Annotated in this window: 97 protein-coding genes (1 of these 97 only partly in view); 35 read left to right on the plus strand and 62 right to left on the minus strand. The window is 69.2% G+C overall.

Features of this window, described 5'->3' with window-relative positions:
- Positions 1 to 226: 226 nt before the first annotated feature.
- The 4 genes from H0B54_RS15925 to H0B54_RS15940 all read right to left on the minus strand — a co-directional run bounded on the left by H0B54_RS15925 (position 227) and on the right by H0B54_RS15940 (position 3257).
- Positions 227 to 1216: a TRAP transporter substrate-binding protein gene (locus tag H0B54_RS15925; RefSeq protein WP_094304036.1), complete on the minus strand. Its 990-nt coding sequence runs from the start codon at positions 1214 to 1216 to the stop codon at positions 227 to 229.
- A gap of 104 nt (positions 1217 to 1320) precedes the next feature.
- Positions 1321 to 1656, minus strand: coding sequence for a cupin domain-containing protein (locus tag H0B54_RS15930; protein ID WP_094304037.1), 336 nt, complete (start codon positions 1654 to 1656; stop codon positions 1321 to 1323).
- Between the two features lie 33 nt (positions 1657 to 1689).
- Entirely contained in the window at positions 1690 to 2448 is a 759-nt protein-coding gene (gene kduD / locus H0B54_RS15935) for a 2-dehydro-3-deoxy-D-gluconate 5-dehydrogenase KduD (RefSeq protein WP_094304039.1), read from the minus strand.
- On the minus strand, positions 2445 to 3257 hold the full coding sequence (locus H0B54_RS15940) for a GntR family transcriptional regulator (RefSeq protein WP_188261147.1): 813 nt from the start codon (positions 3255 to 3257) through the stop codon (positions 2445 to 2447). The genes kduD and H0B54_RS15940 overlap by 4 nt, the downstream gene beginning before the upstream one ends.
- A gap of 316 nt (positions 3258 to 3573) precedes the next feature.
- Here H0B54_RS15940 and H0B54_RS15945 point away from each other — a divergent pair, with 316 nt between their 5' ends.
- Positions 3574 to 4833, plus strand: coding sequence for an alpha/beta hydrolase (locus H0B54_RS15945; protein ID WP_188261148.1), 1260 nt, complete (start codon positions 3574 to 3576; stop codon positions 4831 to 4833).
- On the opposite strand, the gene H0B54_RS15950 is transcribed toward H0B54_RS15945, so the two are convergent.
- From H0B54_RS15950 to H0B54_RS15975, 6 genes are all read right to left on the minus strand, one after another.
- Complete coding sequence (locus H0B54_RS15950) at positions 4827 to 6653, minus strand: IlvD/Edd family dehydratase (protein WP_188261149.1); 1827 nt, start codon at positions 6651 to 6653, stop codon at positions 4827 to 4829. The genes H0B54_RS15945 and H0B54_RS15950 overlap by 7 nt on opposite strands.
- 111 nt (positions 6654 to 6764) lie before the next feature.
- Positions 6765 to 7748 (minus strand): Gfo/Idh/MocA family protein, encoded by a 984-nt coding sequence (locus H0B54_RS15955; RefSeq protein ID WP_188261150.1) that lies wholly within the window; start codon positions 7746 to 7748, stop codon positions 6765 to 6767.
- Between the two features lie 8 nt (positions 7749 to 7756).
- Positions 7757 to 8968: a multiple monosaccharide ABC transporter permease gene (mmsB, locus tag H0B54_RS15960; protein ID WP_188261151.1), complete on the minus strand. Its 1212-nt coding sequence runs from the start codon at positions 8966 to 8968 to the stop codon at positions 7757 to 7759.
- Positions 8965 to 10548, minus strand: coding sequence for a multiple monosaccharide ABC transporter ATP-binding protein (gene mmsA, locus H0B54_RS15965; RefSeq protein ID WP_281390059.1), 1584 nt, complete (start codon positions 10546 to 10548; stop codon positions 8965 to 8967). Before mmsA ends, mmsB begins: the two co-directional genes overlap by 4 nt.
- Before the next feature lie 226 nt (positions 10549 to 10774).
- Complete coding sequence (gene chvE / locus H0B54_RS15970; protein ID WP_137107229.1) at positions 10775 to 11851, minus strand: multiple monosaccharide ABC transporter substrate-binding protein; 1077 nt, start codon at positions 11849 to 11851, stop codon at positions 10775 to 10777.
- Between the two features lie 115 nt (positions 11852 to 11966).
- The gene (locus tag H0B54_RS15975) at positions 11967 to 12995 is read right to left on the minus strand and encodes a LysR substrate-binding domain-containing protein (protein ID WP_188261152.1); all 1029 of its coding nucleotides are present in this window, start codon (positions 12993 to 12995) and stop codon (positions 11967 to 11969) included.
- A gap of 151 nt (positions 12996 to 13146) precedes the next feature.
- On the opposite strand from H0B54_RS15975, the gene H0B54_RS15980 reads away from it, so the two are divergent.
- The 7 genes from H0B54_RS15980 to yjfF all read left to right on the plus strand — a co-directional run bounded on the left by H0B54_RS15980 (position 13147) and on the right by yjfF (position 21400).
- The gene (locus H0B54_RS15980) at positions 13147 to 14043 is read left to right on the plus strand and encodes an SMP-30/gluconolactonase/LRE family protein (protein WP_188261153.1); all 897 of its coding nucleotides are present in this window, start codon (positions 13147 to 13149) and stop codon (positions 14041 to 14043) included.
- A 43-nt stretch (positions 14044 to 14086) separates the two neighbouring features.
- Positions 14087 to 15013, plus strand: coding sequence for a dihydrodipicolinate synthase family protein (locus H0B54_RS15985; RefSeq protein ID WP_188261154.1), 927 nt, complete (start codon positions 14087 to 14089; stop codon positions 15011 to 15013).
- Positions 15014 to 15050: 37 nt separating this feature from the next.
- Positions 15051 to 16631, plus strand: a complete 1581-nt coding sequence (locus H0B54_RS15990) for an aldehyde dehydrogenase (NADP(+)) (RefSeq protein WP_188261247.1) — start codon at positions 15051 to 15053, stop codon at positions 16629 to 16631.
- Between the two features lie 192 nt (positions 16632 to 16823).
- Positions 16824 to 17789, plus strand: coding sequence for a galactofuranose ABC transporter, galactofuranose-binding protein YtfQ (ytfQ, locus tag H0B54_RS15995; protein WP_137142905.1), 966 nt, complete (start codon positions 16824 to 16826; stop codon positions 17787 to 17789).
- Positions 17790 to 17827: 38 nt separating this feature from the next.
- Complete coding sequence (ytfR, locus tag H0B54_RS16000) at positions 17828 to 19381, plus strand: galactofuranose ABC transporter, ATP-binding protein YtfR (RefSeq protein ID WP_188261155.1); 1554 nt, start codon at positions 17828 to 17830, stop codon at positions 19379 to 19381.
- The gene (locus H0B54_RS16005; protein ID WP_188261156.1) at positions 19378 to 20418 is read left to right on the plus strand and encodes an ABC transporter permease; all 1041 of its coding nucleotides are present in this window, start codon (positions 19378 to 19380) and stop codon (positions 20416 to 20418) included. Before ytfR ends, H0B54_RS16005 begins: the two co-directional genes overlap by 4 nt.
- A gap of 4 nt (positions 20419 to 20422) precedes the next feature.
- The gene (yjfF, locus tag H0B54_RS16010; RefSeq protein WP_109469404.1) at positions 20423 to 21400 is read left to right on the plus strand and encodes a galactofuranose ABC transporter, permease protein YjfF; all 978 of its coding nucleotides are present in this window, start codon (positions 20423 to 20425) and stop codon (positions 21398 to 21400) included.
- Positions 21401 to 21406: 6 nt separating this feature from the next.
- On the opposite strand, the gene pth is transcribed toward yjfF, so the two are convergent.
- The 9 genes from pth to H0B54_RS16055 all read right to left on the minus strand — a co-directional run bounded on the left by pth (position 21407) and on the right by H0B54_RS16055 (position 30276).
- Positions 21407 to 21982 carry an aminoacyl-tRNA hydrolase gene (pth, locus tag H0B54_RS16015; RefSeq protein ID WP_188261157.1) on the minus strand — a complete coding sequence of 192 codons (576 nt, stop codon included), beginning with the start codon at positions 21980 to 21982 and terminating at the stop codon, positions 21407 to 21409.
- A gap of 87 nt (positions 21983 to 22069) precedes the next feature.
- A complete protein-coding gene (locus H0B54_RS16020) occupies positions 22070 to 22681 on the minus strand; it encodes a 50S ribosomal protein L25/general stress protein Ctc (RefSeq protein WP_183181064.1) in 612 nt (203 codons plus the stop codon).
- Positions 22682 to 22862: 181 nt separating this feature from the next.
- On the minus strand, positions 22863 to 23798 hold the full coding sequence (locus H0B54_RS16025; RefSeq protein WP_014199935.1) for a ribose-phosphate pyrophosphokinase: 936 nt from the start codon (positions 23796 to 23798) through the stop codon (positions 22863 to 22865).
- 199 nt (positions 23799 to 23997) lie between these two features.
- Positions 23998 to 24477: a bacteriohemerythrin gene (locus H0B54_RS16030; protein ID WP_094304065.1), complete on the minus strand. Its 480-nt coding sequence runs from the start codon at positions 24475 to 24477 to the stop codon at positions 23998 to 24000.
- A gap of 119 nt (positions 24478 to 24596) precedes the next feature.
- Complete coding sequence (pgeF, locus tag H0B54_RS16035) at positions 24597 to 25364, minus strand: peptidoglycan editing factor PgeF (RefSeq protein ID WP_188261158.1); 768 nt, start codon at positions 25362 to 25364, stop codon at positions 24597 to 24599.
- Between the two features lie 46 nt (positions 25365 to 25410).
- The gene (locus H0B54_RS16040) at positions 25411 to 26541 is read right to left on the minus strand and encodes a class I SAM-dependent methyltransferase (protein WP_188261159.1); all 1131 of its coding nucleotides are present in this window, start codon (positions 26539 to 26541) and stop codon (positions 25411 to 25413) included.
- A gap of 17 nt (positions 26542 to 26558) precedes the next feature.
- Positions 26559 to 27365, minus strand: a complete 807-nt coding sequence (gene lgt, locus H0B54_RS16045; protein ID WP_188261160.1) for a prolipoprotein diacylglyceryl transferase — start codon at positions 27363 to 27365, stop codon at positions 26559 to 26561.
- A gap of 85 nt (positions 27366 to 27450) precedes the next feature.
- Positions 27451 to 28437 carry an ADP-glyceromanno-heptose 6-epimerase gene (rfaD, locus tag H0B54_RS16050; RefSeq protein ID WP_188261161.1) on the minus strand — a complete coding sequence of 329 codons (987 nt, stop codon included), beginning with the start codon at positions 28435 to 28437 and terminating at the stop codon, positions 27451 to 27453.
- 138 nt (positions 28438 to 28575) lie between these two features.
- On the minus strand, positions 28576 to 30276 hold the full coding sequence (locus H0B54_RS16055) for a long-chain-fatty-acid--CoA ligase (protein ID WP_246472564.1): 1701 nt from the start codon (positions 30274 to 30276) through the stop codon (positions 28576 to 28578).
- A 298-nt stretch (positions 30277 to 30574) separates the two neighbouring features.
- On the opposite strand from H0B54_RS16055, the gene H0B54_RS30260 reads away from it, so the two are divergent.
- The 3 genes from H0B54_RS30260 (at position 30575) to H0B54_RS16070 (ending at position 32579) form a co-directional block, all read left to right on the plus strand.
- Entirely contained in the window at positions 30575 to 31108 is a 534-nt protein-coding gene (locus tag H0B54_RS30260) for a cold-shock protein (protein ID WP_281390060.1), read from the plus strand.
- A 109-nt stretch (positions 31109 to 31217) separates the two neighbouring features.
- Positions 31218 to 31880 carry a chemotaxis protein gene (locus tag H0B54_RS16065; RefSeq protein WP_188261163.1) on the plus strand — a complete coding sequence of 221 codons (663 nt, stop codon included), beginning with the start codon at positions 31218 to 31220 and terminating at the stop codon, positions 31878 to 31880.
- 69 nt (positions 31881 to 31949) lie between these two features.
- The gene (locus H0B54_RS16070) at positions 31950 to 32579 is read left to right on the plus strand and encodes an HAD hydrolase-like protein (protein ID WP_188261164.1); all 630 of its coding nucleotides are present in this window, start codon (positions 31950 to 31952) and stop codon (positions 32577 to 32579) included.
- Between the two features lie 33 nt (positions 32580 to 32612).
- Here H0B54_RS16070 and H0B54_RS16075 read toward each other — a convergent pair whose 3' ends face one another.
- The 8 genes from H0B54_RS16075 to bioF form a co-directional block, all read right to left on the minus strand.
- Positions 32613 to 33704, minus strand: coding sequence for a serine hydrolase domain-containing protein (locus H0B54_RS16075; protein WP_211109400.1), 1092 nt, complete (start codon positions 33702 to 33704; stop codon positions 32613 to 32615).
- Between the two features lie 54 nt (positions 33705 to 33758).
- Positions 33759 to 36452: a pyruvate, phosphate dikinase gene (gene ppdK / locus H0B54_RS16080; RefSeq protein ID WP_188261249.1), complete on the minus strand. Its 2694-nt coding sequence runs from the start codon at positions 36450 to 36452 to the stop codon at positions 33759 to 33761.
- A 279-nt stretch (positions 36453 to 36731) separates the two neighbouring features.
- Complete coding sequence (locus tag H0B54_RS16085) at positions 36732 to 37439, minus strand: DUF2270 domain-containing protein (RefSeq protein WP_188261166.1); 708 nt, start codon at positions 37437 to 37439, stop codon at positions 36732 to 36734.
- Between the two features lie 55 nt (positions 37440 to 37494).
- Positions 37495 to 38487: a biotin synthase BioB gene (bioB, locus tag H0B54_RS16090; protein ID WP_188261167.1), complete on the minus strand. Its 993-nt coding sequence runs from the start codon at positions 38485 to 38487 to the stop codon at positions 37495 to 37497.
- 24 nt (positions 38488 to 38511) lie between these two features.
- Entirely contained in the window at positions 38512 to 39816 is a 1305-nt protein-coding gene (gene bioA / locus H0B54_RS16095) for an adenosylmethionine--8-amino-7-oxononanoate transaminase (RefSeq protein ID WP_188261168.1), read from the minus strand.
- Positions 39813 to 41222 carry a dethiobiotin synthase gene (gene bioD / locus H0B54_RS16100; protein WP_188261169.1) on the minus strand — a complete coding sequence of 470 codons (1410 nt, stop codon included), beginning with the start codon at positions 41220 to 41222 and terminating at the stop codon, positions 39813 to 39815. Before bioD ends, bioA begins: the two co-directional genes overlap by 4 nt.
- Positions 41219 to 42022 carry an alpha/beta fold hydrolase gene (locus H0B54_RS16105; RefSeq protein ID WP_188261170.1) on the minus strand — a complete coding sequence of 268 codons (804 nt, stop codon included), beginning with the start codon at positions 42020 to 42022 and terminating at the stop codon, positions 41219 to 41221. Before H0B54_RS16105 ends, bioD begins: the two co-directional genes overlap by 4 nt.
- Positions 42019 to 43287: an 8-amino-7-oxononanoate synthase gene (gene bioF, locus H0B54_RS16110; protein WP_425490045.1), complete on the minus strand. Its 1269-nt coding sequence runs from the start codon at positions 43285 to 43287 to the stop codon at positions 42019 to 42021. The genes H0B54_RS16105 and bioF overlap by 4 nt, the downstream gene beginning before the upstream one ends.
- Between bioF and H0B54_RS16115 the strand changes: the two genes are divergently transcribed.
- Positions 43286 to 43747 carry a GIY-YIG nuclease family protein gene (locus tag H0B54_RS16115; RefSeq protein ID WP_188261172.1) on the plus strand — a complete coding sequence of 154 codons (462 nt, stop codon included), beginning with the start codon at positions 43286 to 43288 and terminating at the stop codon, positions 43745 to 43747. The genes bioF and H0B54_RS16115 overlap by 2 nt on opposite strands.
- A gap of 224 nt (positions 43748 to 43971) precedes the next feature.
- A complete protein-coding gene (locus tag H0B54_RS16120) occupies positions 43972 to 44979 on the plus strand; it encodes a BMP family ABC transporter substrate-binding protein (protein ID WP_246472556.1) in 1008 nt (335 codons plus the stop codon).
- Positions 44980 to 44982: 3 nt separating this feature from the next.
- On the opposite strand, the gene H0B54_RS16125 is transcribed toward H0B54_RS16120, so the two are convergent.
- Positions 44983 to 45693: an RluA family pseudouridine synthase gene (locus H0B54_RS16125; RefSeq protein WP_188261174.1), complete on the minus strand. Its 711-nt coding sequence runs from the start codon at positions 45691 to 45693 to the stop codon at positions 44983 to 44985.
- A 181-nt stretch (positions 45694 to 45874) separates the two neighbouring features.
- Here H0B54_RS16125 and H0B54_RS16130 point away from each other — a divergent pair, with 181 nt between their 5' ends.
- From H0B54_RS16130 to galU, 3 genes are all read left to right on the plus strand, one after another.
- Positions 45875 to 46621 carry a VWA domain-containing protein gene (locus H0B54_RS16130; RefSeq protein WP_188261175.1) on the plus strand — a complete coding sequence of 249 codons (747 nt, stop codon included), beginning with the start codon at positions 45875 to 45877 and terminating at the stop codon, positions 46619 to 46621.
- Positions 46622 to 46654: 33 nt separating this feature from the next.
- Positions 46655 to 47392 carry a DnaJ domain-containing protein gene (locus H0B54_RS29850; RefSeq protein WP_188261176.1) on the plus strand — a complete coding sequence of 246 codons (738 nt, stop codon included), beginning with the start codon at positions 46655 to 46657 and terminating at the stop codon, positions 47390 to 47392.
- Positions 47393 to 47525: 133 nt separating this feature from the next.
- The gene (gene galU / locus H0B54_RS16140) at positions 47526 to 48395 is read left to right on the plus strand and encodes a UTP--glucose-1-phosphate uridylyltransferase GalU (protein ID WP_094304093.1); all 870 of its coding nucleotides are present in this window, start codon (positions 47526 to 47528) and stop codon (positions 48393 to 48395) included.
- Between the two features lie 54 nt (positions 48396 to 48449).
- Here the strand turns inward: galU and H0B54_RS16145 are convergent, their stop codons facing one another.
- Together H0B54_RS16145 and H0B54_RS16150 are read right to left on the minus strand one after the other, a co-directional pair.
- The gene (locus H0B54_RS16145) at positions 48450 to 49058 is read right to left on the minus strand and encodes a hypothetical protein (RefSeq protein ID WP_094304095.1); all 609 of its coding nucleotides are present in this window, start codon (positions 49056 to 49058) and stop codon (positions 48450 to 48452) included.
- Entirely contained in the window at positions 49055 to 49615 is a 561-nt protein-coding gene (locus tag H0B54_RS16150) for a hypothetical protein (protein ID WP_188261177.1), read from the minus strand. The genes H0B54_RS16145 and H0B54_RS16150 overlap by 4 nt, the downstream gene beginning before the upstream one ends.
- A 279-nt stretch (positions 49616 to 49894) precedes the next feature.
- On the opposite strand from H0B54_RS16150, the gene H0B54_RS16155 reads away from it, so the two are divergent.
- Positions 49895 to 50647, plus strand: coding sequence for an isochorismatase family protein (locus tag H0B54_RS16155; RefSeq protein WP_188261178.1), 753 nt, complete (start codon positions 49895 to 49897; stop codon positions 50645 to 50647).
- Positions 50648 to 50776: 129 nt separating this feature from the next.
- Positions 50777 to 51961, plus strand: coding sequence for a pentapeptide repeat-containing protein (locus H0B54_RS16160; protein ID WP_094304101.1), 1185 nt, complete (start codon positions 50777 to 50779; stop codon positions 51959 to 51961).
- Positions 51962 to 51967: 6 nt separating this feature from the next.
- Here the strand turns inward: H0B54_RS16160 and H0B54_RS16165 are convergent, their stop codons facing one another.
- Both H0B54_RS16165 and H0B54_RS16170 read right to left on the minus strand, forming a co-directional pair.
- The gene (locus H0B54_RS16165; RefSeq protein WP_188261179.1) at positions 51968 to 52960 is read right to left on the minus strand and encodes a BMP family lipoprotein; all 993 of its coding nucleotides are present in this window, start codon (positions 52958 to 52960) and stop codon (positions 51968 to 51970) included.
- Positions 52957 to 53703: a hypothetical protein gene (locus tag H0B54_RS16170; RefSeq protein WP_188261180.1), complete on the minus strand. Its 747-nt coding sequence runs from the start codon at positions 53701 to 53703 to the stop codon at positions 52957 to 52959. Before H0B54_RS16170 ends, H0B54_RS16165 begins: the two co-directional genes overlap by 4 nt.
- 169 nt (positions 53704 to 53872) lie before the next feature.
- Between H0B54_RS16170 and H0B54_RS16175 the strand changes: the two genes are divergently transcribed.
- Entirely contained in the window at positions 53873 to 54700 is an 828-nt protein-coding gene (locus H0B54_RS16175) for an SDR family oxidoreductase (RefSeq protein WP_188261181.1), read from the plus strand.
- A gap of 350 nt (positions 54701 to 55050) precedes the next feature.
- On the plus strand, positions 55051 to 55308 hold the full coding sequence (locus H0B54_RS16180; RefSeq protein WP_094304109.1) for a hypothetical protein: 258 nt from the start codon (positions 55051 to 55053) through the stop codon (positions 55306 to 55308).
- 171 nt (positions 55309 to 55479) lie between these two features.
- Here H0B54_RS16180 and argE read toward each other — a convergent pair whose 3' ends face one another.
- From argE to H0B54_RS16210, 6 genes are all read right to left on the minus strand, one after another.
- A complete protein-coding gene (argE, locus tag H0B54_RS16185) occupies positions 55480 to 56676 on the minus strand; it encodes an acetylornithine deacetylase (protein ID WP_188261182.1) in 1197 nt (398 codons plus the stop codon).
- Positions 56673 to 57680: an ABC transporter ATP-binding protein gene (locus H0B54_RS16190; protein WP_188261183.1), complete on the minus strand. Its 1008-nt coding sequence runs from the start codon at positions 57678 to 57680 to the stop codon at positions 56673 to 56675. Before H0B54_RS16190 ends, argE begins: the two co-directional genes overlap by 4 nt.
- Positions 57677 to 58666 (minus strand): ABC transporter ATP-binding protein, encoded by a 990-nt coding sequence (locus H0B54_RS16195; protein WP_188261184.1) that lies wholly within the window; start codon positions 58664 to 58666, stop codon positions 57677 to 57679. The genes H0B54_RS16190 and H0B54_RS16195 overlap by 4 nt, the downstream gene beginning before the upstream one ends.
- Positions 58667 to 58679: 13 nt before the next feature.
- Complete coding sequence (locus H0B54_RS16200; RefSeq protein WP_188261185.1) at positions 58680 to 59582, minus strand: ABC transporter permease; 903 nt, start codon at positions 59580 to 59582, stop codon at positions 58680 to 58682.
- Entirely contained in the window at positions 59579 to 60556 is a 978-nt protein-coding gene (locus H0B54_RS16205) for an ABC transporter permease (protein WP_188261186.1), read from the minus strand. The genes H0B54_RS16200 and H0B54_RS16205 overlap by 4 nt, the downstream gene beginning before the upstream one ends.
- A gap of 192 nt (positions 60557 to 60748) precedes the next feature.
- On the minus strand, positions 60749 to 62365 hold the full coding sequence (locus tag H0B54_RS16210) for an ABC transporter substrate-binding protein (protein ID WP_343068956.1): 1617 nt from the start codon (positions 62363 to 62365) through the stop codon (positions 60749 to 60751).
- Positions 62366 to 62692: 327 nt separating this feature from the next.
- Between H0B54_RS16210 and H0B54_RS16215 the strand changes: the two genes are divergently transcribed.
- Positions 62693 to 64132, plus strand: a complete 1440-nt coding sequence (locus tag H0B54_RS16215) for an aldehyde dehydrogenase family protein (RefSeq protein ID WP_188261188.1) — start codon at positions 62693 to 62695, stop codon at positions 64130 to 64132.
- A gap of 166 nt (positions 64133 to 64298) precedes the next feature.
- Here the strand turns inward: H0B54_RS16215 and H0B54_RS16220 are convergent, their stop codons facing one another.
- The 8 genes from H0B54_RS16220 to H0B54_RS16255 form a co-directional block, all read right to left on the minus strand.
- Positions 64299 to 65660, minus strand: coding sequence for a nucleobase:cation symporter-2 family protein (locus tag H0B54_RS16220; RefSeq protein WP_188261189.1), 1362 nt, complete (start codon positions 65658 to 65660; stop codon positions 64299 to 64301).
- A 358-nt stretch (positions 65661 to 66018) separates the two neighbouring features.
- Positions 66019 to 67263 carry a threonine ammonia-lyase gene (locus H0B54_RS16225; RefSeq protein ID WP_188261190.1) on the minus strand — a complete coding sequence of 415 codons (1245 nt, stop codon included), beginning with the start codon at positions 67261 to 67263 and terminating at the stop codon, positions 66019 to 66021.
- Positions 67264 to 67278: 15 nt separating this feature from the next.
- Complete coding sequence (locus tag H0B54_RS16230; protein ID WP_188261191.1) at positions 67279 to 68085, minus strand: carbon-nitrogen hydrolase family protein; 807 nt, start codon at positions 68083 to 68085, stop codon at positions 67279 to 67281.
- Between the two features lie 4 nt (positions 68086 to 68089).
- Positions 68090 to 69145, minus strand: coding sequence for an agmatinase (gene speB, locus H0B54_RS16235; protein ID WP_188261192.1), 1056 nt, complete (start codon positions 69143 to 69145; stop codon positions 68090 to 68092).
- A 49-nt stretch (positions 69146 to 69194) separates the two neighbouring features.
- Complete coding sequence (locus tag H0B54_RS16240) at positions 69195 to 69995, minus strand: ABC transporter permease (protein ID WP_188261193.1); 801 nt, start codon at positions 69993 to 69995, stop codon at positions 69195 to 69197.
- Complete coding sequence (locus H0B54_RS16245; RefSeq protein ID WP_137107183.1) at positions 69995 to 70849, minus strand: ABC transporter permease; 855 nt, start codon at positions 70847 to 70849, stop codon at positions 69995 to 69997. The genes H0B54_RS16240 and H0B54_RS16245 overlap by 1 nt, the downstream gene beginning before the upstream one ends.
- On the minus strand, positions 70846 to 71907 hold the full coding sequence (locus tag H0B54_RS16250; RefSeq protein ID WP_188261194.1) for an ABC transporter ATP-binding protein: 1062 nt from the start codon (positions 71905 to 71907) through the stop codon (positions 70846 to 70848). The genes H0B54_RS16245 and H0B54_RS16250 overlap by 4 nt, the downstream gene beginning before the upstream one ends.
- A gap of 236 nt (positions 71908 to 72143) precedes the next feature.
- On the minus strand, positions 72144 to 73265 hold the full coding sequence (locus H0B54_RS16255; RefSeq protein WP_188261195.1) for an ABC transporter substrate-binding protein: 1122 nt from the start codon (positions 73263 to 73265) through the stop codon (positions 72144 to 72146).
- A 184-nt stretch (positions 73266 to 73449) separates the two neighbouring features.
- Here H0B54_RS16255 and H0B54_RS16260 point away from each other — a divergent pair, with 184 nt between their 5' ends.
- The 3 genes from H0B54_RS16260 (at position 73450) to H0B54_RS16270 (ending at position 75061) form a co-directional block, all read left to right on the plus strand.
- Entirely contained in the window at positions 73450 to 74385 is a 936-nt protein-coding gene (locus H0B54_RS16260) for a LysR family transcriptional regulator (protein WP_211109401.1), read from the plus strand.
- A 110-nt stretch (positions 74386 to 74495) separates the two neighbouring features.
- Positions 74496 to 74876: a hypothetical protein gene (locus H0B54_RS16265; protein WP_188261197.1), complete on the plus strand. Its 381-nt coding sequence runs from the start codon at positions 74496 to 74498 to the stop codon at positions 74874 to 74876.
- Between the two features lie 8 nt (positions 74877 to 74884).
- A complete protein-coding gene (locus H0B54_RS16270) occupies positions 74885 to 75061 on the plus strand; it encodes a helix-turn-helix transcriptional regulator (RefSeq protein ID WP_282184623.1) in 177 nt (58 codons plus the stop codon).
- Between the two features lie 31 nt (positions 75062 to 75092).
- On the opposite strand, the gene cysE is transcribed toward H0B54_RS16270, so the two are convergent.
- Positions 75093 to 75977, minus strand: coding sequence for a serine O-acetyltransferase (gene cysE, locus H0B54_RS16275; RefSeq protein ID WP_094304135.1), 885 nt, complete (start codon positions 75975 to 75977; stop codon positions 75093 to 75095).
- Between the two features lie 361 nt (positions 75978 to 76338).
- A complete protein-coding gene (locus tag H0B54_RS16280) occupies positions 76339 to 76887 on the minus strand; it encodes an RNA polymerase sigma factor (protein WP_094304137.1) in 549 nt (182 codons plus the stop codon).
- Between the two features lie 303 nt (positions 76888 to 77190).
- On the opposite strand from H0B54_RS16280, the gene H0B54_RS16285 reads away from it, so the two are divergent.
- Both H0B54_RS16285 and H0B54_RS16290 read left to right on the plus strand, forming a co-directional pair.
- Positions 77191 to 78162 (plus strand): FecR family protein, encoded by a 972-nt coding sequence (locus H0B54_RS16285; protein ID WP_211109402.1) that lies wholly within the window; start codon positions 77191 to 77193, stop codon positions 78160 to 78162.
- Positions 78163 to 78400: 238 nt separating this feature from the next.
- Entirely contained in the window at positions 78401 to 80620 is a 2220-nt protein-coding gene (locus tag H0B54_RS16290) for a TonB-dependent receptor (protein ID WP_246472557.1), read from the plus strand.
- On the opposite strand, the gene H0B54_RS16295 is transcribed toward H0B54_RS16290, so the two are convergent.
- The 9 genes from H0B54_RS16295 to H0B54_RS16335 form a co-directional block, all read right to left on the minus strand.
- The gene (locus tag H0B54_RS16295; RefSeq protein WP_211109403.1) at positions 80572 to 81021 is read right to left on the minus strand and encodes a glycosyltransferase family 9 protein; all 450 of its coding nucleotides are present in this window, start codon (positions 81019 to 81021) and stop codon (positions 80572 to 80574) included. The two genes, H0B54_RS16290 and H0B54_RS16295, sit on opposite strands and share 49 nt — an antisense overlap.
- The gene (locus H0B54_RS16300) at positions 81006 to 81728 is read right to left on the minus strand and encodes a tetratricopeptide repeat protein (protein WP_188261201.1); all 723 of its coding nucleotides are present in this window, start codon (positions 81726 to 81728) and stop codon (positions 81006 to 81008) included. The genes H0B54_RS16295 and H0B54_RS16300 overlap by 16 nt, the downstream gene beginning before the upstream one ends.
- A 103-nt stretch (positions 81729 to 81831) precedes the next feature.
- On the minus strand, positions 81832 to 84171 hold the full coding sequence (locus H0B54_RS16305; protein ID WP_246472558.1) for a sensor histidine kinase: 2340 nt from the start codon (positions 84169 to 84171) through the stop codon (positions 81832 to 81834).
- 170 nt (positions 84172 to 84341) lie between these two features.
- A complete protein-coding gene (locus tag H0B54_RS16310) occupies positions 84342 to 86180 on the minus strand; it encodes a PTS fructose-like transporter subunit IIB (protein ID WP_188261202.1) in 1839 nt (612 codons plus the stop codon).
- A gap of 26 nt (positions 86181 to 86206) precedes the next feature.
- A complete protein-coding gene (gene pfkB / locus H0B54_RS16315; RefSeq protein ID WP_188261203.1) occupies positions 86207 to 87193 on the minus strand; it encodes a 1-phosphofructokinase in 987 nt (328 codons plus the stop codon).
- Positions 87190 to 89697 carry a phosphoenolpyruvate--protein phosphotransferase gene (gene ptsP, locus H0B54_RS16320; RefSeq protein ID WP_188261204.1) on the minus strand — a complete coding sequence of 836 codons (2508 nt, stop codon included), beginning with the start codon at positions 89695 to 89697 and terminating at the stop codon, positions 87190 to 87192. Before ptsP ends, pfkB begins: the two co-directional genes overlap by 4 nt.
- A 67-nt stretch (positions 89698 to 89764) precedes the next feature.
- Entirely contained in the window at positions 89765 to 92659 is a 2895-nt protein-coding gene (locus H0B54_RS16325) for a PAS domain S-box protein (protein ID WP_188261205.1), read from the minus strand.
- Positions 92660 to 92675: 16 nt separating this feature from the next.
- Entirely contained in the window at positions 92676 to 93158 is a 483-nt protein-coding gene (locus H0B54_RS16330) for a response regulator (RefSeq protein ID WP_094304150.1), read from the minus strand.
- An 8-nt stretch (positions 93159 to 93166) separates the two neighbouring features.
- Positions 93167 to 95431 (minus strand): ATP-binding protein, encoded by a 2265-nt coding sequence (locus H0B54_RS16335; protein ID WP_188261206.1) that lies wholly within the window; start codon positions 95429 to 95431, stop codon positions 93167 to 93169.
- Positions 95432 to 95887: 456 nt separating this feature from the next.
- On the opposite strand from H0B54_RS16335, the gene H0B54_RS16340 reads away from it, so the two are divergent.
- On the plus strand, positions 95888 to 96742 hold the full coding sequence (locus tag H0B54_RS16340) for a glycosyltransferase (protein WP_188261207.1): 855 nt from the start codon (positions 95888 to 95890) through the stop codon (positions 96740 to 96742).
- A 92-nt stretch (positions 96743 to 96834) separates the two neighbouring features.
- Complete coding sequence (locus tag H0B54_RS16345) at positions 96835 to 97653, plus strand: GH12 family glycosyl hydrolase domain-containing protein (RefSeq protein WP_188261208.1); 819 nt, start codon at positions 96835 to 96837, stop codon at positions 97651 to 97653.
- Between the two features lie 44 nt (positions 97654 to 97697).
- Here H0B54_RS16345 and fbaA read toward each other — a convergent pair whose 3' ends face one another.
- Positions 97698 to 98777 carry a class II fructose-bisphosphate aldolase gene (gene fbaA, locus H0B54_RS16350; protein WP_188261209.1) on the minus strand — a complete coding sequence of 360 codons (1080 nt, stop codon included), beginning with the start codon at positions 98775 to 98777 and terminating at the stop codon, positions 97698 to 97700.
- Positions 98778 to 99019: 242 nt separating this feature from the next.
- Between fbaA and H0B54_RS16355 the strand changes: the two genes are divergently transcribed.
- The 5 genes from H0B54_RS16355 to ccoG all read left to right on the plus strand — a co-directional run bounded on the left by H0B54_RS16355 (position 99020) and on the right by ccoG (position 107837).
- Entirely contained in the window at positions 99020 to 99892 is an 873-nt protein-coding gene (locus H0B54_RS16355) for an SMP-30/gluconolactonase/LRE family protein (RefSeq protein ID WP_188261210.1), read from the plus strand.
- Positions 99893 to 100204: 312 nt separating this feature from the next.
- On the plus strand, positions 100205 to 103012 hold the full coding sequence (gene ppc / locus H0B54_RS16360; protein WP_188261211.1) for a phosphoenolpyruvate carboxylase: 2808 nt from the start codon (positions 100205 to 100207) through the stop codon (positions 103010 to 103012).
- Between the two features lie 307 nt (positions 103013 to 103319).
- Positions 103320 to 104633, plus strand: a complete 1314-nt coding sequence (locus H0B54_RS16365; protein WP_188261212.1) for a cytochrome P450 — start codon at positions 103320 to 103322, stop codon at positions 104631 to 104633.
- Positions 104634 to 104697: 64 nt separating this feature from the next.
- Entirely contained in the window at positions 104698 to 106164 is a 1467-nt protein-coding gene (locus tag H0B54_RS16370) for an aminotransferase-like domain-containing protein (protein ID WP_188261213.1), read from the plus strand.
- A gap of 188 nt (positions 106165 to 106352) precedes the next feature.
- The gene (ccoG, locus tag H0B54_RS16375; protein WP_188261214.1) at positions 106353 to 107837 is read left to right on the plus strand and encodes a cytochrome c oxidase accessory protein CcoG; all 1485 of its coding nucleotides are present in this window, start codon (positions 106353 to 106355) and stop codon (positions 107835 to 107837) included.
- Positions 107838 to 107843: 6 nt separating this feature from the next.
- Here the strand turns inward: ccoG and H0B54_RS16380 are convergent, their stop codons facing one another.
- The 3 genes from H0B54_RS16380 to H0B54_RS16390 all read right to left on the minus strand — a co-directional run bounded on the left by H0B54_RS16380 (position 107844) and on the right by H0B54_RS16390 (position 110345).
- Positions 107844 to 108830 (minus strand): potassium channel family protein, encoded by a 987-nt coding sequence (locus H0B54_RS16380; RefSeq protein WP_094304164.1) that lies wholly within the window; start codon positions 108828 to 108830, stop codon positions 107844 to 107846.
- A gap of 87 nt (positions 108831 to 108917) precedes the next feature.
- A complete protein-coding gene (locus H0B54_RS16385; RefSeq protein WP_094304166.1) occupies positions 108918 to 109520 on the minus strand; it encodes a 2-hydroxychromene-2-carboxylate isomerase in 603 nt (200 codons plus the stop codon).
- Positions 109521 to 109631: 111 nt separating this feature from the next.
- On the minus strand, positions 109632 to 110345 hold the full coding sequence (locus tag H0B54_RS16390; RefSeq protein WP_094304167.1) for a response regulator: 714 nt from the start codon (positions 110343 to 110345) through the stop codon (positions 109632 to 109634).
- 230 nt (positions 110346 to 110575) lie between these two features.
- Here H0B54_RS16390 and H0B54_RS16395 point away from each other — a divergent pair, with 230 nt between their 5' ends.
- A complete protein-coding gene (locus tag H0B54_RS16395; RefSeq protein ID WP_094304168.1) occupies positions 110576 to 110761 on the plus strand; it encodes a hypothetical protein in 186 nt (61 codons plus the stop codon).
- Between the two features lie 18 nt (positions 110762 to 110779).
- On the opposite strand, the gene H0B54_RS16400 is transcribed toward H0B54_RS16395, so the two are convergent.
- On the minus strand, positions 110780 to 111193 hold the full coding sequence (locus H0B54_RS16400) for a Rid family hydrolase (RefSeq protein WP_188261215.1): 414 nt from the start codon (positions 111191 to 111193) through the stop codon (positions 110780 to 110782).
- Positions 111194 to 111436: 243 nt separating this feature from the next.
- Between H0B54_RS16400 and H0B54_RS16405 the strand changes: the two genes are divergently transcribed.
- Positions 111437 to 113361 carry the 5' portion of a hypothetical protein gene (locus H0B54_RS16405; RefSeq protein WP_188261216.1) on the plus strand. 187 nt of this gene lie beyond the right edge of the window, so 1925 of the gene's 2112 nt are visible here — the first part of the coding sequence; it begins with the start codon at positions 111437 to 111439; the stop codon falls past the right edge of the window.

The following is a 113361-nucleotide window of genomic DNA, read 5'->3' on the forward strand; positions in this document are numbered from 1 at the left end:
GCCGAAGACCTGATAGAACACCACCCCGACGATGGCCATCAGGCCGACCATCGCCACGCACATCCCCGACCGCGCCAGCCGCGCGTTCACCCGCGTGAGCAGGCCCGCGCTCTGCGGGGGGCTGTGGTCCATTGCTTGTAGCTCGACATCCATGCCGCCGGCTCCCCTCAAAGGACGCGGCGCCGCCCTTCGGTTTGCCGAAGGGAAGCGCCGCGTTCGACTGTGCTTACTTCGTGTCCTGGATGCGCTTGACGAGGCCGTCCAGCTTCGGCGTGCTCGCGAACTGCTTGTAGACGGGAGCCATCGCGTCGATGAACTCCTGCTTGTTCGTGACCTCGACGATCTGGGCGCCGGCCTTCACGACCACGTCCTTGGACTTCTGCTCACGCTCGTCCCACAGCTTGCGCATGTAGGGGACGGAGTCCTTGGCGGCCTTGCGGATGGCGGCCTGGTCGTCCTTCGACAGGCGATCCCACGCAACCTTCGAGAAGACCAGCACTTCCGGCGCCATCGCGTGCTCGGTCAGGGTGAAGTACTTGGCGGCCTCGAAGTGGCGCGAGGACTCGTAGGACGGGTAGTTGTTCTCCGCCGCGTCGACGATGCCGGTCTTCAGCGCGGTGTAGACCTCGCCGAAGGGCATCGGCGTGGCGTTGGCACCCAGAGCCTGGATCATGGCGACGAACAGGTCGGACTGCTGGACGCGGATCTTGGCGCCCTTCATGTCGGCCAGCGTCTTGTAGGGCTTGGCGGCCGAATACATGCTGCGCGAGCCGCTGTCGTAGAAGGCCAAGCCGATCATGCCCTGGCTTTCCATGGCGGCCAGGATCTCGTCGCCGATCGGGCCGTCCAGCACGGCGCGCATGTGCTCGGTGGAACGGAAGATGAAGGGCAGGGCCGTGACCATCGTCTCCGGCACCACGTTGTTCAGCGGCGCGACGTTGATGCGCATCATGTCGAGCCCGCCGATCTTCAGCTGCTCGATGGTGTCCTTCTCGGTGCCGAGCGCGCCGTTCGGGTAGACCTTCACGCCGAGCTTGCCGCCGGTCCGCTCCTTCAGGAGCTTGTCGACGTACTTGACGGCCTCGACGGTCGGGTAGTCGGCCGGGTGGATGTCCGCGGAGCGGAAGTCGCGGGCCACGACCGGGGTGGCGAGCAGGGTGCAGGCCGCGCAGGCGGCGAGAAGGGCGGCGCGGATGCCGCGGGTCGAAAGATGCATAGCGTGTCCTCCTGGCGATTCTTAGGCTGGTTCTTTGGTTTGGACGGTTGAGTCCGGGTGCCGCCCGGCGCGAGTTCCCGCGCGCCGGTCAGCGGGTGATCTCATCAGGCGAGGAAGTCCTCGCGCGGGGGCGTGAAGATGTCGAGCAGGACGCCCGGCTCCAGCGCCACGACGCCGTGCAGGGCGTTGGAGGGCACCATGTAGCCGTCGCCGGTGCCCAGGCGCCGGGTGACGCCCTCGATGGTGACGTCGAAGGAGCCCTTCTCGACCACGGCGCACTGGACGTGCGGGTGGCGGTGCAGCGGCCCGATGGCGCCGGTCTCGAACTCCACGCGCACCATCATCATGGCGTCGTTGTGGCCGAGGATCTTGCGGCGCACGCCGGCGCCCAGGTCCTGCCACTCCACCGCGCCGTCAATCACGAAAACGTCCGTGCTCATCCTCATCTTCCCCTTACAATCATCGGCGGCCCCTCAGCGGGCGAGCCAGCCGCCATCCACCGGCAGGATCGTGCCGTGGACGTAATCGGACGCATCGGACGCCAGGAACACCGCGGGACCGCCCATGTCGGCGGGCTCGCTCCAGCGTCCGGCGGGGATGCGGGCCAGAATTTCGGCGTTGCGGCGCTCGTCGGCGCGCAGCGCAGTGGTGACGCTGGTCGCGACGTAACCCGGCGCGATGGCGTTCACGTTGATGCCCTTGCCCGCCCATTCATTGGCGAGCAAACGGGTGATCCCCGCGATGCCGCTCTTCGACGCCGCGTAGGAGGGCACGCGGATGCCGCCCTGGAAGGACAGCATGGAGGCGATGTTGATGATCTTGCCCTTCCGCCCGTTCCCCAGCGCGTAGCGCCCGAAGGCTTGGCAGAGGAAGAAGACCGACTTCAGGTTCACGTCCAGAACGGCGTCCCAGTCGGCCTCGGTGAAGTCCAGCGGGTCGTCGCGGCGAATCAGCCCGGCGTTGTTGACCAGGATGTCCAGCCCGCCGAGCGTGCCCACCGTCTCTTCCATCAGGGCGGGGATCGGGGCGATGCTGGACAGGTCGGCGGGGATCGCAGCGAAGCGGCGGCCCAGCCCCTCGACCAGCGCGCGCGTCTCGTCCGGCGGGGTGCGCCCGGCGACGGCGATGTCGGCGCCGGCCCGCGCCAGGGCGACCGCGATGGCCTGCCCGATGCCGCCGTTGGCCCCGGTGACCAGGGCGGTCTTGCCGGAAAGGTCGAAGGGGTTGGTCATGACGGCGTGCTTTCTTTCTTCGTCTTCGACGGGCCGTCCGGCTGCGCGCCGGTGAAGAAGAAGGGATTGGCTCCCTGGGTGTTCGGGACGGACTCCAGCAGGGCGCCGAGATGGATCGTCATCAGCCGCTCCGCCTCGGCCGGGTCGCGCGCCGCGATGGCGTCCACGATGCCGTCGTGCTCGGCCAGCACATGCGCGATGCGGCCCGGTTCCGGCAGGGTCAGGCGGCGGTAGCGGTCCACCTGCATCTTCACCTGCTGGGCCATGTTCCACAGGCCGGGGAAGCCGGCGATCTCGGAAATCAGGCTGTGGAACGCCTCGTCGGCCTCATGGAAGCCGTCGAGATCTCCCATCGCCATCCTCTCCTGCTGGAGCAGGATGTTGGCCCGCAGCGCTGCGATCTGACTGCGCGCGGCACGGACGGCGGCGTAGCGGACCGCGGTGCATTCCAGCGAGGTGCGGATCACCACCGCTTCGGGCAGGGCATTGACCGGGATGCGGGCGACGAAGGTGCCGGACTGCGGGAAGATCTCCACCAGCCCGTCGTCGGCCAGACGCAGCAGAGCCTCACGCACCGGGGTGCGGCTGACGCCGAAGGACTCCGCGACGTGCTTCTCCACAATGGGTTCCCCCGGCTTGCGCCGCATGGCCACGATGTCCCCGCGCAGCGACCGGTAGATCTCCGCGGTGGCCGTGGCGCGGGCGGACAGGCGCGGTTCCTTGGCGGTTCCAAGCGTCTTTCCGGGCACGGTCCCCGGAGCGGTTCCGGGCGGTTGGGCGTCCAGGGCGGGCCTGGAGGTCGAAGCCATTGCAGTCCTCCCCATGTGCCGGCCCGTACCCCATCCAGGGCCGTTCCGTGCTGTTCCTTGAAAAAGAGCATATTAATATATCAGCGTGCCGCGCAAGCCTGATTTTGAGGAGGGGGCGAACATTTTTCCGGGGGTGGGGGAAGGGGCTGAGCGATGGCGGCGCGATCGCGAGGCGGTGCGGTCCGGATGGCCCGCCTGACGTCATGTCCGTTCGGGCGTCTTACCTTCTGCGCGGTGGCGGGCCGGTTCCGGTGAAGCGACAATTGAGGGTTGCCGGGGCTTCGTGAACCGGCCGGCGGGAATGAGGAGGACAGGCGTGACCACCCTCTTTCACGACGCTTTGCACGAGGACTTCGGCACTTGGCCCATCGCCTACATTCCTTACGGCGGGGCCGATTTCGGCGAGATCAAGGCGGTGGCCGAGGCCATCGGCGACGGTGACGACGGCGCCTATTATGATGCATGGAATGCCGCGGGCGACCGGCTGACGCACGAGGCCGACTCCGCTCTGTGCAAGGGCCGCAAGGCGAGTGCCCGAGCCCTCTATCTGCGGGCAAGCGCCTTCTACAACGCCTCGTTCCACCCGCTCTACGGCGCGCCCGTCGATCCGCGCCTGACCGCCGCGTTCCGCAAGGGGACGGCGGCGCTCGACAAAGGGCTCTCGCTCGGTCCACGCCCGGCCATCCCGCTGGCCATTCCCTTCGGCGGGCTGTCGCTGCCCGGCCGCTTCATCCCGGCGGAGGGCTTCGAGACTCGCGTCCGCCCACTGATCATCTTCACCAACGGCTACGACGGCACCATCACCGACATGTATTTCGCGTCCGCGGTGGCGGCCTCCCGGCGGGGTTATCACAGCCTGCTGTTCGACGGTCCCGGCCAGGGGGCCATGCTCTATGAGCGCGGCGTGCCGCTGCGGCCGGACTGGGAAGCGGTGATCGGGGCGGTGGTCGATTTCGCCGAGGCCCTGCCGCTCGTCGATGCGACGCGCATCGCGCTCAGCGGCTGGAGCCTTGGCGGATACCTCGCCCCGCGCGGCGCGTCGGGCGAGCCACGCGTCGCGGCGCTGATCGCCGACCCCGGCACCTGGAGCATCGCCGACGGCTTCCGTGACATGGTGGTGCACAAGCTCGGCGTCGCGCCGGAGGCGGCGGCCGACCTCGGCGCCCTGGACCAAGCCGTGATCGACCGCATGGACGCCTTCATCCGAGGTCACCACCAGCTGAGCTGGAAGGTCGTGCAGCGCGGATTCTGGGTGCATGGCGTCGGTGATCTGCGCTCCTACCTCGCCTCCGCGGAGCAGTTCACCATGCGGGGGCGGGCGCAGCTCATCGCCTGCCCCACCCTGATCACCCAGGCGGAGGGTGACGCCCTGTCGGCTGGTGCGGGTGCCTTCTTCGACGCGCTCACCGGCCCGAAGACGCTGATGCGCTTCACCGCCGCCGAAGGCGCCGACGGGCATTGCGAGATGGGCAACCGCTCCCTCCTGAACCTCCGCGTCCTCGATTGGCTGGATGACCGATTCGAGGTGGGGGCTGACCACCGCCGGTCCCCCCTCAGTGGCCCCCGGACTCAGTGATTGTCGCGCGGGATGCCCATGGTCTGGGCGACACGCTGGTACTTGATGGCGGGTTTCAGCACCATGCCTTCGTCGAGCTGGTCGACGATGCCGCGCTGGATCTCCTGCCAGGGGGTCTGCGACGGCGGGATCGGGTAGCCGCCCGCGGCCTCCAGCACGGCGCGGCGGTCGGCCAGCTCGCCCTCCGAGATCAGGATGTCGGCGCTGCCGCGGCGCAGGTCGATGCGCACCCGGTCGCCGCTGCGCAGCAGGGCCAGCCCGCCGCCCGCCGCCGCCTCCGGGGACGCGTTGAGGATGGAGGGCGATCCCGAGGTGCCGGACTGGCGGCCGTCGCCGATGCAGGGAAGGGAATGGACACCCTGCCGGATCAGCGTGGCGGGGGGCCGCATGTTGACCACCTCCGCCGCTCCCGGATAGCCGATGGGGCCGGTGCCGCGGATGACCAGGATGGTGTAGGCGTCGATGCCCAGGCCGGGGTCGTCGATGCGGTGGTGATAGTCCTCCGGCCCGTCGAAGACGACGACCTTGCCCTCGAACGCCTCCGGGTCCTGCGGGTTGGACAGGTAGCGTTCGCGGAACTCGTCGGAGATGACGCTGGTCTTCATGATGGCGGCGTTGAACAGGTTGCCGCGCAGCACCACGAACCCGGCGTTGATCTTCAGCGGCTCGTCGATGGGATGGATCACCCGGGTGTCGAGAATCTCCGTATTGCGGCAGTTCTCGCCGATGGTCCGGCCGTTGACGGTGGGCGCCCCCTCGCGGATCAGCCCCTTGCCCATCAGCTGGGCGACGACCGCGGGCACGCCGCCGGCGCGGTGGAAGTCCTCGCCCAGATACTCGCCGGCCGGCTGGAGGTTGACCAGCAGCGGCACGTCGTGGCCGTGGGTCTGCCAGTCCTCCACCGTCAGCGGAACGCCGGTGTGCTTGGCGATAGCGTTGATGTGGATCGGCGCGTTGGTCGAACCGCCGATGGCGGAGTTGACGACGATGGCGTTGAGGAAGGCGTCGCGGGTCAGGATATCGGACGGCTTGAGGTCCTCGCGGACCATCTCCACGATCCGCTTGCCGGTCTCGTAGGCGGCCTGCTGGCGCTCGCGGTAAGGGGCGGGGATGGCGGCGGAGCCGGGGAGCTGCATGCCCAGCACCTCGGCCAGCGAGTTCATCGTGGAGGCCGTGCCCATCGTGTTGCAGTAGCCGGTCGAGGGGGCCGACGACGCCACCAGCTCGATGAAGCCCTGATAGTCGATCTCGCCGGCCGCCATCATCTGGCGGGCCTTCCACACGATGGTGCCCGAGCCGGTGCGCTCGCCGCGGAACCAGCCGTTCAGCATCGGGCCGACCGACAGGGCGATGGCCGGGATGTTCACGGTGGCCGCGGCCATCAGGCAGGCGGGGGTGGTCTTGTCGCAGCCGATGGTCAGCACCACCCCGTCGAGCGGATAACCGTGCAGCACCTCGACCAAGCCGAGATAGGCGAGGTTGCGGTCGATCGAGGCGGTCGGCCGCTTGCCGGTCTCCTGGATTGGGTGGACGGGGAATTCGATGGCGATGCCGCCGGCGGTGCGGATGCCCTCGCGCAGCCGCTCGGCCAGCACCAGATGGTGCCGGTTGCAGGGGCTGAGGTCGGAGCCGGTCTGGGCGATGCCGATGATCGGCGCGCCCGATTGCAGCTCCTCCCGCGTCAGCCCGAAATTCAGGTAGCGCTCCAGATAGAGCGCGGTCATGTCGGGGTTGTCGGGGTTGTCGAACCACGCGCGCGACCGCAGCCGCCGGCCGGAGCCGATTTCCGGATGCTGGGAGGAGGGTTTCGTATCGGACATGTCGGCACCAATTCGGGTTGGGGGCGCGGACCGGGGTACAGCCGGCGCCGGGGTCGTTCGGAGCCTCGTTCGGGCGTCGTTGGGAGTCGGCCGGGCGGTGTGCCCGGCGCTTTACCAGTGGAAGGCGTCGGTGGTACGCCAGCGCCCGACCAGACAGGCGTCGGCGACCAGTTGCAGCGGACGGGCGTCGACGTCGCCGGCCGCGTCCGCGATCAGATGGCGGAAGCGGCGGTAGATGCCTTGGTACTCGGCGTCGGGCTCGGCCAACACGGGCACGCCGTCGACACTCAGCCGCGTGCCGCCGTGGGTCAGGTCGAGCCGTCCGCCGTCCGTCCCGACGCCGTCCGTTTCGATGGCGATGGTCCAGGTCTGCTCGCCCTCCTGGAGGAAGTCGAAGTCGGCCGTCACCGTCCCGACGGTGGAGCCCGCAGCCCCCTCCATCCTCAGAGTGGCGGCGATGGGCGTGTCACGGTTGGCGGGAACCCGCAGCTCGGCGTCGCGGACGACGACGGGGGCCGGCAGTATCTCGGTCAGGATCGACAGGGCGTTGATGCCCGGATCGAACACGCCGAAGCCCCCCGCCGCAAAGATCCAGTCCTGGCCCGGATGCCAGCGCCGCACGTCCTCCTTCCAGGTGATGGCAACGTGGCGGACGGTGGCGCCGGTCAGCCGCCGCCGCGTCTCCTCCACCGCCGCGTTGAAGCGGGAGTGCCAAGCGGCGAACAGCGTGCGCTTGGCACCCTCCGCCGCGTCGAGCAGGAGGCGCAGCTCCGTCAGGGTGGCGGCCGGCGGCTTCTCGATCAGCACGTGCTTGCCGGCGCGCAGCGCCTCCACCGTCAAGGCGTGGCGGACGGCGGGCGGGGTGCAGATCGCCACGGAGTCGAGGCCGGGCAGGGCGGCCAGCATCTCCCTCTGGCTGCGGAAGACCGGCACGTCGCCGAGCCCGGTTTCCTCCGGAGTGGCGCCGTGCGGGCTGACCACCGCGGCGAGCCGGAACAGGCCGGTGGCGGCGATGGCCGGGACATGCTGGTCGCGGGCGATCTTGCCGAAGCCGACGATGCCGACGGTGAGTGGGGCGGGAGTGGAACGGGTCATGACGGCCCTCACGCCTTGTTCTTGTTGTAGACGTCGATGGTGACGGCGGCGAGCAGCACCATGCCCTTGATGACCTGCTGCCAGTCGATGCCGATCCCCAGGATCGACATGCCGTTGTTCATCACGCCCATGATGAAGGCGCCGATCACAGCACCGGTCACCCGGCCCACCCCGCCCGAGGCCGAGGCGCCGCCGATGAAGCAGGCGGCGATCACGTCCAGCTCGAACGAGACGCCGGCCTTCGGCGTGGCGGTGTTCAGCCGCGCTGCGAAGATCAGCCCGGCCAGCGCCGCCAGCACCCCCATGTTGACGAAGGTGTAGAAGCTGAGCCGCCGGGTGTCGATGCCGGACAGCTTGGCCGCCTTCTCGTTGCCGCCCAGCGCGTAGACGCGCCGCCCGACCGTGGTGTTGCGGGTGACGAAGCTGTAGAGCGCGATCAGCACGCTCATGATGATCAGCACGTTGGGCAGGCCGCGGTAGGAGGCCATCAACTGCCCGACATAGAGCAGCACCGCGGCCAGCGCGACGTTCTTCGCCACGAACAGCGGCAGCGGCTCCTGCTCGATGGCGACGCTCTGCCGGCGCAGGCGCGCCATGGTGTTCATCACCACCAGCGCGGTGGCGACCGCCCCGCAGAGCAGCAGGCTGGTGAGGTGGAACTTGCCCATGTTGAAGGCGTCGAGCGCCAGGAAGTCCGGGATGAAGCCGGAGCTGAGGCGCTGGAATTCCACCGGGAAGGGACCGACCGACTGGCCGGCCAGCAGGATCAGGCACAGGCCGCGGAAGACCAGCATGCCGGCCAGCGTCACGATGAAGGAGGGGATGCGCAGATAGGCGACCCAGAAGCCCTGCACCGCCCCGATCGCCGCCCCGGCCAGCAGGCACAGCAGCGTCGTGGTGACGAAGTCCAGGTGGAGCCGCACCATCAGCGTCGCCGCCAGCGCGCCGATGAGGGCGACGACCGAGCCCACCGACAGGTCGATGTGCCCGGCGACGATCACCAGCAGCATGCCCAGCGCCATGATGACGATGTAGCTGTTCTGCAGCACGAGGTTGGTCAGGTTCAGCGGCTGCAGCAGCGTGCCGTCGGTCATGTACTGGAAGAACAGGACGATTGCGACCAGCGACAGCAGCATGCCGTATTCGCGCATGTGCGCCTTCACGAACCGTCCCATGGACACCCGCGGGCCGCGGGCCGGAAGGTTGAGTTCGGCACTCATGGCAGAGCCTCCCCGGACATCAGCGTCTCGCCGGAGCGCATGATCGCCCGCATGATTTTTTCCTGGCTGGCCTCGGCCGCCGGCATCTCGGCGACCATTTCGCCCGCGTTCATCACGAAGATGCGGTCGGCGACGCCCAACAGCTCCGGCATTTCCGAGGAGATCAGGACGACGCCCCGCCCCTCGGCGACCAGCTGGTTGATGATGGTGTAGATCTCGTACTTGGCGCCGACGTCGATGCCGCGGGTCGGCTCGTCGAGGATCAGCACCTGCGGGTCGGCGAACAGCCATTTGCTGAGCACGACCTTCTGCTGGTTGCCGCCCGACAGGTTGACCGTCTCCTGGAACACGTCGGCGCAGCGGATGCGCAGCCGGCGCCGGAACTCCTCCGCCACCTGGACCTCGCGCTCATGGTCGATGACCCAGCGTTTCGCCACCCCTTTGAGGTTCGCCAGCGTGACGTTGTGGCGGATGTCGTTGTCGAGCACGAGGCCGAGATGCTTGCGATCCTCCGTGGCGTAGGCGAGGCCGTTCGCCATGGCCCGGCTGATGGTGGAGACGTCGATTTCCCGCCCGTCGAGGAAGGCCTGCCCGCGGATGTTCCGGCCGTAGGAGCGGCCGAACAGGCTCATCGCGAACTCGGTGCGGCCGGCGCCCATCAGCCCGGCGATGCCCACCACCTCGCCGCGGCGGACGGTCAGGTTCACGTCCCGGACGACGCGCCGGCCGGGATGGGCCGGGTGGTCGGCGTTCCATCCCTTGACCTCGAACAGCACGTCGCCGGGCACGGTGGTCCGCCTGGGATAGCGGTCCGACAGCGCGCGCCCGACCATGCCGCGGATGATGCGGTCCTGGCTGACCACGGCCTCGCGGCAGTCCAGCGTCTCCACCGTCGTGCCGTCGCGCAGAATGGTCACCCGGTCGGCGACCTTGGCGATTTCGTTCAGCTTGTGCGAGATGAGGATGGAGGCGATGCCGCGCGCCTTGAACTGCAGCAGCAGGTCCAGCAGGGCGTCGCTGTCGCTCTCGTTCAGGCTGGCGGTCGGCTCGTCCAGGATCAGCAGCTTGACCTCCTTGGACAGCGCCTTGGCGATCTCCACGAGCTGCTGCTTGCCGACGCCGATGTCGGTGATCAGGGTTTCCGGCGGGTCGTGCAGCCCGACCAGACGCAGCAGCTCCCGCGCCCGCAGGGTGGCGGCGTCCCAGTCGATCACACCACGCTTCGCCTGCTCGTTGCCGAGGAAGAGGTTCTCGGTGATCGACAGCAGCGGGACGAGCGCCAGCTCCTGGTGGATGATGATGATGCCCAGCCGCTCGCTGTCGGCGATGCCGCGGAAGGCCTGCGGCTGGCCGCGGAAGCGGATCTCGCCGTCGAAGCTGCCTTGCGGGTAGACCCCGCTCAGCACCTTCATCAGCGTCGACTTGCCGGCGCCGTTCTCGCCGATCAGCGCGTGGATCTCGCCCTCGCGGACTGACAGGTTGACGTTGTCCAACGCCTTCACGCCAGGAAACGTCTTGGTGATGCCCTTCATCTCCAGGATCGGCATCGCCAGACTGGACCGCTCCAGGATGGAGTCCATGAACACCTCCGAGGAACCTACGATCGCCCGAGCACACCTCAGGCCGGTGGCGGGGCGCTCGCATTTTCAATCCCCTCTCCCCCCTGGGGAGAGGGTTAGGGTGAGGGGGTTGCGCTTTTGCCGGACGCACCGTCACGCGCATCCCCCTCACCGGCCCTTCGGGCCACCCTCTCCCCAGCGGGGAGAGGGCTATGAAAGCCGAATGCGTCCGCCCCGCGCCGCCGCGTCACTTGAACTGCGCTTCGGTGTAGTAGCCGCTGCCGACCAGCGTGCTCTTCCAGTTGGACGCGTCCACGCTGACCGGCTTCAGCAGGTAGGCCGGGACGACCTTCTTGCCGTTGTCGTAGGTCTTGGTGTCGTTGACCGGGGGCGTGCCGCCGCCCAGCACCGCGTCGACCATCTCCACCGTGATTCGGGCCAGTTCGCGGGTGTCCTTGAAGACGGTGGCGCGCTGCTCGCCCGCCAGGATCGACTTGATCGAGGGCACTTCGGCGTCCTGCCCGGTCACCACCGGCATCGGCTGCGACGGCGAGCCGTAGCCGACCCCCTTCAGCGAGGAGATGATGCCGATGCTGATCCCGTCGTAGGGCGACAATACGGCGTCGACGCGGCGGTTGCCGTAGAAGGCGCTCAGCAGGTTGTCCATGCGGGCCTGGGCGGTGGCGCCGTCCCAGCGCAGGGTGGACACCTTGTCCATGCCCACCTGACCGCTGCCCACCTTCAGCTTGCCGCTGTCGATGTAAGGCTGCAGCACCGACATGGCACCGTTGTAGAAGAAATAGGCGTTGTTGTCGTCGGGGGAGCCGCCGAACAGCTCGATGTTGAAGGGGCCCTTGCCGTCCTTCAGGCCCAGCGCGTCGACGATGTAGCTGCCCTGGAGCACGCCGACCTGGAAATTGTCGAAGGTCGCGTAATAGTCGACATTCTCCGACCCACGGATCAGCCGGTCGTAGGCGATGACCTTGACCCCGCGGTCCTTGGCCTGCTGAAGCACGTCGGTCAGCGTCGTGCCGTCGATGGCGGCGATCACCAGAACCTTGCTGTTCTTGGCGACCATCGTCTCGATCTGGGCGAGCTGGTTGGGGATGTCGTCCTCGGCGTATTGCAGGTCGGTCTTGTAGCCCTTGGCCTGGAACTGCTTGACCATGTTGTTTCCGTCGTCGATCCAGCGGGCCGAGGACTTGGTGGGCATCGCGATGCCGACGGTGGGCTTGTCCTGCGCCAGCGTCGGCGCGGCGGCGACGGTGAGGGCCAGCACGCCGACGGCCATCCCGGCCAGTGTGGTCGTGAATGAAGAAGACATGGGCCGATTTCCTCCCCCTTCTGCGGCACCGGGTTGGCCACACCCGCGGCTCTTGAACGGGTGTCGGGTGGCGCAATGTTTGTAAGGCTAGCAATCGGCCGAAAAACCATAACTGTCAAATACGATTATTGGCGGAATCCATACACATTTCGATATCACTTGAAGGGCTGGGCTGCGGCGTTTCCAGCGCGCGGCGCATCTTGGCGTCGGACGCCGCCCGCAAGGCGGCCAGGGCGGTGCGGGCACCCGGCGACAGCGGGCGGTCCTTCAGCCAGAAAATGCCGTAGGGCTCGACGCTGAAGCGCTTGTGGAAGGGCACGATGGTGCAGCAGCCGGTGGGGGAGAACACCTGGGCGAGGGCGCGGGCGAAGACGGTGACCGAGTCGTTCTCGGCCACCATCGCCAGGGAGATGACCGGGGAGGCGCTTTCGATCACCTTGCGCGGCGGCGGAACCCCCTCGGCGCGGAAGAGCGCTTCGACCCGGCTGCGCAACAGGCTTCCCAAGGGCTGGAGAATCCAGGTGGCGTCCACCAGATCGGCGGCGGTCAGCGGGCGGCCGAGCCGCAGCAGCGGGTGGCCGTCGCGGCAGACGAAGCACAGCTCCTCGCTGCTGATCTCCTGATAGTCGAAGCACGCGGCGTCGACGTGGTCGGGCAGACGGCCGATCGCGAAATCCATCACGCCCTGCCGGACCCGCTCGGCCAGCACGTCGCTGGTCTCCACCGCCACGGCGATCTTCAGGTCGGGATGGTCGCGGGTCAGCGTGGTGATCACCGGCACCACCAGTTCCACCGCCGGGGCCATCACCGTGCCGATCGAGACGCTGCCGCTGTGGCCGGCCAGCAGATCGTTCAGCTCCTCCCCCGCCTCCTGCAGGCCGCTGAGGATCGCCCGCGCGTGGCGGATCATCAAGCCGCCGTACCAGTTCGGCTCGACGCCGCGGCCATGGCGCTCGAACAGGGTGACGCCCAGCGACTCCTCCAGGTCGCCCAGCAGCTTCGAGGCGGCCGGCTGCGACATGGTGAGGCTGGCGGCGGCGCGGTGCAGGTTGCGGTGCTCGTCCAGCGCCACGAACAGCTGGAGATGGCGCAGCTTCAGCCGGGCCTTGAGGAACCAGTTGGCCGGGAAACGGTGCGGGGTCACGGGCAGGGCCTCCGGTCTGGCGACGCCGCCGGCATACGAAATCTCGTATCGCCGGCGCCGATATTCGTATTGGACGATTATCAGAACGCTCTCTATTGTTCGCATGGTCAACAAAATTCGGAACGGGATCGCGAGGGGGAGGCGACACGGCATGCCGCAGGAGGTTCGTTGCGTCTGGCCCGCCCGGGCGCTCCTGGGCGAAGGCCCGCTGTGGTCGCCGGGGCAGGGCGCCGTCTTCTTCGTCGACATCCACGGCGCGCGAATCCTGCGCCACGGACTCGACGACGGGTCCCGAACGGACTGGGCGCTGGAGGACGCGGCCTGCTGGCTGGTGGAATGCGCCGATGGCGACGGCTTCATCGCCGGGCTGCGCTCGCGCCGGGTGGTCCGCCTGCGGTTGGAGCCGGGCCGCGCGGTGATCGCCGGGGAACTGGCGCGGATCGACCCCGGCCGGCCGGGCAACCGGCTGAACGACGCCAAGGCCGACGCGCAGGGGCGCCTGTGGATCGGCAGCATGGACGATGGCGAGGAAACACCGTCCGGTGCCTTCCACCGGCTGGACCCCGACGGTTCGATCGCGCGTGTGGACGAGGGTTACACCGTCGCCAACGGCCCGGCCCTGTCCCCGGACGGGCGGACGCTCTACCACACCGACAGCGCGGCGCGGACGATCCACGCCTTCGATGTGGACGAAGTGGGCCGGCTGTCCGGCAAACGCGCCCACATCCGCTTCACCAAAGACGACGGCTATCCCGACGGCATGACCTGCGACGCCGAAGGCGGCCTGTGGGTCGCCCATTGGGACGGCGGGCGGGTCAGCCGCTTCCGGCCCGACGGCGCGCTGGACCGGACGATCGCGCTGCCGGTGTCGCGCGTCACCTCCTGCGTCTTCGCCGGTCCCGCCCTCGACCGGCTGTTCGTGACCACCGCCGCGCATGGCATCGGCCGCGACGGCCGCCCCGACGAACCGCTGGCCGGCGCGCTGTTCGAGTGCGATCCCGGCGTTCGCGGCCTGCCGCCCGGCCGCTTCGGCCGACCGCCGGGCTGACCGGCTCCTCCGCAGACCGACCCGCCAGAAGGACTTTACGGCCATGGCATCCAGCGCCCGTCCCTACCGGGGAGTGTTCCCCGTCGTCCCCACCATCTTCACCGAGACGGGGGACCTCGACCTCGCCGGGCAGACGCGCTGCGTCGACTTCATGATCGACGCCGGCTCCGACGGCCTGTGCATCCTCGCCAATTTCTCCGAGCAGTTCGTGCTGACCGACGCCGAGCGCGAGCTGCTGATGGAGACCATCCTCGGCCACGTCGCCGGCCGGGTGCCGGTGATCGTCACCACCACCCATTTCAGCACCGCCGCCTGCGCCGCACGCAGCCGCCGCGCCCAAGAGCTGGGGGCCGCCATGGTGATGGTCATGCCGCCCTACCACGGCGCCACCATCCGCGTGCCCGAGGCGGGCATCGTCGCCTTCTTCCAGCGGGTGTCCGACGCCATCGACATCCCGATCATGATCCAGGACGCCCCGGTCAGCGGCACCCCGCTGTCCGCGGAGCTGCTGGCCCGCATGGCGCAGGAGATCGCCAACGTCGCCTACTTCAAGGTCGAGGTGCCGCAGGCCGCCGCCAAGCTGCGCCGGCTGATCGAGCTGGGCGGCGACGCCATCGAAGGGCCGTGGGACGGCGAGGAGGCCATCACCCTGCTGGCCGATCTCGACGCCGGGGCCACCGGCGCCATGACGGGCGGCGGCTATCCCGACGGCATCCGCCAGATCATCGACCCCTTCCTGGCCGGCGACCGCGAGGCGGCGGTGGCCGCCTACGGGCGCTGGCTGCCGCTGATCAACCACGAGAACCGCCAGTGCGGGCTCGCCACCGCCAAGATCCTGATGAAGGAGGGCGGCATCATCGCCTGCGACGCCGTGCGCCACCCGCTGGCGGACCCGCACCCGGCCAGCCGCGCCGGCCTGCTCGACGCCGCCCGCCGCCTCGACCCGCTGGTCCTGCGCTGGGCGCGCTGAGGACGGCGCCACCCCTCGCCAAACCGGGAGACCCATGATGACCATCACCGGCGAGATGCTGATCGGCGCCGAGAGCCACCGCGGTTCCGACGGCGCCTTCCGCGCCGTCGATCCCGCCACCGGCGCGGAGCTGGAGCCGGTCTTCGGCGGCGGCGGGGCGGCGGAGGTCGAGCGCGCCTGCGCGCTGGCCTGGGCCGCCTTCGACGCCTTCCGCGAGACCGGGCTGGAGGCGCGGGCCGCCTTCCTGGAGACCATCGCCGCGAACATCCTCGACCTCGGCGACGATCTGATCCTCCGCGCCATGGCCGAGAGCGGCCTGCCGCGCCCGCGGCTGGAGGGGGAGCGGGGCCGCACCGTCGGCCAGCTCCGCCTGTTCGCCCAGACGGTGCGCGAGGGCGGCTGGCTGGAGGCCCGCATCGACCCGGCCCAGCCGGAGCGCAAGCCGCTGCCGCGCCCCGACGTCCGGCAGCGCCACATCCCGCTCGGCCCGGTCGCGGTGTTCGGCGCGTCGAATTTTCCGCTGGCCTTCTCGGTGGCCGGGGGCGACACCGCGTCGGCTCTTGCCGCCGGCTGTCCGGTGGTGGTCAAGGGCCACTCCGCCCATCCCGGCACGTCGGCGCTGGTCGGCCGGGCCATTCAGGCGGCGGTGGCCTTCTGCGGATTGCCCGAGGGCGTCTTCTCGCTGCTGTTCGGCGTCGGCAACCCCATCGGAACGGCGCTGGTTTCCGACCCGCGCATCAAGGCGGTGGGCTTCACCGGCTCGCGCGGCGGTGGCTTGGCTTTGATGGAAGCGGCGGCCCGCCGGGCAGAGCCGATCCCGGTCTATGCGGAGATGAGCAGCATCAACCCGGTCTTCCTGATGCCGGCGGCGCTCGCCGCGCGGGCGGAGGCGCTGGGCAAGGGCTTCGTGGCCTCGCTGACCATGGGCGCCGGCCAGTTCTGCACCAACCCCGGCATCCTGCTGGGCGTCGACGGGCCGGACCTCGACCGCTTCACCGCCGCCGCGGTGGACGCGCTGGGCGGCAGCGCCGCCTCGACCATGCTGACCCCGGCCATCCACGCCGCCTATGATTCGGGGGTGGCACGGCTGTCCGGCAGCGCCGCCGTGGCAACGCTCGCCCGCGGGATGGCCTGCAGCGGCCCGAACCAGGCGCAAGCCGCTTTGTTCGGCACGACGGCCGATGCCTTTCTCGCCGCTCCGGGTCTGCAGGACGAGGTGTTCGGGGCGGCGTCCCTGCTGATCCGCTGCCCGGACACGGCGGCGATGCGGACCGTTGCCGAGCGGCTGGAAGGCCAGCTCACCGCGACCGTGCAGCTGGAGCCGGCGGACGGCGACGCGGTGGCCGCGCTGCTGCCGACCCTGGAGCGCAAGGCGGGCCGCATCCTGGCCAACGGCTGGCCGACCGGCGTCGAGGTCTGCCATGCCATGGTGCATGGCGGTCCCTTCCCGGCCACCTCGGACAGCCGGACCACCTCGGTCGGCACCTTGGCGATCCGGCGCTTTCTGCGCCCGGTCTGCTACCAGGACATTCCCGCCGCCCTGCTGCCGGAGGCGCTGCGCGACGGCAACCCGCTCGGCCTGTGGCGGCGGATTGACGGCGTGCCGGGACAAGAGTGAGGGAAGGACCGGCAACGCTTTGCCCGCATCGGGCGATCATGCCGGTTTCGGTATCGCTTCGGTCGATAATCGTATTGGACAGATATGGTTTTCGACGCCTAATGTTGGCTCAACGAACAGATGCGAGCGGGCACAGGCGGGTCGCCGGGGCTGCCCGGATCGATGACAAGACACCCAGGGGAGTGAAACGGTATGTCCAGGACATGGCTGATCTCCGCCGCTGCCGCCGCGGCCTTGTTGATCGGGCTCGGCGGTGCGCAGGCCGCCGACAAGAAGCTGGTGGTCGGCTTCTCGCAGATCGGCTCGGAATCGGGCTGGCGCGCCGCCGAGACCAAGACCGCCAAGACGGAGGCGGAGAAGCGCGGGATCGACCTGAAGATCTCCGACGCCCAGCAGAAGCAGGAGAACCAGATCAAGGCCGTGCGCTCCTTCGTCGCCCAGGGCGTGGACGCCATCTTCATCGCCCCCGTGGTGGCGACCGGCTGGGATTCGGTGCTGAAGGAGGCGAAGGAGGCGAAGATCCCGGTCGTCCTGCTCGACCGCCAGATCGAGACCAGGGACCCCGGCCTCTACATGACCGCCGTCACATCCGACACGGTGCTTGAGGGCCGGGTCGCCGGCGAGTGGCTGGCCAAGCAGACCGGCGGCACCTGCAACGTGGTCGAACTCCAGGGCACCGTCGGCTCCTCCCCCGCCATCAACCGCAAGAAGGGCTTCGATGAGGTCGTCGCCAAGAATCCCGGCATGAAGATCATCCGCACCCAGTCCGGCGACTTCACCCGCGCCAAGGGCAAGGAGGTGATGGAGAGCTTCATCAAGGCGGAGAACGGCGGCAAGGGCATCTGCGCGGTCTACGCCCACAACGACGACATGGCGGTCGGCGCCATCCAGGCGATCAAGGAGGCCGGCTTGAAGCCGGGCAAGGACATCCTGGTCGTGTCCATCGACGGCGTGCCTGACATCTTCAAGGCGATGGCCGACGGCGAGGCGAACGCGACCGTGGAACTGACGCCGAACATGGCCGGTCCGGCCTTCGACGCGCTGATCGCCTTCAAGAAGGACGGCAAGGCGCCGCCGAAATGGATCCAGACGGAATCGGCGCTGTTCACCCCCGACACCGCCAAGGCCGAGTACGAACGCCGCAAGGACGCCTACTGACCCGGCCGTCCCACGGCACCGCCGGCGAGGTCCCCCGCATGACGGACCCCACCCCCACCGCGTCCCCGCCGCTTCTGGCGATCCGCGGCCTGTCCAAGGCCTTCCTGGGCGTCCAGGCGCTGGACGGCGTGGATTTCACCGTGCGCCACGGCGAGATCCACGCCCTCCTCGGCGAGAACGGCGCCGGCAAGTCGACTCTGATCAAGACGCTGACCGGCGTCTACCAGCGCGACGCCGGCACCGTGACGCTGGAGGGGCGGGCCATCGCCCCCCGCGGCGTGGAGGAGGCGCAGCGCCTGCACATCGGCACCGTCTATCAGGAGGTGAATCTGCTGCCGAACCTGTCGGTGGCGGAGAACCTGTTCCTCGGCCGGCAGCCCATGCGGTTCGGTTTGGTCGACCGCGGCGCCATGCGGCGGCGGGCACGGGCGGTGCTGATGCCCTACGGCCTGTCCCTCGACGTGACGGCGCCGCTCGGCCGCTTCTCGGTGGCGACCCAGCAGATCGTCGCCATCGCCCGCGCGGTGGACATGTCGGCCAAGGTGCTGATCCTCGACGAGCCGACCGCCAGCCTCGACACGCAGGAGGTGGCGGTTCTCTTCAAGGTGATGCGGACCCTGCGGTCACGCGGCATCGGCATCGTCTTCGTCACCCATTTCCTCGATCAGGTCTACGCGCTGTGCGACCGCATCACCGTGCTGCGCAACGGCCGCCTGGTGGGGGAGCGACGCACCGCGGAGCTGCCGCGCCTAGACCTTGTCGCCATGATGCTGGGGCGGGAGCTGGAGGCGGCGGCTCACCGCATCGCCTTGCCGGCGGATGACGCGGAGGAGGACGCCCGGCCGCCGCTGGTCCGCTTCCGCGGCTACGGCAAGGCGCGCAGCGTCGAGCCCTTCGACCTCGACATCCGCCCCGGCGAGGTGGTGGGGCTCGCCGGGCTGCTCGGTTCCGGACGGACGGAGACGGCGCGGCTGGTTTTCGGCATGGACCGCGCCGACCGGGGCGAGGCGGCGGTGGACGGCCGGGCGGTGCGGCTGCGCGGCCCGCGCGACGCCATCCAGCTCGGCTTCGGCTTCTGCCCGGAGGACCGCAAGAAGGAGGGCATCGTCGGCGCGCTCTCGGTGCGCGAGAACATCATCCTGGCGCTCCAGGCGCGGCAGGGCTGGCTGCGGCCGCTCCCGCGCCGCCGCCAGGAGGAGATCGCCGACCGTTTCATCCGGCTGCTCGACATCCGCACGCCGCACGCGGAGCAGCCGATCCAGTTCCTGTCCGGCGGCAACCAGCAGAAGGCGCTACTCGCCCGCTGGCTGGCGACCGAGCCGCGCCTGCTGATCCTCGACGAGCCGACGCGCGGCATCGACGTCGGCGCCCACGCCGAGATCATCCGCCTGATCGAGCGGCTGTGCGCCGACGGCATGGCCCTGCTGGTGGTCTCATCCGAGCTGGAGGAGATCGTCGCCTACAGCCGCCGCGTCGTCGTGCTGCGCGACCGCCGCCATGTGGCGGAGCTGAGGGGAGGGGAGGTCGCCGTGGACCGCATCGTCGCCGCCATCGCGTCGGAACCGGCCGTGGCCGGGGAGCCGCGCCCATGACGCGGTCGGTTTCCGGCCCGTCGCGCACCCTGCCGCAATACGGCGCGCTGGCCGCCGTGCTGCTGGCCAATTGGCTGCTCTTCCCCGATTTCTTCTCCATCCGCCTGCAGGACGGCCGGCTGTTCGGCAGTCTAATCGACGTGCTGAATCGCGGCGCCCCGGTGGCGCTGCTCGCCATCGGCATGACCATGGTCATCGCCACCCGCGGCGTCGACCTGTCGGTGGGTGCGGTGATGGCGATCTCCGGCGCGGTCGCCGCCACCCTGACCCAGGCGGGCTGGGGCTTGGCCCCGGTGCTCGCGGCGTCGCTGGCGGCCGGCCTGCTCTGCGGCCTGTGGAACGGGCTGCTGGTGGCGGTCCTGCGCATCCAGCCGATCGTCGCCACCCTGATCCTGATGGTCGCCGGCCGCGGCATCGCCCAACTGGTCACCGAAGGGCAGATCGTCACCTTCACCAGTCCCGGCCTCGCCTTCATCGGCAGCGGGTCGTTCCTGACCGTGCCGATGCCGGTGGTCATCACCGCCATCCTGCTGGGGGTGACCGCCCTGCTGGTCCGGATGACCGCGCTGGGGCTGATGATCGAGGCGGTCGGCGTCAACCGGCTGTCCAGCGCCGGGGCCGGCGTCAACACGCCGGTCGTGCTGATCGCGGTCTATGTCTGGTGCGGCCTGTGCGCCGCCGTTGCCGGTCTGGTGGTCGCCGCCGACATCCGCGGCGCCGACGCCAACAACGCCGGCCTGTGGCTGGAGCTGGACGCCATCCTGGCGGTGGTGGTCGGCGGCACCTCCCTGCTCGGCGGCCGGTTCGGGCTGCTGCTGTCGGTGGTCGGGGCGCTGACCATCCAGGCGATGAACACCGGCATCCTGCTGAGCGGCTTCAAGCCGGAGTTCAACCTGATCGTCAAGGCGGGCGTCCTGATGGTGGTCCTGCTGCTGCAATCGCCGACCCTGACCCTGTTCCTGCCGCGCCCGGCCAACCCACGGCCGGTCCGGGCGCCAGCCAAACCCGAGAGCCCAAGCCCGAGCGCGGGAGCGTGACGCCATGATCCACCGCTTCCTTCCCCTGCTGGTCACCAGCGCCGTTCTGGTGGTCGGCTTCCTGCTCTGCGCCGCGCAGTTTCCCAACTTCGCCTCGCTGCGGGTCGTCGGCAATCTGCTGACCGACAACGCCTTTCTCGGCATCACCGCGGTCGGCATGACCTTCGTGATCCTGTCGGGCGGCATCGACCTGTCGGTGGGGGCGGTGATCGGCTTCACCACCGTGCTGCTGGCTGTGCTGATCGAGCAGGGCGGCTGGCACCCCTTCTCCGCCTTCGCCGTGGCGCTGGCGGTGGCCGGCGGTTTCGGCGCCGCGATGGGCGCCGTGATCCACGTCTTCCAGATGCCGCCCTTCATCGTCACGCTGGCCGGCATGTTCGTCGCCCGCGGCCTCGGCTTCGTGCTGAGCACCGATTCCATTCCGATCAACCACCCGCTCTATGCGGAGCTGGGCGATCTGGCGCTGCGCTTCGACGGCGGGGGCAAGCTGACCCTGCCGGCGCTGCTGATGCTGGGGGTGGTCGCGGCCGCGGTGGTCTGCGCCCATTGGACCCGCTTCGGCGCCAACCTCTACGCGCTGGGCGGCAACCGGCAGTCGGCGGAGCTGATGGGCGTGCCGGTGGGCCGCACCACGGTCGCGGTCTACGCCCTGTCGGGGCTGCTGGCCGGGCTGGCCGGCATCGTCTTCTCGCTCTACACCGGGGCCGGCTATTCGCTGGCGGCGACGGGGGTGGAGCTGGACACCATCACCGCGGTGGTGATCGGGGGGACCCAGTTGACCGGCGGCTACGGCTACGTGATCGGCACCTTCATCGGCGTGCTGATCCAGGGGCTGATCCAGACCTACATCACCTTCGACGGCAGCCTCAGCAGCTGGTGGACGAAGATCGCCATCGGCGTCCTGCTGTTCGTCTTCATCCTGCTGCAGAAGGGCCTTCTGGCGGTCTGGACCGGCCGCGGCGGCGCCCCGGCGGAGGCTTGATCCCGCCTATTTGGCGGGAGTGGTCGCCAGGGTGACCTTGTTCATGAAATTCTCCGCCTGCCCCTTCACGACGAGCGGGAAGGCGTCGGCGACGGCGTCGATCAGCGGGTCGAGCCAGCTCTGCTCGGCCTTGGCGAAGTCGTGCAGCACATAGCCGCTGACCCGGTCCTTGTCGCCGGGATGGCCGATGCCCAGGCGGATGCGCCAATACTCCTTGCCGAGATGCGCGTCGATGGAGCGCAGGCCGTTGTGTCCGCCATGCCCGCCGCCTTTCTTCACCCGGAGCTTGCCGGGCGGCAGGTCCAGCTCGTCATGGATGACGACGACGTCCTCGGGCTTCAGCTTGAAGAATTGGACGGCCGCGGTGACCGACTGGCCGGACAGGTTCATGAAGGTCAGCGGTTCCAGGGCGATCACCTTCTCGCCGCCGATCGTGCCCTCGGCGGTCTGGCCCTGAAAGCGCTTGCGCCAGGGGCCGAAGCCGTGACGGCGGGCGATCTCCTCCACCGCCATGAAGCCGATGTTGTGCCGGTTGCGCGCGTATTCGGCGCCAGGGTTGCCCAATCCCACCAGCAGCAGCATGGCGCATTCTCCTCATCTCGAAACAGCGTGCCGGAAACGAAACAGGGGGCCGAAGCCCCCTGTCGCAACCCCAAAGGCGGCTTCCGATCAGGAAGCGGCGGCCTCGGTGCTCTCGGCCTCTTCGGACTTCAGGCCCGACGGGGCGACGATCGTGGCGATCGTGAAGTCGCGGTCGGTGATGGTCGAGGCGACACCCTCCGGCAGCTTCACCGCCGAGATGTGGATCGAATCGCCGACGTCGTAGCCCTCGCAGGAGATCGTGATCTGCTCCGGGATGTTGCCGGCGGAGACGGTCACGTCCAGCTCGTGGCGGACGATGTTCAGCACGCCGCCGCGCTTCAGGCCCGGCGACTTCTCCTGGTCGACGAACTCGACCGGAACCTGCACGGTGGTGCGGGTGTCGGCGGAGACGCGCAGGAAGTCGACGTGCAGCGGGACGTCGGTGACCGGATGGAACTGCACGTCGCGCGGCAGGACCCGGTGGGTGGCGCCATCGACGGTGACGTCGAACAGGTGCGTGAAGAAGCCCGCCTGGTTCAGAACGCGGGTGAACGCGAACTTCTCCAGCGAAATCATGATGGGGGCCTGCTTGCCACCGTAGATCACGGCCGGGATACGGCCATCACGACGGGTCTGGCGGGCGGTCCCCTTGCCGGCCCGGTCGCGCGCTTCGGCGCTGAGCGGAACGATCTGCGTCATCGGAAGAACTCCTTGAACGGAAAAAAGCGCCAGCCTCCAGGGGTGCTGACGCGTGGGCGCGGTGATTAAGCCATGCGGGGCGCGGCGTCAAGGAAAGAGTCCGGAAACTCCCGGATGGCGCCCATGAAAAAAGCCCTTCTCCCGTGAAGGGGAAGGGCTTTTCGCGTGTGGTCCGGCGCCGTTACGAGAACAGGCTCGACACCGAACGCTCCTCGCTGATGCGGGTGATCGCGTCGGCGAGCAGCGGGGCGATGGTGAGCTGGCGGATGTTGCGGGACACGCGCACGGCCTCGGTCGCCTGGATGCTGTCGGTGGTGACGAGCTGCTCCAGCGGCGACACGGCCACGCGGGCCACCGCACCGCCGGATAGGACGCCGTGGGTGCAATAGGCGTGGACCGACTTCGCGCCGGCGTCCATCAGGGCGACCGCGGCGTTGCACAGCGTGCCGCCCGAATCCACGATGTCGTCGAGCAGGATGCAGCGGCGGTTCTTGACGTCGCCGATGATGTTCATCACCTCCGACACGCCGGCGCGCTCACGCCGCTTGTCGATGATGGCGAGATCGGCGTCCAGCCGCTTGGCCAGCGAGCGGGCGCGGACCACGCCGCCGACGTCGGGCGACACCATCGTCACCTCGCCGATGTCCTCGAAGGTCGCGCGGATGTCCTTCTCGAACACCGGGGCGGCCATCAGGTTGTCGGTCGGGATGTCGAAGAAGCCCTGGATCTGACCCGCGTGCAGGTCCATGGTCAGCACGCGGTTGGCGCCGGCCTGGGTGATCAGGTTGGCGACCAGCTTGGCCGAGATCGGCGTGCGCGGGCCGGTCTTGCGATCCTGGCGCGCATAGCCGTAGTAGGGGAGGACCGCCGTGATGCGCCGGGCCGACCCGCGACGCAGGGCGTCGATGGTGACCAGCAGCTCCATCAGGTTGTCATTGGCCGGGAACGACGTCGACTGGACCACGAACACGTCTTCGCCGCGCACGTTCTCCAGGATTTCGACGAACACCTCCATGTCCGAAAAACGGCGGATGCTCGCTTTGGTCAGCGGCACGCCGAGACAGGTGGAGATGGCCTCGGCCAGCGGACGGTTGCTGTTGCCGGCAAGCACCTTCATCGCAGTCGGCTCTCTCTGCAGGGAATAGGTTCCGGTGCGCCCGTCAGTCCCTTGCCGACGCCGCCCCTTGAAAACGCGGCGGACCATAACAAAGGGCCGGACCTATGTAAACGTTCCATGACGGGGGGTTCAAGACGCCGCAGCCAGCCGGCCCTGCGATTCCCGCATGGCGCAAGCGTGGCAGCAGGACGCTTGCGCATCACCGCACCGCGAACTTCGCAAGGTGCGATTTCATCGGCAGGTCGGCCTTCACGAAATGGTCGAAGAACCAGAATTGCAGAAGCTCGTCCGCCTTGGCCTTCACATAGCCGTATTCGAAGGCCGACTCCTCGGCGTCCACCTGCCCGATGATGTCGTCCAGGAGGGTGGCCAGCCGGCGATGCTGTGCCCGGTGCTCCTCCAGATGCGGGTAGCGCATCGAGGCCTGGACACGCTCCTCCCGCAGGAAATGGCGGACCGAGACGCGGCGCAGCTCGCTCAGCAGGGCCAACGCCGGCTTGCGCTCCGCTTCCTCGCCCGGCAGGGCGACGAAGCGGCGGATCAACTCGTGCTGCATCCGGTGGTCGGCGTCCAGCCCACCGTTGTCGAGCACCATCCGCGCGCTGCGCCAATCGCTTCGCCCGTCGCCGCCCCGCCCATCGCCCCGATGCGTTTCCTCCCGGTGCGCGTCCATCGTCATGCCGGCGTCTCCCTCTCCGGAATGCCCTCACCCTTGAGAATCGATCTTACCCGAAATGGGTCGTATCGCAATCAGTCAGAGGTAAGAACAAAATTCGGGCGGGAACTTTTCTATCGTGTTCAGCCCTGGAGGACGATAGCCGAGAGGCCGCGCCCATAGTCCTTTTCGCCGCGCAGGCAGGACCGGCGGTAGCTGAAGAAGCGGTCCTCCTCGACCACCGTGTCGTTGGGGCAGCGCTGGATGATCTCCACCCCGGTGTCGCCCAGGCGGCGGGTGATGTAGCCGGCCAGATCGAACAGGAAATGATCCGGGCGGCGGGCCGGGGCGAAATAATCGCGGTTGCGCGGGTCCTCTGCCAGGAAGGGAGCGGGAAATTCCGGCCCGACCTCGTAGGAGCGCTGGGCGATGCAGGGACCGATGGCGGCGACGATGCGGTTGCGCTTGGCGCCCAGCTCCTCCATCCGCTCGATGGTCGCCTCCAGAACGCCGCCCTTGGCGCCCTTCCAGCCGGCGTGGGCGGCACCGATGACGCGGGCCTTCTCGTCGGCGAACAGCACCGGGGCGCAGTCGGCGGTCAGAATGCCCAGCGCGATCCCCGGACGGTCGGTCGCCATGGCGTCGGCGTGGGGCGCCTGATCGGGTGTCCAGGGCTCGGTGACGGCGACGCAGGTCGGGCTGTGCACCTGGTAGCAGGTGACGAGGCGCTCCGGCGGAACGTCCATGCGGGCCGCGGCGCGCGCGCGGTTCTCCGCAACGGCGGCGGGCGCGTCCCCGGACCCGAAGCCGACGTTCAGCGAGGCGTACAGCCCCGTCGACACGCCGCCGGTGCGGGTGAAGAAGGCGTGTCGGATGTGGGTGATGTCATTCAGCGCGCCAAGCGTAATCACGAACCCGTCCCTTTGCTGTCGCGGTCTCTTGTTCGGATGCCAGTGTTCAGGATGCCGGTTCCGGGCCTTCGAAGCCCGCCGGAGGCCCCAAGCCGGGGGAGGCGAGGGCCAACACCTTGAAGAGGGTGCCCATTTGGTCCGGCGCGATCAAGCGGGCCAATGCGGAGTCGATGTCCGCCGCCTGCTGCGTCGTGGCGCTGCGCTTCAGCGCGGCGGCGCGCGGCTGGATGCCAAGACGGGTCAGCCAGTCGCCCTGGTCCACCGGGCCGAAGCTGTCCGCCCCGCCCTCGCGCGCGGCGGCGGCAATGGCGGCGAAGTCCACGTGGGCGGTCAGGTCGGCCTCGCCCGGCGCCTCCAGCGCCGGCGCGTAGGCGTGGCGGCGCAGCGCCTGGAGCGTGTCGCCGATCGCCGGTCCGCCGCGGTAGCCGTAGTCGATCACCAATGCCGCGCCGGGGTGGGTGGCCAGACGCTCCCCGATCAGGCGGGCCACCGCCTGGGAGGCCGGGGAGACTTCCACCACGCTGCCCTCCGGCGCGTCGCGCAGGGCCGGTGGGATCAGCCGGGCGCCGGCGCTGCCGAAGGCTTCCAGGACAAAGCGGAAGCGGGGCGTGTCGGTGGATGCGGCGGGGTCGAGGTCGACCAGCCGCTCGAACCAGCCGTGGTTGGTCTTCTGGACCTGACGGATGGGCAGGGCGTCGAAGAACTCGTTGGCGAGAATCAGGGTCGGGCCTTCGGGCACATCCTCCAGCCGGTCGTGCCATGTGACCGGAGTGCCGGCCAGGGTTTCCTTCTGGCGCGCGCGCAGGGTCGGGCTGGTCTCGACGAGATGGACCCGGGCGGCCTCGCGGAAGGCGGGGACGAGCGCGGCGGCGCGCAGCGCGTCCTGCATCAGCGTGCCGCGGCCCGGCCCCAGCTCCACCAGATGGAAGGGGGTGGGGCCGCCCAGCCGCGCCCAGGTGTCGACGCACCACAGCCCGGCCAGCTCGCCGAACATCTGGCTGATTTCCGGAGCGGTGGTGAAGTCGCCGGACACGCCGAAGGGATCCTGGCGCATGTAGTAGCCGAACCGCGGATGCCCCAGCGCCTCCGCCATGAAGGCGGCGACCGACAGCGGCCCGTCCATCAGGATGCGGCGGGCGAGGTGAAGGGCGAGGCTGTCCGGGGCGGCATCACTCATGACGGGACCTTCCGAACTCAGACGGCGGCGGGGCGGCGGCGGGCCTGGGCGACCAGCCAGACACCGAACAGAACCATCGGCACGGACAGAAGTTGTCCCATCGTCGCCCCGGCGTAGAGGAAGCCCAGCTGCGCGTCCGGCTCGCGGAAGAACTCCGCGATGATTCGCGACAGGCCGTAGCCGATGAAGAAGATGCCCGCGGTCATGCCCGGCCGCCCGCGCACGGCGGGCATCCGCACCAGGATGGCCAGGAGGACGAACAGCACCGCCCCCTCCAGGAAGGACTCGTAGAGCTGGCTGGGGTGCCGCGGAACCTGCAACGGGTCGCGCGGGAACACCACCGCCCAGGACACGTCGGGCGCCGGGCGTCCGTACAGCTCGCCGTTGATGAAGTTGGCGATGCGGCCGAAGAACAGACCGATGGGGGCGGCCGCGGCGATCAGGTCGCCGAAGGCCAGCGGCGAGAGGCCGCGCTTCCAGCAGAACAGCAGGATCGCGCCCAAAACGCCGATCAGCCCGCCGTGGAAGGACATGCCGCCGTGCCAGACCATCAGCGCGTCGAGCGGATTCTGGAGGTAGAAGGGCAGATTGTAGAACAGCACGTAGCCGATGCGCCCGCCCAGGATGACGCCGACCACGGCCCAGGTCAGGAAGTCGTCGTAATCCTCCGCCGAGGGGCGGCCCGGCATGCTGCGGGCCAGCGCTAGGCAGTAGCGCCAGCCGAGCACGAAGCCTGCCAGATAGGCCAGCGCGTACCAGCGGATGACGATCGGCCCGAGTTCGAACGCCACGGGGTCGATGGCGGGGAAGGCGATGGCGAGCATGCGCGGCGGGTGCCTTGTGTTGTTTGGGCTTGTTGTTTGGGCTGTTGTCTCGGCGTTTCCCCCCTCGGCGGGGGAGGCGGGACCGTCAGCGGTAGGGGTCGGGCTGCGACAGGAAATCCTGGACGTAGCGGCGCACGCCCTCCTCCAGTTCGGTGAAGGGCTGGTCGAAGCCGGCGGCGCGCAGGCGTTCGGTGCGCGCCTCGGTGAAATACTGGTACTTGCCCTGAAGCTCGGCCGGCATGTCGAAATACTCGACGCGCGGCTCCAGCCCCAGCGCGGCGAAGGTGGCGAGCGCCAGATCCTTGAAGCTGCGGGCCTTGCCGGTGCCGACGTTGAACAGCCCGCTGACCTGCGGGTTGTCGTACAGCCAGAGCATCACCGCCACGCAGTCGTCGACAAAGATGAAGTCGCGGAGCTGCCCGCCATCCTCGAAATCCGGACGATGCGACTTGAACAGCCGCGCCGGCTCCCCGGCCTTGAGCTTGGGGTGCAGCTTGGCGACGACGCTCATCATGTCGTCCTTGTGCCGCTCGTTGGGGCCGTAGACGTTGAAGAACTTCAGGCCCGCCCACTGCGGCGGCACGATGTCGCCCTCCGTCACCACGCGGGCGACGCGGCGGTCGATCAGATGCTTGGACCAGCCGTAAGCGTTGAGCGGGCGCAGGGTCGCCAGCGCTTCCGGCGACCCGTCGTCGTCGAAACCGGCGGAGCCGTCGCCGTAGGTCGCGGCGGAGGAGGCGTAGATCAGCCGGGCGCCCCGCCACGAGGACCAGCGCCACAGGTCCAGCGTCAGCGCCACGTTGTTGGCGACGATCTTGTCCACGTCGCGTTCCGTCGTCGCCGAGATGGCGCCAAGATGGAAGATCACGTCGATCTCCGCGGCGTGCTGGTCGAGAAAGGCCAGCGCGTTCTCCGGCGCGACGAGGGTGGCGAGTTCCCGCTTGGCGAGATTCTGCCACTTCTCCCCATCGCCGAAGCGGTCGATCACCGCGACGTTGGTGATCCCGCGCGCGGCCAGGGCCGCCACGAGGTTCGAGCCGATAAAACCGGCCCCACCGGTGACCACGATCATGCGCTTTTCCTTGCCGCCGGACCGAAAGAAAGGACGAGCGTCCTTATAGGGTCCGGGGGGCGGGGCCGCAAGGTGGGGTGGGGCGTATGGCCGCCCTGCGACTCCGGAAGAGGCGACTCCGGAAGAGCACGCGGACTCTTACGCGCCCTTCCGCCGTTCCTCCTCCTCGTCCAGCAGGGCCTTGCGGGACAGCTTGCCGATCATCGTCTTGGGCAGCTCACCGCGGAACTCGACCGCCTTGGGCATCTCGATGGGGGAGAGCTTGTCCTTGAGGAAGTCGATCAGTTCCTCCCGCGTCAGGGTCTTGCCGTCGTCGACGCGGATGTAGGCCTTCACCGTTTGCCCGCGGTACTCGTCGGGCAGGCCGGCGACCACACATTCGGCGACCGCGGGGTGCAGGTAGATCGCCTCCTCCACGTTGCGCGGGTAGACGTTGAAGCCGCTGCACAGGATCATGTCCTTGATGCGGTCGACGATGTGGGTGTAGCCGTCCTCGTCCATATAGCCGACGTCGCCGGTGTGCAGGCGCCCGTCCACCAGGGTCAGCGCCGTTTCGGACGGCTTGTTCCAGTAGCTTTTCATGACCTGCGGGCCGCGGATGCACACCTCGCCCTTTTCGCCGACCGGCAGGACGCGGCGCGGCTCCTCCAGGCTGACGATCTCGATCAGCGTGCCGGGCAGCGGCAGGCCGATGGAGCCGGCCTTGTTCAGCTCGGACACCGGATTCGCCGTGGCGACCGGCGAGGACTCGGACAGGCCGTAGCCCTCCACCAGGACGCAGCCGGTGTTCCGCTCGAACGCCTCCTTCACCTCCACCGGCAGGGGCGCGCCCCCCGACAGGCAGTAGCGGATCGAGGAGAGGTCGTATTTCTCCAGATGCTTGTGGTGGTTGATCGCCGTGTAGATGGTCGGCACCGCCGGGAACAGCGTCGGCTTCTTGGCGTGGATGGTCTCCATCACCTGATCCAGCTCGAAGCGGGGGAGCATCACGATCTCCGCCCCGATGCGGATGCTGAAATTCATCACCACGGTCATGGCGAAGACGTGGAAGAAGGGCAGCACGCCCAGCATCCGCTCCTGCCCCTGCCGCGCGCCGACAAACCACAGGCTGCACTGTTCGGTGTTGGCATAGAGATTGGCGTGGGTCAGCATGGCGCCCTTGGGAACGCCGGTGGTGCCGCCGGTGTATTGCAGCACCGCCACGTCCTCCGCCGGGTCGATGGCGACCGGCTTCGGGGCGCCGTCGTTGGCGACGAGCCGGCGGAAGGACAGGTGGCGGTCGTCCGCGGGGATGCGCGCGACCTCCGCCCGCTTCACGATGGGGAACAGCCAGTTCTTGGGGAAGGGCAGGATGTCGGCCATCGGGCAGATCACCAGCCGCTTCAGCCCCGATTCGGCGAGCATCCGCGCCATCTTGCCGTAGAGCACCTTGAGGTCCAGCGTGACCATCAGCTCGACGCCGCTGTCGGTGATCTGGTGGTGCAGCTCCCGCTCGGCGTAGAGGGGGTTGAAGTTCACCACCGTCCCGCCGGCCTTCAGGATCGCGAAGTAGCAGATCACGAAATAGGGCGTGTTGGGCAGGAACAGCCCGACGCGCACGCCCTTGCCGACGCCGATCGCCTGGAAGCCGCGGGCGGCGCGGTCCACCATCCGCGCCACCTCCGCGTAGGTCGAACGCTTGCCCATGAAGTCCAGGAAGGGACGGTCCGCGAAACGGGCCGCCGCGTCCTCAAGCAGCGCGGTCAGCGGTTTCACCGGAATTGGCGCGTTCCAGTCCACGTCGGGCGGATAGCCCAGGGTCCAGCTCTGGTCCGGCAATGTGCGGGCCGATTCCCCCATCATCGTTATCCCTCCCATGTTCGGTTCTTGTTTGGCCCCGGCGCCCGTTCGGGCTTGTTCCAATCATGTTCGGGGGGCCTTTGGCTCATCGTAGCCCTTTTTGAAACCCGTCATCCGGAGAAATGGTCCCTGTGACGGTGCCGCCGCCAGAGGCAAACGGCGGGTGTGAAGAAAAAATTGCGCTGGAAACCCTATTTTCCGTGTGGCTAAATTCATGCCCGGCGGACGGTCCGGCGATGCCGGGCGGCGCCGAGCTTGTTCCACCGCGCCCGGCGCCTCGCCCGAAAGGTTCGGACCCTTGCCTTCAGCCGATTCGCATTCCAGCGGCGTTCTGGCCGCTCCCGCCCCTGGCGAAGCGGCCCAGCTCCGCGCTTTGGTGAAGTGGTTCGATCCGGTCAAGGGCTTCGGCTTCGTGGCGCCGCAGGACGGGACGACCGACGCCTTCCTGCACATCTCCGTCCTGAACCGGGCCGGGCTGCACGAGATCGGCGAGGGGGCGGAGCTTCTGTGCCGAATGGCTCCGGGGGCCAAGGGGCCGCAGGTGGCCGACATCCTGGAGGTTCTGAGCACCGGAACGCCCGCTGAAAGCCGCAACGCGCGCCACGACGCGGCATCCGGCCCCGAGGAGGAATTGACGGGCACCGTGAAGTGGTTCAAGCCGGAGCAGGGCTTCGGCTTCGTCACCGCGGACGACGGGGCCAAGGACGTCTTCGTGCATAAGAGCGTCCTGCGCCGCTGCAACCTGACCGGATTGGACTCCGGACAGCGGGTGCTGCTGCGGGCGCGCGCCGCGCCGAAGGGACGGGAGGCATCCTGGGTTGTGCTGCTGTGACGCGGTCGCGGACGCCGAAAGGTCGGCGGGGCATACGGACCTGTTGTATTTTCTTTAATTACGATTGACTACCATCGTCGACGCCTTTGTCCCTTCCAGGCTGACGGTGATGCCTCTGTCCGGACCGCTTCACTTCCGATCCTCCGCCGGAGTCGACCGCCTGGGCGTGGAGGGCGACGGGTCGCGCGCGGACGGCAGCTACCTGGACCGCGAGTTCAGGGCCTATGTGGTCCCGGTCGTGCTGGGCCACCACCGGATTTCCGGCCGTGACGACGACATGCTGGTGACCACGCTGGGCTCCTGCGTCGCCGCCTGCATCAACGATCCGGTGGCCCGGGTCGGCGGCATGAACCATTTCCTGCTGCCCGGCTCCCCGTCCGGCGGCGAGGGCTTCGGGGTCGCCACCCGCTACGGCAGCGTCGCGATGGAGTGGCTGATCAACGACCTGCTGGCGCGCGGCGCCCGGCGCGAGCGGATGGAGGTTAAGCTGTTCGGGGCGGCCCGCGTCATCGACACCAGCCTGGATGTCGGCGCCGCCAACGCCGCCTTCGCGGTGGACTATGTGCGGCGGGAGGGGCTGGCGCTGGCCGTTCAGGATCTCGGTGGGGACAAGGGGCGGCGCGTCCATTTCTTCCCGGCCACCGGGCGGGCCTTCCGCCGCCTGCTGCGCCCCGAGACGGAGCGGGAGACGGTTCACCAGGAAATGGACTATCTTCAGGCGCTGAAGCGCACCCCCGTGGAGGGGGAGATGGAGTTGTTCGACCGGCGCTGATGGATTATACCGGCAATACGGTCAGCACTTTCTCAGCCGGCCGCCGCCCAAACACAATGCGATAGTCTCATGGGTTATAAACTCGCAATTTTTGACTTCGATGGAACACTGGCCGACAGTGCAGACTGGCTGAAAGGTGTGTTCAATCAGGTTGCTAACCGATACGGCTTCAAACAGATCAGCGATGAGGACTTCGACGCCCTTCGGGGCCGCGACAACCGCGCCATCATCCGCCATCTCGGCGTGCCGGCCTGGAAAATGCCGTTCATTGCGAATTATATGCGCAAACTGGCCGGGCGTGACGCCTCAAGCATTCCGTTGTTCGACGGCTCGGTCGAACTGCTGCGTGCGCTGCGCGAGAACGATGTAAAAATTGCAATTGTGAGCTCAAATTCTGAGGAAAACATCCGCAAAATTCTTAGGCCAAACAACGCTTGTTTGGTTGATCACTATGAATGCGGTGCATCAATATTTGGGAAAGCATCCAAATTCCGCCGCGTTCTGAGACGGGCCGGTGTTGTTCCCAATGACGCCATCGCCATTGGCGATGAGACCCGCGACATCGAAGCCGCTATGCAGGCCAACATCGCTGCGGGAGCGGTGGCATGGGGTTACGCGACGCCCGAACTGCTGAAATCCCGTTTCCCCGCTCATATGTTTGAAACAATGGACGATATCGCCGCGACTCTCCTGCCCTGACACGCCGGCCATTTCCCCGCCCGACTCCCCGGATCATCCCCTCAGGATTTCAGCGGTCTCCACGGTCATCCACTCCGCCTGGTCGTTGTCCTCGCCGTCGGTGAAGAGGGCGACGGACACCGGCTCCTCCCCCGGCTTGCGGGCGGGGAAGTGATAGGCGCAGGCCGACCCGCCCGGCCCTCCGCCGGTGTGTCCCCAGTAGGGTCCTGCCTGCCCGTCGCGCTCGACCATCAGGCCGAGGCCGTAGCCCGGCTCCACCCAGGGGCGCCCGCGCATGGTTCCCGGCACCGGGAAGGACTCCCGCATGCGCGCCGCCAGGGCGCCGGGCAGCAGGCCGCCCGCGAACAGCGCGTGGAAAAGGCCGGCGATGTCCTCCGCCGTCGCGGCCACCACGCCGTGGGCCACCCAGCCGGGATGGTAGAGGGCGGCCACGTCGGCGGGCGGACCGTCCTTGCCGCCGAGATAGGGGCTGGGGCCGGACCACAGGCCGCACAGGTCGCCGCGCTCCGTCGGCACCGACCAGCCGGTCAGGCCGAGCGGGCCGAACAGTTCGCGGTCCAGGGCTTGGGCGAAGGGCAGGCCGGAAACCCGCTCCAGCACCCGCTTCGCCAGCAGGTAGCCGATGTTGGAATAGGAGAATTCCCGCCCCGGCGGGGCGAACAGGTCGGCGGCGCGGCAGCGCTCCAGGAAGCCGTCCTCGCTCCACGGCTCCTCGCCCGCCCGCACGGCGGCGTGATAGGCGGGGCTCCCGCCGTAATTGCGCAGGCCCGCGCGGTGGGCGAGAAGCTGAGCCAGGGTGATGCGGTCAGCCACTGCGAAGTCGGGCAGCCAGCGGTCCAACGGGGCGTCGGGGTCGATCAGGCCCCGCCCGCACAAGCGCAGCAGGGCGGCGGCGGTCAGGGTCTTGGTGATGCTGTAGACGAGGAAGCGGGCCGTGACCGGCGGAGGCGCCGCGCCGCCGCGGGCGAGACCGGCGGTCCAGGAGCGCGGACCCGAACGAACCGCCACCACCGCGGCGCGGGCCGCGGCGGGGCCGTCGCCCTCGTCCAGGCAAGCGACGAGACGGTCGGTCAGCAAATCGACGAGCCGGGTCGGAAGGGCGGCGTCAGTGTCCACGGAACACATCCCTCAAAAAACGAAGGCCCCCTGGATGGGGGCCTTCGCGTCGTCGGGCAGCGGTCAGTCGCGCTTCACCGTGTCGGCGTCGAGCGCCGCCTGGGCGGCGGCCAGACGGGCGATCGGCACGCGGTAGGGCGAGCAGGACACGTAATCCAGCCCGACCTTCTCGCAGAAGGAGATGGAGGCCGGGTCGCCGCCATGCTCGCCGCAGATGCCGAGCTTGATGTTCGGACGGACCTTGCGGCCGCGCTCCGTGGCGATGGCGATCAGCTCGCCCACACCGTCCTGGTCGAGCGTCTGGAACGGGTCGTGCTCCAGGATGCCCTGGCGCTGGTACTCCGGCAGGAAGGCGCCGGCGTCGTCGCGCGACAGGCCGAAGGTCGTCTGGGTCAGGTCGTTCGTGCCGTAGGAGAAGAACTCCGCCGTCTCCGCGATCTCACCGGCCTTCAGCGCGGCGCGCGGCAGCTCGATCATGGTGCCGACCATGTACTCGAACGTGACGCCGGTCGAGTCCATGACCTCCTTGGCGACGCGGTCGACGACGGCCTTGAGGATGTCCAACTCTTTCTTGGTGCCGATGAGCGGGATCATGACCTCCGGCATCACCGTCTCGCCCGTGCTCTTGGAGACCTCGGCGACCGCGCTGAAGATGGCGCGGGCCTGCATCTCGTAGATCTCGGGGTAGGTGATGCCGAGGCGGCAGCCGCGATGGCCGAGCATCGGGTTCGCCTCGTGGAGCTGCACCACGCGGTGGTTCACCTTGAGCTGGTCGGTGCCGGTGGCCTTGGCGACCTCCGCCATCTCCGCCTCGGTGTTGGGCAGGAACTCGTGCAGCGGCGGGTCGAGCAGGCGGATGGTCACCGGCAGGCCCGACATGATCGTGAACAGCTCGGCGAAGTCCTTCTTCTGGAAGGGCTCCAGCTTGGCCAGCGCGGCGCGGCGGCCGGCCTCGCTCTCCGCCAGGATCATCTCGCGCACCGCGAGGATGCGGTCCGGGTCGAAGAACATGTGCTCGGTGCGCGACAGGCCGATGCCCTCCGCGCCGAACTTCCGCGCGGTGCGGGCGTCCAGCGGGGTCTCCGCGTTGGTGCGGATCTTCATGCGGCGCAGCGAATCGGCCCAGCCCATCAGCGTGGCGAAGTCGCCCGACAGTTCCGGCTGGATCGTCGGCACCTGGCCCAGCATCACCTCGCCGGTCGAGCCGTCGATGGTGACGATGTCGCCTTCCTTGATGGTGACGCCGCGGACCGACATGATCCTGGACTTGTAGTCCACGCGCAGGTCACCGGCGCCCGACACGCAGGCGCGGCCCATGCCGCGGGCCACCACGGCGGCGTGGCTGGTCATGCCGCCGCGGGTGGTCAGGATGCCGCGGGCGGCGTGCATGCCGTGGATGTCCTCCGGGGAGGTCTCCACGCGGCAGAGGATGACCGCCTCGCCCTGGCCGGCCAGGGTCTCCGCCTCGTCGGCGGTGAAGACGACCTTGCCCGAGGCCGCACCCGGCGACGCCGGCAGGCCCTTGGCGATGACCTTGCGCTCCGCCTTCGGGTCCAGCGTCGGGTGGAGGAGCTGGTCGAGCGAGGCCGGGTCGATGCGGCGCACGGCCTCGGCCTTGTCGATCAGCCCTTCACTGGCGAGATCGACGGCGATCTTCAGCGCCGCCGGGGCGGTGCGCTTGCCGTTGCGGGTCTGCAGCATGAACAGCTTGTTCTGCTGGACCGTAAACTCGATGTCCTGCATGTCGCGGTAGTGCTTCTCCAGCGTGAGGCGGACCTCGTTCAGCTGGTTGAAGACTTCCGGCATGACCTCTTCCATGGCGGGGAGGTCGGACTTGTTGGCCTGCTTGCCGGCGATGGTCAGGTGCTGCGGCGTGCGGATGCCGGCCACCACGTCCTCGCCCTGGGCGTTGACGAGGTATTCGCCGTAGAAGGCGTTCTCGCCGGTGGACGGGTTGCGGGTGAAGGCCACGCCGGTGGCGCAGTCGTTGCCCATGTTGCCGAACACCATGCACTGCACGTTGACGGCGGTGCCCCAGTCGGCGGGGATGTCGTGCAGCTTGCGGTAGGTGATCGCGCGGGCGTTCATCCAGGAGCCGAACACGGCGCCGACGGCGCCCCACAGCTGCTCCTGCACGTCCTGCGGGAAGGGCTTGCCGAGTTCGTGCTCGACGGCCTTCTTGTAGTCCTCGATGACGGCCTGCCAGTCGGCGGCGCTCAGATCGGTGTCGAGGTTGTGGTTCTTGTCGCGCTTGTGGTTGTCCAGGATCTCCTCGAAGTGGTGGTGGTCAACGTCCAGCACCACGTTCGAGTACATCTGGATGAAGCGGCGGTAGCTGTCGTAGGCGAATCGGGCGTCGCCCGAGCGCTTGGCGAGGCCGGCGGCGGTCGCGTCGTTCAGGCCGAGATTCAGCACCGTGTCCATCATGCCCGGCATGGAGGCGCGGGCGCCGGAGCGCACCGAGACCAGCAACGGGTTGGCCGGATCGCCGAAGGTGGCGCCCATGGCCTGCTCCAGCCGCTTCACCGCGCCTTCCACCTGGGCCTTCAGCTCCGGCGGATAGTTGCGGCCGTTGGCATAGAAATAGGTGCAGACCTCGGTTGTGATGGTGAAACCCGGAGGAACCGGGAGGCCCAGATTGGCCATCTCGGCCAGATTGGCTCCCTTGCCGCCGAGCAGGTTCTTCATGTCCGCCCGGCCTTCGGTGGCATCGGCACCGAAGCTGTACACCCACTTGTTCTCGCCCTGGCTCGCCATCGTGAAATCCTCGTTCACCTCTATGGTCGTCCGGCCGTCGGCTGTGCGGGGAACCGGTGAAGATCCGTCCTGCGAACGGGTGTCCTTCTGGTATGACCGCGCAACCGCATCCGATGGAGCCCCTTCTAGCCCCCCGCGGAAGGAGAACACAAGACGATCCGTTGCATAGCGTGAGCGCGACGGTGCTGATCCCATTTATGCCACGGCGCGCAAAAGGGGCAGGCCAGACGGAAAACTACCCCTTATCCTTTGCGCGAAAAGGGAAATCCGCCGCGGCCCTCATGGACCGCGGGCCAGATCGAGCACAGCGTCGGTGGCGGGCGGGGGCGGGCGTTCGCGGTCGGCGCCGCGGCGGCTGCGGAAGGTCCGGAAGGCGATGGCCATCCAGGTGCCGTGAAAGGCGAGGCCGCAGAGCAGGACGATCTCCCCCGACACCGGCCCGATGGTCGCCCGCGCGAACAGCTCGCCCAGGCTCGACAGCGGGACCGGATGGATCATCAGCTTCCCCAGATAGGCCACCACCTGGATCAGGAAGATCCAGCCGTAGTTCCGCCGCAGCCGGCGGCCCACCGCCTCCAGGTAGGTGATGTGCAGGTTGGGGTGCTGGTAGTCCTGGAACAGCGTCTCGTTCCAGCCCCGGGCGAACTGGTCGCCCTGGCCGCGCAGGATGGGGCCGAGAAAGTACAGCTCCAGCACATGGGCGCGGATTCGCCAGAAGTCGAAGAAGCGGTAGCGCCGTGCCTCGATGTAGAGGAACACGGCGACCAGAAGCCCCACCAGCACCAGCGGCAGGGGGGAGGCGGTGGCGCTGCTGAAGGTCAGCGACAGGGCGATGCCGGTGGTGACCACCGCCCAATTGGTCGTGGCGTCCAGCCGGGTGCGCCAGACGGTGCTGCGGTAGATCTCGGCCCTGTAAAGATGAGACAGGGCCGTGACCTCGGCCGAGGTGTAGTGGGTCTTGGGTGCTTTGGTGGCGATGTCGTCCATGCTCGGCGTCCTCCCCCTGGCTTTTCTTGGCACAGGGGCCGGGGACGCCGGCGCGTCAGTGGGCGCCGCCGTCGGCCTCCAGCCCCAGCCGGTCGAACAGCCGCTGGTCGGCCTCATGCTCCGGGTTGCCGGTGGTCAGCAGCTTGTCGCCATAGAAGATGGAGTTTGCGCCCGCGTAGAAACAGAGCGCCTGCCCCTCGTCGCTGAGCGAGCGGCGGCCCGCCGACAGGCGGACGTAGGAGCGCGGCATCAGGATGCGGGCGACCGCGATGGTGCGGATGAACTCGAAGGCGTCCAGCGCGTCCACGCCGCCCAACGGGGTGCCGGCGACCGACACCAGCTTGTTGATCGGCACGCTTTCCGGCTGCGGGGACAGGTTGGCCAGGGTCTCCAGCAGGCCGGCGCGGTCCACCCGGCTCTCCCCCAGCCCGACGATGCCGCCGGAGCAGACCTTCAGCCCGGCGTCGCGGACGTTGGCCAGCGTGTCCAGCCGGTCGCGGTAGCTGTGGGTGGAGACGATCTGCTCGTAGAACTCCTCCGACGTGTCGAGGTTGTGGTTGTAGTAGTCGAGCCCGGCGTCCTTCAGCGCGTCGGCCTGCGGGCGGGTCAGCATGCCCAGCGTCATGCAAGCCTCCAGCCCGAGGTCCTTCACGTCGCGGACGATGTTCGCCAGCTTCTCGACGTCGCGGTCCTTCAGCTCGCGCCACGCCGCCCCCATGCAGAAGCGGCCGGCGCCAGCCTTCTTGGCCTTCTCCGCGGCGGCGCGCACCTGGGCGCGGTCCAGCAGCTTCTCCGCCTCGACGCCGGTGTCGTACTTCACGCTCTGCGCGCAGTACTTGCAGTCCTCCTGACAGCCGCCGGTCTTGATGTTCAGCAGTGTGGAGAGCTGGACCTTGTTCGGGGCGTGGTGCTGGCGGTGCGTTTCATGGGCGCGGTGCAGCAACTCCATGAAGGGCAGCTCGAACAGGGCCAGGATGTCCTCGCGGGTCCAGCGCCGGGCGATGGTGGAGGCGGCGGAGTCCGCGGTCTGCATGGCGGTGTCGGGCATGGTCGGTCCTCGGGAAAAAACGAATCAGAGAAGGGTGTCCGCGGCGTCGCGGATTGCGGCGTAGGCGCGGTCCAGCTGCCCGTCCGTCACGCAGTAGGGCGGCAGCAGGTATATCACGGGGCCGAGCGGGCGCAGCAGCAATCCCCGCTCCAGGAAGAAGCGCTTCAGCGTCTGCCCGACCGCGGCGGTGTAGCCCTGCGCGTCGGTCACCTCGACGGCGGCGATGGTGCCCATGACGCGCCCGCGCGACAGCTTGGGATGGCTGGACAGGTCGGCGATGGCGGCACGGTGCCGCTGCTCGATGCGCGCGAGGTTGGCGGCGGTTTCCACCGAGGTGGTCAGGTCGAGCGAGGCCAGGGCCGCGGCGCAGCCCAGCGGGTTGGCGGTGAAGCTGTGGCCGTGGGCGAAGGCCCGGTCGAAGCCGGCGCCGAGGAACGCCTCGTAGATCGAAGCACCGCAGGCGGTGACCGACAGCGGCAGGAAACCGCCGGTCAGACCCTTGGACAGGCAGATCAGGTCCGGGGCGACTCCGGCCTTATGGCTGGCGAACAGGGCGCCGGTGCGGCCGAAGCCGGTCATCACCTCGTCGAAGATCACCAGGCCGCCCGCCGCCCGCACCCGCGCCGCCATGGCCCGCAGGAACTCCGGGCGGCAGAAGCGCATGCCCGACGCGCCCTGGACCAGCGGCTCGATGATGACGGCGACCAACTCCGCCCCGTTGGCGGACAGCCAGCGGTCGAGCCAGTCCAGCGCCGCACCCTCCTTCGCCTCGACTTCCGGGTCGCCGTCCCAGGTGGCCGGGTAGGGCATGCGGTCCACGGCGAACAGAAGCTCCTGGAACGGCTCGTAGAAGCCGGAGCCGACCCCTGCCGCCATGGCGCCGAAGGTGTCGCCGTGGTAGCTGCCCTCGAAGGCGAGGAAGCGGCGGCGTTGGCCCTCGCCCTTGTTGCGCCAGTATTGCCAGGCGAGCTTCAGCGCCACCTCCACCGCGGTCGAGCCGTTGTCGGAGTAGAAGACGCGGTCGAGGCCGCCCGGCAGCACCTCGGCCAGCCGGGCGGCGAGGCGCGCGGCGGGGCTGTGGGTGAAGTCGGCGAAGATCACCTGCTCCAGCCGGTGGGCCTGCTCCGCGATGGCCCCGGCGATGGCCGGGTGGGCGTGGCCGTGCAGGTTCACCCACCAGGAGGAGATGAGGTCCAGGATCTCCCGCCCGTCCTCGGTGAACAGGCTGACCCCCTTGCCGTGGGTGACGGCCAGAGGCACCGGCGCGGTCTGTGCCTGGGTGAAGGGGTGCCAGACGTGGCGCCGGTCGAGAGAAACGGTATCGGTCATGGAAACACGCTGTCGAAGGAAGGAATGAGGGACGCCGCCTCGGCGACGGTTTCGGCGTCGAGGCGGGAAAGGGTGGGAATCTCGGCCAGCACGCGGACCTTGCCGAACCGCTCGATGGCGGCGCGGTTGCCGGGGTTGGGCGGGCCGTTCAGAACCACCCCGGCCACCGCCAGCCCGCGCGCCCGCAGCGCCTCCAGGCTGAGCAGCGTGTGGTTGATGGTGCCCAGCGTGCTGCGCGCCACCAGAACCACCGGCAGGCCGAAGCGGGCAATCAGGTCGACGATGAAGACGTCCTCCGTCATCGGGACCAGCAGCCCGCCGGCCCCCTCCACCACCAGCGGGCGGTCGGTGTCGGGCAGGCCGAGGGCGCTGGCGTCGATGGCGACGCCCTCCAACTCCGCCGCGGCGTGGGGGGACAGCGGCTCGGCCAGGGCGTAGGCTGGCGGATGCACCCGCTCCGCGGGCAGGGCGGCGAGGGCGGCGACGGTGGGCGTGTCGCCGGCCTCGTCCTTCAGGCCGGTTTGCAGCGGCTTCCAATAGGCGGCGGACCAGGCCCGCGCGAGGCACGCGGACACCAGCGTCTTGCCGACGCCCGTGTCGGTGCCGGTGACGAACACCCCGCGGGGCTGGGCGCCGTCCTTGCGGAACAGGCCGTAGGCGATGTGATGGGTCATGGTCAGTCCTTCCGGCCGTTCCAGCCGGCGCAGCACGCGGCGCAGGGCGCCCGGAGGCAGAGGGCGGCGGCCCTCCGCCGGCAGATGGGCGCCGATGCCCTTCAGTTCGGCCAGGAACTCCAGCCCGTCCGCGTGATGGCGGAGCAGCCGCTCCTCCTCCACCGATCCGCGGCCCCCGGCAGGCCACAGCCGGTCGAGGGCGTGGCGGGTGGGATAGGGGGGCACTCCGGCCTCCAGCCCCAACGCATGATGAGCCTCCCGCCACTCCCGGAAGCTGTCGGCGGCGAGCGTGGCGACGGCGATGCGCCCGCCCGGAGCCAGCAGCCCCACCCAGCGCGCCAGGGCGGAGGCAGGATCGCGGAACCATTGCAGGGCGAGGCTGGACACGATCAGGTCGAAGGGGGCGTCGAGGTCGGGCGACTCCCCGTCCACGATCCGGAATTCGGAATCGGTCGGGTCGTGCAACGCGGCGCGGCAGCGCGCCAGCATGTCCGGCGACAGATCGGTGAGCAGCCAGTCGGCCGGGCCGATGCGCTCGCGCAGGGCGCGGCTGAGGAAGCCGGTGCCGCAGCCGATCTCCAGCACGCGGGGGCGGGGCGGCAAGGGGAGGCGGGCGACGCGCTCCGCCAGACGCTCCGCCGCGATGCGCTGCACGGCGGCGTGCTCCTCGTAGCGGGGGGCGGCTTTGCCGAAGGCGGCGGCGATGGCGGTCTTGCGCGGGTCGGCGGTCATCGTGAAAGCCCAGCGGCGAAAGCGGCGATCCGCTCGGCGCACCAGCCCGGCGCGGTCAGCGGCAGAAGGTGTCCGCCTTCCGGGTGCCATTCGACCGAAATCTGACCGTATCCGCGATTCCCTCTCCCCTCTGGGGAGAGGGTTAGGGTGAGGGGGTTGCGCAATGCCTGATCGTCCGGTTCCCCGAGAACCCCCTCACCCGGCGCCTTCGGCGCCACCCTCTCCCCGGAGGGGCGAGGGACAGAGTGGCCGCGAAACATCTGTTCGGTCATGGCCGGCGGTACGATGGGGTCCTGCGCCCCCGCCAGGACCAGCGCCGGACCGGTGAGCGCATCGCGGGCGTCCCAGTCCCGCAACGCCCGCAGAGCCTCGCCCAGCCGGGTCGCATCCAGCTCTTCCGGCGGCGGAGCTTCGCAGCCACAACGGCGCCGGAAGTCCGCGGTGACCGCCTCCGGCGCGGCGTCGAAGCGCGCGATCATGCGGTCCAGCACCCGGCGCGGTGTGGCCGGGGCGAAGCCGGCGCCCTCGGTGAAGCGGGGGAAGCCGTTGACCAGCACCAGCCCGTCCCACACGAAGGGCCGCTCGTGCAGCAGCCACAGCCCTCCGAAGGAATGGCCGACCGCGACAATGGGGCGTCCGGCGGGACGCTCGGGAAGCGACGGCGAGCCGTAGAAGCCAAGATCCACCGCCACGCTCTCCCCGTCCGGAAGGGCGTTCCGCACCCTGTCCCAGACGCCCGGCCCGAATCCCCAGCCATGGACGAAGACGAACAGCGGCGCCGTCATCGCGGGCTGAGTCATCGCGGGCTCCAGGCGTCGGTCACCGCGTCCATCAAGGACTCGAGGTCGGCGTCCATATGGGCGGCGGACAGGGCGAAGCGCAGGCGGCTGGTGCCCGGCGGCACGGTCGGCGGGCGGATGGCGATGCCCAGGATGCCGCGCTCCTCCAGCCGCCGGCTGAGGGCCAGCGCGTCCTCCTCCGCGCCGGTGATGGCCGGGACGATCTGCGTGCTCGACCCCGCCGTGGCGACGCCCAGACCGTGGAAGGCGGCGCGCAGCCGCTCGGCCATGGCCTGGAGCCGGGCGCGCTCGACGTCCAGCGTCGGCACGAGGTCGAGCGCGGCGTCCATTGCCCCCAGCACGGCGGGCGGCAGGGCGGTGGCGTAGATCAGCCCGCCGCAGCGGTTCACCAGATAATCGCAGAGCGCCTTGGACCCCGCCACATAGGCGCCGAAGCCGCCCAGCGCCTTGCTGAAGGTGCCCATGGCGAGGTCCACGCGCCCCTCGCCGAGCGCCGCCAGCCCCATCCCGCGCGGGCCGAGCACGCCGGTCGCGTGCGCCTCGTCGAGGAACAGGAAGGCGCCGTGCCGCTCCGCCAGCGCGGCCAGCGCCGGCACGTCGGCGCGGTCACCGTCCATGCTGAAGACGCTTTCCGTCACGATGAAGCGCGTGCCGGGCTCGCCCGCGCGCTGGGCCAGCAGGGTTTCCAGATGGTCGAGGTCGTTGTGGCGGAAGCGGATCTGCCGCACCCCGGCGGCGGCGCAGCCATGGTGCAGGCTGGCGTGGTTCAGCCGGTCGGTGAAGACCAGCGCGTCGCCACCCAGAAGCTCCCGGTCGAACAAAGCGGGCAGGACGGCGGCGTTGGCCTGCCAGCCGGAATTGAACAGAAGCGCCGCCTCTGTCCCCTTCAGCCGGGCGAGCTTCGCCTCGACCTCCGCATGAAGCTCTAGCGTGCCGCAGACGAGGCGCGACGCCGTGGCTCCGGCACCCCAGCGCCGCGCCCAGTCGCCGGCGCGCTCGACCAGCCGGGGGTGGGACGCGAGGCCGAGATAGTCGTTGCTGGAAAAGTTCAGCAGCGTCCGCCCGCCGCGCCGGATGCGCCCCGCCCCATCCGGGCGCACGGGCAGCAGAGCGCGGCGCGTGTGGCGCCGGTCGAGGCGGTCAAGATGCTGGCGGAACAGCGGGTCGAGCAAGGACATGGTTCGCGCGTGATAGCAGAGCGCGCCGCTGGGGCGAAAGGTCCGAATCGCCCCGGCGCTCCGGCTGGCATAGACTGGCGCGGCCATGCCACCCGATCCGCTATTCCATGACCGCCCCGACACGCTGCCGCCCGAGCCCGGCGCCTATGTGCTGCTGATCGCGCTGGACCGGGACCTGCCGCTTCGCCTGCCCGGCAAACCGGAGCGCGTGCTGGCGCCGGGCCGCTACCTCTATTGCGGCAGCGCGCGGGGACCGGGTGGCCTGCGGGCGCGGGTCGGGCGCCATTTCCGCTACGGCAAGCCGGAGCGCTGGCACATCGACCGGCTGACCGCGGCGGGCCGGATGCTCGGCGCCTGGATCGTTCCCGGCGGTGACGAATGCACCTTGGCCGCGACCCTGTCCGGACTGCCGGTGCCGGTCCCCGGTTTCGGCAGCAGCGATTGCCGCCGCTGCGCCAGCCATCTGCTGGCATGGCCGAATGGGGTGCCGGTTTCGCTTCCCGATCCGTGTTTTGAAGCTTCGGACGGGCTTCTGGATGGGAATTGAGGCGAATTGCTTGGTTCGACCGCCTTCCGGAGGTTATAGTCGTCCGTCATCGGGAGGCGGGCATGAAGACACTGATCCATAACCGCCGGGCCCACGACCGTCGGGCCCACGACCGTCGGGATGTCCTCCGGGCTTTCGGGGGCGCCTTCGGGGCCGCGGCCATGCTTTTGACGGCCCCCCGGGTGTTTGGGCAGTCGGCACCGTCCGCCGTTGGATCGCCCGACTTGGGCGTCGGCGTCCTCTATTGCGGCGACCGTGCGGATTTCGGCTTTAACCAGGCCCATGCGGAGGCCGCCCGTGCCCTGGTCGGGGTGCCCGGCCTGCGGCTGGAGGAGCGGGAGCACGCTGCCGGCACGCTGGCCGCCACGGCGGAGGAGCTGGTTGGTCCCCAGGATTGCCGGATCGTCATCGTCACCGCCGCTGGCGACGCCCTGCCGGGGCTGCTGGCCCAGGCCGACGCCCACCGCGACACGGTGTTCCTGTTTTCCGGCGCGCCTCTGGACCGCGACCGGTTGCCGATCAACACCGGATTTTTCGAAGGCTATCTGGACGAGGCGCAGCACATCTCCGGCCTCGTCGCCGGCTACGCCAGCCGGGCCAAGACGATCGGCCTCGTCGTCTCCCACCCCGCGCCGGAGGTTCTGCGCTGCGTGAACGCCTTCGCGCTGGGCGCCCGGCGCGCCGATTCCGCCACTGCGCTGCGCGTCGCCTACGTGGGGGAAGCGGCGACTCCGCGGCAGGTCGCGGAAGCCGCCCGTGCGCTGGCCGAGGGAGGGGCCGACGTGCTGGCCGCCCAGCTCGACGGGGCGCGTCCGGTCTGCGAGGTGGCGGAGGCGCACGGCATCCTGTGCTGCGGCCTGCACACCGACCTGTCGGCCTTCGCACCGCAGGGCTTTTTGACCGGGGCCGAATGGGCCTGGGAGAAGGCCTACGCCGAGGCCGTCGCGCTGATCGCCGCGGGAAAGCCGTGGAAGCGTCTGCGCCAGGGCGGCTTCGATCAGGGCTTCGTCCGCAACACCGCCTATGGCCCGGCGGTGGGCGTGGAGGCGCGGGCCCACGCCGATGCGGCGCGGATGCAGCTCGCCAACGGCAACGCCGCCGTTTTCCGCGGGCCGATCCAAGACAACACCGGACGGACGGTGGTCGCCAAGGGCAAGGCTTTGCGCGGTGGCGACGCGGAGCTTGGCCGCATGGTCTGGCTGGCCGACGGCGTCACCGAGGTCGGACGCTGACTGTTACGTCCCGCTTTGTTCCGTCCAGCCGCAGGCGGCCAGAGCGTCCCACATGTGCGGCGGGGGTGGCGCCAGGGCGGTGACCGGTTCGCGGTCGAAGGCCATGGTGAAGGTGACCGACCGCGCCAGCAGATGCAGGTTTCCCGGCGGCACGCGCACCGGGCCGTAATAGGGCTCCCCCACCAGCGGGCAGCCGATGGCCGCGCTGTGGACGCGAAGCTGGTGCGTGCGCCCGGTCCGTGGCCTCAGCTCCAGCCATGCCCGCCCGTTGCCGGTTCCCAGCACCTTGTACTGGGTGACGGCGGGCTGGCCGGTGGGGTGCGTCACGATGTTCCAGGCGCCAGGGATCAGCAGCTTCAGCAGAGGGAAGTCGATGACCCCCTCCGCCGCCTCCGGGACGCCCTCGCTGACCGCCCAATAGGTCTTCTCGACATGGCCGGCGGCGAACATGTCGCCCAGCCGCTTCAGCGCCCAAAGCGACCGCCCGAGCACAAGGCAGCCCGCCGTGTCGCGGTCCAGCCGGTGGGCCAGCCGCGGCGGCGTGCCGTCCCCCTCCGCCAGGAAGGGCAGGTAGAGGTCGAGATGGTCGGTGATCCGCCCGGCCTTGTGCACGGCCAGCCCGGCGGGCTTGTCGATGATGAACACGTCCTCGTCCTCGTGCAGGATTCGGGCGCGCAGCGTGGCGGGGGTGAAGGTGGTACCGGCGTCGCTCATGGGCGGCACCCAAGCACGGCGCGGCGGGAGGGGCAAGCCCGCCGGCTGTTCCGCGTCGCGGAACCACATCGGCGCACGCCTTGTTGCCCAACGAGCGGCGCCGTGGACAAGTCTGGACCCATGCCGCCACGCCGCCCATCTTTACGGAATGACGACTCACCGTGGCGAAGGGATACGGGCGATGGGGGAACGCGACAATCTGCCGGCGCAGCAGCGGTCCACCCAGACCGAGGTGGATGATTTTCTGCGCCGCGTCGCCGCCCTGCCGCGGGCGCCGAGTGGACCGCGCGGGCGGCTGATGTTCGCCATGGACGCCACGGCCAGCCGCGAGCCGACTTGGGACCGCGCCTGCCAGATCCAGGGAGAAATGTTCCAGGCGACCTCCGCGCTGGGCGGGCTGGACATCCAGCTCGTCTATTACCGAGGATTCCGCGAATGCCAGGCCAGCCCGTGGGTCTGCAACGCGCAGGACCTGCTGCGGCGGATGACCGCGGTGTCCTGTATGGCCGGACAAACCCAGATCGCGCGCGTGCTGGGGCACTGCATCAAGCAGACCCGGGACCGTAAGGTCAACGCGCTGGTCTTCGTCGGCGACTGCATGGAGGAGGACGTCGATCAGCTCGCCCATCAGGCGGGCCAGTTGGGGCTGCTGGGCGTCCCGGTCTTCATCTTCCACGAGCGTGGGGACCTGATCGCCAAACGCGCCTTCCAGACCATCGCGCGGCTGAGCGGCGGCGCCTATTGCCCGTTCGACGGCTCGTCCGCCCAGCAATTGCGGGACCTGCTGAGCGCGGTCGCCGTCTACGCGGCGGGCGGCCGGGCGGCGCTGGAGCATTACAGCCGCGGGCGGGGCGACGCGGTGCGGCTTCTCACCAGCCAGCTCGAAAGCGGTCAGGGGGGACGCGGGGGGCAGACCCATGCATCATAGGGCAGGACTCGGCTAGAGATGGGGCAGAGCGGGATGTTTGGGTTTTTTCTCCTGGGCATCGCTCTGGTGGCCGGTCTCGCCATACTGGCCCGCGTCTTCGTGTCCGCGGACCCGCGCACGCTGGCCACGGCGGTGCGCTATGGCGGCATCGCGCTGGCGGCCGTGACGGTCGTCATCCTGACCCTGACCGGGCGTCTGGGCACCGCCATGATGCTGGGTGCGCTGGCCTTTCCGCTGCTGACGCGCTGGCGGACGCTGCGCGACGCCTTCCGCCCGTCCTCCTACAGGTCTGCGGGCAGCGGGCAGACCTCGCAGATCGAGACGCTCTATCTGCGGATGACGCTGCAGCACGACACCGGAGCGATGGTGGGGGAGGTGCTGCACGGGCCGTGGCGCGGGAGGACGCTGGAGTCGCTGACGCTGGGGCAATTGCTGGTGCTGCTGGAGGATTGCCGGCGCGACGATCCGCAATCGGCTTCCGTCCTGGAAGCGTGGCTGGAGCGCGCGCATCCCGGCTGGCAGACCACCGAAGAAAAATCCGCTGGGGACACGAACGGTCCCGGTTCGAAGGACAGTGGCGGCGGTCGTGGTGGCGGTTCTATGACCCGCGACGAGGCCTATGATATTTTGGGGCTGTCGCCCGGAGCCACACCCGAACAGGTAAAGGATGCGCACCGACGGCTGATGATGAAAGTGCACCCAGATCATGGGGGGTCCACCTATTTGGCAGCCAAGATCAACCAAGCGAAGGATTTGCTGCTGCGCAACTAACCTTTTGCCGGGTTACGGAAGGGGAGTTGCGCCACCGAATTCTCTGTGGCAGAAAGCTGGACGAGCGTTTTGCAAACCTGCGAATCGTCTCCATATTCGAAGTATTTCCTCAAGCAACCACAAGAGAACCCCAATGCGAAAGCCTGTGCGCAAGGTGGTGTTCCCCGTCGCCGGTCTCGGTACGCGCTTTCTGCCGGCCACCAAGGCGATTCCGAAGGAAATGCTGCCTTTGGTCGACCGGCCTCTGCTTCAGCATGCCGTGGAAGAGGCGCGGGCCGCCGGCATCGAGGATTTCGTGTTCGTCACCGGCCGCAGCAAGCGCGCCATCGAAGACCATTTCGACACCGACACGGAACTGAACCGCACCCTTGAGGAGCGCGGCAAGCAGGACGCCCTCGAGGTGGTGCGCGACAGCGAGATCGCACCGGGCCGCTGCTTCTACACGCGCCAGCAGGTCCCGTTGGGCCTTGGCCACGCGGTGTGGTGCGCGCGGGCGGTCATCGGCAACGACCCCTTCGCCATCGTCCTGCCCGACGACTTCGTCCAGGGCGACACCCCCTGCCTGAAGCAGATGGTGGAGGCCTACAACGAGGTGGGCGGCAACATCGTCGCCGTGGTGGACGTCCCGCGCGAGCGGACCAGCAGCTACGGCATCCTCGACGTCGAGAAGGACGACGGCCGTCTGGCCACCGTCCGCGGCCTCGTCGAGAAGCCGAAGCCGGAAGAGGCGCCCTCCACCCTGTCGATCATCGGCCGCTACATCCTGCAGCCGGAGGTGTTCGATCATCTGGAGAAGCAGCAGCGCGGCGCCGGCAACGAGATCCAGCTGACCGACGCCATGGCCAAGCTGATCGGCACGCAGCCCTTCCATGGCCTGCGCTTCGAAGGCACCCGCTACGACTGCGGCGACAAGGTCGGCTTCATCGAGGCCACGCTGGCCCACGCGCTGAAGCGTCCGGACATGGCGGACAAGGTCCGCGAGATGCTGCGCAAATACTGCTGATGCGGGCGGCCGACGGGGAGGGGGCGTTGCCCTTTTCCCGCCGGCCGAGCGCTCTCAACGGCCGCCGGCGGCCCGGCGGGGAGGCCGCGCGGCTTCCTCCGGCGGGGCGGAGCGGCGGAAGGTGCTGAGTTCGGGGATTCGGTTCACCGACAGGCCGGCGACCCGGCAGGGCACCACCTCCAACACCTGGAATCCGGCCTTGCGCGGGTAGCGGGCGCTGACGCGCTCGCGCACTTCCCGTTCGGTTTCGGCGGTGAGAAGACAGCGGCGGATGCCCACCCAGCCACGTTGCCCGGTCATCACCGTGGCGTCGCTCGGCACGTGACGCACCGCGGCTTCCCAGAACCGGCCCGGGCGGGGCTCGGAACGGTCGAAGACGTGGTAGCGCACGATCGGCGCCGCCTGCTTGGCATCCAGCTCGTTCAGGGCGGCCTGCATGTCCTGTTCCGCCTTCAGAGCGCGCTTCTCGGCCTCGGCATGCTTCTGGGCGACCTGGGAATAGGCGGTGGCGATGTCCTCCACGTCCTTGCCCACCTCCTCCATCTTCTCGCGGATGCGCAGCTGCGCCTGCCGCAGACCTTCCAACTGCCGCCGCCAATAGCGGTTGGACAGCACCGTCAGCACCATCAGCCCAAGGCTGAGATAGAGCATCATCCCGGTCATGCGGAGGCTCCTTCCGCGTCGGGGTCGGGTGCCTGGGCGAGGGGGACGACCATGGTCGGCAGGACGCCGTTCTTAACGGTGAAGGCGACGCGTGCCATCGCCGCCGCCTGATCGACGGAATAGGTCCAGACATGGGCGACGTTCGAATAGCTCCAGATCTGGCGGGCGAAGATCACGTCGCGCCGTTCGATGGAGGGGAACTCGTCCTGCACGGTCAGCCGGACCCAGAAACAACCGGCCTCCTCGCCATCGCCCAGTTCGTGCACGAACTCCACCTTGGTGAGTTCCAGCGCCCTGATTTCCGACAGCGCCTTCTGCCGTCGCCCGTTGCATTCGGTGGTGCGGGCCTGGAAGGCGGTCATTTCCTCCTGCCGCTGTTCCAGCTTGCGGGTCCATTCGCCCAGCGCCGTCTTCTTACGGTCGTGCTGGCGCATCATCATGGTCTGGCGCGCCTTCTCCGACGTGATCTGCCCGACGTCGATGACGATGGACAGGCCGAGCGCCGCGGCGCTGGTGACCAGCAGAAGCATGCCCAGGAACTCGGCCGATAGAACCATTGGTGTACCTTATGGTTGCGGCGGAAGCTTCGCATCTCCTTTATTGAGGACCGGGATTTACGACTTGGCACCGCGGTATTCCGTCGCACGGCCCTCCGGATGCAGACAGGAATATGTCGCGCGGTTGCAACAAACGGTCGATCTGGCTGAATTCCATTGATCTTTTCGGACCCATGCGCAAGCGTTCGGCCACAATGTCGCAGTGCTTGGACACAGTCCTGAAATGTTGTGCATCTTCGGTCACGGGACTGACATTTCCACATTTCAAGGGGAGGCCCCATGCTCGACCTGATGACTCGCAGCGACGAGGCGCTGGACACCATCCGCCGCACCTTCCCGGTGGCGCTCGGCGACTACGCGATGCCCGCCGGGGGCACCGGGCTGGTGATCATCGACGAGGTGAAGGGCTTCGCCGCCGTCGGTTGCGGTCCGCTCGCCCCGGCGGCGCCGAACGCCCAAGTCGACCGCATGATCGCCGAGACGGACCGTCTGGCCCGCCGCTTCGCCGGGGCCGGCTGGCCGATCTGCGCCTCGCTGGACCGCCACGCCCCGGACAAGCCGGAGCCGCCCTATCCCCCGCACTGCCTGATCGGCACCGGCCATGACGAGCTGGTGTCCGAACTGGCCTGGCTCGAGTCGGAACCGTCGGCGACCTTGATCGCCAAGGACTGCATCAATTTCTTCATCGGCGCGACCGAACTGGGCGCGGCTGGCAAGGCGGGACGCAACCGGCTGGTGGACTGGGTCAACGGCAACCGGCTGGCGTCGGTCGTCACCGTCGGCATCTGCACCGACGTGTGCGTGATGGATTTCGTCCTGACCCTGCTGTCCGCGCGCAACCACGGCATGATGCCCACGCTGAAGGACGTGGTGGTCTACGAGCCGGGCTGCGCCACCTACGACCTGCCGGCGGAAACGGCGCAGGAGCTTGGCCTGCCGGAGACGGCGGCCCACCCGCAGGAGCCGGCGCACCACATGGGTCTCTACATGATGGCGTCGCGGGGGGCGCGGCTGGTCGATACGCTGCGCTGAGGCGAGTCGGATCAGGGCTTTCGCTTTTTCCGAGCGGCTCTGGTAACATCCCAGCGTGGCAAGGGTCCCGATCGTTCAACCGGCGTGCGATGCCGGCGGAAACGGCTGGACGGCGCGGAGACGTCGCACGTGGAAGAGCGATATCTGAGGGCGATCCGCAACGCGCTGGTCCGGCATCAGCAGTGGCTGACGCGTGACCCCAGCATGAAGGGGCGCTGCGCCGACCTCAGCTTCCACAACCTCTCGGGCCTGGGGCTGCGCCGCATCAACCTCAGCAGCGCCAAGCTCAGCGGGGCGAACCTGAACAGCGCCCGGCTGAACGGCGCCGACCTGTCGCGCACCGACCTGTTCGGCGCCGACCTGTCCAAGGCCGACCTCACCGGCGCCTCGCTGGAAAGCGCCGATCTGCGCGGTGCGCGGGTGGAGGGCGCCAAGCTGGAGGAGGCCAACCTGCGCGGCGCCGATCTGCGCAAGGGCATGATGCTGGGCGCGGATGAGCGCAAGCCGGCGGGCAACGCCGACGGCAGCACCACCTTCATTGGGTCCAAGATGGCTCGCGCCATCCTGTCCGACGCCCGTCTGGCGCAGTGCGACTTCTCCGGCTGCGACATGGCCGGGGCGACCTTCTCCGGCAGCGACATGACCGGGACGATCCTGATCGGCGCCAATCTGATCGGCGCGGTGATGGAGCGGGTGGAGATGCAGGGCGCCCTGCTGTGCGGCGCCCGGCTGGACGACGAGCTGCGCCAGACGCTGGAACGGCGCGGCATCGACGTCGACGGCACCGGTCTGGTCAGCCTCGCCGGGCGGATGGCCGACAGCATTTCCGCCCACCAGCTCTGGGTCGAGCGCAACGCCGCCGCCGGCCTGCGGCTGGAGATGCAGCGCGTCGACCTGCGCGGCTACAACTTCGCCAACCAACTCCTGGCGGGCTGCGTGATGCGCTTCTGCGGGTTGCGGGGGACGGATTTCTCCGGGGCGAAGCTGGTCATGGCGGATCTGTCCTACTGCGACCTGCGCGAAGCGGACTTCACCAGCGCCGACCTGTCCGGCTGCAACCTGCGGGGGGCCAATCTGGCGGGGGCTAAGCTGTGGCGGGCGCGATTGCGCCCGGTGGATCTGGCCGGGGACGGCAGCCGCCTGTGGCCGACCAACCTCGCCGAGGCCAGCCTGACCGGCGCCGATCTGCGCGACACCAGCCTCGCCCGGGCGATCCTGCACGGCACCGACCTGACGCGCATCCGCGCCACGGCGGAAACGCTGCGCGGCGCCGACCTGAGCTTCGCCGTCGGGGTCGAGCCGCAATACGCCTGAAGGTGGCTACGGGCTCTCCGCGACCCTGATGCGGCGCTGGATGATGGCCTCGCGCGCCTCCTCCAGACGGTCGCGCATGGCGGGGGTGACCAGCGCGCGGTTGTTGTCGTCCAGCGCGTAGTCGACGCCGCGCTCGGCCAGCCCCAGGGCGCGCTGGCCGGGGCTCCAGGCGCCGCTGCGGCCCTCCCCGAAGGCGCGCTCCACCGCCAGATCCACCCGTTTCAGCATCGAGGTCAGGATGGTGCCGGGGTAGAGATGGTTCTGATTGCTGTCGACGCCGATGGCGAGGCGCCCGCCGTCCTTGGCCGCGGCGAAGATGCCGAAGTTGGACACGCCGGCCCCGGCGAACACCACGTCGGCGCCGCGCTGGAACTGGGCCTTCGCCACCTCCGCCCCGGTCGTGGGGTCGTTGAAGGCGGCGGGGGTGGTGCCGACGAAATTGACCAGCAGGCCGATGTCCGGGCGGGCGTGGCGGGCGCCCTGCTGGAAACCGGCGATGAATTTGCGGATCAGCGGGATGTCCAGCGCCCCGATGAAGCCGACCGTTCCCGTCCGCGAGGCCATGGCCGCCAGCATGCCGACGAGGAAGGACCCCTCCTGCTCCTTGAAGGTCACGGACTGGACGTTTGGCGCATCCACCACCGCATCGACGAGGGTGAAGCGGACGGCGGGGTGTTTCGGGGCGAGACTGGCGAGCGGGGCGGCGTAGTAGAAGCCGATCAGCGCGAGGTCGGTCACGCCGCGGCGCAGGAGGGCGGCCACCGCTTGATCGAACTGCGCCGTGCTGGCGGGCAGATAGTCGCGGTAGGCGACCCCGGTGGCGTCCTTGAACCGCTCCGCTCCGGTGAAGGCGCCCTCGTTGAAGCTCTTGTCGAACTTCTGCCCGACCGCGTAGAGCAGTCCCGGAGCGAAGTCCTGCGCCCGCGCCGGAGCGGCCAGCGTGGCGAGGCCGGCGGCGCCCAGCGCCAGGACGGAGCGGCGGGGGAGGCGGGTCGTCATCGGGCGGGCTCGGTGGTCAGGGTTTCGGACACCAGCGCCGCGTGCAGGGCCCGCAGCAGGGCGAGGGCAGGGTTGTCAGGCTGGGGCGGCTGGAGGACAAGCCGGGCATCGGCGCGCCCGGTCGCGGCCAGGACCGCGCCGGGGAAGGCGGCAGCGGCGCGGCGCAGGAACTTTGTGAAGGCCTCGTCGGTGAGGCCGCTGTCGGGCGTCCCGTCGTCGCCGCGCAGATTCAGGAACAGCAGCGTGTCGCCAAAGGCGGTGTAGCCGCCGCCCAGCCCCTCGTGCTCCGCCCCCGCGGCGAGGAAGAAGCGCTGGGCGCGGTCCGGCGTCAAGCTGCCCGCGGGAAAGCGGACCAGGGCGTAGCCGGTGGTGCCGTCCGCGCTGTCGAAGTCCGCCACCAGGACGCTCTCCTGCGAGAAGCTCCAAGCGATGGCCCCGGCCAGCCGGTCGGCGGGCGCGTCCTCCAGCCGCAACGTCATGTGGAGCGACGGGTTGGTGTGGAGCCGGTAACCGCCCATCCGCGGGTCGGCGACCGCTCCCGCTCCATCCAGGCCAGCGGCGTCGAGAATGGCGGGCAGCAGCTCGGTCCGGGCGCGCTCGGTCAGGCGTTGCCGCGCGTCGTAGGACGCGCCGGACGGGGCGCTTGCCGGCACGGCCTCGAAGAACAGGTGCTGCGCCACGGCCTGCGCAAAGGCGGGCGCGGAGCCGAGGATCAGCGCGAGGGCGAGGATGTGACGGCGCACCGACCTGAACTCCCGAACGAGAGGGGCAGGCGCAGTCTAGACGGGAAGGGTGCATTGACGCATAGGTTAATTGAATGACGCATGCGTATGGACGAGCCCCGGGGGATGTGTGCTAGCATCGCCGACAACCGGCCGGCTGCGGCGGAAGAAACATGGGGAGGGACGCGACATGACGGACGCGCGCACGTTGAAGGGCAAGACCCTGTTCATCACCGGCGCCAGCCGGGGCATCGGCAAGGCGATCGCGCTGCGCGCCGCCCGCGACGGCGCCAACGTCGTCATCGCCGCCAAGACGTCGGAACCGCACCCCAAGCTGCCCGGCACCATCTTCTCCGCCGCGGAGGAGATCGAGGCCGCCGGCGGCAAGGGGCTGCCGATCCTCTGCGACATCCGCGACGACGCCCAGGTGGCCGAGGCGGTGGCCCGTGCGGTGGAGGCGTTTGGCGGCATCGACATCCTGGTCAACAACGCCAGCGCGATCAGCCTGACCGGCACGCTGGACACCCCGCTGAAGCGCTGGGACCTGATGATGGGGGTCAACGGGCGGGGCACCTTCGCCTGCTCCCAGGCCTGCCTGCCGCATCTGCTCAAGGCGGAGAATCCACATATCCTGACCCTGTCGCCGCCGCTGAACCTCAATCCGCGCTGGTTCCAGCACCACACCGCCTACACCATCGCCAAATACGCGATGAGCCTGTGCACGCTGGGCATGAGCGCGGAGTTTCGCGGCAAGGTGGCCGTGAACTCGCTGTGGCCGCGCACGATCATCGGCACGGCGGCCATCGCCATGCTGAAGGGCGCGGCGGAGTTCGACAACTGCCGCAAGCCGGAGATCCTGGCCGACTCCGCCCACGCCATCCTGACCCGCGACGCGAGGACCTGCACCGGCCACTTCTTCATCGACGACGAAGTGCTGGCGGAGGAGGGCGTCACCGACCTGGAGTCCTACGCGGTCAAACCGGGCGCCCCGCTGGCGCCGGACATCTTCCTGGATTGAGGACGGTCCGACGGAGCCGTGAAGCGTTGCGGGGTGGCCGTGCCGGATCTACCCCTTTCGCGCCCCTCTTTTGCCCAGAGTGAACGCGCCTTGTGCAGGGCAGCGTTCCCACGATATCACAAGCGTCGGCCGCCGGTTTCGATTACACTGCGGTTTGTTTGCTCCCCAAATCGAAAGGGACCCTTTTCGCCGATCGGCTGATCCCCGGCTTCAATCCGCCAACCGGCAAGTGTCCGCACGTCCCTTTCCAGCCTTGTTTTCACACGCCGCCCGGTTGGGGCGGAGCGGATGCTCGAACAGCGTCAAACACTGAGCTTGTCCCAGAACAATCGGTTCATTCCGGAGCTCTTATGACCATCGAGCTGCACACCTTTACCGTCACCCTGAATCAGTCGGAAGCAACAGCCTACAAGAGCATGGCCGAGCATCGGGCCTGGGTCCGCACCGCGGTGTCCGACCTGTCGGAGGTGCTGCGCACCGCCGGCATGGGCGCGGAGGCCCGCCTGCGCGGGCACGACCGCTGCGGTCACCTCGTCGTCGAGGCGACCGACACGGGTGCCGACTTCCTGCGCACCCTGCCGGCCATCGTCAGCGTGGAGGTCCACTGACGGAAACCTCTGAAGCACCCTCCTGGAAGAACCCTCTCCCCCCTGGGGAGAGGGCTGGGTGAGGGGGCGTTACGCCTGGTAGGGCGGATTAAAAACCCCTTATGCGCAAGCGGAGCGCCTTCGGCGCCCCCCTCATCATAACCTTCTCCCCAGGGGGGAGAAGGGACGGCATCATAGCCCCTTCTTCGCGGCGTCCTTCAGACGGTGCAGGAAGCGCTCGGCGCGGGCGAGTTCGCTCAGCTCCACATACTCGTCGGGCTTGTGGGCCTGCTCGATGTCGCCGGGGCCGCAGACCACGGCGGGGATGTTGGCGATGCTGGTGAACAGCGCGCCCTCCGTGCCGAAGGCCACCTTGCCGTGGCCGTTCTGCTCCGCAAGGTTCTTGACCAGCGTCACCTCCTCCGACTCCGGCGGGGTGTCGAGCGCCGGGCTGTCCGACAGCGTTTCCCAGGAGAACCCGGCATCATGGCGGACGGCGCGCATCTCCGGCTCCAGCGTCTTGGCGAAGTCCCGCAGCTCCTTCAGCATCGGCGCCACGGGATGGTCGGCGAGATGCCGGATCTCGAACTCGAAGGAGGCGTCGGAGGGGACGATGTTGCGGGCCGTGCCGCCCTCCATCACACCGGTGTGCACCGTGGTGTAAGGTATGTCGTAGTCGTAGTCGAACGGCCCCTGCTCGGCGAAACGGCGGCCCATGCCGCGCAGAAAGGACACCAGTTCCGCCGCATACTCCACCGCGTTCACCCCCTGCGGGGCGAGCGAGGAGTGGCAGGCGTGGCCGTGGACGCGGCAGCGCAGCGCCACCTTGCCCTTGTGGCCGACGATCACCCGCATCCGCGTCGGCTCCCCGACGATGCACAGACGCGGCTTGACCGCCATCCCGGCGAGCTGGGTCAGCAGGCCGGGCACGCCGAGGCAGCCCAGTTCCTCGTCGTAGGAGAAGGCGTAATGGACCGGCGTCGTCAGGTTGGCGGCCAGGAAGTCCGGCGCCATGGCCAGCGCCGCCGCGATGAAGCCCTTCATGTCCGCCGTGCCGCGCCCGAACAGCTTGCCGTCGCGCTCCGTCAGGGTGAAGGGATCGCTGGACCAGTCCTGGTCGTCCACCGGCACCACGTCGGTGTGGCCGGACAGGCAGACGCCGCCGCGGTCCATCGGGCCGATGGTGGCGTAGAGATTGGCCTTGGTCCGCTCCTCGTTGAACACCAGCGTGCTGGACACCCCCAGCGCCGCGAGGTGGTCGCGGATGTAGTGGATCAGGTCGAGGTTGGAGTTGCGGCTGGTCGTGTCGAAGGCGATCAGGTCGCGCAGCAGCTCCAGCGTGCGCGGGCTGCACGCGGAAGGGCCGGCGGGATCGGGTGAGGGCATCATGGACCTGTGGTTTCGTTCAGATGGCAGGCGGACCAGCGCCGGGGCGCGATCTCGCGCAGGGCCGGGCGTTCCGCCGAACAGCGTGGCATCGCGTGAGGGCAGCGCGGGTGAAAGGCGCAGCCCGACGGCGGGTCGAGGGGCGATGGAATCTCTCCGCGGATCGGCGCGAACCGCCGCTTCTCCACGGACACGCGCGGCGCCTCGTCCAACAGCGCCTTGGCATAGGGATGATTGGGTTTGTCGAACAGCTCCGGTGTCGGGGCCAACTCCACGATCCGTCCAAGATACATGATCGCGGTGCGGTCGGAAATGTGTTCCACGACGCCCAGGTCGTGGCTGATGAAGAGATAGGTGAGCGACAGCTCCGCGCGCAGGCGCATGAACAGATTGATGATCTGCGCCTGGATCGACACGTCGAGCGCCGCGACGGACTCGTCGCAGACCAGCACGTCCGGCTTCACCGCCAGCGCGCGGGCGATGCCGATGCGCTGCCTCTGACCGCCGGAGAACTGGTGCGGGTAGCGCCGCAGATAGGCGGGGTCCAGCCCGACCTGCCGCAGCGTCGCGGCCACATACGCCTCCGCCTCCCGCCGGGGAACCAGCCCGTGGACCACCGGAGCCTCGCCGACAATGTCCGCCACGCGCAGGCGCGGGTTGAGCGAGGCCATGGGGTCCTGGAAGACCATCTGGATCTTCAGGTTGGCGTGGTGGCGGTCGGCCGGCGACAACTCCCGCAGGTCGCGGCCGCGCCAGCGCAGGGTGCCGGCGCTCGGCGGCAGGATGCCAGCGACCATGCGGCCCAGCGTGCTCTTGCCGCAGCCGGATTCACCGACCAGCCCGACCACCTCGCCCTCGGCGATGGACAGGTCCACGCCGCTGACCGCCTGCACCGCCCGGTCGTCGATGGCCGCCCCCAGCCGGCGGGCGAAGCGCTCCACCACGTCCAGCTTGCGCGAGAAGCGCTTGGTCAGCCCGTTCAGCTCGATGATGGGAGCGGTGGTCATGCGGCGTCTCCCCGCGCTTCGGCTCCGACGGGGTTCCAGCAGCGCCAAGCCCGATCCTCCCGGTCTCCCATCAGTTCGGGCATCGCTGTACAGGCTCCGGTGGACCGATCGCAGCGCGGGCGGAAGGCGCAGCCCTCCGGCAGGTCGAGGACGGATGGCGTCATGCCGGGGATGGAGCGCAGCGGCACGCCCCGCCGGTTGCGGCTGGGCACCGACTCCAGAAGGCCGCGGGTGTAGGGGTGGCGCGGGTTGCCGATGATCTCCGCCACCGTCCCGGTCTCCACCACCCGGCCCGCGTACATCACCGCCACCCGGTCGGCCAAAGCCGACACGACGGCGAGGTCGTGGGTCACCCAGATCAGCGCCGTTCCCGTCTCGCGGCAGAGCTTCTGCACCTCGAACAGGATCTGCGCCTGGATGGTGACGTCGAGCGCGGTGGTCGGCTCGTCGGCGATGATCAGGTCCGGCGAGTGCAGCAGCGCGATGGCGATGGCCACGCGCTGGCGCATCCCGCCGGAGAACTGGTGCGGGTAGGACGCCAGCCGCTCGTCGGGCGAGGCGATGCCGACGCGGGCCAGCGCCCGGCGCGAGCGCTCCCACGCCTCCGCCCGGCTGACCGTCTCATGGGCCTGCACGGCCTCGACCATCTGGGTGCCGATGCTCAGCACCGGGTTCAGGGTCATCATCGGGTCCTGGAAGATCATGGCGATGCGCCGCCCGCGGATGGCGCGCAGCCGCTTCTCCCCGGCGCCCACCAGATCCTCGCCCCGGAACAGCACCCGCCCGCCGACCACCCGCCCCGGCGGATCGACGAGGCCGAGGATGGACTGCCCGGTCACCGACTTGCCGGAGCCGGACTCGCCGACCAGCCCGAGGATCTCGCCGCGGTCGAGGCGCAGGTCGACCCCGTCCACCGCCTTCACGGTGCCGGCGCGGGTGAGGAAATGGGTCTTCAGCCCGTCCACGCGCAGCAGGGGTTCGGTCATCGCGTGCCCCCTCTCAATGGTTGAGCCGCGGGTTGAGGACGTCGCGCAGCCGGTCCCCGACCAGATTGATCGCCACGATGGTGACCAGCAGGGCGAGGCCGGGGAACAGGCTGACCCAGTAGTCGCCCGAGAGCATGTACTGGTAGCCCGACGCGATCAGCATCCCCAGCGACGGCTGGGTCACCGGCACGCCGACGCCGAGGAAGCTCAGCGTTGCCTCCAGCGCGATGGCGTGGGCGACCTGCACCGTGGCCACGACGATCAGCGGCGGCAGGCAGTTGGGCAGCAGGTGACGCATCATGATCCGCCCGTGGGGCAATGCCAGGCACTGCGCAGCCTCGATGTATTCCTTGCGCCGCTCCACCAGGGCGGAGCCGCGGATGGTGCGCGCGTAGTAGGCCCACTGGACGGCGGCCAGCGCGACGATCACCTTGTCGACCCCCTTGCCCAGCAGGGCCAGCAGGATCAGCGCGATCAGGATGGCCGGGAAGGAGAGCTGGATGTCGACCAGCCGCATGACCAGCCCGTCCACCCGGTCCCCCGCATAGGCGGCGAGCAGCCCGACCGCCACCCCGACGGCGAGCGCGATCAGCGTGGCGACCACCCCGACCAGCAGGCTGGTGCGCAGGCCGAAGACGATGGCCGACAGCATGTCGCGCCCCTGGTCGTCGGTGCCCAGCCAGTAGGTCCAGCCGCCGCCGCCCAGCGACCCCGGCGCCAGCATGCTGTCGAGGATATCCAGTTGCGCGAGGTCGTAGGGGTCCTGCGGCACCACCCAGCGGGCGAGCAGGGCGGCCAGCACGATCAGCACCAGCACCGCCAGCCCGGCCAGCGCCGTGCGCGACCGCGCGAAGTCCCGAGCCAGCCGCAGGAAGGGCGTCTCGACCGCCGGGGCCTTGGCCATAACCGTGCTCATGCCCGTCCTCCACCCAGCCGGATTCGCGGGTCGAGCAGCGAATAGACCAGATCGACGATCAGGTTGATGACGACGAACAGCAGCACCGTCACCAGCAGATAGGCGATCACCACCGGCCGGTCGAGCTGGAGGATGCTGTCGATCAGCAGCTTGCCCATGCCCGGCCAGGCGAAGACCGATTCCGTGACCACCGAGAAGGCGATGACGCTGCCCAGCTCCAGCCCTAGGACGGTGACCACCGGGATCATGATGTTCTTCAGGATGTGCACCCCGACCACCCGCGAGGGCGCCAGCCCCTTGGCGCGGGCGAACTTCACATAGTCCTGCAAGGCGACCTCCCGCGTGCCGGCGCGGGCCAGACGGATGACCAGAGACAGCTTGAACAAGGCCAGATTGACGGCGGGCAGGATCAGATGGGTCAGCCCGTCGGCGGTCAGGAAGCTCCACGGCACGCCGAACAGGCTGGCCGTCTCGCCGCGCCCTCCCGCCGGCAGCCAGCCCAGAGTCACCGCAAAGGCCATGATGAGCATCATGCCCACCCAGAAGGTTGGCAGCGAGAAGCCGAGGATCGAGCCGGTCATGATGACCCTCCCGGCCAGGGAGTCCGGCTTCAGCCCGGCCCACAGCCCCAGCGGGATGCCCAGCACCACCGCCACCAGCATGGCGCAAAGCGCCAGCTCCAGCGTCGCCGGGAAGCGCTGCAGCACGAGGCCGAGCGCCGGCACCCCATGGACGAAGCTGGTGCCGAGGTCGCCGCCGAGCGCGCTGTCCACGAACCGGATGAACTGCTCGTGCATGGGCTTGTCGAGCCCCAGCCGGGCGATGGCGGCGGCGCGTTCGAACTCGTCGGCCTCGGGGCTGATGAGCACGTCGATGGGGTTGCCGATGGCGAAAATGCCGGCGAAGACCAGCACCGACATCGCCATCACGACGACCGCGCTCTGCGCCAGCCGCCGGAGGATGAAGACAAGCATGGCGCCTTTACCCCGCGGGTGAGACGGATGAGGGAGCGTCGCTCCCTCTCCCGACCCGGGAGAGGGAGGGGCCCGCCGCATGGCGGCGGGAGGGTGAGGGTAAAGCCAAGAATAAGAGCGCCGATCCTCGCACGACCCTCACCCGCCCGCTTCGCGGGCACCCTCTCCCGGGGCGGGAGAGGGATATGTCGCTCACTTCGCGGGGGTCACCTTCTGCGCCAGCGTGTACTGGTCGGCGCGCGGTTCGTAGCTCAGCCCCTTCTTCATCGCCCAGACCGTCACTTCGTAATGCAGCGGGATGATGATGTCGGCGTCCACCGCCCGCTTCACCGCGGCCTGGAGCAGCTTCTCCCGCTTCGCGTCGTCCACGGTCGCCAGCGCGGTGTCCAGCATTCCGTCCAGCTCCGGGTCGGAGTAGCTGGTGTAGTTGGTGGTGCCGTAGCCCTTCTCCTTGATCGGCGTGGCGATCAGCGCCTTCAGCGGCGACGACATCTCGCCCGAATCGGCGCCCCAGCCGGCCAGGAAGACGCTGTATTCCTGCTTGTTGCGCTTGGAGAAGAAGACGTTGGCGGTGGTCGCGTCGACCTGGGTCTGCACGCCGATGCGGGTGAACATCTGGGCGACCGCCTGGGCCACCTTGTCGTCGTTGATGTAGCGGTCGTTCGGCGTGCCGAGCGTGAGCTGGAAGCCCTTCGGGTAGCCGGCCTCGGCCAGGAGCTGCTTGGCCTTGTTGGCGTCGGTGGCGACCGTGACCTCCGGGTTGTTGCCGTAGAAGCCGGCGGGGAGATACTGGTTCGCCGGTTCCGCCACGCCCATCATGATGCGCTTCACGATGGCGTCGCGGTCCACCGCCAGCGACAGCGCCTTGCGCACCTTCGGGTCCTTCAGCGGATTCTTGCCATCGGTGCCGGTGATGGTCGGCGGGGTGTCCTGCACACCCAGCGCCAGATAGATCACACGGTTCGACTGGGCCTGGGCCAAGGAGGCGTTGGGGGCGGATTTCAGCCGCTCGATGTCCTGCACCGGGGGCGATTCGATGATGTCGACGTCGCCGGCGAGCAGGGCGGCGACGCGCGGTCCGTCGCTGGTGATCGGGCGGAAGACCACCGTGTCCCAGGCGGCCTGCGGCCCCCAGTAGTCGGGGTTGCGCTCCAGCACCTGCCGGTCGCCCTTGGTGTAGGACTTGTGCTTGAACGGCCCGGTGCCGATCATCAGCGAGCCGTCGTTGAAAGCCTGCGTGGTCGGCCAGGAGTCGGCCTTGCAGCCCGCCTTGTCGAAGGTCACCGCCTCGCCGCCCGCCGCCTTGGCGGAGATGATGCCGAAGGTCGACAGCTCCACCGGCAGCAGCGGGTAGGGCTTGCCGGTCTTGATGATGAGGGTGTGCGGGTCCGGCGCCTCGATCCCCGCGATGCCCTTGGTGTAGACGGTGAAGGAGGACGGGCTGTTGGCGACGTTCGGGATGCGGCAGACCGAGTAAATGAAGTCCTGCGCGGTGAACTCGGTGCCGTCGTGGAACTTCACGCCCTTGCGCAGCTTGAATTCCCAGGTGGTTTCGTCGACGGCGCGCCAGCTTTCCGCCAGTTCGGGCTGGAGCCGCATCTTGGCGTCCATGCTGACCAGCGATTCGAACACATGCTTGCGGGCGCGCGTGTTGGGGCCGAGGTTGTGGTAGTGCGGATCAAGCGCGCTCGGCTCCGCCGAGGTGCCCACCGTCAGGGTCGCCGCCTGCGATGGCGTTGGGGCCGCGGCCAGCAGGGCCAGGCAGGCCGCCGCCGGCAGGAGTGGTTTGACGATTCCGGAACGCAGCACATCCGCAAGGCGCCGATCACGCCAATGCCGATCACGTAAGGCCATCCCTCGTCCCCCTGATTGTACGTTTGAATTGTACCCGTGAAGCAGGCTCCCAGCCCTTGGACCGCGGATGTTGCGGCCCGATTCTTGTCGTTCGGCTCGCCGCGCGTGGGGCGGCGGCGCGTATGTGTTCAACGATCAGAGCTTGAAACCATTGATCTGTCAACAGGGTCCGGTCTTCTGACCTATCCGGTTTTTCCCGATGGAAAGCTTTGGCAAACGGCTCCGGACGGGGCAGGATCGGTACACCCGAAAACGCCAACGAAGAGAGCGAGGGGATTAGAGATGAAGACCTGCCAATCCTTCTACATCGGCGGTGCCTGGACCGAACCCGCGGCGGGCGCCACCGTGATGGAGGTGTTGAACCCGGCGACGGAGCAGGTGTCGGGCACCGTGGCGCTCGGCGGGCCGGAGGACGCGCAGCGCGCGGTGGCGGCGGCCCATGCCGCCTTCGACGGCTTTTCCCGCACCCCCCTGAACGAGCGGCTGGAACTGCTGGCTGCCGTCTGCGCGCTCTTCGAGAAGCGCATGGACGAGGTGGCCGACGCCATCACCGAGGAGATGGGCGCGCCCCTGGCGGCGCTGTCCAAGCCGGCGCAGGCCTTCATGGGTCTGGCCCATTTCAAGACGGCGCTTGAGGCCGCCCGCGAGTACCCGTTCGAGCGGACCCGCGGCACCACCCGCATCCTGCGCGAGCCGGTCGGCGTCTGCGCGATGATCACGCCGTGGAACTGGCCGATCAACCAGATCGCCTGCAAGGTCGCCCCGGCGCTCGCCACCGGCTGCACGATGGTGCTGAAGCCCAGCGAGTTCGCCCCCTATTCGGCTTGGATCTTCGCCGAGATCCTGCACGAGGCCGGCGTTCCGGCGGGCGTCTTCAACATGTTCTACGGCGACGGCGCGGTGGTCGGCCCGGTGCTGGCCTCGCACCCGCTGGTCGACATGGTGTCGCTGACCGGCTCCACCCGCGCCGGGGCGTCGGTCTCCCACAACGCCGCCGACAGCATCAAGCGCGTGTCGCTGGAGCTGGGCGGCAAGTCCGCCAACATCATCTGCGAGAGCGCCGACCTGACCAAGGCGGTGACCCACGGCGTGCGGTCGATGATGTCCAACACCGGGCAGAGCTGCAACGCGCCGTCGCGGATGTACGTCCCAGCCTCCCGCCTGGACGAGGCGGAGACGATCGCCGCCCAGGTCTGCGCCCGTCTGGTGGTGGGCGACCCGCGCGGCGACCGCACCGGCGTCGGCCCCATCGCCAACCAGCGCCAGTACGAGCGGGTGCAGCGCCTGATCCAGGCCGGCATCGAGGAGGGCGCCTCCCTGCTGTGCGGCGGCCCTGGCCGTCCGGAGGGGCTGGAGCGTGGCTTCTACGCCAAGCCCACCGTCTTCAGCCGCGCCACCGACACCATGACCATCATGCGCGAGGAAATCTTCGGCCCGGTCCTGACCATCCGCCCCTACGAGGACCTGGAGGAGGCGATCCGCAGCGCCAACGACTCGCTCTACGGCCTGTCCGGCTACGTCTACGCCGGCACGGTGGACGAGGCGCGGGCGGTGGCGAAGCGTCTGCGCACCGGCATGGTGCATCTGAACGGCGCCTCCATCGACCTCGCGGCGCCCTTCGGCGGCTACAAGCAGTCGGGCATCGGCCGCGAATGGGGCGAGGTCGGTTTCGAGGAGTTCCTGGAGACCAAGTCCGTCTACGGCAGCGAGCCGGCGGCGTAAGAACGTTCAATCAGCGGTGGAAATTCCCTCTCCCGACCCGGGAGAGGGTGCCCGCGCAAGCGGGCGGGTGAGGGTCGTGCGAGAATCAGTGCGATGATCCTTGGCCGAACCCTCACCCTCCCGCCACTGCGTGGCGGGTCCCTCCCTCTCCCGGGACGGGAGAGGGCTATGCCTCCGCGGTCTTGGCGGCGGCGACGAACGCCTTCGCGTCGGCCTTGCCCAGCCCGTTGAAGAACAGGTTCAACAGGACCGCCGCGATCGTGCCCAGCAGGATGCCGCTGTGCAGGAGCGGCGACAGGAAGGGTGGCATCTTCTGGAAGATCTTGTCGGCCACGAGCGGCACCATGCCCAGGCTGATGCTGATGGCGACGACGTAGATGTTGCCGCGGTTGGTCGTGTAATCGACCTTCGCCAGGATTTTGATGCCGGTCGCCGCGACCATGCCGAACATCACCAGCCCGGCCCCGCCCAGCACGTAGGTGGGAACGGAGGCGACGACGTGTGCGAGCTTCGGGAACAGGCCGAAGGCGACCAGGATGACGCCGCCCGCCACACAGACCCAGCGGCTGCGCACCCCGGTGATTCCGACCAGCCCGACATTCTGCGAGAAGGAGGTGTAGGGGAAGGTGTTGAAGACGCCGCCGATCAGCGTGCCCAGACCGTCCGTGCGCAGGCCGCGGGTCAGCTGCTCCGGCGTCACCGGGCGGCCGACCATCTCGCCCACCGCCAGGAACATGCCGGTGGATTCGATCATCACGACGATCATCACCAGCGACATGGTCAGGATCGACCAGAACTCGAACACCGGCATGCCGAACTGGAGCGGGTAGATGACGTCCACCCACTTGGCCTGTCCCACCCCGTCGAAGCTGACCAGCCCCAGAACCATGGTCAGGACGAAGCCCGCGACGATGCCCAGCAGGACCGAGATGTTCGCCCAGAAACCCTTGGCGTATTTGGTCACCAGCAGAATCACCGCCAGCACGAACAGCGCGATGCCGAGATAGAGCGGGTCGCCGAAATTCGGGTTTCCGGCCCCGCCGCCGGCCCAGGTGATGCCCACCCGCATCAGCGAGATGCCGATGATGGCGATCACCGTGCCCGTCACCACCGGAGGGAACAGCGGCAGCAGGCGCCCGACCAGCGGGGCGGCCAGCGTGGCGAAGATCCCGGCCCCGATCACCGCGCCGTAGATGCCCAACAGCCCCAGCGACGGGTTCCCCGCCATGGCGACCATCGGCCCGACCGCGGCGAAGGTGACGCCCATCATCACCGGCAGGCGGATGCCGAACTTCCAGACGCCCAGCGTCTGGATCAGCGTGACGATGCCGCAGGCGAACAGGTCGGCGTTGATGAGCAGGGCGATCTGGTCCTTGGGCAGCTTCAACGCGCCGCCGATGATGAGCGGCACGGCGATGGCCCCCGCGTACATCACCATCACATGCTGCATCCCCAGCGCCAGCAGGCGCAGCAGCGGCAGCTTCTCGTCAACCGGATGGGGTGCGGTTGAGGTTTCCACCGACGACATGATCCATGACCTCCGCGAATGAACAGGCGCGAAGTGCATGGCCCGTGCCACAACCGGCGGGGCGGAGAAATAGTGCGCGGCCCGCCCGGATGTGCCGCGAAAGGCGGCGGCGCTCGGGCGGGATGCGCAATCCATGGGCAGATCCATATCCCCTCTCCCCTCTGCTCACGCGCAAACGAAGTTTGCGCTGACGCGGCAGGGGGGGCTTCGGGCCGCCGAAAGCAGGGAGAGGGTTAGGGTGAGGGGGGTGCGCTTGTGCCGGACTTTCCGCCATGCGCAACCCCCTCACCGGCCCTTACGGGCCACCCTCTCCCCGGAGGGGAGAGGGCTACTTCGCCGGTATGTGTCGGGCGTTCGCTCAGGGCCGCGCGCTCGACAGCGGTTGCGCCGCTTCCGCCACCACCGCCTTGCGGACGGGCAGGCCGGCGCCGCGCAGGGCTTCGGTGATGCGGTCGCCGTGGCCCTCGTCCTCCACCTCGATCAGCAGGGCGACCTCTGCGGACTTGACGGAGAAGGCGCCGAACAGGCGCTGGTGCTGCACGTCGATGATGTTGCCGCCGCACTCCGCCACGATGCGGGTCACCTGGGCCAGCGCGCCGGGCTGGTCGGCCACGTCGATGTCAAGGTTGAGCAGACGCCCGTCGCGGGCGAAGCCGCGCATCAGCACGTTGGCGAGCGTGCGCGTGTCGATGTTGCCGCCCGACACGATCAGGCCGACCCGCTTGCCGCGGAAGCGCTCGGGGTGGAAGAGCAGGGCGGCCAGTCCGGCGGCCCCGGCGCCCTCCGCGACGGTCTTCTCCACCTCGATCAGCATGGCGATGGCGCGCTCGATCACCGCTTCGGGCACCAGCACCACGTCGCAGCCGTTCTGCCTCAGGATGTCGATGGGCCGGTCGCCGACGTCGCGCACGGCGATGCCCTCCGCCACGGTCGGACCGCCGACCTTGACCGGCTGCCCGGCGAGGCGCTGCGCCGCGGCGGGGTAGGTCTCGACCTCCACCCCGACGACCTCCAGGCCGGGCCGCAGCGCGCGGGCGGCGACCGCGGCCCCGGCGGCCAGCCCGCCGCCGCCCACCGGGATGGCCAGCGCGTCGAGGTCCGGCACCTCCGCCAGCATCTCCAGCACCACGGTGCCCTGGCCGGCGATCACCGCGTCGTCGTCGTAGGGATGGACGAAGACCAGCCCGTCCCGCTTGGCGAGGTCGTGGGCGAAGGCCGCGGCCTCGGCCAGGGAATCGCCCTCCAGGATGACGGTGGCGCCGTGGTAGCGCGTGCGCTTGACCTTCACGAAGGGGGTGAAGCGCGGCATGACGATGGTCGCCGCGATGCCCAGCCGCTTCGCGTGGTAGGCCACGGCCTGGGCGTGGTTGCCGGCGGACATGGCGATCACCCCGGCCTGCCGCTCCTCCGGCGTCAAGTGCAGCAGCCGGTTCGCCGCCCCGCGCTCCTTGAAGGAGGCGGTGAACTGGAGGTTCTCCAGCTTGACCCAGACCTCGGCGCCGGTGATCTGCGACAGGGTTTCCGAACGCAGGAAGGGCGTGCGGCTGATGCGCCCGGCCAGCCGTTCGGCGGCGGCGTGAATGTCGTCGATGGTGACCGGCATGTTCCTGTGCTTCCTCTACGAACCGCCCTTCCCAGGCGCGCTGGAGACCGCACCGTACAGGTCCGCGCGGCGGTCCGCCAGATGCGTGCCGACCCGGCGCAGGGCGGGGTCCAGATCGACGGTCAGCAAAGCCTCGCCGTCGCCGGCCCGTGCCAGCACCGATCCGTCCGGCCCCGCCACGCTGCTCAGGCCGCAGTAGTGCAATGTCCCCTCCCGCCCGCAGCGGTTGGCGTAGGCGACGAAGATGCCGTTCTCGAAAGCGCGGGCCGGGACGATGGTGGTGGCGACGATCTCGTAGGGCGCCATCAGCGCGGTCGGCACCAGCAGCGCGTCCACCCCGGCCAGCGCGTGGCGGCGCACCAGTTCCGGGAACTCCACGTCGTAGCAGATGGCCACGCCCACCCGCATCCCGCCGACCTCCGCGGTCGGGAAGGCGTCGCCGCCCGGCGCGAAGGAGCCGCGGTCGAGATCGCCGTAGAGATGGGTCTTGCGCTGGTTCAGCAGGGACCGACCGTCCGCCCCGATCAGTTGCGCGGCGTTGTGGACGGCGCCGTCCTCCCCCCGCTCCGGATAGCCGTAGAGGAGGGCGATGCCGTGCCGCCGGGCGATGTCCGCGACCCGCGCGGCCATCGGTCCGTCCGCCGGCTCGGCCAGGGCACGGACCGCCTCGGCGCCGATGTCGTAGCCGGTCAGGCCCATTTCCGGCCCGATCAGCAGGGTGGAGCCGCGCCCCGCCGCCTCCGCCGCCGCCCGCTCCAGACGGTCGAGGTTGCGGTGCGGGGCACCGGGCTCCGCGTCCGCCTGGAACAGGGTCAGCCGCATGAGGTCAGCCTTGCTTCTGGCGGTTGGCGAGGGCGCGCACCGACAGGCAGAGGATTTCGAACAGCATCTGCGCGCCGGCGTGGGCGGTGTTGGTCGTCGCGTCGTACTGCGGCGCCACCTCCACCACGTCGCCGCCGATGATGTCCAACCCGTCCAGCCCGCGCAGGATCGCCAACGCCTCCCGCGTGGTCAGGCCGCCGACCTCCGGGGTGCCGGTGCCGGGGGCGAAGACCGGGTCCAGGCAATCCACGTCGAAGGAGACGTAGACCGGCCCGTCGCCCACCACCTTGCGCGCCGTCTCGATGACGCTGGCGATGCCGCGCTCCGGGATGTCTTCCGCGTGGATCACGGTCATCCCGCTGTCGTAGGAGAACTCCCACAGATACTCGGTGCTGCCGCGGATGCCGATCTGCACCGTGCGCTCCGGGTCCAGCACGCCGTCCAGGACCGCCTGCCGGAAGGGGCCGCCATGGTGGAACTTGGCGCCCTCGTAGGGGCCGCCGGTGTCGCAATGGGCGTCGAAATGGATCATGCCCACCGGACGCTCGCGGCCCAGCGCCTTCAGGATCGAATAGGTGATGGAATGGTCGCCGCCCACCGACAGCGGAACGACGCCCGCGTCCATCACGCGGTTGTAGAAGGCCAGGATGTCGCCGTGGCAGGCCTCCAGGCTGAAGCGGCTGGACAGCGGCACGTCGCCCACGTCGGCGAGTTTGCAGGAGGCCGCCGGGACCATGCGCAGGGCGTGCTCGTAGGGGCCGATGCGCTCCATCCCGCGCACGGCGCGCGGGCCGAGGCGGGCGCCGGCCCGGTTGGTGACGCCCAGGTCCATCGGCACGCCGATCAGCGCGATGTCCAGCCCACCGAAGTCCGCGGCCTCCGCCGCGTCGGGGCGGTAGGGGGCGTCGAGCAGGGTGGACACCCCGGCGAAGGGCTGCACCCGCTTGCCGCCGGAGAACTGGAGGGCGGCCACCCGCTTGAACTCCGGATCGTGGAAGTCGTCGCCGCCGGAGCCGCTGTACTTCGTACGCAAACGATCAAGCTTCTGAGGGTCGATCATCGTCCGGATCTCTTTGAAAAAGGAAGGGGTTGTCGGTCGTCGTTGGACGTCAGTCGTTCTTGGCCCAGGCGCCGAGAAGGCGGGGCAGGTCGCCGAACCACGCGATCAGCCCGAAGACCAGGGCGGTCAGCGACACGAACAGCACCGTCACGGCGGCCATGGTCGGCGTGTAGCCGTAACGGAGCGCGTTGAAGATCTTGATGGGCAGTGTTTCCAGCGTGAAGCCGACCACCATGTACGCCACGATGTACTCGTTCAGCGACAGCACGAAGGCGAAGGCGAAGCCGGAGATCACGTAGGGCCGCACCAGCGGCATCACCACCGTGCGCAGCACCGTGCGGTCGTCCGCCCCCATGGTCGCCGCCGCCTCGACGTAGGAGCGGTCCACCGCGCCGAAGCCCAGCGACAGCGTGACCAACGGCAGCGTCACGAAGAACACCGCGTGGCTGACCACCACCGTCCAGGGTGACCCGTATTCCCCCACCGCCGCCCAGAAGCTGAGGAAGCCCAGCGCGGTGATGACCGGCGGCAGGATGAAGGGCGTCATGCCCAGCACCTCGAACGCCCGCGCCCAGGGGGCGCGCCAGCGCCACAGGAACCAGGCCAGCGGGAAGGCGATCAGCACCGCCAGCGCCGCCGACAGGGTGGCGACGACGAGGCTGGTGATCAGCGCGCCGCGCCAGCCGGGATCGGTGAAGACCTCCGCGTACCAGGCGAGCGAAAAACCCTGCGGCGGGAAGATCAGCGATTTCTTCTCGTTCACCGAGACGCCGGCCACCACCAGGATGGGGGCGGCCAGGACCAGGGCGATCAGGCCGGCAGCCAATGAGTTCAGCGTGCGCATCAGCATCAGGCCGTCTCCTCCCGCCGCCCGGCGAGCAGCGCCAGCCCGACGAGGGCGAGGCTGACCAGCACCAGGAAGACGGCCATGGCCGCCGCGAAGGGCATGTTGGACTGGTAGATCGCCTGATCGGTGATGAGCACAGACAGCGTCCAATGCTGGGGCCGTCCCAGAAGCTGCGGCAGCAGGTAGGAGCCGAGCGCGAAGACGAACACCATGATCGTGGTCGCCACGATGGTGTTGCGCAGCCCCGGCACCACCACCGTGAAAAAGGCGCGCAGCGGCGAGGAACCGAGCGTGCGTGCCGCCTCCTCCAGATAGGGATCGAGGCGGGCGAGCGCCGGGTAGAGCACCAGCACCGTGTAGGGGAAGGCCTGATAGACCAGCCCGGCCAGCAGTGCGCCGAAGCTGGGGCTGAGCGATTGCGGTTCGGCCATCAGGCCCAGCGCCACGAACAGGTTGGTGATGCCCGCGGTGCGCGACAGCAGGGTGGACCAGGCGAAGCCGATGATGACTTCCGACAGCGACAGGATCGACAGCAGGAAGACCAGCCAGCGGATCTGCGCGCCGCGCGGCAGTTTGACCAGCCGGTAGGTGAAGGGGAAGGCGATGCCCACCGACAACACCGCGACCAGCGCCGCCAGCCCCAGCGAGAAGGACATCACCCCGCCGAAGAAGGCGGTCAGGAAGCGCTCGTAGTTGGCGAAGACGAGGTCCGGCTCGTAAAAGCCGCCAGGAACGCGCCGGAAGACGCTGACCGCGATCATCAGGCTGAAGGGGATGACGAAGAAAACGACCAGCATCAGCGCCGGGAAGAGGATCGGCGCGTGCTCGGCCAGACCACGGGGCGCGCGGCGGATCATTGCGGGCGCTCCGCCATTGGCGGCAGCACGACGCAGGCCGCCGGCGGGAACTCCACCGACAGGGCGCCACCGGGGGCGACCGGCGGGCGGTCCTGCGGTCGCGACAGCGCGACGATCTCCCGCCCGGCAACATCGATGCGGAACTCCACGCTGGCGCCGAGGTCGCGCATGAAGGACAGCGTGCCGGTCAGCCGGTTCGGCCCGTCCGTCCCGGCGGGATGGACGACCACGTCCTCTGGGCGGACGGACAGCAGGACGCGGCCCGTCGGCGGCAGGTCGGGGAGATGGAGGGTGCCGCCGGGCACGATGGCGGTGCCTGGGGCGGTGACCTCGCCCTCCAGCAGGTTGGTCATGCCGATGAAGTCGGCGACGAAGGCGTCGGCGGGCTGGCGGTAGACCTCCATCGGCGGGGCGGCCTGATGGATGCGGCCCTGCGACATCACCACCACCAAGTCGGCCATGGTCATCGCCTCCCGCTGGTCGTGGGTGACGACGATGGTGGTGATGCCCAGCCGCTGCTGAAGCTGCTTCAGCTCGATCTGCATGGCCTCGCGCAGCTTGGCGTCGAGCGCCGACAGCGGCTCGTCCAGCAGGAACAGCTTGGGCGACAGGGCCAGCGCGCGGGCGATGGCGACGCGCTGCCGCTGCCCGCCCGACAGCTTGGAGACGGGCCGGTCGGCGACGCCGGGCAGGCGCACCAGCTCCAGCAACTCCTCAGCGCGCTTGCGCTGCTCGGCCTTCGAGGCACCGCGGATGCGCAGGGGGTAGGCGATGTTCTCGCCCGCCGTCAGGTGCGGGAAAAGGGCCAGCGACTGGAACACCATGCCGAATTCCCGCGTGTGGGCGGGGGCCGTGGTGATGTCGCGCCCGTCGATGACCAGCCGTCCGCCGGAGGGGTCCTCCAGCCCGGCGATCATGCGCAGGAGCGTCGTCTTCCCGCAGCCGGACGGGCCGAGCAGGCAGACAAATTGCCCGTGCGGGATGCGCAGCGACGCGCCGTGCACCGCCGTCACGGGACCGTATCGTTTGGTGAGACCGTCGAGGACAAGGGCTGACATGGATCGGACTTTTTGGCTGTCGTTCACAACGGGCTCTGTCCCCTCGCCCCTCTGGGGAGAGGGTCAGGGTGAGGGGGCGCCCGCCAGGGCGTCCACGCAGCCTCCTTGCAGTGCGTGGTCGGCCTGCGGCCGCCCCCTCATCCCATACCCTTCTCCCCGCTCTCGGCGGCCAAAGGCCGCCTGTCGCCGACAGCGCCCGCGAGCGGGCGCGAAAGGGAGGGGAGAAGGGCCTTCACTCAACCCACGATCATTTCCGTCCACTTCTGGTTCAGCCAGTCGGACTTGCTCGTGTACAGGTCGTAGCGCGGGATGATCGGCGCGATGTCGGAGGACACGGCGGCGAACTCCTGGTCCGTCAGGTCGGTCAGCTTGCGGTCGATGGTCGGGGCGGTGCCGACCTTGCGCGACAGCAGGGCCTGGATCGACGGCTGGCACATGTAGTCCACGAAGACATGCGCGAGATCGCCGGCCTTGGACGCGCGGGTGACCGCCCAGCTTCCCGAGTCGAGGATGCCGCCCTCCTTCGGGAAGGTCGAGCGCACCGGCTGCCCGTCCGCGGCGGCGAGGCCGGTCACGTCGTGGTAGTACTGGCCCATCGGGATCTCGCCGGACTTCAGCGAGGCCTCGAACTGCGCCTCGTCGCGGTACCAGAGCTTCACGTTGGACTTCAGTTCCGCCAGCTTCTTGAAGCAGTCGAGCTGCCCCTGCTCGCTGTCCAGGTGCTTGGTGCCGCCGAAGAAGGTCGCCGCCGTGACTTCCAGCAGGAAGCTGTTGCTGACCAGCGCCAGCAGGCCGAGCTTGTCCTTGTTCGCCGGGTCCCACAGCGCCGCCCAGCTGTCCGGGGCCTGCGGGTAGCTCTTGGTGTTCGTGACCAGCGTGATGTACCAGGACACCGCGCCGATGCCGCTGACCTTGCCGTCCGGATATTTGTTGACGAGGTGGGGGACGACCTTGGCGGCGTTGGGAATCTTCGACAGGTCGAAGGGCGCCCACAGCTCCGCCGAGGCCCCCTTCAGCATCGCCACCTGGGACATCATCGAGACGTCGGCGGGCGCCTGACGGGCGCGGGCCGCCTGTTCGAGTTGGACCAGCCACGCCTCGCCGGTCGGCTCGGCGATGGCCTCCACCGTGATGCCGGTGGCCTTGGAGAATTCCGGGAAGATGTGCTTTTCGAAGGATTCCTTGAAGTAGCCGCCGTAGACGCCGACCTTCAGCGTCTTGGACTGGGCGCGGACGATGTTTGGAAAGCCGATGGCGGCCGCCGTGGCCAGCGTGCCCGCTCCGGCCAGAACGGCGCGCCGGCTGATGCCGCCGGCCAAAGCGGCGTGAAGTCCCTGCTTACCCGTCGTCTCGTTCATGGATGCGACCTTTCCTTGCGGACGAGCTTATCTGTTCGTGAGGCCAGCATTGCGGCCTGCGATCATTAGACCCCCGGCGCCGTTGCTCGAAAATCAGAAAGTTTTGTATCTTACTTCGATCCGGGCCGAAGTATCGGTGGGCCGGACCCATCGGGCGGGGCAGGGGAGGGCAGGCGTCGTGGCGATGATTCAGCTTGAAACCGTGGATCTGCGCCTGTTGCGGTTGTTCATGACCATCGTCGAGGCCGGCGGATTCAGTGCGGCGCAGAGCGAACTGAACCTGTCGCTGTCCACCATCTCCACCCATTTCGCCGATCTTGAGACGCGGCTGGGCCTGCGGCTGTGCCGGCGGGGGCGGTCGGGATTCCAGCTCACCCCGGAGGGGCAGGCGGTCTATGACGAGGCGCGGCGGGTGTTCGATACGCTGGAGAGGTTCCGCGGGCGGGTGCGCGGCCTGCGCGAGCGGCTGACCGGCACGCTGGCGGTCGGGCTGGTGGACAACACGCTGACCGACCCGCGCGCCCCGCTGGAGCGCGTCTTCGCCCGCTTCACCGAGGCGGCGCCTGAGGTCTCGCTGATCATCAACGTGCGCCCGCCGAACGAGCTTCTGCGCGACGTCATCGTCGGGCAACTCCAACTCGCCATTGCGAGCTTTCCGCGCATCGTGCCCAGCCTGTCCTACCAGGACCTCTACAACGAGACGATCCACTTCTGCGTGGCGGACGGGCACCCGCTGTTCACCCTGCCGGACGAGGCCATCGACCTGGACGAGATCCGCCGCTACCGGCTGGTCGCGCGGAGCTATTGGGGGTCGCGCGATCTGAAGATCTTCGCCATTTCAACGCCAAAGGCGACCGTCAGCGACATGGAGGGAGCGGCGCGGCTGATCCTGTCCGGGGCTTACGCCGGCTACCTGCCGGATCATTACGCCGCCCCCTATGTCAAGGCCGGGCGGCTGCGGGTGCTGCTGCCCAAGGTCCTGTCCTATCAGGCGCCGTTCCAGGTGGCCTTCGATGCCAACCGTTCCAAAAGCCCGGTCGTGGACCTGTTCATCGCCCTGACCCGCGAGGAGATGACCGCGCCGGAGTTCCGAAGCGCTCCCGTCGTCCGACCGGCCTGACCATGCTTCGATGCCGCGAGATGGGCGGCGAGATGTAAAGCAGCCTTGACAGTGGCGAGGCGTCGTATGTAAAGCTTCCTTGTCATTGGGTGGCATGGAAGGGGCGGAGGATGTTCAGCATCAAGCGCTACGGCATCGAATTGTCCGGGGCTCTGGCTCTCTACGCGGCGCTTCTGCTCGGTGCCAACGCGGCGGACCAGTTGCTCCAACCGGAAGGCACGATGAAAATGGCGATTGCGATTCTGCCGATCCTCGGCACGGTCGCCGTCGCCTGGACAGTCTTGCGGGGGCTGCGGCGAATGGACGAGCTTCAGCGCCGCATTCAGTTTGATGCGATCGTCCTGTCCTTCACTGGAACGGCCCTGGCGACTTTCGCCTGGGGGTTTGCGGAAGGTGCCGGCGCGCCGGAACTGCGGGCCTTCCATGTCTGGCCGCTCATGGCGGTGCTGTGGGTCGTCGGGGTGTGTGTCGCCCGGTGGCGCTACCGATGAGAAACGCAGTGAAAGACATCCGCACGGCCCGCGGCTGGAGCCAGAGTGAGCTGGCGGAGCGCCTTCAGGTGTCCCGCCAGACCGTCAATTCGATCGAGAACGGGCGTTACGACCCCAGCCTTCCGCTGGCCTTCGCCATCGCCCGGACGTTCGGCCTGACCATCGAGGAGATCTTCTTTCCCTGAAAGATGACCGGTACGGAATCCGCCGGTTCCGTCAGATGTGATACTCCGGCTCCGGCACCGTCTGGTCCATGGCGAGCGCCGGTACCGTGTCGCGGCACCAGCCGACGATCCGCGCCGGGACGCCGACCACAGTGGCGCAGGGCGGCACGTCCTTCAGCACCACGCTGCCGGCCCCGACCTTGGCGCGGCTGCCGATCTCGATGTTGCCGAGGATCTTGGCCCCGGCGGACAGCAGGACACCGTCGCGCACCTTCGGGTGGCGGTCGCCATGCTCCTTGCCGGTGCCGCCGAGCGTGACCTCCTGAAGGATCGACACGTCGTTGCCGACCACCGCGGTCTCACCGATCACCACGCCGGTGCCGTGGTCGATGAACACGCCGCGCCCGACCGGAACCGCCGGATGGATGTCCACCGCGAACACCTCCGACACCCGGCTCTGCAGGAAATGGGCGAGGTCGTGCCGCTCACGCCGCCACAGCCAGTGGCCGATGCGGTGCCATTCCAGCGCGTGGAAGCCCTTGTAGTAGAGGAAGGGCGTCAGGCAGTTGTCGGCCGCCGGGTCGCGCGTGCAGATCGCCTGGAGGTCGGAGCAGGCCTCCTCCACGATGCAGGGCGCGTCGGCGACCGCCGAGCGCACGAGCATCGCGAGCTGGTCCGCGGAGATGTAGGAATCGCCCAGCTTGCGCGCCAGCAGGCTGCCCAGCGCCGATGGGAAGTCGTGGTGCAGCAGGATGGCGGTGTCGATGAAGGGGCGCAGCCACGGTTCCTTGACGACGACGCTCTCCGCCTCGGCGCGCAGCATCGCCCACATGCCGTCCACGCCTTCCAGAAGAGAGGATTCCGGACGGTCCAGTTCCTTGAGGCTCTGGTCCTTGAGTCCCTGTTCCTTGAGGCAAGGGGCAACGATGTGATTCATGGCACAGATGTCCTGGTGTTCCCGACCGGTCCGGCCGCCGGTCCGGTCATGGGGCCTTCAACAGGCCGGACGGAAGCCTAGCACGCAGCTTTCCGGAAAGGGAGCCATGACTTGGGAAATGAAGGGTCACCACGAATTTTATACATTTCCACATTGTGAAAAAGCATCTCCTCCATGGGGCAAACTGTGCAGCGGCTTTCGAGCCACGATGTTTTCCATAAGATGCCTTATGGGATTTCTGTGCTCACGGCACAGAGAAGACATCACGACATACACCCGGCACTGCATCAGTGCATCTGCCTGCCGTCATCCGGGGTTCGGCCCGCCCCTGCCGGTGGACCGGAAGACGACGAACTCATGCCTATGACGGCCCGCCGGTTCGGCTTGCGGCCGGTTCGGGCCGGTCGGCGCGCGCCATGGCGTCCACAAAATGGCCCATGGCCAGTTTCATGTCGTTGAAGACCGTGCCCTGCGACACGCCGAGATGGACGGCAATCTGAGGATAGGACATGCCTTCGATCCGGTTCAGAAGCCACACCTGACGGGCCCGCGCCGGCAAGCGGTCCAGAGCATCCATGAAGCACGAGTACCGCTCGCGGTGCAGCAGGCGCTCTTCCGCTGATGGGGTCTCCGACGCGATGCGCAGCGCTTCCGCGGTGTCCGCCGGACCAGCCTCGAACCGCTCCTGGGTCCGGCAGCGCCGGAGATGGTCCAGCGCGAGATTGTGGACCGTCCGGTGGAGGAAAGCTCCGATGTTGTCGATGGGCCCCCTCTCCACGGCCTTGCAGGCGCGCAGGTAGCTTTCCTGCAGCAGATCCTCGGCGACCTGAAGATCGCGCACGATCTTCATCGCGCACCCGAACAACGAGCGGCGGTGATCGAGATAGATCGCAATGAGGCTTGCGGACATGATAGCCCTGTCGGTCACGGCTGCGGAGGGGGCACCACCGAGGTCGGTGCGACATCGGCGGCCTTGCAATCCTGAAATTGATAATGATTCTCAATTTCAGATGTCAAGCCGGTTGGCCGGGAGCGGGAGCGATCACCATCTGCGGTTTGCGAAATCTGCGGTTTGCGAATTGTGACCCGGTGAGCGATGAAACGTCTCAACTGTACGTGAGTCCGGTCAGGGAAGAGTGGAAGACCAAGCGTGGAGCAGGACAAGCCAAACAGCCGACAGGATGCCGGGGCCTATCGGCATGCGGACCCGATCATGGACGAGGCGCTCACCTGGTTCGTGACGCTTCTCGACGCACCCGCCGATCCGGACACCCGAGCCGCCTATCAGGCATGGCGGAGCCGCGACCCGCGCCACGCCGCGGCGTTCGACCGCTTGTCGGCGCTTGGAGCCATGCCCGAGTTGCAGGCGGCGACGCTCGCCCATCAGCCACAGGCGGCCCTTCCCCCCGTCCGCTCTTCCGGCCAGACGGCGGTTGCCCGCTCCAGGATGAGGCGGCGGTCCGGTTGGGTCGGCGGATGGCGGGCCTCGCTGGCCGCCGCCGCGCTGCTGCTGGCCATTGGCGTTCATCTCCAGCCCATGCTGACGCTCCGCCTGACCGCCGACCACCGCACCGCGACCGGGGAGCGTCGGGAGATCGCCCTGCCCGACCGGTCCCGGCTGATCCTCGACACCGATTCGGCGGTCGCGCTCGATTTCGCCGAGGGCCGGCGCCACGTCCGGCTGCTGCGGGGGCAGGCCTACTTCGATGTGGTCAGCGACCCCGCCCACCCCTTCCGCGTCACCGCCGGCTTCAGCGAGGTGGTGGTGACCGGAACCGCCTTCACCGTGCAGTCGGACGGCGGACGGGATGCCGTCTTCCTGGAGCGCGGGCGGGTGTCGGTCAGCCGGCGGGAGCCGCCGGGACAAACCGTGGCCCTCGTTCCGGGTGACCGGGTGACGGCGACCGCGGACAGCCTGTCGGCGCCCGCCCGCCCGGATCCGGCGGTCGCCCTGGCCTGGAAGGACGGGCGCTATGTGTTTCATGACCAGCCCTTTGCCGCGGTCGTCGACACCATCCGGCGCTACCACACCGCCCCTGTCATCCTGATCGGCGACCGGCTGGCCGGTGCGCGGGTCAGCGGAAACTACCGGCTGGACGATCCCGCCGCGGCGATCCGCTCTCTGGCCGACGTCGTGGGCGCGCGTGTGACCGAGCTTCCTGCCGGGATCATGCTGGTCCGATGAATCCGGCTTCGATCGGCCCGGCTTCGATCGGCTTTGTCCTTTTTCCAAGACTTTTTTTGTGAGACGCCGCAGCTCCGCGCGTCTGCCGAAAAGAGGGGCGCGATCCATACACCGGTAATCACGCCCCCGCCACCAGCGCAGACGGGAGTTGTGAGGAATGGAAGGCCGGACGGTTTCGACAGGCAAGCTTATGGAATGCGCGCGGGGAACCGCCGCCCGGCATTTGGTCATGGCCCTGATGGCGACGACCGCCCTCGGCGGTGTCCTGGCCCTCCCCTCCCCGTCCCTGGCCCAGCAGGCCGCACCCGCTGCGCCCGCCGCGCAGACGATGGCCTTCGCGCTGCCGGCACAGCCCCTGCCCGCGGCGCTCGACACCTTCGCGCGCCAGACCGGCTGGCAGATCGGCTACGCCGCCGATCTGGCCGCCGGGCGCAGCTCCCGCCCAGTGTCGGGCAGCATGACGCCAGCCCAGGCGCTCGACACGCTGCTGTCCGGGACGGGCGTCGGCTACCGCATGACCGGCACCGGCTCCGCGACGCTGGTTCCGGCCCCGACCGGCGATGTCACGATGCTGGCGCCGGTGTCGGTCACCGCCTCGACCGGTGCCGGCAGCGGAAGTGGCAACATCACGATCACCAAGGAGGATCTGGATCGCAAGAATCCCACCGACCTCCGTGACGTTTTCTCCGGCGAGCCGACGATCCGCGTGGGCAGCTCCGTGCCGATGTCGCAGAAGGTCTATGTGAACGGCGTGGAGGAAACGAATCTGGCGGTCACCATCGACGGCAGCCGCCAGAACAACAAGGTGTTCCACCACAACGGCACCACGCTGATCGACCCGGCGCTGCTGAAGGTGGCGCGCGTGGACGCCGGCGTCGCCCCCGCCGACGCCGGGCCGGGCGCGCTCGCCGGCTCCATCGCCTATGAGACGAAGGACGCCAGCGACTTCCTGGCAAGCGACGGCATCGGCGCCTTCGGCAAGACCACCTTCAACACGAACGGCTCCGGCCTGACCACCAACCTCGCCGGCTTCGGGCGCCATCAGGGTCTGGAGGCGCTGGGGACCGTGACCTACGGCAAGGGCGGCAAGTACACGGCGGGCAACGGGCGCAAGGTGGACGGCACCGAGACGGACATAGTCAGCGGCCTCGGCAAGGCGGCTGTGCAGACGGAGAGCGGCCACCGCTTCCAAGCCAGCTACGAGCGGGTCTACGACGACGCGCCGCGGCCCTTCCGCGCGAACATCGGGTCCCTCGCCGGGCGTCCGGCCTGGGAGCCGCGCGTGCGCGACTACACGCTCGACCGGCAGAACATGGTCTTCACCTACACCGACGCCCTGCCGACGGAGCTGTGGAACCCCAAGCTGCTGCTCGCCTACGGCCGCACCGACGTGGAGACTCCGATCTTCACCCGTCCGCTCGGCAGCAGCACCGTGCCGGTGAGCTACCCGGGCAAAGGGGCGACCAGCTCCTTCAACGGCAAGCTGGAGAACACCTTCGGCTTCCGGATCGGCACCTTTACGACGGGCACGGACTTCTACGTGGACCGCGCCAACTACCGGGACCGGACGATGTCCGCGACCGAGAGAGCGCGCAACAATGGCTTGTACGGTCAGGCCCGGCTGGAACCCATGGAGCGGCTGCGCCTGTCCTTCGGCCTGCGCGGCGACCGCCAGACCTTCGAGGGAACGAGCGGGCGGGAATGGACCAACCATGGCCTCAGCCACAACATCTCGGGCGAGTTCGACCTGCTGCCCCGCTACCTGACCGCCAAGGCCGGCGTGTCCCGTGGCTGGGGCGGCGTCCAACTGGCCGAGAACTACATCATGAACCCGGCCTGGAATTACGGCGCCGGTCCGCGCCCGGTGACGGCCTACAACAGCACCGCCGGGCTGGAGGCCCGCTACGAGGGCTTCACCGCGGAAGGCCGGATCTTCCGGACCAAGCTGGACGACGCCCGCGCCGCACGCTTCGCCGCCGCAAGCGCCAACCTCGCCCGCGACGTGCGGTCGGAAGGGTATGAGCTGGGTCTCGGCTACGCCTGGACGAACGGCTTCATCCGCGCCAAATACGCCGACATCGACGTGACGATCGACGGGCTGCCCGCGGATTCCGACACCGGCACCTACCTCGCCACGCCGATCGGGCAGGTCTTCACTGTCGGTGGCGCCCACACCGTGCAGTCCTGGAACCTGACCTTCGGCGCCGACGTGGAGTTCGTGCTCGACTACGACAAGGTGCAGGCCGGGCAGCGGCCGCTGAAGGGCTATCAGACGGCCAATGTGTTCGTGGAGCACCGGCTGCCCGAGCACGCCAATCTGGCGCTGCGCCTCGACGTCCGCAACCTCTTCGACGAGACCTACGCCGACCGCGCCACCTATGGGCAGGAGTTCGGGACCGTCACCCCGCTCTACCAGCCGGGCCGGGCCTTCCTGCTGAGCGCCTCGGCGCAGTTCTGATCCCGCGCCGCGGCGGCTGCGGCAAGGTCATGGCCCAGGCGGGCCATGACCGGCGCCCAGTCGCCGGGCGAGTCCTGCCGGTAGAGGCGCATCGTCGGGTACCAGGGGCTGTCGTCGCGCCCGCGGAACCAGCGCCAGCAGGCGTCTGAGCGCGACAGCATCCACACCGGGCGCCCGATCGCCGCCGCGAGGTGGGCGACCGACGTGTCCACGGCGATGACGAGGTCGAGATGCGCCGCGATGGCCGCGGTGTCGGCAAAGTCGTTGACGCCCGCCATGGGGTCGATGAGCAGACCCGCCGCTACGGCCGCCCGCGCCTGCTCCGCCGCGTCCCCGACCTGGAGGCTGACAGACTCGACCCCCGGTATGGACAACAGCGGCTCCATCAGCGCGAAGGGCACGCTGCGTCGGCGGTCCATCGCGTGGGAGGTGGGGTCGTGGCGCCGCGGGTTGCCCGACCAGACGAACCCCACGCGCAACGGGCGTTCCCTAGCAAACTCTCCGACTTGGCTCCATCCGAGCCGCTCCGCCCAGGCCGCCACCAGATCGGGGGGCGGCGTGAGGTAGGATTTGCCGGAGGGAATCCCGTCGATGCGCGTGCCAAAGCGAAGGGGAGGCTCATCAGCGGGCAGCACAGGTCGAAATCCGGCAGTCCCGCCGCGTCGTCGCAGGTGGTCAGCCGGTCGACGCCCCGCACCGAGGCCAGCAGGCGGCGCAACTCCGGCTGAACGATCAGCAGCACCCGCGCGCCGCGGTCGGCCAGCAGCGGCGCGTAGCGGACGAATTGCAGGGTGTCGCCCAATCCCTGCTCGTAATAGAGAAGGATGGTCTTGCCGGCGATGTCCTCGCCCCGCCACACCGGCTTGCCGGACACCGCCGCGGACTGGCCGGTGTAGTCCCAGCGCTTTTCATAAAGCGCCAAGCCCTCTTCGAAATCGCCGAGCGCCAGCTTCAGCACCGCCAGTTCACAGACCGGATGCGGGTGGTCCGGGCGCAGGGCCTTGGCGGCCTCCAGCGCCGTTTCCGCCTCGTCCAGGCGCCCGGCCTGGTGGTGGTCAATGGCGACGCGTAGGCTTCCTCGATCGTTGCCATGCCCGGCGCCCCGCAATCAGCCCCCAGAACGGGAAGCTATCATACGGACTCTCGTTAAAATGGATCTTGTCGGAGCTTGATATCGTGTGCCCGCGAGAAGTGCGGCGCGGCCGCCCGCGTCACGTGTCATCCTTCTCCGGCGCGGCGGAGGGCAGGCGGATGACGAAGCGCGCCCCGCCGGCGCCCTCCTCTCCCTCTTCCAAGGTGATGGTGCCGCCGAGCTGGCTGACCGTGTTGTGGACGATGTGCAGGCCGAGTCCGGCGTGGCCACGGTCGCGGCGCGTGGTGAAGAAGGGATCGAAGATCCGCATCCGAAGCTCGACCGGGATGCCACACCCGTCGTCGGCGACGGCCAGTTCCACGAAATCCGCCGTGCCCTTGCGGGCGGCGACCGTCACGGTGCCGCTTTGCCCATCCGCCCCCATCCCATCCGCGAACCCGTGGTTCACCGCGTTCAGCAGCAAGTGCGAGACGATTTGCGCGATCGCCTGCGGGTAGGCGTCCATCATCAGTCCCGGCGGGCAGTCCACGACGACCCGGTGTTCCGCCGGCTCCCAGAAAGGTCCCAGCGCCTCGACAGCCTGCATCAGGCAGAGGCGCAGGTCGAAGCGTCTGCGCGTCGCCCCCGCCGGGTCCACCGCCAGTTCCTTGAAGCGCTGGACCAGTTCCGCCGCGCGGGCGGTGTTGTTGACCAGCAGCTCGGACACGTCGCCCAGGTCGGTCAGAAAGCGCTCCAGCTCGCGGCGGCGCAGCTGGCCGGAATCGAGAAGGCGCTTCATCTTCGGCACCTTCTCGCGGATCAGGGTGGAGGTGGTGAGCGTGATGCCGACCGGCGTGTTGATCTCGTGCGCCACCCCGGACACCACCTGCCCCAGCGCGGCCAGCTTCTCCGCCTGCACCAGATGGGCCTGGGTGCGCCGAAGCTCAGCCAGGGTGGAGTCCGCCTGCTCCTTGGCACGGCGCATCTCGTCCTCGCGGCGGTTGATCTCGGCGGCGAAGTGGTGGACGGCGCGGGCCATGTCGCCCAGCTCGTCCCGCCGCTCCAGGTCGGTCACCCGCCCGTCGCGCGGGTCGCGGGCCAGCCGCCGGGTGGCGCCCTGAAGACGGCGCAGGGGCCGCGTGATGCCACCGGCCACCAGGAGCGCCGCCCCGGCGGCGAACAACAGGCCGATGGTCGCCCCGACGACCAGGGTGGAGCGCAGCAGATCGGCGCTGCGCACCGCGCTGTCCTGGAACAGGTCGTTCAGGCGGCGGGCGGTGGTCATCACCGCGGCGGCGTCCATGTCCATGGCGGCGACGGCGCCGTTCTGGCGGGCCAGCCCGTCGGTGGCGCGCTCCAGCCCATCGCGCCACGCGGTGATGGCGGCCAGCATCCCGTCCTGGACCAGCGGGGAGATGGGCAGCCCGGCCACCCGGTCGCGCAGCCGCCCGCTGTCGGCCGCGACGTCGCGCAGGCTGCGGGGGTCGCGCCGCTCCAGCGCCCTCAAAGTGCGTCCGCTGAGCGTCAGGGCCGTCATGGCGAGCGTCTGGGTCTCCTGTTCCATGGCGTGGCCCGACACGGTGTGGCGCAAGAGTTCCACCACCTCGGCCTGGACGGCGCTGTGGCCGGTGTCGGCGGCTTTCAGCAGCCGCTCGGCGAGCGCGTCGTAGCGGGGCGCCAACTCCGAAAGCGTGCTCCGGTCCAGCCGTTCGGCCCGCAACCGCGACAGCTCGGCCAGGGCCGTCCTATGGCCGGTGTCCCTATGGACGGTGTCGGCGGCAAGCAACCCGGCAAGACCGTCGGCGGTTCGCTCCACACGGTCCAGCCACAGGGCAAGGGCACCGAGCCGTGGCGGCGAATCGGGGGACGGGTCGGGCAATTCGGCGGTGACCGCCTCGTCCTTCGCAGCCAGCCGGGCGTTCAGCGTCGCTTCCCGCAGCGCGTGCAGGCTGTCCACCATGTCGCGACCGGCGCGCAACTGCCGGTTGGCCTCGGCCAGGGAGGCGACGAGGGCCGCGTTGGCGGCGTGCTGCCGCTGGCGTGCCTGTTCGGCCAGGGCGAGCAGGCGTGCCTCCTGCTCCGCCATGCCACGGGCGCGGGCGTCGCTGAAGGTGATCGCGTCGACCAGTTCCTCCAGCCGGGCGGCGTGACGGTCGGACGCGCGGCGGGCGGTCTCCACGGCGTCGGCCTGAATGCCTTGGTCGGCCAGCCCTCCCAGCGCGTTCAGCGCCGCTCGCGCGCCGTGGGTGGCCCGGCGGAACGTGATCTCATGGGGAAGGCGGCTTTCCGCGGATGAGTGGATGAAATCGTTGCGGGCCGCGGTGGCGGCGATCATCTCGCGGTAGACGGTGCCGGCCAGGACCGCAGCCTCGCGCGAGCGGCCGGCGCGTTCCAGCAGAATCCAGGCGGACACCGCGATCAGCGCCGCGATGACCACCGGGATACCACCCACCGTCGCTATGCGATACGAGATCCTCATTACGCTCCGCCGGCTGCCGTTCCTCCAGGGGACTGCGGAACAGGCCGGCGGCGGAACACCGCAAAGCTAGCGACAGCACTCTTGAGTTGTCGAGTTCTTTCAATTTTGCCGAAAATTAAAACTAATTTGCGGTCGAGTCGGCAATCGGCGGCTGTAGCGGTTTCAGGTCATTAACGCGCCGCCCCGCTGGGCGCGGGGCTGGTCGAGGTTGGAGCCGCCGTGTCGAGCGGCGGCGCCGCGGCCGGATCCGCCTCCGCGCGGCGCTTCAGGATCATCAGGCCGAGCGTGGTGACGATGGTCCCGGCAACGATGGCCAGGACGTAGGGGCCGAGCGGCGTCACCGCGTTGGGGATCGCCAGCACGAAGACGCCGCCGTGCGGCGCCCGCAGGCCGCAGCCGAACCACATCGACAGGGCGCCGGCCACCGCCGATCCCGCCATGGCCGCGGGGATGACGCGCAGCGGGTCCTTGGCGGCGAACGGAATTGCCCCTTCGGTGATGAAGGCGAGGCCGAGCACGCCCGCGGCCTTGCCCGCCTCGCGCTCCTGCAGGGTGAAGCGGCTGGGCACGATCATGGTGGCGAGCGCCAGTCCGAGCGGCGGCGTCATGCCCGCCGCCATCACCGCGGCCATCGGCGTGTAGGTGCTGGAGGCCAGTAGCCCGACCGCGAAGGTGTAGGCCGCCTTGTTGACCGGTCCGCCCATATCCAGCGCCATCATGGCGCCGAGCAGCGCGCCGAGCGCCACCGCGTTGGCTCCGGTCATGCTCTGCAGGAAGGCGGTCAGCCCGTTCATGATCGCGGCGACCGGCGTGCCGATGACGTAGACCATCAGCAGACCGACCGCCAGCGTTCCCAGAAGCGGGATGATCAGCACCGGCTTCAGTCCCTCCAGGTTCTGCGGCAACCGGATGGTGTCGCGCAGCCAGCGGGCGATGTAGCCGGCCAGGAAGCCCGCCACGATGCCGCCCAGGAAGCCGGCGCCGATCTTGGCCGCCAGCATCCCGCCGATGAATCCGGGGGCGAGGCCGGGCCGGTCGGCAATGGAATAGGCGATGTAGCCCGCCAGCACCGGCACCATCAGCCCGAAGGCCGCCTCCCCGCCGATCTGCATCAGCGCCGCAGGCAGGGTCCCCGGCTCCTTGAAGGCCTCAATGCCGAAGACGAAGGACAAGGCGATGATCAGGCCGCCGGCCACCACGAAGGGCAGCATGAAGGACACCCCGGTCAGCAGGTGCTTGTAAGGGCCGGACTGCGCCTCCCTCTGCCGCGCCTTGACGCTCGACACCTCCTCGACGTGGGCGGGAGCGGCGGCATTCCCCGCCGCGGTCGGGGCCGGCAGGGCGAGCGCCTCGTCGATCACGCGGGCGGGCTGCTTCAGCGCCTCCCCAACCGAGGTCTTCAGCAGGCGCTTGCCGGCGAAGCGCTCGGTGGCGACGTGGGTGTCGGCGCCGATGATGACGGCCTCCGCCTCGGCGATCTCCTCCTCGGTCAGCGCGTTCTTCGCGCCGACCGAGCCCTGGGTCTCGACCTTGATGCGGTAGCCCTTGGCCTGGGCGGCCTGCTTCAGGGCCTCCGCCGCCATGAAGGTGTGGGCGATGCCGGTCGGGCAGGCGGTGATGGCGACCAGCAGGCCGGGGCTGCGCACCGCGGTGGGTGTCGGATTCGGGGCTGGTTGCGGAGCGGCGGTTTCGGGCTGCGCGCCGGGAGCATGGCCCAGGGCGTTGCCGATGACCGATTTGGTATCGCGAATGGCGGCTGCGGTCGAGGTGCGCAGGATCGGCTTGCCGACGAAGCGGGAATCGTCCACGGCGATGTCCGTGGCCAGGATCACCGCGTCGGCCGCCCCGACGTCGGCGGCGGAGAGCGGCGTCTGCACGCCGTTCGACCCCTGGGTCTCCACCGCGATGCTATGCCCCATCAGCGCGGCGGTGCGGCGCAGCGCCTCGGCCGCCATGACGGTGTGGGCGATCCCCGTCGGGCAGGCGGTCACAGCCACGAGCTTTGCCATCGCGATCCCTCCGGCGCTGAAAAGCCTTACAAGTCCTCCACCCGCACGTCCTCCACTCGAACGGCCCGCATCAGTTCAGCGAGCCGCTCCGGTGGGGGCAGTTCGGGGCCGAGGCGGGACAGCGTGCCGGCGGCGAAGGCGGTGCCGCGCCGCGCGCACTCCTCCAGCCCCATCCCGTCCAGCCGGGCGGCGACGACCCCGGCCACCATGGCGTCCCCGGCGCCGACCGTGCTGGCAACCTCCACGGGCGGCGGGACGGCCAGCAGGGCGCGGTTGCCTTCCACGAAGACGGCCCCCTCGGCGCCCAGCGACACGACGACGAGCGCGATGCCGGACTCCGACAGCTCGCGGGCGGCGCGCACCACCTCGCCCCGATCCTTCAGCGGTCGGCCGAGCAGTTCGGCCAGTTCCGCCGCGTTGGGCTTCACCATGTCGGGGCGGGCGGCCACGGCGTGGCGCAGCGGCGGGCCGCTGGCGTCCACCACCACGAAGGCGCCGCGCCGATGCAGGGCGGTGACCATCTCGGCATAGGCGGTGTCCGGCACACCCGCCGGGACGCTGCCCGACAGAACGAAGGTCCGGTTGGTGACGGCGAGGTCGTCCACCACGGTCAGCAACCCGCGCCAGCTTTCCGCCGGAACATGCAGGCCCGGCAAGTTGATGTCGGTGACGGAGCGGCCCTCGCGGTCCACGAGCTTGATGTTCACCCGGCTGCGCCCCGGAAGGCGCAGGCAGCGGTCCCGGATGCCGCGGCGGCGGAACAGCGCGTCGAACACGGCGGTGTTCTCCTCGCCGAGAAAGCCGGTGGCGGTGACGGGTGTGGCGCCGCCGGACAAGGAGGCGCCGGCCAGGAAGGCGGCGACGTTGATGCCCTTGCCGCCGGCGGTCCGCGTCTCGGCGACCGCCCGGTTGACCACTCCGGCGGCGAAACCCGGCACGTCGAGCGTCTGGTCAATGGCGGCGTTCAGCGTCACGGTGACGACACCGGGGCGTGGGGTGGACAGTGCGCTCATGACACGCCTCCGGCGTCGGCGAAGCGTTGACGGACCAGCGCCCGAACCTCGGCCGCGTCGGCGCAGTCCAGCGCCTCGCGGGCGGTGCGCTCGGCGTCGGCCATGGCGATGGCGCGCAGCCGCGCCTTGACCGAGGGAACGGCGGGAATGGCCACGCTCAGCTCCGCGACGCCCAGCCCGGACAGCAGCACCGCCCCCGCCGGGTCGCCGGCCACGCCGCCGCAGGCGCCGACCCAGATCCCGGCGCGGCGGGCGGCGTCCACCGTGCGCTCCACCATGCGCAGGACGGCGGGGTGCAGCCCGTCCGCCTGCGGGGCCAGGACCGGGTGCAGCCGGTCCATCGCCAGCACATACTGCGTCAGGTCGTTGGTGCCGATGGAGAAGAAGGACACCTCCCGCGCCAGCCGGTCGGCCATCATCACGGCGGACGGCACCTCGATCATGATGCCAAGTTCCACGGGCGGAACGTCCAGCTCCCGCCGCACCGCCTCGGTGATCATCTTGGCGCGCTCCAGTTCGGCCGGGGCGGCGATCATCGGGTACATGATGCGCACCGGCCCCTCCACCGAGGCCCGCAGCATGGCGCGAAGCTGGGTGCGGAACAGGTCCTCCCGCTCGAAGCACAGGCGGATGCCGCGCACCCCCAGGAAGGGGTTCCCCTCCGCCGGCATGCGCAGGTAAGGGACGTTCTTGTCGCCGCCGATGTCCAGCGTGCGCAGGATGATCGGCAGACCGTTCATCGCCCGCACCATGGTCTGATAGGCGGCGAACTGCTCCTCCTCGTCCGGCGGCAGGTCGCGCTGAAGGAACAGGAACTCGGTGCGCATCAGCCCGACGCCCTCGCCGCCCGCCTCCACGGCCTGCACCGCCTCCGCCGGGTCGGAAATGTTGGCGGCGACCTCGACGCGCCGGCCGTCCACAGTGATGGCCGGCTTGTAGCGGTCGAGCCGCTCGGCCTCGCGCCGCTCGCCCACCTTGATCCGGGCCTCGGCCGCGCGGCCGCGGTCGCGCTCGCTGGGGTCGGCGACCAGAACGCCGCCGTCGCCGTCGAGGATCGCCGCGCGCCCGTTTTCCAGGTCCAGCACCGACGGTCCGGCGGCGACCACCGCGGGAATGTCGAGCGAACGCGCGATGATCGCTGTGTGGGAGGTGGCGCCGCCCCCCGCCGTGCACAGCCCAAGCACCTTGGCCGGGTCGAGCTTCGCCGTATCGGACGGCTCCAGATCCTCGGCGAGCAGGATGACGGGGTGGTCCGGCAGGGCCGCCATGGTCTCCGTCACCGCGGCGAGCAGGCGCAGCACCCGGCGCCCGACGTCGCTGAGGTCGGCGGCCCGCCCGGCCAGCAGCGGGTCGGCGAGCTGGGCCAGCGTGCCGGCGCGCTCCTCGTAGACCGCGCGCCACGCCCAGCCGGCGCTCTTGCCCCGGTCGATCAGGGCGTGGGCCTCGGCGACCATCTCCGGATCGTCGAGAAGCTCCTGATGCGCCTTGAAGATGGCAGCCTTGGCGGCGCCGGCCTTCTTCCAGAACTCCTCGTGCAGGTTGCGCAGGTCGGCGGCGGCGGCGGCGAGCGCCTGATCGAGCCGGCGGTGCTGGGCCTCGGGATCGGGGGCGGTCTCGGCGACCGTCAGCTCCTCGCGCTGGAACTTCCAGACCGGACCGGTGGAGACGCCAGGCGAGGCGGAGATGCCGACGATCACCCGCCCGTCATAATCGAGGTCGGCCGGCGCGGTCCGCGGGGCCGGTTCCTCCGCGGGTGCCGCCGTGGGAGCAGGCTCGTCCAACCCCGCTTCGAAGGCGGCACGGATGGCCTGGAGCGCCGCCGCGGCATCTTCCCCTGAGGCGGTGACGGTCAGCGGCTGACCGCCCGACGCGCCGAGCCGCAGCAGGGAAATCAGGCTCTTGGCGTTGGCCGTGGCGCCGCCGTGCCGGACGGCGATCTCCGCGCGGAAGCGCTTGGCGACCTCGACCAGCGCCGTCGCCGGGCGGGCATGCAGCCCGTGGGGCGAGGGGGCGGTGACCGCTACGGAGTCCCCGTCGATGGGAACCGCGGCGGACTCCGCCGCGAGTGCTGTGGGTGCCTCACCGTTCAGCACGGCCATGATGGCGCGCGGGTCGCGGGTGGTGCCCAGCCGTTCGGCCTCAGCGGGGTCGCCCAGCACGCCGGTCAGCCGTTGCAGGACGGCGATGTGCTCGTCCGACTTGGCGGCGATGCCGACGACCAGACGCGCCGGCTCCCCACCGCCCCAGTCCACGCCGTGGGGGAATTGGACGACCACCACGCCGGTCCGCCGCACCAGATCGCGCGCTTCGGGAAGCCCGTGGGGGATGGCGATGCCGCTGCCGAGATAGGTGCCGGACACCGCCTCGCGGCCCAGCATGCTGTCGATGTAACCGGGTTCGATCAGGCCGCTGTCGACCATCGCCTGCCCGGCGACGCGGATGGCCTCCGTCTTGTCCGGCGCCGAAAGCCCAAGGCGCACCTGCGATTCGGAGACCTGAAGCATCGCCCGTCCTCCCCCCGCGCGGAGTCCGTGCGCGGGGCCGGACTCGTCCTTGGAGGAGAGTAACGCATCAGTCGCAGTGACGTTCCGGGACAGATTCGCGCAGGGCGTCACCACCACTGCCGCCGCGCGTGTGGGCCAGCATGCCGGTGACGCGGGCGACCAGCGCCGTCGTCTCGAAAGGCTTCTGGAGGACCTCGCAGCCCGGCTCCAGGATGCCGGTGCCGAGCGTCGCGTCGTAGGCGTAGCCGGTCATGAAGAGCACCCCCAGCTCGGGCCGCCGCTCCCGCACCGCCTCGGCCAACTGCCGCCCGTTCATGCCGGGAAGCCCGACATCGGTCACCACCAGATCGGCGCGCAGCCCGCCGTCCAGCAGCTCCAAAGCCTCCGTCCCGTCCGACGCCTCGACCACGTCCAGCCCGGCGTCCTCCAGCGCCTGCACCGCGACCATGCGGACCAGCGCCTCGTCCTCCACCAGCAGCACGGTTCCGGCGGTGTTGTCCACCGCAGCGTCGGCGGCGGGCATCGCGGCGGCCCCCGAAGGCAGTCCGGCCCACTCCTCCCCATCGCAGCGCGGCAGGTAGAGGCGCACGGCGGTGCCCCGCCCGGCCTTGCTGTCGATGCGCACCAGCCCATGCGACTGGCTGACGAAGCCATAGACCTGCGACAGACCCAGCCCGGTACCCTGCCCGATCGGTTTGGTGGTGAAGAAGGGGTCGAAGGCACGCTTGATGATGTCGGGCGGCATGCCCATCCCGGTGTCGGCGACGGTCAGCACGACGTAGTCGCCGGGCACCGCGCCGGAGGCGTCGCCCGCCACGTCGGCCGCCGTCAGATGGGCGTTGGCGGCGGTGATGGTGATGCGCCCGCCGTCCGGCATGGCGTCGCGGGCGTTCACCACCAGATTCAGCAGGGCGATCTCCAACTGGTTGGAATCGCACCAAGCCGCCCAGAGGTTCGGCGGGCAGTCGGTGGCGATGGACACCTGCTCGCCCACCGTGCGGCGCAGCAGGTCCTCCATCCCCTCGACCAGCACGCAAGGCTTCGTCGCGTCGGGGCGCAGCGGCTGCCGCCGGGCGAAGGCGAGAAGGCGCTGCGTCAGCCCGGCGGCGCGGGTCGCCCCGACCTTGGCGTGGATGGCGTAGTCGCGCAGGTCCGCCCGCTCCGCCGTGTCCAAGCGGGACAGCAGCAGATCCAGGTTGCCGGAGATCGCCGTCAGCAGATTGTTGAAGTCGTGGGCGATGCCGCCGGTGAGCTGGCCCAGCGCGTCCATCTTCTGGGAGTGGCGCAGCGCCTCCTCCGCCCGTTCCCGCTCCGCCTCGGCGCGCAGACGGGCGGAGACGTCGACCACCGCCGCCATGGTGCGCAGGAAACCACCCCATCCATCCCGCTCGATCCGGGCGGAGACCAGCACGTCGGCGACCTCCCCCGACCGCTTGACCAGCCGGTAGGGCATGTCCTGGAACGCCCCGAGCCGCAGCAACTCCGGCCAGCGGCTCTCCCGGTGCTCCCGCGCGACGTCCGGCGGCATGAACTCCGTGATGTTGCGGCCGAGCACCTGGCCCCGGCTCTCATAGCCCATGAATTCCAGCCAGCGGTCGCTGACGCTCAGCAGCCGGCCCTCGGCGTCCAGGGAATGCAGCGGCACCGGCGTCTTGGCGTAGAGCGCGCTGAGGTCGGCCTGGGCGCGCTGCCGCTCCGCCACCTCGGCCAGCAGCCGGCGGTTGGCGGCCACCAGCTCCGCCGTGCGCTCGGCCACCTGCCGTTCCAGATCCTCGCGGGCGTCGGCCTGGGCCGCGCGGGCCTTCACCGCGTCGTCGATGTCGGTGCAGGTACCGAACCAGCGGGTGATCCGCCCGTCCCCGTCGCGCAACGGCACCGCCCGCCCGAGGAACCAGCGGTACCGGCCCCCGGCCTCGCGCAGCCGGTACTCGACCTCGTAGAAATCGCCCGACCGCACCGCGGCGGTCCACAGGGCGGCGGTCCGCGTCCGGTCGTCCGGATGCACCACCTCCATCCAGGCGGTGCCGGTCATCGCCTCCGGCCGGGTGCCGGTGTAGGCGAACCAATGCAGGTTGTAGTAGTCGGGAAGGCCGTCCGGCGGGGCTGACCAGACGAGCTGCGGCATGCTTTCCGCGATGGCGCGGAACTTGGCCTCGCTGTCGCGCAGCGCGATTTCCGAGGCGCGGCGATCGGTGATGTCGCGCACCACCACCGAATAGGCGGCCGGCGCGCCCGTGGCGTCGCGCGCCACGGTCAGCACGGTGGAGCCGAAGAACCGCCGTCCGTCCCGCGCCGCGTGGATCCACTCGACCTCGCGGCGCTCCTTCTCCGCCACCCCGGACAGCAGGCTGCGGATGTTGTCCGCGCAGCGCTCCTCCGGCGCGAAGAGCAGGGACAGCGGGCGGCCCAGCGCCTCCTCCTCGGTGTAGCCGAAAAGGCGGCGGCTGCCCTCGTTCCACGAGGTGATGCGGCCCTCCAGGTCCAGCGTGACGATGGCGTAGTCGCGGATGTCGTCGATGGCCTGCCGCAGCCGGCGCAGATTCTCCTCGGCCAGCCGCCGCTCGGCCAGGGTGCGCGCCTCCAGGATCGCCCGCTCCACCGCGGCGGGCAGATGGGCCAGCCGCTGCTTCAGCACATAGTCGCGCGCGCCCATCTTCAGGGCCGACACCGCCGTCTCCTCCCCCATGCGCCCGGACAGGAACAGGAAGGGGATTTCCGGAGCGCGGGCCTTGGCGATCTCCAGCGCCTCCAACCCGTCGAAGTCCGGCAGGGAGAAGTCGGCCAGGATCAGGTCGAAGCGCCGTCCGTCCCCCGCCGCCTTGACCAGCGCCGCCTCGAAATCCGCGCGGGTGTCCACGCGGGTCACGTCGCAGGAGATTCCCGCCTTCCGCAGGCGCGCGAAAGCCAGCTCGCAGTCCAGCGGGCTGTCTTCCAAATGCAGGATGGTCACGGCAGCTGGCATTCTGGCGGGCATTCCTTCAGGCGCCTTTTCCCGCGGGCGGGGTTCCCGCCGGGCGGCGGGCGCAGCCGACCGGGGGTTCGTTCAGGATCGCCCAAAAAGCGCCCAGGTCGCGGATCGCCTGGAAGAAGGCCTTGAAGTCCACCGGCTTCACCACGAAGGCGTTCACGCCCAGCTTGTAGCTGCGCACGAGGTCGCTTTCCTCGCGCGACGCGGTGAGCATCACGATGGGGACATGCCGGGTCTCCGGATCGTTCTTCACCCGCTCCAGCACCTCCAGCCCGTCGATCTTCGGCAGCTTGAGATCGAGCAGGACGACGGCGGGAAGCTGGGTCGGCTTCCCGGTTTCCGGATCGCGGCGGGTCAGCATCCGCAGCGCCTCCTCGCCGTCGCGGGCGACGATCACGTCATTGGCGAGCTGGCATTTCTCCAGCGCCGCCAGGGTCAGTTCCAAATCCCGCGGGTTGTCTTCGACCAGCAGGATGGGTTTCAGGTCGCTCATGTCTCAGATCACTCATCGAGATCGCGCAGATCGGGTTTCGCCACCCCGGCCTTCGGCAGCGTGAAGTAGAAGATGGCCCCCTTGTCGAGCCGCCCGTCGGCCCAGGTCCGTCCACCATGGCGGTCCACGGCGCGGCGCACATTGGCCAGGCCGATGCCGATGCCTTCGAACTCCTCGTTGCGATGCAGCCGCTGGAACACCCCGAACAGCTTCTTCTCGTAAGCTTGGTTGAACCCAACCCCGTTGTCCCTGACGAAGAAGAGGGTTTCGGTGGGCCGGTCTTCGCAACCCACGGCGATGCGCGCCGGTTCCCGTCCGCGGGAGTATTTGATGGCGTTCGACAAAAGGTTTTGCAGAACCAGCCGCATCATCACCGGATCGCCGCGCACCGTGGGCAGCGGGGCGATGTCCCATTCGACGGCCCGCCCGGCGGTGTCGGGCGCCAGCGTTTCGCGCACCTCCGCCACCAGGGCGTTCATGTCCACCAAGACGGGGGTCAGCTCGCTGCGGCCCATCTGTGAGAAGTGCAGCAGATTGTCCACCAGCGTGCCGGCGCTGTTGGCCGCGTCCACGATGACGTTCAGATAGCGCTTTCCGGTGGCGCTCAGCTGGTCCGATTCCAGCTCCTGCAACAGCTCGGCGTAGCCGACGATGTGGCGGAAGGGTGCGCGCAGGTCGTGGGAGACAGAGTAGGAAAAGGATTCCAGCTCCTTGTTGGAGCGCGCCAGCTCCCGCGACAGGGCGGCCAGCTCCTCCGCCTTGCGCAGGACGATGCCTATGACGGCGTGTCGCAGCGCCGCGGCGGTGTCGCGCTCCGCCGCGGTCCAGGGCAGCGCGCGGTGGCGCACCGTCTCCTTCCAGGTCTCGAAGGAGGCGCGCGGGCTCAGGCCCCGCCCTTCGCGGTCGAGCGGCTTGCGCGGGTCGCCGCCCCAGCGGACGGTCTGCACCACCTCGGGCCGGAACCACAGCACGTAGCTGGCGTGCAGCTTCGACACGGCGATGGCCAGCAGCCCCGCCGGCTTGCCTTCGAAGTCCGCGGCGGCCGGGTAGAGGGCGGGCAGGCTGTCGGTCTCGAACTGCTCCGGCTCGCCCTGGGTGCCCAGCCAGTCCACGAGATCGCGCACCTGCTCTTCCGTCGGGGTGTCGCCGACCAGCGTGCAGCGCCGTTCGAAGACGACGGCGGCCCCGCTGGCGTTGGCGAAGCGCAGCAGATCGTTCGGATTCTCGGTCAAGCCGGCGATGAAGGGGTCGGCCTGAGCCATCGCGGCCAGCAGCCGCGCCTGGATGGCTTGCAGGGCGATGCGGTGCTCCGCATCGCGCCGGTCCTCCACCGCGGCGATGCGCACCGACAGGATTTGGGCGATCAGATCGCAGGCCGAGCGTACGGCGTAGGACACCGCCCTCGGCTCATGGTGGTGACAGGAGACCAGCCCCCACAAGGCCCCGTGCAGCAGGATCGACACCGACATCGAGGACGCGGTTTCCATGTTCCGCATGTACTGGACATGCACCGGCGACACGCTGCGCAGGACGGAGAAGCTGAGATCCAGCGGCGGCGCCCCCGCGGGAACCAGAGGCACCGGGATGTAGCCGGCGTCGGGAATCAGCCGCTGGCGGTTCAGCCGGTACAACTCGCGCGCCTGGGTGGGAATGTCGGAGGCGGGAAAGCGCAGATCCATGTAGGAGGGCAGTTGCCCGTTCCCATCCTCCGCCACCACCGTGCCGTGCCAGTCGGCGTCGAAGCGGTAGATCAGCACGCGGTCGAAGCCGGTCAGCGCCCGGACCTCCCGCGCGGCACAATTCAGGAGATCCGCTGGCGTGTTCAGCGCGTCCAGCTGCTCCAGCGCCTCACGCATGCGTGGGTAGACGTGGTCGAGAAGGTCGGTCTCCAGCCCGTCCAGCCGTTCCAGCTCCAGGATCACCACGGCCTCGCCCGCCGCGTCATTGACGGCGTGGGCGAGCAGCTGGTGACGACCGGCGCCGGGCAGTTCGGCCACGGCGACCGGCACCGGGCGGGACGGCACCGGACCGGCGGCGAGAAAGGAGCGGACCGCTCCGGAGATCCGCGGGTGCAGGGCCTGTTCCAACGGCTGACCCAACGCCTGCCCCAGCGGCTGGCAAAGCGCCGGCGCGGCGTTGGCGCTGGCCTGGATCAGGGTGGCACCCGAATTGCTCCCGGAGAAGGCCAACAGCATGCCGTGGGGCTGGACGCTGCCGGGACGGTGGATCGGTTCCCGGCTGCAGGCATCGAGATCCAAATCACCAACGGTCATGGTGCTGGTCCTCGTGGTGGCGTTGACTCCAGAAGCAAAGACAATCCAATAGGTGGCTCCTTAATGCCCTGCTCGCTGTCCGGTCTATTCGATGATTCCAGGTAATGTCGAATGTTTCGACATGGCGGGCATCGCTTTGGTTATCAACGGCGGGTGACTTAGACAATACCACTTCAGAACAAGGACATAAGCGGTTCGTCATATAGATCGACCCTCGTTGCGCGCAATACGGGAAAAGGGGGTAGGGAGGAATACGGGGGATCGCTGGGGGAGTATCCCCGCGGTTGGAATTGATCCCTGCACCACGCCGACGAGTGGCTGACCGAGCTGTCGACCGCCGGGTGTTTGGGAAGCGTGCGGACGGACCGGGGGTGAGATTGCCCGGAGCGCTGGACTTGTGCATAACGGCTTTCGGCGGGAGATTTCCCCAGGAACGGCGTCGTGAAGGTCCCATCCATGGAAGTGCTGCGATTCGCGCCGGAGGATTTTTCCCACGAACTCCTGGCGCTTGAAGTCGCCAAGCTCATCAAGGACGAAACGCCCCCGGCGGACCCCCTCACCTTCCACGCCTATTGGGACGGCGTGCTGAACGAGAAGCATCTGATTTCGGTGAAAAGCTGCTATCTCTTCAATGTCCGTGGCCGTGAGAACCGGATCGTCGTCTGGACGCGGAATGGCGTCGACAATGACTGTTTGAGCGAAATCGGAAAGTACGCCGAGATACGCGCCTTTTCCGAGCGCGACGAGTGCCGCGGCACCTTCCTTGAAGGGCACGATTTCGGGCGGTCGATCGATGCGTCCTTCTATTCCGACATCGTCCGGTACATTCTTCTCTACAAATACGGCGGTGTGTGGTTCGACCTCGACTGCCTGTTCCTGAGAAGCGTCACACCGCTCCTGAATCAGTTTCCCGGCAAGATCCTGGCCTACCGGTGGGAGCAGCAGAACTATCCCAACGGCGCGATCTACGTCGCCCCCACGCCGCGTTCGGAGGCGATGAAGGGCAACATCGAATTCATCCGGAACCGTGGCCGCGGCTGGGGTTTCCAGCAGGCCGGGCTGGTGTACGACACGCCGATGGACATCCTGGTGCTTCCGTGCCCCTGGTTCGACGCCGGGTGGATCGACAATCCCGTGCTTCACTTCGACCGCTTCATGAAGGCGTCGCCGGTCGCATACGACCTCGACAGCTTCTTCCCCGGCGCCTTCTGCTTTCACTGGCACAACAAGTGGTTCGACGCCATCGAGCCGTCGAGTCCGATGGATCGGCTCGCCCGGGACATCGACCGGCGGCTGTCCACGGGGCGTTGAGCGCCGACGCGATCTTCGCCGCCCGACCTTGTTGAAGCCCCGACGCCGGCCGGGAAAACGCCCGACGGACAACGACGGAACGGGGACGCTCCATGACCACCACGCTGACGGGAAGCGCCGACCGCCTGGAGGCCGGCGGCTGGGCGGCCAGCAGCAACGTCTGGAATCCGGGCGGCTACCGCAACGGCAAGAACTTCACCCAGTCCATCGTCCTCGACGAGGCGACCTTTCCGAACGGAACGGTGATCAGTTGGAGCTGGCCCTACGACAGCCGGCGTGCCCTGACCTACGAGAATTACCCGGTGCGCGCCTATCCGGAGCTGACGCACGGCGTCAATCCGTGGAACGGGGCGCCGTCCACCAGCACGGACCTGCCGGCGCGGATCGCCGACCTGCCCAACTTCGACGTGACCTACAAGGTGGGGCTGACCGGTGCCACGAACCTCTACAACGTCGCCGTCAGCCTATGGATCGGCGACGACCCGGCCAAGGGGATCGAAGGCGTGACCGACGAGGTGATGGTGTGGCTGCACAGCGGCTACTTCACCCCCGCCGGGGAGCCGGTCGCGACGCGGACCGACGCGCAGGGGGACGCCACCCTATGGAACAAGCCGGTCTTCAGCGGCGGGGTGGACGGCAACCCGATCGACTGGGAATACACGGTCCTGCAGTACGGCGACGACCGGCTGGCCGGGACGCTGGACCTTGATGGGCTGCTGGATGAGCTTCAGACCCGCGGGATCATCAACGAGACGGACTGGATTCTGGGCTTCCAGTTCGGCGCGGAGGTGGCGGCGGGTGCAGGGTCGATGACGGTCGATCAGCTGGCCGTGGACTTCACGGCGCCCCGGGCCCCGGCGGTGGTTGCGACGCCGCCGGAGCCGGTGATCGGGGTGGTGCCGTCGGTGTAGGGGTGAGCGGCCATGCCGGCCTCCCACCCCCACTCCCCGACGGATCAGCCGGCCAGCGACTTGCCGGCGGCGCCCAGATCGGCGAAGGCCTCGTCCAGGCGGCGGACCATGCCCTGCTCGCCCAGGCGCAGCCACTTGCGCGGGTCGTACAGCTTCTTCAGCGGCTTGCCCGACTGCGGGTCGATCTGATGACGGAAGGCCGCCTCGTTCTCCAGCACGAAGCCGCCGATGGACTCGGCGAAGGCGAACTGGGTGTCGGTGTCGATGTTCATCTTGAACACGCCGAAGCCGACCGCCTGGGCGATCTTCTCCTTCTCCGAGCCCGAACCGCCGTGGAACACCAGCGCCAGCGGCTTGGCGCCGCCGCCGTGACGTTCCGACACCAGAGCCTGCGAGGCGCCGAGGATCTCCGGGCGCAGCTTGACGTTGCCCGGGGCGTAGACGCCGTGGACGTTGCCGAAGGAGGCCGCGACCGAGAAATGGCCGATGGGCGACAGCTCCTCATAGGCGCGCAGCACGTCTTCCGGCTGGGTGTAGAGGTGGGCGTTGTTGGCGGCGTCCAGATCCTCCGACCCGATGCCGTCCTCCTCGCCGCCGGTCACGCCCAGCTCGATCTCCAGGCTCATGCCCAGCGGGGCGAGGCGCTTGAGAACGCGGGCGCATTCCGACAGGTTGAAGTCCAGCGACTCTTCCGACAGGTCGAGCATGTGCGAGCTGAACAGCGGACGGCCGGTGCGGCGGAAATGCTCCTCGCCATGGCCGATCATGCCCTCGACCCAGGGGATCAGGCCCTTGTTCGCGTGGTCGGTGTGCAGGACGACGCAGACGCCGTACTGCTCGGCCAGCAGATGGACGTGCTGGGCCGCCGACACGGCGCCGAGGATGCGCGCCTGGAGCGCGTCCTTCATGCCCTCGCCGGCGTAGAAGCGGGCGCCGCCGTTGGACAGCTGCACGATCACGTCGGAGCGGTTCTTGGCCGCCGCCTCGAGGACGGCGTTGATGCCGTTGGTGCCGACCACGTTGACCGCCGGCAGAGCATAACCGCCGTCCTGGCAGGCGGCGATCAGCGCGCGGTAGTCCTCTCCGGTCACGACGCCGGGCTTCAGTCGGGTCGGGGCAGACATGGGTGAATTCCTCCCTCGGAAAAATACTGCCTTGAAACGTCGGTTCAAACGTCGGTTCGATCGTTCGGTCAAGCCCCATATGGGCATGGGACCGACGAACGCCACGCGCTCTTTTTGCCACTTCCCGCGCCGGAACGCTGCAAAAGACTTGCCGCGAAAGCCACACTGCACCTGTGACGAAAAGACCCGCGGCATCCGTCACGAGCCGTTGAAATCGAGAGCCAACGAAGGAGACCTGGACCATGGACGCTCATTGTGTCTGGGAGGCGGGTGCGGCGCTCGGCGAGGGGCCGGTCTGGTCGCCGTCGCGCAACGCCCTGTTCGCCGTGGACATCCGCGGCGCGCGCCTGCTGCGCTACACCCCCGCCGACGGCCGGGGCCGCGACTGGCCGCTGGAGGAGGCCGCCTGCTGGCTGGTCGAACGGGCAGACGGCGCCGGCTTCGTCGCCGGTCTGCGCTCGCGCCGGCTGGTCGGCCTGACGCTGGACGGCGACCGGCTCTCGGTGGAACCCGAGGTGCTGCGGCTGGAGGAGGATGCCCCCGGCAACCGGCTGAACGACGCCGCGGCCGACACGGCAGGGCGGCTGTGGGTGGGCAGCATGGACGACGCGGAGCAGGACGCCTCCGGCGCGCTGTACCGCGTCGACCCGGACGGTTCCGTGGAACGGGTGGACGAGGGCTACACGGTCAGCAACGGCCCCGCCTTGTCCCCGGACGGGCGGACGCTCTACCACACCGACAGCCCGCGCCGGACCATCTACGCCTTCGCCCTGGCCGCGGACGGCGCCCTCTCCGGCAAGCGCGCCCACATCCGCTTCGGCGAGGAGGACGGCTACCCCGACGGCATGACCTGCGACGCCGAGGGGCATCTCTGGGTCGCCCACTGGAGCGGTGGACGGGTCAGCCGCTTCCGGCCGGACGGGACGCTGGATCGGGTGGTGCGGCTGCCGGTGTCCAACGTCACCTCCTGCGCCTTCGGCGGGCCGGGCCTGGACCAGCTGTTCATCACCACCGCCGGCCAGGATGCGCCGGCCGGGGAACCGCTGGCCGGCGCGCTGTTCGCCTGCACGCCCGGCGTCGTCGGGCTGCCGCCGGGACGGTTCGGCACGCCCTGACCAAGCGGCAAGTCTCGGGCGCAAGTCTTGCCAGCGGATTTGATATACTAGTATAACTAAGCCGCTGAACAGCAGCCGTCACCGCATGGCGGAAGGAACGCCCGCCGCCGTGGCGAGGCCCACCGCCAAGTGATAGATCTGTGCGGACACCGCAACGCAACCGGCGCCACCGGGGCGGCGGCGTCCGCAACCATGCCGAAGCCGTTCTCCCACAAGGGAAAAAGGGCTTTAGCAGGTGCAGCAAACTGCTTTACAGTTGCAAGCATATCCTTCCTCGACGGTTCCACCTTCGCACAGCCGGAGCGACCCACGATGACCACCGACGCCGCCCTCCGCCCCACCGCTCCGGTCACCGACGCCGAAACCGGCACCGACGACAAGGATTTTCCGCTGCGCGAGGACATCCGCCTGCTCGGCCGCCTGCTCGGCGACACGGTGCGCGAGCAGGAGGGCGACGGCGTCTATGGCGTCATCGAGAGCGTGCGCCAGGCGTCGGTCCGCTTCAACCGCGACGACGACGACTCCGCCCGCCGCGAGATGGCCGAGATCCTGAACGGCCTGCCGCGCGACACGATGATGTCTGTGGTGCGCGCCTTCTCCTACTTCCTGCACCTCGCCAACATCGCCGAGGACCAGCACCACATCCGCCGCACCCGCGACCACGCCATCGCCGGCTCGCCGCCGCGGGAGGGCACCCTGCCCTACGCGCTGGACCGGCTGGAGGCCGCCGGGATCAAGGCGGACCGTCTGGCCGGCGTGCTGGGAATCGCCCAGGTCAGTCCGGTGCTGACCGCCCACCCGACCGAGGTCCAGCGCAAGAGCATCCTGGCGCTGGAGCACAAGGTGGCGTCCCTGCTGGACACCCGCGACCGCTCGCGCCTGACGCCGGAGGAGGCGGAGGCCAACATGGACGCGCTCCAGGAGGCCATCCTGACCCTGTGGCGCACCCGCATGCTGCGCCCGCAGCGCCTCGCCGTGATCGACGAGGTGAAGAACGGCATCTCCTACTACACCGACACCTTCTTCGCCGAGCTTCCCAAGCTGTTCTGCCGCTTCGAGGATCTGCTGGCCAAGCGCTTCCCCGACCGGGAATGGTCGCTGCCGCCCTATTTCCGCATCGGGTCCTGGATCGGCGGCGACCGCGACGGCAACCCCTTCGTCACCGCGCCGATCCTGCGCGAGGCGATGCGGCTGCAATCGACCGCCGCGCTCGACCACTACCTGACCGAGATCCACGAGCTGGGCGGGGAGCTGCCGCTGTCCGAGCTGCTGCTCGGCACCTCGCCGGAGCTGGAGGAACTGGCCAAGCGCTCCCCCGACCATTCTCCGCACCGCGCCGACGAGCCGTTCCGCCGCGCCCTGACCGGCATCTACGCCCGTCTGGCGACCACGCTGCGCACGCTCGACCAGCATGAGGCGCTGCGCAATGCGGTCGGCAAGGGCGATCCCTACGCCACCAGCGGCGAACTGCTGGCCGATCTGGAGGTGCTGGCCGCCTCGCTGAAGGCCCACGGGGCGGGCCGTCTGGCCGCCGGGCGGCTGCGCCGCCTGATCATCGCGGTGAAGACCTTCGGCTTCCATCTGGCGCCGATCGATCTGCGTCAGAACTCCGACGTGCACCAGCGCACGGTGGCGGAGCTGCTGGCCGTCGCTGGCCGCTGCGCCGACTACGCCGCCCTGTCGGAGGACGAGCGCATCGCCCTGCTGGCCGAGGAAATCCAGAGCCCGCGCCCGCTCCACTCGCCCTACCACGATTATTCGGAGGAGACGGCGGGCGAACTGGCGATCTTCTTCGCCGCCCGCCAGCTGCGCGAGACCTACGGGCCCGCCGCTCTGCCGAACAGCATCATCTCCAAGACGGACGGCGCGTCCGACCTGCTGGAGGTGGCGCTGCTGCTCAAGGAATCCGGCCTGCTGCGCCCGGGGGCGGGCGGCGAGCCGGCGCTCGGCCTCAACATCGTCCCGCTGTTCGAGACCATCGAGGATCTCCGGCAGGCCCCGGCGACCATGGAGCGGCTGTTCACCCTGCCCGCCTACCGCGCCCTGGTCACCTCGCGCGGGGACGAGCAGGAGGTGATGCTCGGCTATTCGGACAGCAACAAGGACGGAGGCTTCCTGACCTCCGGCTGGGAGCTGTACAAGGCGGAGATCGAGCTGGCGAAGCTGTTCGACCGCCACGGCGTGCGCATGCGGCTGTTCCACGGCCGGGGCGGCTCGGTCGGCCGCGGCGGCGGCCCCAGCTATCAGGCCATCCTGGCCCAGCCGACCGGCGCGGTGTCCGGCCAGATCCGCATCACCGAGCAGGGCGAGGTCATCGCCTCGAAGTACGGCCGCCCCGAGGTCGGGCAGCGCAACCTGGAGGTCCTGACCGCGGCGACTCTGGAAGCCACCCTGCTCGACCTGGAGAACCGCGTCGAGCCGGCGGAGTCCTTCTACGCGGCGATGGAACGGCTGTCGGAGCTGGCCTTCGGCGCTTACCGCGGGCTGGTCTACGAGACGCCGGGCTTCACCCAGTATTTCCGCACGGCCACGCCGATCTCGGAAATCGCCACGCTGAACATCGGCAGTCGCCCGGCCTCGCGCACCAAGTCGGACCGCATCGAGGACCTGCGCGCCATTCCCTGGGTCTTCTCCTGGGCGCAGTGCCGCCTGATGCTGCCGGGCTGGTACGGCTTCGGCAGCGCCGTGGAGGCCTGGCTGAAGGAGGAACCGGACGGGCTCGCCCTGCTCCAGCGCATGAACCGCGCCTGGCCCTTCTTCAAGTCGCTGCTGTCCAACATGGACATGGTGCTGGCCAAGAGCGACCTCGCCATCGCCTCGCGCTACGCGGAGCTGGTGGAGGACGTCGAGCTGCGCGAGCGCATCTTCGGCCGCATCCGCGAGGAGTGGCAGCGCACCCGGCGCCATCTGCTGGCCATCGCCGGCCATGACGAGCTGCTAGGCGAGAACCCGCTGCTGGCGCGGTCGATCCGCAACCGCTTCCCCTACATGGACCCGCTGAACCACGTGCAGGTCGAGCTTCTGCGGCGTCACCGCGCCGGCAGCAGCGACGAGCGGGTGCGGCGCGGCATCCTGATGTCGATCAACGGCGTCGCCGCCGGCCTGCGCAACAGCGGCTGACCCACCAGGCGGCGCCCCATCCCGTCACGCCGGCGGGATGGGGGGCGGCTGACGGGGACGGCGAAATCGAAGGGCGGCATGGAAAATGGACTGCCACTCCCGATTTCCCGCTTGCTTCCATAGTAATATACTAGTATGTTTCTTCTCGTGTTCAAGCGTTGTGGGCCGCCACTGCGGCGGCTGGCGCGACGTCCTGGACGTTTCCTCCCTAGACTCGAAGGCCATCGGGGACCACCCCGGTGGCCTTTTTTCTGCGCACGCTTTGACTGTGGAGCCTGTTGTCCCTGGTGGGAGGAAAGGAGGTTCCATGCATCCGATCCCGCGCGACGCCAGTCCGGACAGCACGCTGGCCCTGCTGTCGGAGGGTTACCGCTTCGTGATGAACCGCTGCGAGCGCCACGGCACCGACATCTTCGAAACCCGCCTCATGCTCCGGAAGGCCATCTGCGTGATGGGAGAGGAGGCCGCCGGTATGTTCTACGAACCGGACCGCTTCACCCGGAAGGGCGCCATGCCCATCACCACGCTGATGCTTCTGCAGGACCGCGGAGCCGCGCAGACGTTGGACGGCGAGGCGCACCGCTGGCGCAAGCGGATGCTGATGACGCTGATGGAGCCGGAAAACATCCGCCGCCTCTGCGCGGAGGTCGCCACGGAATGGCGCGCCGGCCTGCCGGGTTGGGAGACGGCGGCACGGGTCGTTCTCCTCGACGCCGTGCGGGGGATCCTCTGCCGGGCCGTCTGCCGCTGGGCCGGAGTGCCCCTGACCGGGGAGGAGGGCGGCCGGCGGACCGCGGAGTTCGCCGCGATGATCGACGGGGCCGGTGCGGTCGGCCCGCGCAATTGGCGCGGCCTGTTGCTGCGCACCCGCACCGAACGCTGGGCGCGCGGCCTGATCGAAGACGCCCGCGCCGGGCGGCCGGGCATGGTGGAGGGTGGCATTGAGGGGCGCGCCCTGAACGTCATCGCGACCCACCGCGATCCGGACGGGAGCCTTCTGGACACGACGACGACGGCGGTCGAACTCATCAACATCCTCCGTCCGGTGGTGGCCATCGCCCAGTATGTGGTCTTCGCCGCCATGGCCCTGCACGAGCATCCGGAGCAACGAACGGCACTCCAGGACGCCAGCCCCGAGGAGCTTGAGCGTTTCGTCCAGGAGGTCCGGCGCTTCTACCCGTTCTTCCCGCTGGTCGGGGGGCGCGTGCGCATGCCCTTCGAGTGGCGCGGGCACCGCTTCGCGGAAGGGACCTGGGTGCTGCTGGATTTGTATGGCACCTGCCACGATCCGCGGATCTGGAACGATCCCGAGCGGTTCCGGCCCGAGCGATTCCGCGGGCGGGAGCCGGGTGCCTTCGCCCTCATCCCGCAGGGGGGCGGACCCCATCTTCGCGGTCATCGCTGCGCCGGGGAATGGATCACCATCGAGGTCGTGAAGACGGCGGTGCGCCTGCTGAACCGCGAGATGCGCTACACCGTGCCGGCACAGGACTTGGCGCTGGACCTCTCGCGCATGCCGGCGGTGCCGCGCAGTCGCTTCGTCATCGAGCATGTGGAGCCGCGCCGCAGAGCGGATGCGGTGTTGGACCAGCCGGTTGCGCTTTCCCGACGCGCACATTGACAATCCATACAATCCGGGGTCTTATGTCTGTAAGGGAGCGCCCCGGCTCCCTGCAAGGATCATCATGCCGCCGCTCCCCGCCCCCGCCGCTCAAGCACCCTCGCAGGCACTCACCCAAGCGATCGACTGGGTGCCTTCCCTGGAGGACCGCAGCCGGCCCGTCTACGTCGCCATCGCGGACGCCATCGCGGCGGACATCGGGGCGGGGCGGCTGAGGCCCGGCGACCGGCTGCCGCCGCAGCGGATTCTGGCCGACCGGCTGGGCATCGATTTCACCACCGTCAGCCGCGCCTATGGAGAGGCGCGCCACCGCGGGCTGGTGGACGCGCGGGTCGGGCAAGGCACTTTCGTGCGCAAGACGGGCCATGTTCCCCCGCCCTTCGCCGCGGAGCCGCACTCCACCGCGGGAACGGTGCCGCTGGCCGTCAGCATGGCGATGAACCAACCGCCGCAACCGGGGGATTCCGTCGCCCTGACCGCACGCATGAATCGCGGGATCGCCGCGGCCACAGCGGCTCTCGGGCTGCCGGACCTGCTGCGCTATCCGGACGGGGCCGACAGCCCGGACGACCGGGAGGCGGCGGTCCATTGGCTGCGCCACCGTCTGCCCGGCCTGACGGCGGAGCGGGTGCTGGTGGCGCCCGGCACGCAGGCCGCCCTGCTCGCCCTGCTCTCCGCCCTGGCCCGCCCCGGCGACACGGTCTGCGCGGAGGCGCTGACCTATCCCGGCTTCCGCGCCGCCGCGGCCCAGCTCGGGCTGCGGGTGGTCGGCGTTCCGATGGACGCGGACGGCCTCGACCCGGACGCCCTACGCGCCGCGCTGGCCGAGCACCGGCCCAAGGCGCTCTACTGCATCCCGACCTTTCACAACCCGACCACCGCGACCATGCCCGAGGAGCGGCGGCGGGCGGTCGCCGCGGCGGCGCGCGAGCACGGCGTTCCGATCATCGAGGACGACATCTACGGCCCGCTGCCGGAAACGGCGCCGCCGCCGCTCGCCGCCTTCGCGCCGGAACTCACCTACCATGTCGCCGGGCTTGCCAAATGCGTGTCCCCGGCGCTGCGCATCGCCTATGTGGCGGCGCCCGATGCCCGGCAGGCGCGCCGGGTGGCGGTCGCGCAACGGGCGACCACGCTGATCGCCGCCCCCCTGTCCGCCGCCATCGCCCGGCTGTGGATCGCCGACGGCACCGCGGAGGCGGTGCGCGACGCAATCCGGGGGGAGGCCATGGCCCGCCGGGCGCTGGCCGAATCGCTCCTGCCGGCGGAGCGGATCGTCACCAAGCGCGAGGCCTTCCATCTCTGGCTAAGCCTGCCGGACGGCTGGACCGGTGGGGAGTTCACCGCCCATCTGCGCAGCCGGGGCATTTCCGCGGTGGCCGCGGAGGCCTTCGCCACCACCCCGGACGTGCCCGCGGCCCTGCGCTTCTGCCTGGGCGCCCCGCTGGACCGCGACGAGACCCGCCGCGCGCTGGAGATCCTGGCCGACGCCCTGGTCCTGCCCCCCGCCACCGCGGGAGTCATCATCTGAGGCCATCAAAGCCTGCTTCAGAGTGTCGCATTGCAGGGATCGCCTCCCGAAGAATCGGGGTTTTCCATACATAGCCTCCATTGAATGCATTCAATCGCGCTTGCGGATTTGGCGATTGACGGCATACAGTCGGCGCCATGCCGCAGGCCACCGCTCGGGTGGTCCGGATGTTTGCGCAGAGGCACGCCATGCAGAATCTCGCCCGCTCGTCCACCCTTCCCCCACCGCCCTCCGCTCCGGCCCCGTCCACCCCGGCTCCGTTCTACGCACCGCACCAGAAGATCTACCCGAAGGCGGCGCGCGGCCGGTTCCGCCGCATCAAGTCGGCGCTGATGGTGGGCCTGCTGGCACTGTTCATGCTGCTGCCCTGGCTGCGCTGGGACCGCGGCGCCGGCCTGCCGAACCAGGCGATCCTGTTCGATCTGGACAGCCAACGCTTCTACCTGTTCGCCCTCGAACTCTGGCCGCAGCACATCTACTACCTGACGGGCGCGATGATCCTCGCGGCGGTCGGCCTGTTCCTGGCGACGGCGCTGGCCGGCCGAGTCTGGTGCGGCTACACCTGCCCGCAGACGGTGTGGACCGACCTCTACGTGAAGGTGGAGGAGTGGATCGAGGGCGACCGCGGCGCCCGCATCCGGCTGGACAAGGGTCCGCGCAACGCCGCTTGGCTGGCCAAGAAGGCGGCCAAGCACGCGGTCTGGCTGCTGATCGCCCTGGCGACCGGGGCCTCGGCCCTCTTCTACTTCGTGGACGCGCCGGGCTACGTCGCGGATCTGCTGCGCTTCCAGCCGGGGCCGGTGGCGACCGGCTGGATTCTGTTCATGACCGCCTGCACCTACGCCATGGCCGGCTTCATGCGGGAGCAGATGTGCGTCTATGTCTGCCCCTGGCCGCGCATCCAGGCCGCCCTGCTGGACGATGAAAGCCTCACCGTCACCTATCAGGACTGGCGCGGCGACGGTCGCGCGCCGCTGCGCAAGGAGCAGAGCTGGGCGGAGCGCTCTGCCGAGGGGCTCGGCGACTGCATTGACTGCAAGGCCTGCGTCCAGGTCTGCCCGACCGGCATCGACATCCGCGACGGCCTCCAGATGGACTGCATCAGCTGCGGCCTGTGCATCGACGCCTGCGACGACGTGATGGGCCGCATCGGGCGCCCCGGCGGGCTGATCCGCTACGACACCCAGGCCGCCCAGGAGGCCAAGGCCGTGGCCCGCAAGCCGGAGCCCTACCGGCTGGTCCGCCCGCGCACCATCATCTATTCGCTGGTGATGCTGGTGGTCGGCGGGATGATGACGCTCGGCGTGCTGCTGGAGCCGACGGTGGACGTTTCCGTCCTGCGCGACCGGGCGCCGCTCTACGTCACCCTGTCCGACGGCGCGATCCAGAACAGCTACACGGTCAAGATCTCCAACATGACCCGCGCCCCGCAGGGCTACCGCCTGACCGTTTCGGGTCCCAGCGGCGCCACGGTGACGGCGGTCGGCGGCGGGGCTGCCAATGGCGCCGCGCCGGTGCTGGGCGCCGAACCCGACACGGTGCAGACCCACCGCGTCCATGTCCGTGCTCCGGCGGGCGCCGCCGTGGCCGGCTCCATGCCGTTGACCCTCGCATTGACCCGCCTGTCGGACGGGGTGGTTCATCAGGCCGAGACGGTGTTCCTGGCTCCCTGACCAGCCTTACAATGGACCGTCGCGGTCGCGGCGGTCCCGCGGGGCGGTGTGGCCGATGATGGCGCTGAAGCCGAACAGCAGGAGCAGGACGCCCATCACGATCTCGATCCCGCAGATCAGCCGCACCGCCCCCGTCACCGGATGGATGTCGCCGTAGCCGACCGTGGCGAAGGTCACCAGCGAGAAGTACAGCCCCTCCGGAAAGGTCAGGTCACGGCGCACGCCGTCGATGATGAAGTTCGGCTCCACCATGAAGCGGTCGAGGATGGTGTAGAAGGCGCCGAACATGATGATGCACAGCGAATAGAAGGTCAGGAAGGCGAAGGCCGGCAGCGCCAGCCGGGCCGCCTGCTGGAAGAAGCCCTCGAACAGCAGCCCGGCGTCGAGCAGGAAGACGGCGATGTCGCGGGCAACCAGGGCGACGACGATTCCGATGGCGGTCATCGACAGCAGGAAGATCGCCGTCAGCGTCTCCGGCGCCACCTCCCGCCCCGGCAGCAGGAAGGTCAGCGCGCCGATGCCCCAGACCGGCGCCATCCACAGGAAGATGCGGTCGAAATGCCCGCCGTCGCGCAGGCGCCGCGACATCACGATGCTGCGGATCGCGGCGGCCCGCCACCAAGCACCCCCCAGGAAGGCGATCAGCGGGATCGCGAAGGCGGCGGCCTGGATGTGCGACGGGATGCTGTGGAAGTTGCTTTCCAGGAAGAAGACGAAGACGCAGGCGTAGACGCCGATGAAGTTCGCCAAGGCCAGGCTGAAGAACTGGCTTCCCGGAAACAGATAGTGGAAGGCTCCGACGACCAGGCCGACCGACCCCAGCAGGGCGAAGGCCAGATCGCCCGACACCGAGCGGATGGAGAGGGCGATCATCCCCTGCATCAGCGCGGTCAATACCGCGCCGGTCAGCCAGGAGCGGCGGGCGCGTGGCCGGAACGTATGGGCGGGGCCGGCGGCCTTGCTGGTGCGGCGGTCGGGGAGGATCTGGTCCATGCGCGAACCGGTTGTCGGTGGTGCCCACCTTATAGCGCCACCGACGGTCCCGATGGCAGGACTTTCAGCCGCCCTCTCCCAACGCGCTTACCAGCCGCCCGTGCCCAGCCAGCGGTCCACCATGTCCAGCCGGTCCCAGCCCCAGAAGGGCTCGTCGTCGACGATGACGAAGGGGGACCCGAAGACGCCGCGGTCCACCGCGGCGTCGTTCTCGGCCCGCAGACGGTCCTTGACGGTCTGGTCCTGGAGGGCCGCGGCCACCGCCGCCCGGTCGTGGCCGAGCGTGCCGGCAATCTCCACCACCGTTTCGGCGGGGCCGATGTCGCGCCCCTCCCCCCAATGGGCGTGGTAGAGGGTGCGGGCCAGCAGCTTCGCCTGTTCGGGATGCTCGTCGGTCAGCCAGTAGAAGGCGCGCGACGCGGCGACGCTGTTGGCGGGGGCCGAGTCGGGGTAGGTGAAGGGCGCGTTGGTCAGCCGGGCGATCCGGCCCACGTCATGGACCAGATACTCGCCGCGCAACGGCTGTTGAAGGTTGGGCTTCATCCCCGTCACCTTGAAGATGGCGCCGAGCAGGATCGGGCGCCACGTGACGGTGCGGCCATGCGCCGCAGCCAGCTCCTCGATGCGGCGGCTGGCGAAATAGCCGTAGGGCGAGGCGAAATCGAAATAGAAATCGATGGGGTCGGCCATCAGCGGTTCCTCCCGGTTCTGCTTTTCCGGAAAGGCTAGCGTGCGCCGAAGGTTCCGTCCAGCCGCCGGCCGGCCGAACCGCAGCCGATCCCCGCATGATCCGCCGGGTGGTCAGACCGTCTTCACCTTGGCGTCGAAGACGTAGCCGGCGCCGCGCTCGGTCTTGATGATGCGCGGCTCTTTCGGATTCGCCTCGATCTTGCGGCGCAGGCGCAGGATCAGCACGTCGATGGAGCGGTCGAACACCTCCGCCCCGTCGGCGCGGGTCAGGTCCAGCAGCTGGTCGCGGGTCAGGACGCGCTGCGGACGCTTCACGAAAGCGGCCAGCAGGCCGAACTCCGCCTTCGTCAGTTCCACCTCGCGCCCGTCCTGGCTGCGCAGGCGCTGGGCGGTCAGGTCCAGTTCCCAGTTGGCGAACTGCACGACGGCGCGCAGGTCGTCGGGGCTGCGCGGGGGGCGCCCCTCGCCGGAGACGCGGCGCAGCACGGCCTTGATCCGGGCCAATAATTCGCGCGGGTTGAACGGCTTGGTCAGATAGTCGTCGGCGCCCAGCTCCAGACCGACGATGCGGTCCACGTCCTGGTCCTTCGACGACAGGATGATGACGGGGATGTGCGATTCGGTGCGGATCTGGCGGACCAGCCCCAGCCCGTCGCCGTCGGGAAGCCGCAGGTCGCAGACCACCAGATCGACGGGATCGCTCTCCAACGCCTTCTTCGCCGCGGCCGTGTCCGGTGCGGTGGTCACGCGGTAGCCTTCCGAAGCCAGATAGGACTCCAGAAGTTCGCGCACCGGCTCATCATCATCGACCGCGAGAATGTGCATGGCCGTTACCTCCCGTCCTCTTCATAGCTCACCGCCATGGGTGCACGCAATCGGTTACAAGCCCGTAACAGGCACTCGTCGCACGACCGATGGGTGAATCGGCTGAAACATCCTACTTTACGATCGAAACGAAAAAGCCGATTTCCTGAAATCACGCGGTCATCACTGGTTGGTTTATTCCTCTCAGCCGCGAGGCGAAAGGCAAAAGCCCGCACCAAAGGGGAATAACGATGCTCGTGCTCGACCAGTGCCTGGAACGGATGGCCCATCTCGATCGCGCCGACCGCCTGCTGAACGAGGTGCGCGTCTACAACAGCCGCCTTCCGATCCGCGAAGCGTTGGCCCAGCACCGCGCGCTGTTGAGCGAGGCCCGCCGCCACATCGAATCGGCGCGCACGCTGGTCGGCGAGCCATGAGCCTGCGAGGTGAAACGCTCAACAGCGGGCGGTGACCTCGATCTCGATCCTCATGCGCGGGTCGGCCAGCGGGCAGACCATGGTCGTGCCGATGGGCGGACGGTCGCGGAACTCCTCCGCCAGGATGGGCTGAACCCGAGGGAAATCCGCGGCATCCGCCAGAAAGACCCGCATCCGAACCACGTCCGACAAAGCCGCCTCCGACCGCCGCAGAGTCCTGCGGATGTTGCGCAAGGTCTGGCGCGCCTGCTCCTCCACGTCGCCGGCCATCGTCCGGCGCTCCGCATCGAAGCCGGAGGCGCCGGACACGAACACCCACCGCCGTTCCGGCACGCCCGCAGCCCCGGCCATCGTGCCCGCCACAAGGGTCCGCGCTCCGTCCCCCCGCCAGCCGCCGGCGACCCCTTCGGCTTCGCTCCCGCCAGAATTCATGGCGCTCCCACCCCTTATTGTTCGTTCTGTCTATAGTCAGCACAGGCGATTTGTCGTCTTTATGTCACAGGGCGCCGAGCCCGCACAAACCCTGACCGGCAGCGGTGCCGCGGCATGTCAGCGCGGTCCGCGTCTTCCCGCCTGCCCAAATCTTTCCCAAATCAAAGCGTAAGCCGGGCCAGGAAGCCGGGCCCATTCAGTCAGGCCAAGAACGCCCAATCGTCCATAACGGGAGAAACCCGCATGTCCGGGATCACGAAAGCCGCCCTCTTCACCCTTGCCGTGCCGCTGCTGGCCGCGCCCGCCCTGGCGGCGGACCAGCCGCCGGGAGCGCTGGCGCTGAAGCGGGTGCTGCTGTCCACCGGCGGCGTCGGCTACTTCGAGCATGAGGCGCGCGTCTCCGGCGACGCGGCGCTGACCTTGGAGGTGCGCCGCGATCAGGTGGACGACGTGCTGAAGAGCATCGTGGTCTACGACGACCGCGGCGGCATCGGCACGGTGGACCTGCCGGGGCAGGAACCGCTGGAGACCGCTTTCCGCGAGCTGCCCTTCACGCCGGAGGATCTCGCCTCCCCCACCGCCCTGCTGAACGCCATGAAGGGGGCGGAGGTGCAGACCAGCGGCTCGCGCTCGGTGTCGGGCCGTCTGCTCTCGGTGACGGAGGAACACACCCAGCTTCCCAACGGCGGCGGCACCGTCACCCGCAACCGCGTCAGCCTGATGACCGCGGAGGGGCTGCGCCAGCTCGTTCTGGAGGAGACCGACTCCCTGCGCTTCGCCGACCCGCGGGTTCAGGCGCAGCTCGACTCGGCCCTGGCCGCCGTCGCCGGTGCGGCGGGCAAGGAGCGGCGGCGCCTGACCATCCGCACCACCGCCCCGCAGGCGGACGCGGGCGCCGAGCGAACCGTGCGCGTCGCCTATGTGGTCGCCGCCCCGCTGTGGAAGGCGACCTACCGCCTGACCCTGCCCGAATCGGCGAAGGGGGCCGAGGGCGGCACCGGCGATCTGCAGGGCTGGGCCGTGCTGGAGAATCTGAGCGGCGACGACTGGAAGGGGGTGGAGCTGTCGGTGGCGTCGGGCAACCCGGTCACCTTCCGGCAGGCGCTTTATTCCGCCTATTTCGTGAACCGGCCGGAGGTGCCGGTGGAGGTGCTCGGCCGTGTCCTGCCGCCCCCCGACGAGGGCGCCGTGGCCGCCGACATGATGGCGAAGACGCAGGAGCCGGCCGTCCGCTCGCGCGCCGCCACGGAGTCCGGCGCCGCGACCACCATGGCCGCACCGCCCGCCCCCGCTCCCGCCATGAGCGCGCCCTTCGCCGGGGCGATGCCCCAGCGCGCGGCGGAGACCACCCCCGCCGAGAACACGGAGGCGACGGCGCAGGTGCTGTTCCGCTACCCGCAGCCGGTGACCCTGGCGAACGGCGGCACGATGATGATGCCGATCACCGCCCGCGCCATCCCGACGGAGCGGTTGTCGCTCTACCAGCCCAACACCCAGCCGCGCCACCCGCTGGCCGCGCTGCGGCTCAGCAACGGCGACTCGGGCGAAACCGGCCTGCCGCCGGGCGTGCTGACGCTCTATGAGCGGCTGGGCGGGGCCGCCGCCTATGTGGGCGACGCGCGGCTGGCCACCCTTCCGGCGGGTGAGAGCCGAATCCTCAGCTTCGCGGTGGATCAGGCGGTGACGGTGGACCGCTCCGAGCAGCCGAGCCGCACCCTGTCCCGCGCCACCCTGGCCGACGGGGTGCTGCAGCTGACCGTGACCGACCGCCAGACCACCACCTACCGGATCGCCGGCGCGGCGGGCGAGGACCGCACGGTCATCGTCGAGCACCCGCGGCGTTCCGGCTGGGAGCTGGTGCAGCCCACCGGCGGGGCGACGGGCGGAGCCGCCCCGGACCTGACCGCCGACGCCTACCGCCTGCCGGTGGCGGTGCCCGCCGGCCAGACGGTGACCTTGGCCGTCGCGCTGGAGCGCCCGCGGATCGAACGCTTCGGCATCTCGGAAATGTCGCCGGAGCAGGTGCGGGCCTACGCCTCCTCCACGGAGCTGCCGCCTGCGGCCCGCGAGGCCTTGGGCAAGGTCGCGACCCTGCGGGCCGCCGTCGCCGACAAGGAGCGCCGCGTCGGCGACCTGGAGCGCGAACAGGCGGAGATCGGCAAGGAGCA

The sequence above is a fragment of the Azospirillum tabaci genome (assembly GCF_014596085.1).
Lineage (GTDB): Bacteria > Pseudomonadota > Alphaproteobacteria > Azospirillales > Azospirillaceae > Azospirillum > Azospirillum tabaci.

What these genes read in the sequence shown, in the direction of transcription:
- H0B54_RS16115 (WP_188261172.1), top strand. Translation starts at nt 43,286, where the DNA reads ATGCCACCCGATCCGCTATTCCATGACCGCCCCGACACGCTGCCGCCC.
- H0B54_RS16065 (WP_188261163.1), top strand. Translation starts at nt 31,218, where the DNA reads ATGCCTCTGTCCGGACCGCTTCACTTCCGATCCTCCGCCGGAGTCGAC.
- H0B54_RS16245 (WP_137107183.1), bottom strand. Translation starts at nt 70,849, where the DNA reads ATGATCCGCCGCGCGCCCCGTGGTCTGGCCGAGCACGCGCCGATCCTC.
- H0B54_RS16240 (WP_188261193.1), bottom strand. Translation starts at nt 69,995, where the DNA reads ATGCTGATGCGCACGCTGAACTCATTGGCTGCCGGCCTGATCGCCCTG.
- H0B54_RS16305 (WP_246472558.1), bottom strand. Translation starts at nt 84,171, where the DNA reads ATGAGGATCTCGTATCGCATAGCGACGGTGGGTGGTATCCCGGTGGTC.
- H0B54_RS16200 (WP_188261185.1), bottom strand. Translation starts at nt 59,582, where the DNA reads ATGAGCACGGTTATGGCCAAGGCCCCGGCGGTCGAGACGCCCTTCCTG.
- H0B54_RS16085 (WP_188261166.1), bottom strand. Translation starts at nt 37,439, where the DNA reads ATGGACGACATCGCCACCAAAGCACCCAAGACCCACTACACCTCGGCC.
- H0B54_RS29850 (WP_188261176.1), top strand. Translation starts at nt 46,655, where the DNA reads ATGTTTGGGTTTTTTCTCCTGGGCATCGCTCTGGTGGCCGGTCTCGCC.
- mmsA (WP_281390059.1), bottom strand. Translation starts at nt 10,548, where the DNA reads ATGGACTCCATCCTGGAGCGGTCCAGTCTGGCGATGCCGATCCTGGAG.
- H0B54_RS16395 (WP_094304168.1), top strand. Translation starts at nt 110,576, where the DNA reads ATGCTCGTGCTCGACCAGTGCCTGGAACGGATGGCCCATCTCGATCGC.
- cysE (WP_094304135.1), bottom strand. Translation starts at nt 75,977, where the DNA reads ATGAATCACATCGTTGCCCCTTGCCTCAAGGAACAGGGACTCAAGGAC.
- H0B54_RS16250 (WP_188261194.1), bottom strand. Translation starts at nt 71,907, where the DNA reads ATGTCAGCCCTTGTCCTCGACGGTCTCACCAAACGATACGGTCCCGTG.
- H0B54_RS16025 (WP_014199935.1), bottom strand. Translation starts at nt 23,798, where the DNA reads ATGAAGGTGCTTGCCGGCAACAGCAACCGTCCGCTGGCCGAGGCCATC.
- H0B54_RS16165 (WP_188261179.1), bottom strand. Translation starts at nt 52,960, where the DNA reads ATGACGACCCGCCTCCCCCGCCGCTCCGTCCTGGCGCTGGGCGCCGCC.
- argE (WP_188261182.1), bottom strand. Translation starts at nt 56,676, where the DNA reads ATGATGCCCTCACCCGATCCCGCCGGCCCTTCCGCGTGCAGCCCGCGC.
- H0B54_RS16345 (WP_188261208.1), top strand. Translation starts at nt 96,835, where the DNA reads ATGACCACCACGCTGACGGGAAGCGCCGACCGCCTGGAGGCCGGCGGC.
- ytfQ (WP_137142905.1), top strand. Translation starts at nt 16,824, where the DNA reads ATGTCCAGGACATGGCTGATCTCCGCCGCTGCCGCCGCGGCCTTGTTG.
- pth (WP_188261157.1), bottom strand. Translation starts at nt 21,982, where the DNA reads ATGCTGCTGCTGGTGGGATTGGGCAACCCTGGCGCCGAATACGCGCGC.
- H0B54_RS16255 (WP_188261195.1), bottom strand. Translation starts at nt 73,265, where the DNA reads ATGAACGAGACGACGGGTAAGCAGGGACTTCACGCCGCTTTGGCCGGC.
- ppdK (WP_188261249.1), bottom strand. Translation starts at nt 36,452, where the DNA reads ATGGCGAGCCAGGGCGAGAACAAGTGGGTGTACAGCTTCGGTGCCGAT.
- H0B54_RS15950 (WP_188261149.1), bottom strand. Translation starts at nt 6,653, where the DNA reads ATGTCCGATACGAAACCCTCCTCCCAGCATCCGGAAATCGGCTCCGGC.
- H0B54_RS16215 (WP_188261188.1), top strand. Translation starts at nt 62,693, where the DNA reads ATGAAGACCTGCCAATCCTTCTACATCGGCGGTGCCTGGACCGAACCC.
- H0B54_RS16400 (WP_188261215.1), bottom strand. Translation starts at nt 111,193, where the DNA reads ATGAATTCTGGCGGGAGCGAAGCCGAAGGGGTCGCCGGCGGCTGGCGG.
- H0B54_RS16365 (WP_188261212.1), top strand. Translation starts at nt 103,320, where the DNA reads ATGCATCCGATCCCGCGCGACGCCAGTCCGGACAGCACGCTGGCCCTG.
- lgt (WP_188261160.1), bottom strand. Translation starts at nt 27,365, where the DNA reads ATGCTCGCCATCGCCTTCCCCGCCATCGACCCCGTGGCGTTCGAACTC.
- H0B54_RS16145 (WP_094304095.1), bottom strand. Translation starts at nt 49,058, where the DNA reads ATGACCGGGATGATGCTCTATCTCAGCCTTGGGCTGATGGTGCTGACG.
- H0B54_RS16180 (WP_094304109.1), top strand. Translation starts at nt 55,051, where the DNA reads ATGACCATCGAGCTGCACACCTTTACCGTCACCCTGAATCAGTCGGAA.
- H0B54_RS16125 (WP_188261174.1), bottom strand. Translation starts at nt 45,693, where the DNA reads ATGAGCGACGCCGGTACCACCTTCACCCCCGCCACGCTGCGCGCCCGA.
- H0B54_RS16340 (WP_188261207.1), top strand. Translation starts at nt 95,888, where the DNA reads ATGGAAGTGCTGCGATTCGCGCCGGAGGATTTTTCCCACGAACTCCTG.
- bioD (WP_188261169.1), bottom strand. Translation starts at nt 41,222, where the DNA reads ATGACCGCCGACCCGCGCAAGACCGCCATCGCCGCCGCCTTCGGCAAA.
- H0B54_RS16285 (WP_211109402.1), top strand. Translation starts at nt 77,191, where the DNA reads ATGGACGAGGCGCTCACCTGGTTCGTGACGCTTCTCGACGCACCCGCC.
- H0B54_RS16070 (WP_188261164.1), top strand. Translation starts at nt 31,950, where the DNA reads ATGGGTTATAAACTCGCAATTTTTGACTTCGATGGAACACTGGCCGAC.
- H0B54_RS15980 (WP_188261153.1), top strand. Translation starts at nt 13,147, where the DNA reads ATGCCGCAGGAGGTTCGTTGCGTCTGGCCCGCCCGGGCGCTCCTGGGC.
- H0B54_RS16005 (WP_188261156.1), top strand. Translation starts at nt 19,378, where the DNA reads ATGACGCGGTCGGTTTCCGGCCCGTCGCGCACCCTGCCGCAATACGGC.
- speB (WP_188261192.1), bottom strand. Translation starts at nt 69,145, where the DNA reads ATGATCGACCCTCAGAAGCTTGATCGTTTGCGTACGAAGTACAGCGGC.
- yjfF (WP_109469404.1), top strand. Translation starts at nt 20,423, where the DNA reads ATGATCCACCGCTTCCTTCCCCTGCTGGTCACCAGCGCCGTTCTGGTG.
- H0B54_RS15925 (WP_094304036.1), bottom strand. Translation starts at nt 1,216, where the DNA reads ATGCATCTTTCGACCCGCGGCATCCGCGCCGCCCTTCTCGCCGCCTGC.
- H0B54_RS15955 (WP_188261150.1), bottom strand. Translation starts at nt 7,748, where the DNA reads ATGACCCGTTCCACTCCCGCCCCACTCACCGTCGGCATCGTCGGCTTC.
- H0B54_RS16385 (WP_094304166.1), bottom strand. Translation starts at nt 109,520, where the DNA reads ATGGCCGACCCCATCGATTTCTATTTCGATTTCGCCTCGCCCTACGGC.
- H0B54_RS16280 (WP_094304137.1), bottom strand. Translation starts at nt 76,887, where the DNA reads ATGTCCGCAAGCCTCATTGCGATCTATCTCGATCACCGCCGCTCGTTG.
- H0B54_RS16390 (WP_094304167.1), bottom strand. Translation starts at nt 110,345, where the DNA reads ATGCACATTCTCGCGGTCGATGATGATGAGCCGGTGCGCGAACTTCTG.
- H0B54_RS16220 (WP_188261189.1), bottom strand. Translation starts at nt 65,660, where the DNA reads ATGTCGTCGGTGGAAACCTCAACCGCACCCCATCCGGTTGACGAGAAG.
- H0B54_RS16335 (WP_188261206.1), bottom strand. Translation starts at nt 95,431, where the DNA reads ATGACCGTTGGTGATTTGGATCTCGATGCCTGCAGCCGGGAACCGATC.
- H0B54_RS16040 (WP_188261159.1), bottom strand. Translation starts at nt 26,541, where the DNA reads ATGAGTGATGCCGCCCCGGACAGCCTCGCCCTTCACCTCGCCCGCCGC.
- H0B54_RS16380 (WP_094304164.1), bottom strand. Translation starts at nt 108,830, where the DNA reads ATGGACCAGATCCTCCCCGACCGCCGCACCAGCAAGGCCGCCGGCCCC.
- H0B54_RS16155 (WP_188261178.1), top strand. Translation starts at nt 49,895, where the DNA reads ATGCTCGACCTGATGACTCGCAGCGACGAGGCGCTGGACACCATCCGC.
- H0B54_RS16175 (WP_188261181.1), top strand. Translation starts at nt 53,873, where the DNA reads ATGACGGACGCGCGCACGTTGAAGGGCAAGACCCTGTTCATCACCGGC.
- H0B54_RS16020 (WP_183181064.1), bottom strand. Translation starts at nt 22,681, where the DNA reads ATGACGCAGATCGTTCCGCTCAGCGCCGAAGCGCGCGACCGGGCCGGC.
- H0B54_RS16150 (WP_188261177.1), bottom strand. Translation starts at nt 49,615, where the DNA reads ATGGTTCTATCGGCCGAGTTCCTGGGCATGCTTCTGCTGGTCACCAGC.
- H0B54_RS16130 (WP_188261175.1), top strand. Translation starts at nt 45,875, where the DNA reads ATGGGGGAACGCGACAATCTGCCGGCGCAGCAGCGGTCCACCCAGACC.
- H0B54_RS16030 (WP_094304065.1), bottom strand. Translation starts at nt 24,477, where the DNA reads ATGACGATGGACGCGCACCGGGAGGAAACGCATCGGGGCGATGGGCGG.
- H0B54_RS16370 (WP_188261213.1), top strand. Translation starts at nt 104,698, where the DNA reads ATGCCGCCGCTCCCCGCCCCCGCCGCTCAAGCACCCTCGCAGGCACTC.
- H0B54_RS16105 (WP_188261170.1), bottom strand. Translation starts at nt 42,022, where the DNA reads ATGACTCAGCCCGCGATGACGGCGCCGCTGTTCGTCTTCGTCCATGGC.
- H0B54_RS16195 (WP_188261184.1), bottom strand. Translation starts at nt 58,666, where the DNA reads ATGACCGAACCCCTGCTGCGCGTGGACGGGCTGAAGACCCATTTCCTC.
- bioB (WP_188261167.1), bottom strand. Translation starts at nt 38,487, where the DNA reads ATGCCCGACACCGCCATGCAGACCGCGGACTCCGCCGCCTCCACCATC.
- H0B54_RS16225 (WP_188261190.1), bottom strand. Translation starts at nt 67,263, where the DNA reads ATGCCGGTCACCATCGACGACATTCACGCCGCCGCCGAACGGCTGGCC.
- H0B54_RS16290 (WP_246472557.1), top strand. Translation starts at nt 78,401, where the DNA reads ATGGCGACGACCGCCCTCGGCGGTGTCCTGGCCCTCCCCTCCCCGTCC.
- H0B54_RS16310 (WP_188261202.1), bottom strand. Translation starts at nt 86,180, where the DNA reads ATGGCAAAGCTCGTGGCTGTGACCGCCTGCCCGACGGGGATCGCCCAC.
- H0B54_RS15930 (WP_094304037.1), bottom strand. Translation starts at nt 1,656, where the DNA reads ATGAGCACGGACGTTTTCGTGATTGACGGCGCGGTGGAGTGGCAGGAC.
- H0B54_RS16325 (WP_188261205.1), bottom strand. Translation starts at nt 92,659, where the DNA reads ATGCCAGCTGCCGTGACCATCCTGCATTTGGAAGACAGCCCGCTGGAC.
- rfaD (WP_188261161.1), bottom strand. Translation starts at nt 28,437, where the DNA reads ATGATCGTGGTCACCGGTGGGGCCGGTTTTATCGGCTCGAACCTCGTG.
- fbaA (WP_188261209.1), bottom strand. Translation starts at nt 98,777, where the DNA reads ATGTCTGCCCCGACCCGACTGAAGCCCGGCGTCGTGACCGGAGAGGAC.
- bioA (WP_188261168.1), bottom strand. Translation starts at nt 39,816, where the DNA reads ATGACCGATACCGTTTCTCTCGACCGGCGCCACGTCTGGCACCCCTTC.
- ptsP (WP_188261204.1), bottom strand. Translation starts at nt 89,697, where the DNA reads ATGCTTCAGGTCTCCGAATCGCAGGTGCGCCTTGGGCTTTCGGCGCCG.
- H0B54_RS15990 (WP_188261247.1), top strand. Translation starts at nt 15,051, where the DNA reads ATGACCATCACCGGCGAGATGCTGATCGGCGCCGAGAGCCACCGCGGT.
- H0B54_RS16230 (WP_188261191.1), bottom strand. Translation starts at nt 68,085, where the DNA reads ATGCGGCTGACCCTGTTCCAGGCGGACGCGGAGCCCGGTGCCCCGCAC.
- bioF (WP_425490045.1), bottom strand. Translation starts at nt 43,287, where the DNA reads ATGGCCGCGCCAGTCTATGCCAGCCGGAGCGCCGGGGCGATTCGGACC.
- H0B54_RS16190 (WP_188261183.1), bottom strand. Translation starts at nt 57,680, where the DNA reads ATGACCACCGCTCCCATCATCGAGCTGAACGGGCTGACCAAGCGCTTC.
- H0B54_RS15940 (WP_188261147.1), bottom strand. Translation starts at nt 3,257, where the DNA reads ATGGCTTCGACCTCCAGGCCCGCCCTGGACGCCCAACCGCCCGGAACC.
- mmsB (WP_188261151.1), bottom strand. Translation starts at nt 8,968, where the DNA reads ATGAGTGCCGAACTCAACCTTCCGGCCCGCGGCCCGCGGGTGTCCATG.
- pfkB (WP_188261203.1), bottom strand. Translation starts at nt 87,193, where the DNA reads ATGAGCGCACTGTCCACCCCACGCCCCGGTGTCGTCACCGTGACGCTG.
- H0B54_RS15985 (WP_188261154.1), top strand. Translation starts at nt 14,087, where the DNA reads ATGGCATCCAGCGCCCGTCCCTACCGGGGAGTGTTCCCCGTCGTCCCC.
- ppc (WP_188261211.1), top strand. Translation starts at nt 100,205, where the DNA reads ATGACCACCGACGCCGCCCTCCGCCCCACCGCTCCGGTCACCGACGCC.
- kduD (WP_094304039.1), bottom strand. Translation starts at nt 2,448, where the DNA reads ATGACCAACCCCTTCGACCTTTCCGGCAAGACCGCCCTGGTCACCGGG.
- galU (WP_094304093.1), top strand. Translation starts at nt 47,526, where the DNA reads ATGCGAAAGCCTGTGCGCAAGGTGGTGTTCCCCGTCGCCGGTCTCGGT.
- H0B54_RS16075 (WP_211109400.1), bottom strand. Translation starts at nt 33,704, where the DNA reads ATGTGTTCCGTGGACACTGACGCCGCCCTTCCGACCCGGCTCGTCGAT.
- chvE (WP_137107229.1), bottom strand. Translation starts at nt 11,851, where the DNA reads ATGTCTTCTTCATTCACGACCACACTGGCCGGGATGGCCGTCGGCGTG.
- H0B54_RS16330 (WP_094304150.1), bottom strand. Translation starts at nt 93,158, where the DNA reads ATGAGCGACCTGAAACCCATCCTGCTGGTCGAAGACAACCCGCGGGAT.
- H0B54_RS16055 (WP_246472564.1), bottom strand. Translation starts at nt 30,276, where the DNA reads ATGGGGGAATCGGCCCGCACATTGCCGGACCAGAGCTGGACCCTGGGC.
- H0B54_RS16205 (WP_188261186.1), bottom strand. Translation starts at nt 60,556, where the DNA reads ATGCTTGTCTTCATCCTCCGGCGGCTGGCGCAGAGCGCGGTCGTCGTG.
- H0B54_RS16265 (WP_188261197.1), top strand. Translation starts at nt 74,496, where the DNA reads ATGTTCAGCATCAAGCGCTACGGCATCGAATTGTCCGGGGCTCTGGCT.
- H0B54_RS16260 (WP_211109401.1), top strand. Translation starts at nt 73,450, where the DNA reads ATGATTCAGCTTGAAACCGTGGATCTGCGCCTGTTGCGGTTGTTCATG.
- ytfR (WP_188261155.1), top strand. Translation starts at nt 17,828, where the DNA reads ATGACGGACCCCACCCCCACCGCGTCCCCGCCGCTTCTGGCGATCCGC.
- H0B54_RS16355 (WP_188261210.1), top strand. Translation starts at nt 99,020, where the DNA reads ATGGACGCTCATTGTGTCTGGGAGGCGGGTGCGGCGCTCGGCGAGGGG.
- ccoG (WP_188261214.1), top strand. Translation starts at nt 106,353, where the DNA reads ATGCAGAATCTCGCCCGCTCGTCCACCCTTCCCCCACCGCCCTCCGCT.